The following is a 115,343-nucleotide window of genomic DNA, read 5'->3' as shown; positions in this document are numbered from 1 at the left end:
GACCGGCTGCGCACCGACACCGGCGCCCTGGCCGGGGAGGCGTGCGGCCTGACGGCGATCGTGGCGGGCATCGTCCTGCTGGCCCTGCACCCGGCGATGCCCCGGGGTTCCCTCCAGGGCGCCCCGACGCGGAGCGTCCGGCTGGGCTGACCTCCGGGGCGGCCGGCGGGGCGGACTGCTTGGATGGGCGGCATGCGTTCCGCCGACGAGATCCTCGACATCGTGGACGAGCACGACCGGGTGGTGGGCCGGGCCCCGCGCGGCGAAGTCTACGCCCGCGGTCTGCGGCACCGGTGTGTGTTCGTCCTGGCCAGGGACGCCGAGGGCCGGGTCTTCGTGCACCGCCGGACACCCGGCAAGCTCGTCCACCCCTCGCTCCACGACATGTTCGTCGGCGGCGTCGTCGGCGCGGGCGAGAGCTACGACGACGCCGCCCTCCGGGAGGCCGAGGAGGAGCTGGGCGTCAGCGGCCTGCCCCGGCCCGCGTTCCGCTTCTCCTTCCTCTACGACGACGGCGGGGGCCGCACCTGGTGGTCGGCGGTGTACGAGGTGTGCTGCGCGCTGCCGGTCCGGCCGCAGGCCGAGGAGGTCGCCTGGTACGCCTTCCTGCCCGAGGCGGAGCTGCGGCGGAAGCTGTCCGCCTGGGAGTGGGTGCCGGACGGGCTGGAGGCCTGGCGGCGGCTGGAGGCGCACCGGCCGGCGGACTGACCGCCGCCCGGCCGGTCCCGGCGCCCGGGTTAGGGTCGCCGGGTGATCGAGTTCGTACGGAACGTCCGGTTGTGGTTCGCCCCCGAGGACGCGCGGCAGGAGGGCGAGACCCCCGACTACCGGTTCTCCCTGGCGAACGAGCGCACCTTCCTGGCCTGGCTGCGCACCGCGCTCGCGCTGATCGGCGGCGGCTTCGCCGTCGACCAGTTCCTGCCGGACCTGCCCGGACCCTGGCGGACCGGTCTGGCGCTCGTCCTGCTGGCGTCGGGCGCCCTGTGCGCGCTGCGCGCCGTGAACCACTGGGTGCGCTGCGAGCGGGCGATGCGGCGCGGCGAGGACCTTCCGCTGTCCCGGTTCCCGGCGGTGATGAGTCTGGTGATCGCCGGCGTGGCGGTCGTCATGGTCGTCGTGGTGCTGCTGGGGAGGAACGGGTGAGCGGCCCGTCCGTCGCGGACGGCCCCCGCGATCCCGGCCTGCAGCCCGAGCGGACCCGGCTCGCCTGGCGGCGCACCACGCTGGCGGCCACCGTCGCGACCGTGCTGGCGGTACGGACGGCGGTGCACGACGGGGCGTCGACGGCCGGCGTCGTCGCGAGCGCCCTGTGCTGCCTGTGCTGGGTCGGCCTCGTCGGCGTCGCGCAGCGCCGGATCCGCACCCTCGCCGGCCCCGGGCTTCCGGCCGCCCCGCCCTCGCGGTACGCCGCGGCGGCGGTGCTCTGCACAGTGGCGATGGCGGTGTGCGGGGCGGCTCTGGTGCGGTAGGGGCCCACCCGTGCGGGCCGCCTGTCCGGGTGCAGGCCCGCCCGTCCGGGGCAGGCCCCTCCGTCCACCGCCGCGCGCCCGTTCACTGCGGCGTGCCGTTCACTGGCGCGCCTGTCGTGTACGGGGCGGGGCGCGGCGGCACGGGGTCTGCCGGGCGGGGCTCACCGGGCCGGGGCTCACCGGGCCGGGGCGCCGCCCGGCCACCGGTGCCCGCCCGGCCATCGGGCCCGGCGCAGGGCCGGGGCCGGGGAGGGGCTGCCGCGTCCGCCGGGCACTGCACCTCCGGCACCTCGCGGGCACCGCCCCTCAGGCGCCTCACCTTCCGAGCCGCCGCTGCCCGTCCGGTTCTTGCCGGGCCACTGCCCTTCTGGCACGCCCCGGGCCACCGCCCCCGCGGCACTTCCCGGGCTACGGCCCGTCCGGCGTCTCCGGGGCGGCGACCGTGACGACGATCTTTCCGCGGGTGCGGCCCTCCTGGCTGCGCCGGTGTGCCTCCGCCGTGCGTTCCAGCGGGAACGTCTCGGAGACGTGCACGCGCAGCGCGCCCTGCTCGGCGAGTTCGGTCAGGCGGCTCAGGTCCCCGGGGTCGGGACGGACGAAGTGGTAACGGCCGCCGTAGTCCACCACCTCGCCGTCGGCGACCGACGCGAGCCGGCCCTCGGGGGCGAGCAGGTTGGCCGACACCTTCAGGGCGTCGCCGCCGACCGTGTCGAACGCCGCGTGCACCCCTTCGGGCGCCAGCCCCCGCACCCGCTCCCCGAGGCCCTCCCCGTAGCTCACCGGCTCGGCACCGAGGCCGCGGACGAAGTCGTGGTTGCGCTCGCTCGCCGTACCGATGACGCGGGCGCCGAGGTGGACGGCGATCTGGACGGCGAGGGAGCCGACGCCGCCGGCCGCGGCGTGCACCAGGACGGTCTCGCCGCGGCCGACGGCGAGGACGTGGTGCAGCACCTGGTACGCGGTGAGCCCGGCCAGGGGGATGCCGGCCGCCTCCTCGAAGGAGAGGTTGCGCGGCTTGCGCGCGAGGGCGCGCACCGGCGCCGCCACGTACTCGGCGAAGGTGCCCCGGGACAGGAAGTCCTCGCGGACGTAGCCGATCACCTCGTCACCGGCCTCGAACTCCGGCACCGCCCCGCCGGTCCGGACGACCTCGCCCGAGACGTCCCAGCCGGGGACCACCGGGAACACCGCCTGGAGCACCGGGTCGAGGTAGCCCTCGCGGCACTTCCAGTCGACCGGGTTGACGGCCGCCGCCCGTACCCTCACGAGCACCGAGTCGGGCCCCACCTTCGGTTCGTCGACCTCGCCGTAGGTCAGCACCTCGGGGCCGCCGTACTCTGCGTAACTGATCGCCTTCATGTCTCGACCCTCCGGGGGAGCGGCGCGCGGCGCAAGCGGAACGGCCAAATCAGGGGGGTCGCGCACGACGGCCGGGACGGGCGCCGGGCGATCGGAGTCCCGGCGTGGGACCGATCACGTCCGGTTCGCCCTCTGGACGGCATACCGACCGGTCGGCATCATTGTGCGGGTCACTGTTCGCCTGCCCACAGGAGCGACGATGAGCCCCGACCACCCGCCCGGACTCGACCTCGACCGGCTGCGCGGCCTGCTCGAACGGGAACGGCCCGGCCTGGTGAACGGCCCGCTGTCCGGCCGGCTGATCGAGGGCGGACGGTCGAACCTGACGTACCGGGTCACCGACGGCGTCTCCCGCTGGGTCGTCCGGCGCCCGCCGCTCGGCCACGTCCTCGCGACCGCGCACGACATGAAGCGCGAGCACCGGGTGATCGAGGCCCTGCACCCGACCTCCGTCCCGGTCCCCCGCCCCCTGCTGCTGTGCGAGGACGAGGACGTGCTGGGCGCACCGTTCTACCTGATGGAGTTCGTCGACGGCACCCCGTACCGCACCGCCGACCAGCTCGCCCCGCTCGGCCCGGACCGCACCCGGGGAGCCGTGCTGGATCTGGTCGACACGCTGGTGGAGCTGCACGCGGTGGACCCGGCCGCGGTGGGCCTGGCCGACTTCGGCCGCCCCGAGGGATTCCTGGACCGGCAGCTGCGGCGCTGGGGCAAGCAGCTGGACGCCTCCCGCAACCGCGACCTGGCCGGGATCGACGAGCTGCAGGCCGCGCTCGGCCGGGACCTGCCCCGCTCCCCCGCGCCGACGGTGGTGCACGGCGACTACCGGCTCGACAACGTGCTGATCGGTGAGGACGACGCGATCCGGGCGATCCTCGACTGGGAGATGTCCACGCTGGGCGACCCGCTGACCGACCTCGGCCTGCTCGTCATGTACAGCACGCCGCTCGGCCTGCCGGACTCGCCGGTCTCCACCACCGCCGAGGCGCCGGGGCACCCGTCCCCCGCCGAGCTGATCGAGCGCTACGCCGCCCGCTCGGGGCGCGACGTGGCGGCGGTCTCCTGGTACACGGCCTTCGCCTGGTTCAAGCTCGCCGTGATCCTCGAGGGCATCCACTACCGCTACACGCTGGGCCGGACGGTCGGCCCCGGGTTCGACCTCATCGGCGGCCTGGTCCCCGTCTTCATCGAGCACGGCCTCACCACTCTGCAGGGCCTTCAGGAGGGCTGATCGTCATGGATTTCGCGTTCGACGCGCGCACCGAGGAACTGCGGGGCAGGCTGCTCGCCTTCATGGACGAGCACGTGTACCCCGCCGAGCGGGTGGCCCACGAGCAGCGCGCCGCCCTGGCCTCGCCCTGGGACACCGTCCCCGTCATGGAGGAACTGAAGGCGGAGGCCCGCAGGCAGGGCCTGTGGAACCTGTTCCTGCCCGAGTCGCCCTACGGAGCCGGCCTCACCAACCTGCAGTACGCCCCGCTCGCGGAGATCATGGGCCGCTCGCCCCAGCTGGCGCCCACGGCCACCAACTGCGCCGCGCCCGACACCGGGAACATGGAGGTGCTGGCCCAGTTCGGCGACGAGCAGCAGAAGAAGCAGTGGCTGGAGCCGCTGCTGGCGGGCGAGATCCGCTCGGCGTTCGCGATGACCGAGCCGGAGGTGGCCTCGTCGGACGCCACCAACATCACCACGCACATCCGGCGGGAGGGCGACGAGTACGTCGTCACCGGGCGCAAGTGGTACATCTCCGGGGCCATGCACCCCGACTGCCGGATCTTCATCGTCATGGGCAAGACCGACCCGGACGGCGCCGACATCCGCCGCCAGCAGTCGATGGTGCTGGTCCCGCGCGACACCCCGGGCGTCCGGATCGAGCGCGCGATGCGGGTCTTCGGCTACGAGGACGAGTACCACGGCGGCCACGCCGAGGTGTTCTTCGACGGGGCACGCGTACCGGTGACCCACCTGATCGGCGAGGAGGGCGGCGGGTTCGCCATCGCCCAGGCCCGGCTCGGTCCCGGCCGGATCCACCACTGCATGCGGCTGATCGGCATGGCCGAGCGTGCGATCGAGCTGATGTGCCGCCGCGCCGTCTCCCGTGACGCCTTCGGCAAGCCGCTGGCCGCGCAGGGCGTCGTGCAGAACTGGATCGCCGACGCGCGGGTCGCCGTGGAGCAGCTGCGGCTGCTGGTGCTGAAGACGGCCTGGATGATGGACACGGTCGGCAACCGGGGGGCCCACACCGAGATCCAGGCCATCAAGATCGCCACTCCGCGCACGGTCGTCGGCATCCTCGACCGCGCCATCCAGCTGTACGGGGCGGGCGGCGTCAGCCAGGACGTCCCGCTGGCCGAGCTCTACGCGGCGGCGCGCACCCTGATGATCGCCGACGGCCCGGACGAGGTGCACCAGCGGTCGCTGGCCCGCCGCGAGCTGAAGCGGTACCGCGCGGAGCCGCAGCAGTAGCGCCGGGGGTGTGGGCCCGGCCACCGGCCGGGCGGAGTCGGTGGCCGGTCCTCCGGACGGGCCGGCCGCCGGCAAACCCGCGCCGGCGGCACGGGGCACCGCCGTCCGGCCGGTGTTCCGCGCGGCACGGCGACGGGAGCCCGTCCCGCGCGGTCACCCCGGCGGGACGGCGGTACGGCGGTACTGCCGGGACCCCGGGGTGGCGCGGGACCGGGTGCCGCGGTACGGCCGTCCCGCGGCTGACGGCCGGGCGGTCACCCGGGGCGAACGGCCGGGACTCAGGGGCGCAGGGCGCGCAGGAGCAGGTCGGCGAGGTGGTCGGCGACCTGCTGCGGGCTGAGGGGACCGTCGGGGCGGTACCAGGTCGACAGGTGGTGCACCGAGCCGAAGTGGTAGTCGACGACGAGGTCGGCCGGGGTCGCCCGGGAGAAGACGCCGGCCTCCTGGCCCTCCTCGACCAGCGCGCGGAAGCGTTCGTGGTAGCGGCGGCGCGCGGCGCGCACCTGCTTGTTCTTCTCGGGGCTCAGGTGGTGCATGGAGCGGAAGAAGATCGACGCGTCGTCGAGGTTCTCGATCGTGGTGACGACCACGTCGGCCGCCGCGCCGCGCAGCCGCTTCTCGATCGGCTCGTCGGCGTCCGCGAAGGCGTCCAGGCGTTCCTGCTGGACCCGCAGCACCCGGGCGTAGACCTCGTGGAGCAGGTCGTCCTTGGAGCCGAAGTAGTGGTAGAGCGCCCCCTTGGTGACGCCGGCCGCCTCGACGATCTCCTGCACCGAGGTGCGGTCGTAGCCCTGCTCGGCGAAGAGGCGCGTGGCGGCGGCCAGCAGCCGCTGGGGTACGGGAGTCCCGTCACCGTCCGTCGTCCTGGGCACTGCCGCCACCTGCTTTCCGTGTCGCTCTGGTCGTCGTGCGCGTCGTGCGCGTCCTGCGCCGGGGACGCCGTCCCCGACGGAGGATCTTCCCACCGCCCGTCCGGACACGCGGGACGGGCTCCGTCCGCGCGGGGGCGCAGGCGCACAGTCTGCCCCCGCGCCGCCCGCCGGGCACAGCCGGGTCCTGCCGGGCGGCCCGCCCGGGCGTCGGCCGCCGCGCGGCGCGGGCGGGTCAGCGGGTGGCCTCCCACTGCTGCTGGAGGCGGTTCATGCCGCCCAGCCAGCGCTCGGGGTCGTCGGCCCGGGCCTTGTAGTAGGCGGCGACCTCCGGGTGCGGCAGGATCAGGAAGCGGTCCTCCTCGATGCCCCGGAACAGGGCGTCGGCCACGTCGTCCGGCTCGATCGCGGTGGGTTCGAGCACCAGGCGGCCCGCGCTGCCGCTGGCGGTGAGCATGTCGGTGCGCACGCCCTGCGGGCAGATCGCGTGGACCTTCACGCCGCGGTGGCGGTAGGTGAGGGACAGCCACTCGGCGAACGCGTAGGCGCCGTGCTTGGTGACGCTGTACGGGGCGGTGCCGAGCATGGTGAGCAGCCCGGCCGCGGAGACGGTGGACACGAACCGTCCCGCGCCCCGTTCCAGCCAGTCGGGGAGCAGGGCGTGGGCGGCGCGGACGTGGGCCATCACGTTGACGTCCCAGGACAGCGCCCAGCCCTGCTCGTCGAGGGGGTCGCCGGGCTCCCCGCCGTCGCGGCCGACACCGGCGTTGGCGCAGTAGACGTCGACCCGTCCGCCGAGTGCCTCGCGTGCCTCGGTGACGACCGCGGAGGCGTCGCCCGGGACGGCGATGCCGCCGATCTCCTCCGCGACCGCCTTCACCCGGTCGGCGTCCAGGTCGTTGACGGCCACCTGGGCCCCCTGGGCGGCGAAGCGGCGGGCGAGGGCGGCCCCGATGCCGCCCGCGGCTCCCGTGACGACCACTTTCGCACCTCGTACGGCTTCCACCATGGGGCTCCTGGTCTCCTTGACGCGGCTTCCGGTCGGTCGGGCGCGGCTCCCGTGCCCCCGCTCGGCCCGGGGATCCGGCGTGCGGGCGGCGGCCGCGGCTGCGGCGGGAACCGACGGGCGTCAGACTAACCGGTCGGTATGTCGTGCGGAAGGGTCGTGACGGTCCCGTGCGGTGCGGTTCGTTCCGTGGCGGGCCACCGCCCGCTAGCGTGCGTGTGCATGACATCCGCAGCGATCACGGAGGCCGCCCCATGAGGTTGTCCAGACGGACCCTGCTCGCCACCACCACCGCCGCAGCGATGGCGGTTTCCGCCGCTCCGGCCCACGCCGCCGCCCCGCCGGCCGCCGCGGGCCGCGGCCGGCGCACGGCCACCGGCTTCGAACGCCTCGCGGCGGACGGCTACGCCCTGCTCGACGGGCAGCGGGTGGGTGTCGTCACCAACCCGACGGGCATCACCCGGGACGCGCGGCACATCGTGGACGTCATGCACGCCGACGACCGGGTCGACCTGACCGCCGTCTTCGGCCCCGAGCACGGGTTCCGGGGCACCGCCCAGGCGGGCGGTTCGGAGGGCCGGTACGACGACCCCGCGACCGGCCTGCCGGTGTACGACACCTACCTCAAGAGCGGCCGGCCGCTGGCCGATATCTTCACCGCCTCGGGCGTGGACACCGTCGTGTTCGACATCCAGGACGTCGGAGCGCGGTTCTACACCTACATCTGGACCCTCTACGACTGCATGGAGGCCGCCCGGCTCGCGGGCAAGCGGTTCGTGGTGCTGGACCGGCCGAACCCGGTCACCGGCCGGGCGGCGCTGGGGCCCGTGCTGCACAAGGAGTTCGCGACGTTCGTGGGACGGGAGCCGGTCTCCCAGGCCCACGGCATGACGGTGGCGGAGCTGGCGCTGCTGTTCAACCGCGAGTTCCTGACCGCGCCCGTGCCGCTGGAGACGGTCCGGATGAAGGGCTGGAAGCGGTCGGACTTCTTCGACGCCTCGGGGCTGCCCTGGGTACCGCCGAGCCCGAACATGCCGATCCCCGAGACGGCCCTGGTGTACTCGGGCACGTGCCTGTTCGAGGGCACCAACCTCTCCGAGGGGCGCGGCACCACCAGGCCCTTCGAGCTGCTGGGCGCCGAGGGCGTCGACGGCCGCTGGGCGGAGGCGGCCAATGGGCTGGGTCTGGCGGGCGTGCGGTTCCGGGAGGCGTACTTCGCGCCGGTCTTCTCGAAGTTCGAGGGGAGGACGGTCGGCGGCGTGCAGCTCCACGTCCACGACCGGGAGGCGTTCGACCCGGTGCGCACCGGCATCGGGCTGCTGATCACCGCCAAGCGGGTGTGGAGCGGCTTCGCCTGGCGCCCCGACCACTGGATCGACAAGCTCACCGGTTCCGCGCGGGTACGCACCATGATCGACGCCGGGGCGGACACCGACGAGGTGGTGGCGGGCTGGCAGCAGGACCTCGCCGCGTTCCGGCGGACCCGGCGGGAGTACCTGCTCTACCGCTGAGCGGTTTCGCGCCGAAAGGGGTGGTGTCCGGCACGGTGCCGGGCACCACCCCTTTGCGTCTGCCACCAGCACGGACGGTGCCGGGCAGGCACCGTCGGTCCCGGACACCGGGGCGCCCGGATCACGATCGGCGGGCATATCGGCGTGGTGTTCAGGAACCCGTGGCTCCTGCGGGGAGTTCTCAGGTCGGCGGGGTTCCGCCTCCCGGGGCACGCGGTCCCTGGCCCGGAACCCCGTGGTCGACCACAACTGAAGTGCGGATCGGGGGAGTTGACCGGGACGCCGGCGCGGGCGGCCCAGCGGTCGCCGGAAAAAGGATGGAGCCGATTCGCGTGTCGACACGTCTACTCGACGACGTCCGTTCGACGACGCCGAAGTGACCGGATTACAGGTGCAGGTGTGACGGAGGTGCAGGAGGATGGCCGGTTTCCGAAGTCTGGCGAGACAGGTGCGTGATCCGCGGTGCGACCTGGCGCTGCGGCGCTACTCGCTGCGCAAGTGCCTGGAGCGGTTCGCTCCCTACGGGCACAGGGCGACGTGGGACCACTTGTGCTCACGGGCCGGGTTCGACCCCGAGGACCGCTCCGTCGACCCAGCGCGGCTCGTGGCCGCACTGGACGAACTGGAGGAGGCCCGGGCGGTCTGGCTGGCCTACGAGGTCGAGTTCGCCGCGCGGCGCAGGAAGGAGAAGCAGGACGGGCTGCGCAGGCCGGGCAGCGTGGACGACTGGCACCGGCTGACCTGGGGCGGGTTCGGTGTGGCCTGGTGCGACGACCCGCGGGTGCACCCGACGGAGCCGCTGGCGGAGGTGCTGCGGCGGCTGATCGCCGCACTGGAGCGGGAGCCGGGCACGGCCTGCCCGGTCTGCCGGGGAGAGCGCCTGACCTGGCGTTACGACCTGGATCACGAGCCGTCGGCCGGACCGGTCTGCACGGACTGCGGGATCCTGGTGCCGCGCCCGGTGCTCACCCCGGCCGCGCTGGCGGACGCCCGCCGGGCCAGGCTGCTGGTGTCGGCCTGACCGAAGCCGCCCACCGCGTGCGGTGCCACCGTGCGCGACGGACGAGGGACAGGAGCGGGCCCCGCCGACGGGGAGGACGGGTGGCGGCGGGGCGACCCCGGGCGCCAACGGGACAGCCGGACAACCGGACAACCGGGCGACGAGACGACAGGACGACGGAACCCCGGGGTCCCGGGACTCCGGGACCACGAACAGGCACCGATGGGTGCAGGGCACAGGGGCAGGGAGCGCGCCGGGGATGTCGCGCTCCTTTGCCGCACGCCCGCTGGAACGGCCGCCGGCCCGGCGCCCGGCTCCGCCCCGGGCCCCCTTCTCACCGGCTGGCCGCAGGCTCACGAGGACACGGCTCCGGGGCCGCCGCGCCTGCACACCCCGCTTCCGGGTCCCGACGGTCGGGTGTCCTCCGGACGGCCGGCCGTCACGGGGCGGGCGGGACCGGGCGGCCGCGCGGGAGCCGTGGCCGCCGCCCGCGTGGTGGCCGACGTCCGCGACGGCGCCGGGGCCACGGCCGCCGTGGGCACGACGGGGCACGACGGGGCACGACGAGGCAACCGGGCGTTCACGTTCGCGGACGGGCCGGCCCCCGGGCCGGGCGGGGCTTCTCGGCCATCAGACGGGAGCCCGTGAGCCGGTCGCCGAAGACATCGTCCGGGTTGGACAGGACGCAGGTGTCCAGGGACAGGCAGCCGCAGCCGATGCAGTCGGTGAGGTGGTCGCGCAGCCGGTTGAGCTGCTGGATGCGCTCGTCCAGTTCCGCACGCCACGCCTCGGAGAGCCGGGCCCAGTCGTCCCGGGTGGGCGTGCGCTCCTCGGGCAGCCGGGCGAGTGCCTCCCGGATCGTCGCGAGCGGGATACCGACGCGCTGCGCGGCCCGTATGAAGGCCACCCGGCGCAGCGTGTCACGGCTGAACCGGCGCTGGTTGCCCGAGGTGCGGCGGCTGCTGATCAGGCCCTTGGACTCGTAGAAGTGCAGGGCGGAGACGGCCGCACCGCTGCGGGCGGCGAGCTGGCCCACCGTGAGCTCGTGGATCTTCTCTGGAATCTGTGGCACCCCTCGAACCCTACCCAGCACCGGGGCGGCGGGGCCCCGGCAGCGGACCGGGCGGAGACCGGCCGAAGACCGGGGCGGAGGCCGGCCGAAGACCGGAGGCGGATGCGAAGGCGGAGGCCAGTCGATGACCGGCCGAAGACCTGGGGCACAGCCCGGCCGAAGACCGGCCGAGGACCCGTCACCGGCTGCCGCCGGCCGCGGTCTCCGTCGACCGGGACCGGCCGGGGACCCGGTCGGCACACGACGGGCGGGCACGGGTCCCCGCTCCGCACACGCCGCCCCTCCCCCTGCCGGTCCCCCTGCCGCCGGTGACCGCGCAGGCCGGCCCCGCTCCCCCGCCCCGGGCCCCAGGGCCCGCGCCCCAGGGCCCACTCCCCGGGCCCCGCTCCCCCGGCGCCGCTCCCCGGGTGCCGGCCGGCCCGGGCCTCCGGCCTTCCGGGCTCCCGGCGCGTCCCGCCGGGTCCGTTGACAGGGACGGCCAGGCGGACCATGCTAAGCAGTCGCTTAGAGTTGCGCAGCCGGATGCGCGGCGACCTTCCCTGACGCGAGAGGCCGGGACATGGCAGAGCCGAGGATCTTCACGTCCGTCGACGAACTGAAGGCAGCGGTGGGCGAGCAGCTGGGGTACACCGACTGGCTGGAGATCGACCAGAAGCGGATCGACCTGTTCGCCGAGGCCACCGGCGACCACCAGTGGATCCACGTCGACCCGGAGAAGGCGGCCGCCGGCCCGTTCGGCACGACCATCGCGCACGGCTACCTGACGCTCTCCCTGCTGCCGCTGTTCGGGCCGCAACTGCTCACCGTCGAAGGCGTGCGGATGGGCGTCAACTACGGCACCAACAAGGTGCGTTTCCCCGCGCCCGTCCCGGTCGGCTCGCGGGTGCGCGCGACGGCGACGATCGCCGCCGTCGACGAGGTGCCCGGCGGCGTGCAGCTGGCCACGGCGTTCACCGTGGAGCGCGAGGGCGGCGACAAGCCGGTGTGCGTGGCCGAGTCGGTGGCCCGCTACTACCTCTGAGCCTCCGGGGCGCTCCGGGCCCCGACCATGCGCAGGACGAGGTCGGCGTAGAGCGCGCCGACCTCGTCCGGGGTGCTGGGCCCGTCGACCTTGAACCAGCGGGCCACGTCGACGCAGAGGGAGAGCACCGCGAGGGTGGTGCCGTGCACGTCGATGACGTCGAACTCGCCGGTGCGGGCCCCCTCCTCGATGATCGTGCGCACCTCGGCGTCGACCTGCCGGCGCAGTTCCCGGATCTCCGCACGGGCGTCGGGGCCGAGCGAGTCCAGTTCGTACTGCACGACCCGGGCCGTGGTGCGGCCGCCGGCGTGCCAGCGGACGAAGGAGCTGACCGCGCCCGCGAGCCGCTCGGTGGGGCTGCCCTCGGCGCGGGACGCCGACCTCAGGACCTGCAGGACCTTCTCGTGGCCGATCCTGCTGATGCGGTGGAGCAGCTCTTCCTTGGTCTTGTAGTGGATGTAGAGCGCGGCCGGGCTCATGCCGGCGCGGCCCGCGATGTCCCGCGTCGTCGTGGCGTGGTAGCCGCGCTCCGCGAACGCCTCGACCGCGGCGAGCAGCAGTCGCCGGGCTGCGTCGGGCGTGACCTCACCCCACGGCTGCGCGTCGGCGCCGGCCGTCTCCTCCGCCGTACTCATCCCTCACCTCTTCCGCTGGCAGGGGTAACACCATACCGGCACGGGTGAGCGGGCGCTTAGCGGGAGGCGCGGCGGCCCGGAGCGGCAGCGTCACAGCTTCTCGAAGGGGTCGTGCTCCGCGAGCAGCTTCTCCAAACGCGCCTGGTCCACCCGGGAGACGATCTGCCCGGCCTCCTGGCGGTCGCGGATCACCTTGGCGAGGGTGAAGGCGGAGGTGACGAGGTACAGGACGGCGATGCCGAGGAAACCGCGCACCCAGGCGTCGGCCTCCAGGCGGAAGATGCCGTACGCGGTGGCCACCATGGCGATGGCGAAGGAGGCGACGGCCTGTGCGTGGAAGGCGGCCGTGCTCTGCTGCTTGACCGGTGTGTCGCTCATGGGGAAAGGATCGGCGGATGTGTCGGGGCCCACATCCGCCGGGGTACTCAGGTCACGTACTCAGAAGGCGGAGACCCCGGTCAGGTCACGGCCGATCAGCAGCTTCTGGATCTGACTGGTGCCCTCGTAGAGCGTCATCACCCGCGCGTCGCGCAGGAGTTTGCCCGCCGGGTACTCGTCGATGAAGCCGTATCCGCCGAACACCTGCAGGGCGTTGTTGGCGGCCCGGACGGCCGCCTCGGAGGCGAACAGCTTCGCCTTGGACGACTCCACGGCGAACGGCTGCCCCCGGTCGACGAGGTCGGCGACCCGCCAGGTCAGCAGCCGGGCCGCGTCCACGTCGACGGCGATGTCGCTGAGCAGTTCCTGGACCAGCTGGTGGTGGGCGATGGTTCTGCCGAACTGCTCCCGCTCCCCCGCGTAGGCGACGGCGGCCTCCAGCGCGGCACGGGCGATGCCGACGCAGCCCGCGGCCACCGACATCCGCCCCTTGGCCAGGGCGGACATGGCGACGGAGAAGCCCTTGCCCTCCGGGCCCAGCATCGCCGACGCCGGGACGCGCACGTCCTGGAACACCAGCTCGGCCGTGGCCTGTCCGCGCAGGCCCAGTTTGCCGTGGAGGGGACGGCGGGTGAGGCCGGGCGTGTCGGCCGGCACCAGGAACGCGCTCACGCCCCGGTGGCCGGGGGCGTCGGTGGAGCGGGCGAAGACCAGCACGACGTCCGCCCAGGTGCCGTTGGTGATGAAGGTCTTGGTGCCGTTGACGACGTAGTCGTCGCCCTGCCGCACGGCGCGGGTGGTGAGGCTGCCGGCGTCGGAGCCGGTGCCCGGCTCGGTGAGCCCGAAGCAGCCGACCAGCTCCCCGGAGGTGAGCCCCGGCAGCCAGGCCCGCTTCTGCTCCTCGCCGCCCCAGGCGGCGATCGTCTTGGCCACCAGTCCCAGGGAGACGGAGACGATGCCCCGCACCGAGGAGTCGCCCCGGCCCAGTTCCTCGGTGACCAGGCAGTACGCGAGGTGGTCGCCGCCGGAGCCGCCGTACTCCTCGTCGACGGTGAGCCCGAGGAACCCCAGGTCGCCCAGCTTCTTGACGATGCCGCGGTCGACCTCCTCGGCGCGGTCCCAGGCGGTGGCGTACGGGACGACCTCGCGGTCCACGAAGTCCCGGGCCAGCCTGCGGACGGCGCTCTGCTCCTCGCTGAGCTCCAGGTTCATGCGGGTCACCACCACCAGATTTAATTACCACTGCTAGTTTTAGGTCGCAGCCCTACTATGTGCGCCATGGCCCGACCGCGCAAGCCCCTGCTGAGTACCGACCGGATCGTCGCCACCGCCCGCGCGCTGGTGGACGCGGAGGGCCTGGCGGCCGTCTCCACCCGCCGTCTCGCCGCGGAACTGGGGGTCAGCGGACCCTCGCTCTACAACCACTTCCGCACCAAGGACGACATCCTCGAAGCGGTCGCCGACTCGGTCAGTGCACAAGTCGACCTGTCGATGTTCGAGGACGGCCGCGACTGGCGCACCGCGCTGCACGACTGGGCCGTCTCCTACCGCTCCGCCCTGCGCGACCACCCCAACATCGTGCCGGTGCTGGCCCACGGCCCGGGCCGCCGTCCCGCGGCCCTCAGGCTGGCGGACGCGGTCTACGGGGCGATGGTCGCGGCCGGCTGGCCGCCCGCGCAGGCCACCTCGATCGGCGCCCTGATGCGGTACTTCGTCATGGGCTCCGTCCTCGGCTCCTTCGCCGGCGGTTTCGTCGACGACGCCAGCGCCTACGACCCCGCCGACTACCCGCACCTGGGCCAGGCCCACCTGCTCGCCGAGAAGCAGGAGAAGATCGACGAGCGCGCCTTCGAGACGGGACTGCGGGCGCTCCTCGACGGGCTGGCCGTGCAGTACGAGCAGCTGCGCGACACCCCCTGACACCTGCCCGGCGGGCCTCCCGCGCCCTCGGCGCACACTTCGGCCGGGACCGAACGGTCCGTGGCCCATGCTGGAGCACATGACCCACAGGGACCCTGCCGCGCCGGGGCTCGCCCGGCTCACGGCGCTGATCGCGGACGAGACGCGGGCGGCCTGCCTGCTGGCGCTGCTCGACGGGCGGGCGTGGACCGCGGGCGAGCTGGCCCGGACGTGCGGGGTCGCCGCGTCCACGCTGAGCGAGCACCTCGGCAAGCTGGTCGCGGGCGGCCTGCTGGCCGAGGAGCGGCAGGGCCGGCACCGTTACGTCCGGCTCGCCGACGAGCGGGTGGCCCACCTGGTGGAGGACCTGGCCGCGCGGGTCGCCCCCGAGGCCGCCGCCCGCCCGCGCACCCTGCGGGAGCACGGTGCCGGTCAGGCGTCCGCCCGGGGCCGCACCTGCTACGACCACCTCGCCGGGCGGCTCGGGATCACCGTCACCGACGCCCTGACGGAGCGCGGACTGCTGCGGCAGGACACCGGGTTCGCGCTCACGGACGCGGGCCTGCGCTGGTTCGACCGGGCCGGCATCGCCCTCGACCGCGGCGGGAGACGGCCGCTGGCCCGCGCCTGCCTGGACCGGACGGAGCGGCGCCCCCATCTCGCCGGGACGGCCGGCGCCGCGCTGTGCGGGCACGCCCTGACGGTGGGGTGGTGCCTGCGGATCGGGTCCGGGCGGGCGGTGCGGGTGACGGAGGCGGGCGAACGGGCCCTGTCCGACCTGCTGGGCATCGACCCCGCCGCCCTGCGCTGATCCTCCCGGGACCCGCCTCACCCCACTCCGGGCGCCGCCCAACCGGCCCTCGTGGCAGCGGAGTTCGAAGGCCACCTGGCCGGCCGCCCGGTTCTCGTCCCGCCCGGTTCTCGTCCCGCCCCGTTCCAGGTCTCCGTCCGCTTCGGGGCTCCGTCCCTCCATGTCGCCGTCCGACCCGTGTCGCTGTCCGGCCGGGTCCCCGTCCGAAATCCGCGAGCGCGTCCGCGCCGCGTCCGACCAGCATGGGAGCATGATGAACCAGCTCGTCCCCCGCCCCGCGCGCCGCGGCGAACTGCTCGCCGCGGGCGCCGCGACCGTCACCGTCGTGCTCTGGGCCTCCGCCTTCGTGTCGATCCGCAGCGCCGGAAGCGCGTACTCGCCGGGCGCCCTCGCGCTGGGGCGGCTGCTGGCGGGTGCGCTGACGCTGGGGGTGATCTGCCTCTGGCGGCGCGAGGGCCCGCCACCGCGGGCGGCGTGGCGCGGGATCGCGCTGTCGGGGCTGCTCTGGTTCGGCTTCTACATGGTGGCCCTCAACTGGGGCGAACAGCAGGTCGACGCGGGCACGGCGGCCCTGGTGGTGAACGTCGGCCCGATTCTCATCGCCCTGCTCGGCGCACGCCTGCTGGGCGACGGGATGCCGCCGCGCCTGCTCGCGGGCATGGCCGTGTCCTTCGCGGGCGCGGTGACCGTGGGCCTGTCGATGTCCGGGGAGGGCGGGTCGTCCCTGCTGGGCGTGGTGCTGTGCCTGCTGGCCGCGGTGGCCTACGCGGGCGGGGTCGTCGCGCAGAAGCCCGCCCTGGGGGCGGCGAGCCCGCTGCAGGTGACGACGTACGGGTGCCTGGTGGGGGCGGTGGCGTGCCTGCCGTTCGCCGGGCAGCTGGTGAGCGAGGCCGCCCGGGCGCCCGCGTCCGCCACGCTGAACATGGTGTACCTCGGCGTCTTCCCCACCGCGCTCGCCTTCACCACCTGGGCGTACGCGCTGGCCCGGACGACCGCCGGGCGGATGGGGGCGACCACGTACGCGGTCCCCGCCCTGGTCGTGCTGATGTCGTGGCTGGCCCTCGGCGAGGTGCCCGGTGTCATCACGCTGGCCGGCGGCGTCCTGTGCCTGGCGGGTGTGGCGGTGTCCCGTTCGGGTTCCGGCGGGCCCTCCCGGAGGGCAGCGGGGAGGACCGTCCGGAAGCGGGGCCGTGCTCCCGGTCCGCGAGCCGGCGAGGCACAGGACCGGGCACCGGACCGGGCACCGGACCGCGCCTGAGCCCGGCGCCGTCCCGGCCGCCGCGTTCCGGGGCACGGCACGGCCCCGGAACGCCCGCGGCCCGCCGACGCCAGCGGGCGTCGGCGGTAAGCCGGCGCCGGCGGGCCCGGACGCCGGAGCCTCACCGGGCCCGCCGGCGCCGGGACGGTGAACGCCCGTGTGTCCGGCGTCAGAAGACGACGAGGGTGCGGGCCCCCTTGCCCGCAATCATGGTGTCGAAGGCGGCGGGGACGCCGTCCAGGGGGATCCGTTCGGTCACCAGGGCGTCCAGGTCCAGGCGGCCCGCGCGGATGTGCTCGGCGAGCACCGGCAGGTCCCGGGCGGGGTCGGCATTGCCGTAGACGCAGCCCGAGAGGGTGCGGCCCCAGTGGAAGATCTCCAGGGCGTTGAAGGTGACCTGCTGGTCCTTGCCGCCGATCCCGACGACCGTGGTGCGGCCGCCGCGCCGGGTGGAGTCCCAGGCGGTGCGGATCGTGGTGGCGCGGCCGACGCACTCGACGGCCACGTCCACCCCCTGTTTCCCGGTGAGGGCACGGATCTCCCGGGCGGTGGTGTCCGAGGCGACGAGGTAGTGGGTCGCCCCGGCCGACCGGGCCAGTGGCTCCTTGTCCGGCGAGACGTCGACCGCGACGATCGTCGACGCGCCGGCGATGCGGGCGGACTGCAGGGCCGCGAGGCCCACTCCCCCGGCGCCGAACACGGCGACCGTCTCGCCGGGGGCGACCCGGGCGGAGTGGTGGACGGCGCCGTAGCCGGTGAGGACCGCACAGCCGAGCAGGGCCGCGTCGGTGAGCGGGACTCCGTCCGGGGCGGGCAGCACGCAGGACTGCGGCACCACGGTCTCCTCCGCGAAGGCGGCGACGTTCAGGCCGGGGTGCAGGCCGGTGCCGTCGTCGGCCCGGTGGGCGTGCACCCGCGCGGCGCCGTCGAGGGCGTCGGCGCACAGCCAGACCTCCCCGCGTCCGCAGGCGGGGCAGGCGCCGCAGGAGGGCGCCCAGTTGAGGACGACGGCGTCGCCCGGCGCCACGGCGGTGACGTCCTCGCCGACGGCGACGACCGTGCCGGCGCCCTCGTGACCGAGGACGGCCGGCACCGGCAGGCGCATGGTGCCGTTGGTGAGGGACAGGTCGGAGTGGCAGACCCCGGCGGCGGCGAGGCGCACCCGCACCTGGCCGGGACCGGGCTCGGGCAGGTCGATCCCGGTGATCTCCAGGGGCGCGGAGACGGCGGGCAGGACAGCGGCACGTACGGCCATGGCGGTGACGACTCCCTTAGAACTGGAGGGACTTGGTCTGGAGGTACTCGGTCAGGCCGTGCACGCCGAGTTCGCGGCCGACGCCCGACTGCTTGTAACCGCCGAAGGGAGCCAGCGGGTTGAAGCGGCCCCCGTTGATGTCCACCTGTCCGGTCTCCAGGCGGCGGGCGAACGCGACCGCCTGCTCCTCGTCCCCGGCCCAGACGGCCCCGGCCAGTCCGTAGACGGTGCCGTTGGCGATGCGCAGGGCGTCCTCCTCGTCCTCGTAGCGCAGGACGCACAGGACGGGGCCGAAGATCTCCTCCTGGGCGACGGTCATCGAGGGGGTGACGTCGGCGAGGACCGTCGGGCTGACGAAGCAGCCCTTGTCGTGCGGAGTCTCCGGCCCGCCGGCGACCAGGCGGGCGCCCTCGGCGACGCCCTTCTCGATGTAGCCGCGCACCCGGTCGCGCTGCCGGGCGTTGACGAGGGGGCCGATGCGGTCGCCGTACTTGGCGGCGGCCTCCGCGGCCAGGGCGACGGCCTCGTCGTACTGGTCCCGGTGGACCAGCATGCGCGTCCACGCGCTGCACGTCTGGCCGGAGTTGGACATCACGTTGGCGACGCCGACGTTGACCGCGCGGGCCAGGTCGGCGCCGGGCAGGATCACGTTGGCGGACTTCCCGCCCAGTTCCAGGGCGACCTTCTTGACCCCACCCGCCGCGATCGCGCCGATCCGGCGGCCGACGGCGGTGGAGCCGGTGAAGGAGACCAGGTCCACCCCGGGGTGCTCGGCGAGCGCCTGGCCGGCCACCGGACCGAGGCCGGTGACCAGGTTGAACACGCCCGCCGGGATCCCGGCCTCGTGCACCGCCTCCGCGAACAGCCGGGCCACCAGCGGGGTGTCCTCGGCGGGCTTCACGACGACCGTGCAGCCGGCGGCGAGGGCGGGCGCGGCCTTGGCGACGATCTGGTGCAGCGGGTAGTTCCAGGGGGTGATGGCGCCGACCACGCCCACCGGCTCGTGGAACACCGTCGAGTTGCCGATCCGCTCCTCGAAGGCGTACGTCGCGGCCAGTTCGGCGTAGGAACCGGCGACGGCGACGGGGACCCCGGCGTGGACCGTCCGCGACAGCTTCAGGGGAGCGCCCAGTTCGGCCGTGACGGTCTCGGCGATCTCCTCCCGTCGGGCGTCGAGGGCGTCCCGCAGGGCGGCGAGGCGGGCGGCGCGCCCGGCGGGCGGGGTCGCGGCCCACGCGGCGAGGGCGGCGCGGGCCGCCCGGACGGCGGCGTCGACGTCCTCGACGGTGCCCGCCGGCACGGTGGCGATCACCTGCTCGTCGGCCGGGTTCACGACCTCGATCACCTCCGGGCCGGCGGCCGGGCGCCAGGCGCCGTCGATGTACATGCCGTCGTAAGACTTCATCGCGCTTCCTCCGGGAGGGGCGTCGTCCTGTCGTCTGCCGCCACATAAACTAGCGGTGGTAATTTACGGGCGCCAGGGGAAACCGCGGGACGGTGCCTGAGAGGGGCGTCACTCCTCCAGGCCGGGCAGCCGCGCCGGGTTCGGACAGATGCGCTCGCCGTGCTGGTCGAAGACGAACAGGCGGGCGAGGTCGACCAGCAGTGGCACCTGCATGCCGTGCCGGAGCCGCACGTCCGGGGTGGTGCGCACGATGAGGTCGCCGGGCTGCCGCGGGTCGGCACCGGCGGGCGCGGCGGACTCCGGCGCCCGGCCGCCGGGCTCCAGGGTGGCGACCGCACCCGGACGCAGGGCCCCGGCCCGCTCCCGCAGGCGGTCCAGGACCGTGCCCTCGCGGCGGCGCCGCCGGTCGGTGCGGCCGGGGTGGGGGCGCGGCGCCTCCAGGTCGGGGACGACGGCGGGGCGCGACCCGGTGTCGAAGTGCACCAGCACCTCGTGCCCCTGGAACTCCAGGTGCTCGACCAGCCCGGTGAGCACCACCTCGCCCGGACGGGCGGCGTCCGCCCGGGCGATGCGGACGGCCTCGGACCGCAGGCCGACGATCACCTCCCGGCCCTGCTGCACCCGCAGCAACTGGTGGTCCAGCGACAGGGGTTCGGGCAGCCGCAGGAACTGCTTGCCGAGGCTGATGGTCATGGCCCCGTCGAGCGGCGCCCGGACCATGCCGCGCAGCAGGTTGATGCGCGGGGTGCCGATGAACGCGGCGACGAAGACGTTGGCGGGCAGCCCGTACACCGTGCGGGGACTGCCGACCTGCTGGAGGAGTCCGCCGCGCAGCACGGCGACCCGGTCGCCCAGCGACATCGCCTCCGCCTGGTCGTGGGTGACGTACACCGTGGTGACGCCGAGGTCGCGGGTGAGCCGGGAGATCTCGGCGCGCAGGTGGTTGCGGAGTTTGGCGTCGAGGTTGGACAGCGGCTCGTCCATCAGGAACGCGGAGGGGTGCCGCGCGATCGCCCGGCCCATGGCCACGCGCTGCCGTTCGCCGCCGGAGAGCTGCGCGGGGAACCGGTCGAGCAGGTCCTCGATGCCCAGCAGGCGGGCGGTGGCGTCGACCCGCGGGGACGGATCGGTGCCGGGCGCCTCGATGCGCAGCGGGAAGCCGATGTTGTCGCGGCTGCTCATGCTGGGGTAGAGGGCGAAGTTCTGGAACACCATCGCCATGTCCCGGTCGGCGGGCGGCAGGTCGTTGGCGTACTCGCCGTCGAGGAACAGGTTCCCCTCGTCGATCGCCTCCAGGCCGGCGATCATCCGCAGCACGGTGGACTTGCCGCAGCCGGAAGGGCCGAGCAGGACGAGGAACTCGCCGGGTGTGATGTCCACCGTCAGCCGGTCCACCACTCGTGGGCCCTTGGCGTAGGACTTGCTCACGTCGTGCAGGGAGATGGCGCGTGTCATGAGGGTGCCCCCATGGGGTTCGGCAGGGCGCGGGTGCTCCGCGGTCGAACGCACCGCCCGGGCCGTCCGGGCCGCCCGGGTCCTCCGGGCCGGTCGGGCCGGTCGGGTCCTCCGGGCCGGTCGGGCCGGTCGGGCCGTGCGGTGCGTATGAGTCACGGAAGCTAACGGATCGTGCACGGCCGGGGGAAGGGACCGGACACGCCGCGTTGCCCGGATCCCAGCCCGTGAGATACGGGACGACCGGATTCCGGTCGGCGGACAGGGGCGTTCTCGTGCGGGGCGCGCGTTCCGGCGGAGCGGTCCGGGCCGTGCCGAGGAGGTGGTCCGGGCCGTACCGAGGGGGCGGCGCACGGCCGTACGGCGGGGCCGCCCTCCGGGTGGAAGGCCGTTCGGTGCCGCGCCGCCACTCGGTGACGGATCGGTTCCCGGTGGCGGACCGGCCGGCGCCTCCCCGCTGCGGACCGGCTCCAGGTGGCGGACGGCTCCGGATGTGGACCGGCTCCCGCTGGCGGGCCGGCTCCCGGTTGTGGAGCGGTGCTTCGGCGGGCAGGGCCTCACGTGCGGCGAGCGTCGTCCCGGTGGGGCGAGCCGTAGGCCCGTTCCTGCCGGGGCACGGCTCCGGACCCCTCGCGGGACCCGGGGTCCGCGGCGGGGCGGGGCGAAGCAGCCGGGCCGGGGGCGCCCGGGGCGCGCAGGGCGACGCCCGAGGACAGCAGGAGCAACGCTCCCAGCATCACGAACGGCGCCGCCACGCCGGCGACCCCGGCGACCAGGCCCGCGGCGGCCGGGGCGGCGACCTGTCCCAGCCGGTTGCCGGTCAGGCGCAGGGCGAGAGCGGTCGAGCGGGCCCCGTCCGGGGCGGCCTGCACGACCGTCGTCATGGACAGGGGCTGGCCCACGCCCAGGCAGAAACCGAGCACCGCGAGCAGCACCGCGAGCGCCCCCACCGGCAGCGGCAGCGCGATGCCGGCGCACAACAGGGCCGCGACGAGACACGTCACCGTCAGCAGCGCGGTCCGGCCGAGCAGGCGCAGCAGCGGGGTGAGGACCAGACGGCAGGCGATGGTGGCCGCCGCCCGCAGGCTGAGCAGCAGGCCGACGACGGCCGGGGCGATCCCGCGCTGCTCGCCGACAACCGGCAGGTAGGCGGTGAGGATGTCGGTCGCGGACAGCACGGCGAGGCTGATCAGCATGCCGGCGGGGACGCCCCGGGCCCGCAGGATCCGCCCCACGGGGACGCGCTCGTCCGCTCCGGTGCGCGGCGCCCCGGCGCCGGGCCGCTCGATGCGCCACAGCGAGGTGAACGCGACCGCCGCCCCGGCACCCGCGGCGAGCAGCGCGAGGGCGCTGGTGCGGGCCATGTCGGCGCCGCCGATCAGCGCGCCCGCCGCGATCGGGCCGACGAGCTGGCCGAGGGAGGCGCCGATGGTGAAGTGGCCGAAGTTGCGGTCCTGTTCGTGCGGCGCCGACTGGCGGGCGACCAGCGACTGGGCGCCGATGACGAAGCACAGGTGCCCGAGCCCCATCACCCCGCTCCACAGGGCCATCGCCCCCAACGACCCGGCGACGCCGCTCAGCGCGCAGCCTCCCGAGATGAGCACCACCCCGGCCGGCAGCAGCGGCGCGCACCGGCCGTGGTCGGTGCGCCGGCCGAGCGGGACGGCGGCGAACAGCGGCAGCAGCGCGTACACCCCGGCGATCACGCCGACCGCCCGTTCGTCGGCACCGAGGGCGAGCGCCCGGTAGGAGACGGCGGGCCGGGCCATCGACACGGCCCCCTGCGCGAAGCTGAAGGCGATGACGAGGCGCAGCAGCCAGCCGCGGTTCCCGCCGGGCGTCATGGTCGGATCCTCCTGGGCGGATCGGAGCGGATGGGATCGGAGGGAATCGGAGCGGATCGGAGGGGATCGGAGGGGTCGGTACGGTCCAGTCGAGCGGATCGGCCGGTCCGGTCGGCCGGTCGGGTCGGCCGATCCGGTCGGCCGGGTCGGTCGGCCGATCCGGTCGGCCGATCCGGTCGGCCGGGCCCCGCCGGGGGCCGTCAGACGATGCCGAAGAGGAGTCCCGCGCCGAGGATCAGCAGGGACGTCAGCGCTGCCCACTTCACCACGAACCGCGTGTGGTCGCCGAATTCGACCTTCGCCATGCCGACCAGCACGTAGACGGCGGGCACCAGCGGGCTGGACATGTGCAGGGGCTGGCCGACGAGGGACGCGCGGGCCATCTCCAGCGGGGTGACGCCGTGTGCGGCGCCCGCCTCGGCGAGGACGGGCAGCACGCCGAAGTAGAAGCCGTCGTTGGACATGAAGTAGGTCAGCGGGAGGCTCAGCACGCCGGTGACCAGGGCCATGTGCGGGCCCATCGCCTCGGGGACGACGCCGACCAGCCACTCGGCCATGCTGTCGACCATGCCGGTGCCCTGGAGCACGCCGGTGAAGACGGCGGCGGCGAACACCATCCCGGAGACGTTGAGGACGTTGTCGGCGTGGGCGGCGATCCGGGCTTTCTGGTCGGGCAGGTGCGGGAAGTTGACGGAGAGCGCGAGCGCCGCGCCGAGCAGGAACAGCACCGGGATCGGCAGCCACTCCATGATCATGGCGGTCAGCAGGCCGACCGTGAGCAGGGCGTTGAACCAGTACAGCCGGGGACGCAGGGTGGGGCGGGCGGGGTCGAGTCCCTGGAAGTCGTCGTCCTCCCCGGTCCGTTCCCCGGTCCGTTCCCCGTGCTGCTCTCCGGGCCGTGCGCCAGGGCGGTCCTCGCGCCGCTCCCCGGCGTCCGGGCCGGCCCCGGCCCCGCCGGCGGGCGGCGCGCTCCGGTCCGGCCGGGAGGCGTCGGCGGCTGTGGCACCGGCAGCGGCACCGGCACCGGCACCGGCGTGGCCGTCGGCACCGACGCCGGTCAGTACCGTCTCGTCCGCCTGCGCCGCCTTCTCCTCCCCCGCGGCCTCCGCGTCGAGCGTCAGCAGGCCCAGGCGGCGGCGCTCGCGCAGTCCGAGGACGTAGGCCAGCACGACGACCCCCAGCAGGCCGACCAGCAGCGCCGGGATCATCGGCACGAAGACGTCGCTCGCGTCCAGCTTCAGCGCGGTGGCGGCGCGGGCGGTCGGGCCGCCCCAGGGAAGCGTGTTCATCACGCCGTTGGCCATCGCGGCGACACCGGTCATCACGACCAGGCTCATCTTCAGCCGCTTGTACAGCGGGTACATCGCCGAGACAGTGATCATGAAGGTGGTGGACCCGTCGCCGTCGAGGGAGACGATCGCGGCCAGCAGCGCGGTGCCGACGACGATCCGCATCGGGTCGGCCCGGCAGAAGCGGAGGATGCCGCGGACGATCGGGTCGAACAGACCGACGTCGATCATCACCCCGAAGTAGACGATCGCGAACATCAGCATCGCCGCCGTGGGGGCGAGTGCGACGACGCCGTCGATGACGTAGTCGCCCAGGTGGGCGGCCTTGCCGACGAACACGCAGAACAGCGCGGGGATCAGCACGAGCGCCGCGATCGGCGACATCTTCTTCATCATGATCAGGACCAGGAAGGTCGCGATCATGGCGAAGCCGAGAATGGTCAGCATGAGTGGACACCTAACGTTCGCCCTTGAACTCCCACCAGGGCCGGCGGTGCGACGAGACGTTAGGCGGTGCGAGAAAGCGTGAGCAAGATGTCGGGACGCGAGCAATAAGCGCAAAACTCCAGGTCAGGGCTTTGCTCAGGTCGCGGCCCCCTCAGGTCGGGGCCTCGCTCACAGCGGGGCCCGCTCGCGTCGGGGCTCCGCTCACCTCGGGGCTCCGCTCACCTCGGGGCTCCGCTCAGGTCACGGCCGTGCGCCGGCCGGGCGGTGACCTCCACGGGGACGCCGTTGAGGACGGCGTTGCCCGACAACGGGTCGAGCAGACTGCCGTCCAGGAGCTGGTTGACGTTGACGCCGGGGTCCGTGGCGGCGTGGCGCAGACGGGTGCCGGGGCGGTCGTGGCCCCAGCCGTGCGGCAGGCTCACCACGCCCCGGCGCACGTCGGTGGTGACCTCGGCGGGTGCGGTCACCTCGCCCCCGGCCCCCTTCACGCGCACCGGCTCGCCGTCCCGGACCCCGAGGCGCCCGGCGTCGTCCGGGTGGATGTGCAGGGTGCAGCGGTTGGTGCCGCCGGTGAGGGCGGGCACGTTGTGCATCCAGCTGTTGTTGGAGCGCAGGTGCCGCCGTCCGACGAGGACGAGTCCGGCGGGGCGTTCGGCGAGGGCCGCGCGCAGCCGGGGCAGGTCGTCGGCGATCGGTCCCGGCAGCAGTTCGACCTTGCCGCTCACGGTCTTGAGGGGCTGCGGCAGCCGGGGCCGCAGCGGTCCGAGGTCGATGCCGTGCGGGTGGGCCAGCAGCCGCTCCAGGGTGAGGCCGTCCGGCCGGGCGCCGAAACCGTCGCCGTAGGGGCCGAGGCGCAGCATCAGGTCGAGCCGCCGTTCGGGGCCGTCGTCGCCGGTGAGCCGGGCGGCCAGCTCCTTCGGATCGCGGCCGTGCACCGGGGAGTTCGGGTCCCGCACCGCCTTGCCGAGCGTCTGGTCGACGACCAGCGCGTCCACGGCGGCCGGGTCGGTGCCGTGCATCCCGGTCGCCGCGAGGATCAGCCGGGCCATGATCTCCGTCTCGGCCATGCGGCCGGGTTCGAGCGGGACGGCGGGGCGGGTGTAGCGGACCTGGTTGCGCACGGCGAGGGTGTTGAAGGCGAAGTCGTGGTGGGGGCTCTGCGCGGGCGGGGGCGGGGGCAGGACGACGTCGGCGTGGCGGGAGGTCTCGTTGAGGTACGGGTCGACGCTGACCATGAAGTCCAGTGAGCCGAGCGCCTCGTCGAGCCGGTTGCCGTCGGGCGCGGACAGGACGGGGTTGGCGGCCACGGCGATCACGGCGCGGACGGGGGTGCCCGCGTCGGCCGGGGTGTCGATCTCCTCGGCGAGGGCGGCCAGGGGCAGTTCGCCCTTGGCCTCGGGGTGGCGGCTCACCCGGGAGTGCCACCGGCCGAGGGCGAAGCCGCGGCCGGGGCCGGCGGGGCGCGGGGTCCGGTCGGTGGCGGCCTGGGGGAACAGGGCGCCACCGGGCCGGTCGAGGTTGCCGGTGAGGGTGTTGAGCACGTCGACGAGCCAGCTGGCGAGGGTGCCGTGCGGGACGGTGCAGCTGCCGATGCGGGCGTAGACGGCGGCGGTGGGGGCGGCGGCGAGTTCCCGGGCCAGGGCGCGGACGGTGTCCGCCTCGACGTCGCAGGCCGGGGCGACCGCCTCGGGCGTGAACGCGGCCAGCGCCGCGGCGAGTTCGTCCACTCCCTGGACGTGCGGGGCGAGTCCGCCGAGGTCGGTCAGGTCCTCGCTCAGCAGGACGGTCACCATGGCGGCGAGCAGCAGCGCGTCGGTCCCGGGCCGGACGGCCACGTGCCGGTCGGCGAGACGGGCGGTACGGGTGCGGCGCGGGTCGACCACCGTGAGCGTTCCGCCGCGGGCCCGCAGCGCCCTGAGACGGCCGGGGAAGTCGGGGGCGGTGCACAGACTCCCGTTGGACTCCAGCGGGTTGGCGCCGATCAGCAGCAGGTGGTCGGTGCGGTCGAGGTCGGGCACCGGGATCGCGTTGGCGTCTCCGAAGAGCAGGCCGCTGGAGACGTGCTTGGGCATCTGGTCGACGGTGGAGGCGGTGAACAGGCTGCGGGTGCCGAGCCCGGCGAGGAGCAGCGGCGGGTAGAGGGCGCCGGCCATGGTGTGCACGTTGGGATTGCCGAGGACCACCCCGACGGCGTGCGGTCCGTACCGCTCCACGACGGGCCGGAGGCCGGCGGCGACGGCGTCGAACGCCTCGTCCCAGCCGGCCTCGCGCAGGACGCCGTCGACCCGGACGAGCGGGGCCCGCAGCCGGTCGGGGTCGGCGTCGAGGGCCGGGAAGGCGGCGCCCTTGGGGCAGATGAACCCCTTGCTGAAGACGTCGTCCCGGTCCCCGCGGGCGCCGGTGACGCGGCTGCCGTCGATGGTGAGCGTCAGGCCGCAGGTGGCCTCGCACAGAGGGCAGATGCGCAGGGCGGTGCGGGACACGGGGCCTCCCGGGTACGGCGGCGGTGACGCTCGGACGGATCGAGCATACCGACCGGTACGCATGTGAGGGAGGGAATGAACAGGACGGACCGGAAGCCGTCCGGAGCAGGACCGGAAAACCCGCCGTGCTCACGCCCCGGACCGGGCGGCGCACAAGGGGAACGCGCGCACGGCCCGGACCGAGGCGCACCCGGCCGGAACCCGGACGCGCCCACGGCTGCCCGTGTCCTACGGCTGCTCCGCCCCCGGTGCGGGCCGGTCCAGGACGCCCGCCAGGTAGGCCCGCAGCATCTCCCGCAGTTCCTCGATGACCTTCGCGTCGCCGTCGGGCGCCATCCGGAAGGCCAGGTGGATCACGGAGTCGGCGGTCTCGACGGCGACCAGGAAGGTGCGGCGCAGGTCCTCGTCGGGTGTGCGGCCGAGGTACCCGGAGAGCAGGTCGGTGAGGCGGTCGGCGACCCGCAGGTTGGGTTCGGCGCGGGGGGAGCCGACCGGGATCTGGTTGCCGAAGTCGACGAGGGAGAAGCCGGGTGCGGTGCGCTTCATGTGCAGGTACTCGCCGATCACCGCGTCCAGGGCGTAGCGCCAGCCCCGGTCGCCGGTGCCCCGCAGCCGGTCGGCGATCCGGTCCGTGAACCGTTCGAGGTTGCGGTGCGCCAGGGCGTCGGCCATCTGGCGCTTGTTGCCGAAGAAGCGGTACACCGAGCCGATGGGCACCCCGGCGCGCTCGGCGACGGCCCGGGTGCTCAGGTCGTCGTAGCCGGCCTCGTCGAGGAGTTCGGCGCAGGCGTCGAGGATGCGGGTCAGCCGTTCGGCGCTGCGCCGCTGTACGGGCGCACGGCGGAGCGTTCTCGGATGGGGCACGCCCTCATGATGCCTCGTCCGCACGTTCGAGTGAACCTCGCCCTCCGCCTCCTGCCGCCCTCCCGCTCCCCCGGCACCCGGCCCGCCGCCTTCGCCCCCGTACCGCGCGGGAGCGGGAGGCCGGGACCGCGTCACCGCCCGGAGCCACCGGGCCGGCCGGCTCCGGGCCCGCTGGTCCCGGCCACGGCCCCGGCACCTGTCCCGGTCCCCGTCGCCGTCGCCGGGGGTTCCGTGTCCGGCTGGGACACCGTGACGTCGGCGGTGCTCTCCACCGGCTCGCCGTTCACGGCCCACACCGAGCCGTCGTCGGCGTACAGCCGGGCGGTGACCCGGTGCGTGCCGCGGGGGACGGAGTCCGGGGACAGCCGGTGGCCGGGGGTGCGCAGCCGCGCGACGAGGCGGTCGTCGACGTACAGGTGGGCCAGACCGCGTCCGGGGACGGCGGGCCCGGTGGCGCCGCGCGGGGAGAAGCGGAAGCCGCGCACCCGCAGGCGGACGGCCCAGCCGCCGCCGGCGTCCGGCGTCACCTCGACGCCCACCCGCGGCGCCGACTCCGCGTCCACCTCGCGATAGGGCCGCCCCTCGGGATCCCGCGTCTCCAGCAGCCGGCCGGCCGACGGGGGCGTTCCGTCCTGCCCCCGGGCGTCCGGGGAGGCGCAGCCGGCGGATCCGGCCGCCAGGGCCAGCCCGACGGCGAGCGCGGTGATCAGGGTCCGCGTCGACGACATGCCGGGGAGCGTAGGACAGGGGTGCGACCGCGCGAATCCCCCTGGAGTCTGGTCCGTCCGCCCGGTGTCCTCCGCCGAGAGGAGGACACCGGGCCCGGACGGTACCGGCAGGAGCCGCATCGGGTGGAGCACTTCAGCCGGCCGGCGCCCCGGAGGCATCCCACGAGGGGGCCCGCGACGACACGCCCCGGATTCGCACGGCCCTCTTGCGCACGGGAAATCGCAATCCTACGGTGTTGCATAGGAATCGGACGCAAGGGAGCACCGGACATGACCGATGGGGGCACCGCCCGCGTGGGCACGGACCTGCGCGGGGGCGCGCGCAAGGCCGTGGAAGGACTGGAACACCTGACCGGCTTCGGCAACCAGCACAGCTCCGAGGCGGTCCCCGGCGCCCTCCCCGAGGGCCGGAACTCGCCGCAGCGCGCACCGCTCGGGCTGTACGCGGAGCAGTTGAGCGGTTCCGCCTTCACCGAGCCGCGGGCCGTCAACCGCCGCTCCTGGCTGTACCGCATCCGCCCCTCGGCGGCCCACCCGGCGTTCACCCGCACGGGCAACGGCACGCTCCGCACGGCGCCCTTCAACCAGACGGTGCCGGACCCCAACCGGCTGCGCTGGGACCCGCTCCCGGAGCCCGCCGAGGGCACGGACTTCCTGGCGGGCCTGTGGACGCTGGGCGGCAACGGGGATGCCACGCAGCGCACGGGCATGGCCGTGCACCTCTACCACGCCACCGCCTCGATGGAGCGGGTGTTCAGCAACGCCGACGGCGAGCTGCTCGTCGTCCCGGAGCTCGGCGGGCTGCTGCTGCGCACCGAGTTCGGGCTGCTGCACGTGGAGCCGGGCCACATCGCGGTCGTCCCGCGGGGGGTGCGCTTCCGGGTGGAGCTGCTGGACGACACCGCCCGCGGCTACGTGTGCGAGAACTACGGCGCCCCCTTCGAGCTCCCCGAGCTCGGCCCGATCGGCGCCAACGGCCTCGCCAACCCGCGGGACTTCCGGGTGCCGGTCGCCGCGTACGAGGACGTGGAGGGGCCGGTGGAGGTGGTGAACAAGTTCTGCGGCAACCTGTGGTCGGCGACCTACGGCCACTCCCCGCTCGATGTCGTCGCCTGGCACGGGAACCATGTGCCGTACGCCTATGACCTGCGTCGCTTCAATGTGATGGGCACCATCTCCTACGACCACCCGGACCCGTCCATCTTCACGGTGCTGACCTCGCCGAGCGACACCCCCGGGCTGGCCGGGGTGGACTTCGTGGTGTTCGCGCCGCGCTGGCTGGTGGGCGAGGACACCTTCCGGCCGCCGTACTTCCACCGGAACGTGATGAGCGAGTACATGGGCCTGATCGAGGGCGCCTACGACGCGAAGGCGGAGGGCTTCGTGCCGGGCGGCGGCTCGCTGCACAACATGATGTCGGCGCACGGACCGGACCACGAGACCTTCGAGCGGGCGAGCGCGGCCGAGCTGCGGCCGCAGAAGATCGACGACGGGCTGGCCTTCATGTTCGAGACCCGCTGGCCGCTGTCGCTCACTCCGCACGCGGCGCGCGCGGAACACCTCCAGGAGGGGTACGACGACGTGTGGCACTCCTTCGAACGGCACTTCCGCGTCCAGTGAGCCGGGCAGCCGCGTACGGCGGAACGCCCGCGTCCGCCGTACGCGGATTGCACTGAGCGTTCCCGACCGATACGGATGACCCGTGACTTCCTTCGCTCCGGATTCGATCGTCCTGAATCGCAAGTTGCCGCTCTGGTACCAGGTGTCGCAGTCGCTGCGCGCCTCGATCCTCGGCCGCTCGCCCCAGGACCCGCTGCGCCTGCCCACCGAGGAACAACTGGCCGGGCACTACGGCGTGAGCGTGCTGACCATGCGCCAGGCGCTGAAGGAGCTGGAGGACGAGGGGCTCATCAGCCGGCACCGCCGGCGCGGCACGTTCATCGAGCCCGGCGCCACCCGGGGCACTCCGGTGCGGCTGCTGGGCTCGGTGGACGCCATCGTGGCCCAGCAGTCCGGGATGACCACCGAGCTGCTGGAGCACGGGCCCGCCCCGGTGCCGGCCGAACTCGCCGAGCACTTCCCGGACCTGACCGAGGCCGCGGCCTACCACCGGCTGCGCAGCGACGAGAAGACCGGGGAGCCCACCAACCACGCCCGCAACTGGGTCCGTCCCGAGCTGGCCGCCCGCATCGACCCCGAGGACCTGGTGCGCTGGCCGATGACGAAGGTGCTGCGGGACGTCGTGGGCGCCGAGATCAGCCGCATCACCGACACCGTGGAGGCGCGGCTCGCCGATCCCGAGACGGCCCGGCTGCTCCGGGTCCCGCTGCTCAGCCCGATCCTGCACTACACGGGCGTCACCCACGGCGCCGACGGGCGGCCCCTGGACGTGGCCGTCATCCACTACCGGGGGGACCGCTTCTCCTTCACGGTGACCCTCGACGCCCACTGATCCGGGCCCCCGCCCAGGCCGTACGATGCCCTGCGTGACGCACGACGACGCTCCGCCGCTGGCGGACCTCATGCCGTGGTCCGTCGCACCGCCGCGGCTCGGCCGGGGGTGGCCGGCGGGCCCCGACGCGGGGTCCCTGAAGGCCCGTTGGAACGCCCTGCTGGCCGCGCAGGGGCCCGAGCGCGAGGCGCTGTTCCGGCCGACGCGCGCCCGTACGCCGCACACCCCGGTCGCACAGCTGCCGGGAGGCGGCGGTGGCACCGAGCGGCTCGCCCGCGCCTCGGGGCCGTGCCCCGAGCCGGTGCGGGTGCTGCGCGCCCCCTTCGACGAGCAGTGGCTGATCCCCGACCACCGCCTGATCGACGCGGCCCGGCCCGAGCTGTGGCGGGTGGCGGACGAACGGCAGACGTTCGTCGTGGAGACGCCGGCCCCCACCGGTGCGCCGGGCCTGCCGCTGCTCGCGACCCCGCACGTGCCGCTGCTGCGCCCCGGCCGGATCCGGCCGCTGTACCGCAGGCCCCGGGGCGCCGAACCGAACCTGGCCCCCGGCCTGACGGCACACCTGGCGGCCCGACTCGGCGGGGCGGTCGACGCGACGGACGTGCTGGCCTGGATCCTCGCCGTGGCGCGGCCGGGGCCGAACGGGCCGGTGGTTCCGCTCACCGCCGACGCCGACGCGTGGGCGACCGGGGTGGGGACGGGCCGCCGGATGCTGTGGCTGATGCGCCGCGACGGCGAGCGGCCCAAGCTGCCCGGCGGGCGCCGCCCCTACGTCCGGGCCCCGCTGCCGGCCCGGCCGGTGACCCTGGACTACGACCGCGACGAGGAGGCCCTGCTCCTCGACGAGGGCCGGATCGCGCCGGTGCCGCCCGAGGCGTGGGACTTCGAGACGGGCGGGGAGCGGGTGCTGGAGCAGTGGTTCGCCGCGCGCACGGATGCCGGCGAGCCCGGCACCCTGGACGCCGTCCGCCCGGCGGCCTGGCCGCAGCAGTGGACGTCGGAGCTGCTGGAGCTGATCACGGTGCTGACCCTGCTCGCCGAACTGGGCCCCGCCCGGGCCGCGTTGAGCGACGCCCCGCTGCCCGACCCGGTCGGCCGGTCCGCACTGCGCGCGGCGGGCGTCCTGCCGGTCCCGTCCGCCACCCGCCGGCCCGCCTCGGTGCTGGACACGCAGGAGGAGGGCCCGGAGGGCCAGCTGGCCCTGCTCTGACCCCGCGTCACCGACCGGGGTCACGATCCCGGGTCGAACCCGTCGAGCACCCGGCCCAGCATCCGCTCGAACATCGCCTCCATGTCGACCGCCCCGGCACTCCCGGCGATCCCCGCGGCCAGGCGCGGGTACGCACCGGTGGCCAGCCGGCCGGCCAGGTAGGCGGCCCGCGCGGCGTTCTCCTGCTCCTCGGTCCAGGGCAGCGAGCGGCTGCGCTCGGCGGTCGCGAGCTCGTTGGTGACGTACAGGGTGACCACGGCGTTCAGCATCGCGATGAGTTCCATCCGCGTGCTGTGGGACACCGGCAGCGGTTCCAGGCAGGCCAGGCAGTGCTCCACGAGACGCAGGGAGTTGGGGCTGAAGCCGTGGACCGGTGACATCAGCCGCGGCAGCCAGGGGTGGCGGTGCATCAGCGCCCGCGTCCGGTGGGCCACCCGCAGCATGTCGGCGCGCCAGTCACCCGTGGGTTCGGACAGCTCGTGCTCGCCGGCGGCCGCGTCGACCATCAGCTCGTGGAGGTCGTCCTTGCGGGGGACGTAGTTGTACAGCGACATGGTGCCGCAGCCCAGTTCGGCGGCGACCCGGCGCTGACCCGCGACGAGGAGGCCGCCGGCCAGCTGGGCGGCGCGACCTTCCTGCTGCCGTTGCTCTCCAGCGCGTACATCCCCACCGAGGGGCTGCCGGGCGGGCTGCGCACGGTGGCGGAGTGGAATCCGGTCAGCGCGGTGGCGACGGCGCTGCGGGACCTGTTCGGCAACGCCCCGGTGCCCGCGGACGCCGCGTGGCCGGTGGCGCACCCCGTGGCCGGGTCACTGCTGTGGTGCGCGGTGCTGCTCGCCGTGTTCGCACCGCTGGCCGTGCGGCAGTACGGGCACGGCGAGCGGTGAGGTCCGGGCGGGACCTGGCGGGGCGGTCGGCGGGCCCCCGGCCGGCTGCCGGGTGGGGTCGGGGGCTCCGGGAGGGGACGTGCCCGCGCATGGCGCACCGGGCCGGTGTGCCGCGCGCGTGGGGTGGCGTGCTCCGGGGCGCTGCCGCGCCGGGGGCGGCGGACCGCCCGGGCGCGCGGGGCCTAACGGCCGCCGAAGAGCGTGCGGCGCAGCCTGCGCAGCGGCGCGAAGAGCGAGACGCGGCTGGTGCGGGCCCGGACACCGCGGGCACCGCGGTCGTGCGCGGGCTCACGCGCGGTGAGCTCACGCATCAGTGACGTCGCCTCGGCCGTCTCCCGCTGGGGGACCGCCGGTCCCGACAGCACCGCGAGATGGCGGTCGAGGCGCGAACTGGTCGCGCTGCTCCCGCAGGTGATCGCAGGGACCCTGGCCCTGCTGCGCACTGTTATCTGTTCCATGTCACTCCCCACCCGTACGAGTCCACCCGGCCCGGGCAGGGTAACCCTATCGCCCCGTACCGGCACACGTGTATCGCGCCCACGGGATTCACCTTCCCCGCAAGGGGGTTGACGAACACTCGGCGATTACTCTCCGAATCCGACCGTTTTCAGGGCGAGTTGGACGATGGGCTGCGCAGTGGGTTGCGGAGAGCCGCCGTCCGGTTCGACGGTTACGGCGAGTGACGTCGCGGAGGTCTCCAGATCGGAGGCGACCAGGGGCGTGTCGCCTTCGAAGAGGCCCAGCGAGCGCGGTGGTGCGCCGGGGCGCATGAGCCAGAGCTGACGCACACGTCCGTTCGGCGGGTCGTCGTAGCCGCCGAGGGTGACGACCGCGCTCGCCGTCGATGCGGAGGCGATCACTCCGATGGTGCGGCCGTCCGCGTCGCGTCCGCTGCCCGCGCGCGCGTCCGGTGCCGACAGAACGTGGGCGATCTCACGTGACCGATCGCGTTCCGCGGCCAGTTCGTCCTGGGTGCGGTGCGCCTGGACGGCGAACAGCGAGGCGACGACCAGCGCCGCCGCGGCGGTCGCCGTGGCGAACGGCACAAACAGCGGCACCCGGCGGGGTCCGCGATCGCGCGGCGGCGGTTCGGCGCCCCACACGTGCGGCGGCAGTTGCGGCGCCCGCGCGCGGGCCGCGTCCGGGGGCGGCGGGTCCTGCGGGGTGGTCCGTACGGCGGCCAGCACCCGGTCGCGCAGGGCGGCCGGCGGCGGGGCGGCGGTGGACCAGGCGAGGCGGACGGCGTCCTCGGCGAGGTCGCGCACCTCGGCCCGGCAGCGCCCGCAGCCGCGCAGGTGCCGTTCGAAGCGGACCCGTTCCGCGGGCTCCAGGGCGTCGAGCGCGTAGGGAGCGGCCAGCGAGTGCACGTCGCCGCGGCGCCCCAGCCGGTCGAACAGGCTCATACGGCGCCTCCCAGGCAGTCGCGCAGCCGGGTCAGACCGTCGCGCATACGGGTCTTGACCGTGCCCAGCGGCAGCGAGAGCCGCTCCGCCACCTCACGGTAGGTGTAGCCGTCGTAGTAGGCGAGGGTGACCGACTGCCGCTGGAGGGCGGTCAGCCGGTCCAGGCAGCGCCGCACCCACTCGCGTTCGAGGCCGGCCTCCACCTCCTCGGCGACCTGGTCGAAGGCCGGGCCGTTGCCGCGCCGGGCCTCCCGCTCCTCGCGTTCCCCCGCGGCGCGGGCACTGCGCACCCGGTCGACGGCGCGGCGGTGGGCCAGGGTGAGGACCCAGGACAGCGCGCTGCCCCGGGCGGGGTCGAACCGCGCGGCGGACCGCCACAGTTCGAGCAGCACCTCCTGGGCCACCTCCTCGGACTGGGCGGGGTCGCGCACCACGCGCCGCACCAGTCCGAACACCGGCCCGGACACCAGTCCGTACAGGTCCTCGAATGCCTTCTGGTCGCCTCCCGCCACGCGCACCAGAAGCTCGTCCGCCTCCACCAGCCACCTACCCCCCTCTCCAGGGCCCCGCCGGGCCACCCTGCCGCACGAGGCATGCGCAGCGAGCGCGCCTCCGGATGGGAACTACGGATCACCGGGCCGAAAACGCGGGTCGGGCGGCGAGAAATCCTACGGCCGGTCCGGCCGGACGGCAGCGGCCCGGACCGGTCTCGTGGAAACCCGACCAATCCGCTCCCGCAACCGCTCCGAATTCCGTTGCGTCAGAGGCAAGTCGGCACGGAGGACGGACGGCATGACACCTATCTCGAGCACCGCCGCGGGACACAGGGGCCTCGCGACCCTGATCTGTGGCGCACTGGCCGCCGGCGGGCTCGCCGCCGCCGGGGCGACCGCCCTGGAACCGCGGCCGGCCGGCGCCTCCAGTCACCGCGAGGCCCCGCTGATCTCGGGCACCCCGCAGTACGACAACACGGATCTGTACGCCTTCGTCAGCCCCGACAAGCCGGACACCACCACGATCATCGCCAACTGGATCCCGTTCGAGGAGCCCGCCGGCGGGCCGAACTTCTTCACGTTCGCCGAGGACGCCCAGTACGACATCCACATCGACAACAACGGGGACGCGCAGGGCGAACTGCTGTTCCGCTACACGTTCACGACCCACACGAAGAACGACAAGTCGTTCCTCTACAACACCGGTCCGGTCACCAGCCTCGACGACCAGGATCTCAACATCACGCAGACCTACGACATCGAGCTGCTGAAGCTGAAGGACCAGCACGCCGTGTCCCGCACGAAGATCGCCGACGACGTGCCGGTCGCGCCGTCGAACGTCGGCAAGGCGTCCATGCCGGACTACGACGCCCTGCGCAAGGAGGCCGTGCACGAACTGGCGGGCGGGGCCACGACGTTCGCCGGTCAGGCCGACGACCCGTTCTTCCTCGACCTGCGCGTCTTCGATCTGCTGTACGGCGGGAACCTCTCCGAGGTCGGCAACGACACCCTCAAGGGCTACAACGTCAACTCCCTGGCGCTCCAGGTCCCCACCGACATGATCACCGAGTCGGCGGACCAGCCCGTCGTCGGCGTCTGGTCGACCACCCAGCGCAAGAACGCCGCCGGGGACTTCGTCCAGGTGTCCCGGCTGGGCAGCCCGCTGGTCAACGAGGTCGTCAACCCCCTGAAGGACAAGGACACCTTCAACGCGTCGGGGCCGTGGGACGACGCGCAGTTCCTGAAGAACGTCACCGAACCGGAACTGCCGAAGCTGATCGAGGGGATCTACCGGATCGAGGCCCCCGCCGAGCCGCGCGACGACCTCGTCGACGTGTTCCTCAAGGGCGTGGAGGGACTGAACCGGCCGCCGCACGTGACGCCGTCGGAGATGCTGCGCCTCAACACGTCGGTCGAGCCGGCCGCCAAGCCGAAGCGGCTGGGCGTCCTGGACGGCGACAACGCGGGCTTCCCCAACGGGCGGCGGCTGACGGACGACGTGATCGACGCCTCGCTCCAGGTCGTCGAGGGCGAACTCGTCGGCGCGAAGAACGACCTGGGGGACGCGGTCGACGCCAACGACAAGGAGTTCGGCGACACCTTCCCCTACCTGGCGAACCCGACGGAGGGCTCGCGCGGCCCGCTCGCGAAGGGCGTGGACAGCGGCAACGACGTCCGCAACCAGCTCGGTGACGCCCTGCGCCCGGCGGGCGCCGCGGGTTCCGACGACACCACCCTGATCGCCGCCTCCGCGGGTGCGGGCGCGGGCGGCATCCTGCTGATCGGCGTGGCCCTGATGTGGTGGCGCCGGATGCGCGGCCGGGCGTACTGACCCGCCCCCGGGCGGCCGGGAGCACTCCCCCGCCCCACCGACAGGCGCGGCCCGTCCCCTCCCTTCCCCTGCGGCACGGGCCGCGCCGCCGACTCCGGCACCCGAGCGGGTGACGCACGACCGAGGAGAGGCATGCCTCCGGCAACGAACGACAACACCCGGCACGATGCCGCCGGCCGGCACGGCGGGAACGGCGAGAAGGGCGAGAGCGGCGGGAACGGCGCGCTCGGCCAGAACGGCGGGAAGGGCGCGAACGGCGGGAACGGTGCGCACGACGGGTCCGGCAGGAACGGGAGCCCGCCGGAGACCGGCCCCGGTCCAAAGCCCGCCCCAAAGCCCGCCCCGGAGCCCGCCCCGGGACCCGCCCCGGGGCCCGCCCCCGGTGCCGACGGCGCAGCCGGCACCGGGAACGCCACCCCCGCCACCCCCGCCACCCCTGCCACCCGCCGGATCGCGGCACTCCGGCGCTTCGCCGCCGCCGGGCGGCGGGCGCGTAGGGTGCACATGGCGTCCTGTGCCGTGCTGCTGGCGGTCGCCATGACCGCCGGGGCCGTCGCCGTCGGGGGTCGGCCGGACGGGACGCGGGCCGGGGCGGACGCCGCGCCCGCGGCCGGGGCGCTCGCCCCCGGACTGCTCACCGGGGGCGACCTCGACGCGGGGATCCGCTCGCTGCGGGCCCATCTGCGGGCCCAGCCCCGGGACCACCGCTCGTGGGCCACCCTCGGCCTCGCCCATGTCGAGCAGGCGCGGACCACGGGCGACCCCTCGCACTACCCGCGGGCCGAACGGGCCCTCACCCGCTCGCTCGCCCTCGCCCCCGGCAACGAACCGGCCCTGGCCGGACGCGCCGCGCTCGCCGCCGCCCGGCACGACTTCACGGGCGCCCTGCGGTACGCGGACCGGGTCCTGGCGCAGAACCCGTACAGCGAACGGGCCCTGTGCTCCCGGATCGACGCCCTGGTCGAGCTCGGCCGGTACGACGAGGCCGCCGAGGCCGCCACCACCGCGGACGCCCGGCGTCCCGGGGTGCCGGTCTTCACGCGGTACGCGTACGTCCACGAGCTGCGCGGCGACACCGCGACCGCCCGCACGGTGCTGGAGCGGGCCCTGGCCGGCGCGGCGTCGCGCGCGGACGTGGCGTACGTGGCGACCGCGCTCGGCCAACTGGCATGGAACCAGGGCGAGTACGACCGGGCCTTGGGCCACTTCGGCCGGGCCCTGGCCGCCGACGACACCCACCTGCCCGCGCTGGAGGGCCGGGCCAGGGCCCTGGCGGCGAGCGGTGACCGGGCGGGCGCCGTCAGCACCCTGGAGGCGGTCGTCGCGCGCTCCCCGCTGCCCGGACCGCTGGTCGCCCTCGGCGAGCTGTACGAGGTCCGCGGCGCCGACGGTGACCGGGCGCGGGCCCGGGAGCAGTACGCCCTGGTGGACGCCTGGACCGCGCTCGCTCGCGCGGGCGGCGTCCACGCCGACCTGGACACCGCGCTGGCCGCCGCCGACCACGGCGACGCCGGTGAGGCGCTGCGCTCCGCCCGCGCGGAGTGGGCGCGGCGGCACAGCGTGCACACCGCGGACGCCCTGGCCTGGGCGCTCTACCGGACGGGCCGCGCCGAGGAGGCCCTGCCCCACGCCCGCCGCGCCACCGCCACCGGTCACCGCAACGCCGCCTTCCTGTACCACCGCGGCATGATCGAACGGGCCGTCGGCGACGACCGGGCCGCGCACGCCTCCCTCACCGCCGCCCTGCGCCTGAACCCCGGGTTCTCGCCCCTCGGCGCGCGGGACGCGAGGGCGGCGCTGAGGGAACTGGAGGCCGCACGGTGACCGGCCTCCGTTCGCTCGCCGCCGGTGCGGCCGTCCTGACCGCCGCGTGCGGGCTCGTCCTGGTCCCGGCCCCGCCGGCGGACGCGCACCCGCTGGGCAACTTCACCGTCAACCGCTACGACGGACTGGTCGCCGCGCCGGGTGAACTGCGGGTGCGTCACGTCGAGGACCTCGCCGAGATCCCGGCCACGCAGGCCGGCGGGGACATCGAGCGGCGGGGCGGCCCGAACGCCTGGGCCCGGGACCGCTGCGCGGAGGCCGCCCGGGACAGCGAGGTCCGTGTCGACGGACGCGCGGTGCCGCTCGGCGTGGACGGCAGCCGGGCCGAGGTGCGGCCCGGGCAGGCGGGGCTGGGCACCCTGCGCGTGGAGTGCCGGCTCACCGCTCCGCTGCCCGAGGAGGGCCCCGTGCGCGTCGGTTTCCGCGCGGCGGGCGCCTCCGCGGGGCCCGGCTGGCGGGAGATCACCGCGCGCGGTGACCGTATGACGCTGGCCGCCTCGGACGTGCCGCGCGCCTCCTCGTCGCGCGAGCTGACCCGCTACCCCCAGGACCGGCTGGACGCCCCGCCCGACGCCCGCACCGCCGAGCTGCGGATCCGCCCGGGCGGTCCGGCGCTCGCCGAGCGGGAGGCGGACGCCCCGGCCGGCTCCGTCCTGCCGCGCGGCGCCGACCGGTGGACCCGGGCCCTGGACGACCTGGTGGCCCGGAACGACCTCACCGCCGGTTTCGCCGCCCTGGCTCTGCTGATCGCCGTCGTCCTGGGCGCCCTGCACGCACTCGCCCCGGGGCACGGCAAGACGCTGATGGCGGCGACGGCGGCGGCCCGCGGCGGCCGGGCCCGGCTGCGGGACGTACTGCCGATGGCCGCCTCGGTGACGGTCACCCACACGCTGGGGGTGGTGGCGCTGGGGCTGCTGGTCGCGGGCGGTTCGGCGGCCGCGCCCTCGGTGGTCGCCTGGCTGGGTGTGGCCAGCGGAGTCCTGGTCACCGTGGCGGGCGCGGCCCTGCTGCGCCGCGCGCTGCGCCACCGCGACGGCCGGCACCCGCACGCGCACGGTCACTCCCATGAGCACCACCACTCTCACGAGCACGCCCACTCCCCCGGCCACGCCCCCCACCCCCACCACCGGCACCACGGCCACCCTCACCATCACGATCACGATCACGGCAAGGCTCCCGCCCACCCGGCCGACCCCGATGACCCCCACGGCACCCCCGGCCCCTCGCACCCGCACGCCGTCGTGCACACCCACGGCGGACGGACCCACGCCCACCCGACGGCGCCCACCCTCCGCGGCACGATCCTGCTCGGTTTCGCGGGCGGGCTGGTGCCGAGCCCGTCCGCCGTGGTGGTGCTGGTCGGGGCCGCCGCACTCGGCCAGGCGTGGTTCGGGCTGCTGCTGGTCGTCGCCTACGGCGCCGGGCTGGCCCTCACCCTCACCGCGGCCGGGTACGCCGTGGTCAGGGCGGGCAGCGGCATGGCCCGGCTGCTGGACCGCCGGCCCCGCTGGACGGCCGGCCCGGTGGTCGGCCTGCTCCGCCGGAGCGCGCCGCTGGGATCGGCCGTCGTCGTGGTCGTCGTGGGGGCCGGATTGGTGTTCAGGGGGGCGGCATCCGCCCTCGGCTGAGCTACTTTCATGAGGAAACGCAGCATTCGCCCGATGCGAAGGGGGCGCCGTGTCCGACGGACCGGGCAGTGAGCGGGTGATCGCGGGCCGGTACCGGCTGCAGGGGCGGCTGGGCGAGGGCGGTATGGGAACGGTGTGGCGGGCCCGGGACGAGGTGCTGCACCGCGAGGTCGCCGTCAAGGAGGTGCGCGCCCCGGCCGGGTTGCCGGCCGGGGACGTCGAGCGGCTGTACGCCCGGCTGGAACGGGAGGCGTGGGCGGCGGCCCGGATCGCCGACCGCGGCGTGGTGACGGTGTACGACGTCGCGACGGAGGGCGGGCGGCCGTGGATCGTGATGGAGCTGGTCCGCGGGCTGTCCCTGGCGGAGGTGCTGGAGGCCGAGGGACCTCTCCCCCCGGCACGCGCCGCCCGGATCGGGGCGGAGGTGCTGGCCGCGCTGCGGGCCGCGCACGCGGCCGGTGTGCTGCACCGGGACGTGAAGCCCGCCAACGTGCTGCTCTCGAACGACGACCGCATCGTGCTCACCGACTTCGGCATCGCGACCGTGGAGGGCAGTTCGGCGCTGACGATGACCGGTGAAGTCGTCGGATCGCCCGAGTTCCTCGCTCCGGAACGGGCGCTGGGCCGCACGCCGGGCCCCGAGTCGGACCTGTGGTCGCTCGGCGTGCTGCTGTACGCGGCCGTCGAGGGTGCTCACCGTTCCGGCGGGACACCCCGCTGAGCACGCTGCGCGCGATCGTGGACGAGGAGGTGCCGCCGCCGCGCCGGGCGGGGCCGCTGGGTCCGGTCGTCGAGGGCCTGTTGCGCAAGGATCCGGCGGAGCGGCTGCCGGCCGGACGGGCGGAGGCGGACCTGCGCGAGATCGCCGCCGGGCGCAGGCCGCCGCCCGGGGAGGGCGGTCCGTCGGCGTACGCGCCGACCCTGACGACCGCTCACCCGCAGCCGTCCAGGCCCGGACCGCCGGGCGCCGGTCCGGTGCCCGCCGCGACGGCGGGCCTGCCCGCGGGCGCGCCGCCCGGGACGACGACGGCCGCGGCGACGGCCCGGCCCCGGCGCGACCGGCGGGCCGTGACCGTGCTGGTGGCCGGGGTGACCGTGCTGGCGCTGGCGCTGGCCGGACTGCTGTACGGGCTGCTGAACAGCGGGGGCGACGACGGCTCGGCGGGCGTGGACGGCAAGGGGACCGGGCTCACCGCGACCGGCCGGACCGGCGACGAGGCGGAGGACCGGGATGAGGGGCGCACAGGGCGCGAGGGGGACGACGACGGCACGGAGGATGCCGGCGGTACGGCCACGTCGGGCGGGGAGAGCCGAGGGGAGCGGACGACGGCCCCGGCGCAGTCGGTGCACGTGACGGTGGCGGGGGCGCGCACCGAGTACGCCGGCGCGTGTCCGCCGCCGCGGGAGGGGGCGCCCGCGTTCACGGCGACGTTCACGGTGGGGCGGTTGCCGGCGGAGGTGTCCTACCGGTGGGTGGCCGAGGACGGTTCGGTGACCGACCCGGGCTGGCGGACGCTGTCGTTCCCGGCGGGCGGCGGGACCGAGAAGCGGGACACGGTGGTGGTGACGACGTACGCGGGGGCGGGGACGTTCGCGAGCCGGATCGGGGTGGAGGTGCGGGAACCGGTGCGCGTGACGTCCGGCTCGGTGCCGTTCTCCGTGACGTGCGAGACGGAGACCCCGCCGGGCGGGGCCTCCTCCTCTCCTTCCCGTCCTTCCGGTGCTTCCGGTGCTTCCGGTGCTTCCGGTGCTTCCGGTCAGGTGCCTGCTCGCTGACGCGCCGAGGGCGCGGAGGGGTCAGACCGCGTTGGCCAGGACCGGGAGGTAGCCGCCGGACTGACCGGCTGCCTTCGGGTGGTACGAGTTGCCGATGTTGAGCCAGTCGACGCTGTGCAGCCAGGAGTTGCCGGAGCAGATCTCATGGCCGGCGAAGGTGGTGCGCACGTCGCCGAAGGTGAACCCGTGGGCGCCGGCGCGCTGGGCGAGCGCGGCGGCGAGGTGGTCGGCGGCGCCGTTGATCGCCTTCCGCTTCGTCTCGGACAGGCCGATGCAGGTGGTGCCGAGCTGGTAGAAGCGGGGGTAGCCGAGCACCACGACGTGCGCGTTGGGGGCCCGGGTGCGGATGGCGGTGTAGACGCTGTCCAGCTTGCCGGGCAGCGTCGAGTCGACGTACGCCTTCGCGGTGGCGATCCGCGAGAGGCAGGAGCTGTCGGACTGGAGCACACAGGTCGTCATGACGTCGGCGAAGCCGGCGTCGTTGCCGCCGATGCTGATGGAGACCAGTGAGGTGGTGGCGCTGAGAGGGCCGAGCTGCCCGGACAGAACATCACCCGTTCGAGCGCCCGAGCAGGCCACGAAGTCGAAGGACGAGGGTGAGTTGGCGGCCTGCCAGAGGTACGGGTAGGCCTTCGTGCTGCGCTTGCAGTCGCCGCTGCCGGAGATGTAGCTGCCGGCTCCGACACCGGAGGAGTAGGAGTCGCCGAGGGCCACGTAGCCCCCGTTCGCCGCCTGTGGGGACGCCTGGGCCGCAGCCGCACCGGTGAGGGCGGTGGCGAGGGCGAGGAGGAACGCGCTCAGAATGAGCACAAGTCGGGAACGTCTCATGGAACCTCCCTTTAGCAGGATCTCTGCCGCAACCGTCGTACCAACTACGCGTGTTGACAGGAAGTGTCCATGTCAAGATTGGGACGCTCTTTCCCGCATCTCCCGAACCTGCCGGACTTCTTCACGAGATGTTCGACGTTTGACGAACGCAGCCCGGCGGGGCCGGCGCTGCGCACGCGGGCGCGGCGCACGCACAGGGGGCGCGCGGCGGAGGCGGCGCACGGCGCAGGGGGCGCGCGGCGCAGGGGGCGCGCGGCAGAGGGGGCGGGGCCAAGGATGCGCGGGGTCGGCCGGCACCTCGGCGCACCCGCCGCACGACGTGCACCCGTTCAATCCGGAACGAAATTCGGCCCGAGGGACTTACGGCTCTTGACGCCCCCAACGGGGTGCGCCACATTGAAGCCCGGCATCCGACACCTAGGGGGGCAAAGTCGGCCATGCAGACATCCGCATCGGGGCGCGATGTGTGCACAGGGGCCAAACCGGTATCAAGGTGAGGCCGTATGCGCGGTCTTGCCATTCGGGTTCAAGCGTCCATACCGTCTTAACCGTCATACATCTCACCCGCATCGGTCCGTCAGTACGCGGCTTCAGGGGAGGGCTCGGAACCGCGACGAACCGGCGCGGGGCGCGGTAGGGGGGTGCCGTGCTCGGGAGCGCCAGCGTGACCGGGCCGTGCCGCGCGGTCGGCGGCCGTATGTCCGCAGCCGGCCAGATCTGCCAGCTCACCCGGCGTGCACGGAGCTCCGTTCCGTCGTGCCGTGTGTGAAAACCCCCCTTTCGAACCGGAAGTAAAGCCGGGCCGCCCGAGGGGCGGGCGGTCCACCGGACGAGAGGGACCAAACTCATGAGCTCCGTTCTGCCGCCGGCGACCGCGGACCAGAATCCGCCGCCCGCCGGCAAGTACCGGCCCGTCTCCTCGCACCTGGCGATCGCACCGCCGGTGAGCGTGGTGATCCCGGCCATGAACGAGGCGGAGAACCTGCCGTACGTCTTCAAGACGCTTCCGGACTGGATCCACGAAGTGGTCCTGGTCGACGGCAACTCCACCGACGACACCGTCGAGGTCGCCCGCGGGCTGTGGCCCGGCGTGAAGGTCGTCGCCCAGCGCGGCAAGGGCAAGGGCGACGCCCTGAACGCCGGGTTCCAGGCGTGCACCGGCGACATCATCGTGATGGTCGACGCGGACGGCTCGGCCGACGGCAACGAGATCGTGTCCTACGTCTCCGCCCTCGTCTCGGGCGCGGACTTCGCCAAGGGGTCGCGCTTCGCCAACGGCGGCGGCACCGACGACATGACCTTCATCCGCAAGCTGGGCAACCGCGTGCTGTGCGCCGTCGTCAACCGCAAGTTCGGCGCCCGGTACACCGACCTCTGCTACGGCTACAACGCGTTCTGGAGGCACTGCCTGGACAAGATCGACCTCGACTGCACCGGGTTCGAGGTCGAGACCCTGATGAACATCCGGGTCGTCAAGGCGGGCCTGAAGGTGCAGGAGATACCCAGCTACGAGTACCTCCGCATCCACGGCACCAGCAACCTGAGAGCCGTGCGGGACGGGTTCCGGGTGCTCGGGGTCATCCTCGGGGAGCGGTCCAACCGGCGGGCCCTGCGCCGTCGCACGCACGACTCGCCGGTGGCCGGCGCGGTCCGGGGGAAGGTGTCTTGAGCGGACCCGGCACCCCGGACGTCTCGGTCGTGATCTGCGCCTACACCGAGGACCGCTGGACGGACGTCCTCGCGGCCGTCGCCTCGGTGCGGGCGCAGTCACGGCCGGCCCGGGAGACCCTGCTGGTCGTGGACCACAACCAGGTCCTCCTGGACCGTCTGGAGAAGGAGTTCAAGGAGACCGAGGAGGTGCGGGTGCTCGCCAACGCGGGCCCCCGCGGCCTGTCCGCCGGCCGCAACACCGGCATCGCCGCGGCGCGCGGTGAGGTCGTCGCCTTTCTCGACGACGACGCCGTCGCCGAACGCGACTGGCTCCGGCACTTCGCCGAGGCGTACGCCGACCCGCGCGTGATGGCGGTCGGCGGGCGCACCGAACCGCTGTGGGCGTCCGGGCGGCGCCCGGCCTGGTTCCCGGAGGAGTTCGACTGGGTGGTGGGCTGCACGTACCGCGGCCTGCCGCCCGGGCGGGTCCGGGTGCGCAACGTCCTCGGCGGCAACGCCTCCTTCCGGCGCACCGCGTTCGACGCGGCGGGCGGCTTCGCCACCGGCATCGGGCGGGACGGCGACCAGCTCCCCCTCGGCGGGGAGGAGACGGAGCTGTGCATCCGCCTGAGCCGGGCCCGGCCCGACGCCGTCCTGCTGATCGACGACCGGGCGGTGATCCACCACCGGGTGCCCGAAGTCCGGGAGAACTTCCGCTACTTCCGCACCCGCACCTACGCCGAGGGACTGTCGAAGGCACTGGTGGCGCGCAGCGTCGGCGCCGCCAAGGGGCTGGAGTCGGAACGCCGTTACACCACGCGGGTCCTGCCGGCCGGGGTCGTGCGGGGCCTGCGCGACGCCCTGCTGGCCCGGCCCGGCGGCGCCGGACGCGCGGGGGCGATCGTCGCCGGGGTCCTCACGGCGGCGGGCGGCTACCTGGTGGGCAGCCTGCGGGCCCGGCGCGACGGGGTCACCTTCTCGGTGGTCCCGGTCGCGGCGGCGCCGGCGGACGGCGCCGCCGGGCGAGGGGGCCACTCGTGACCGACCTCCGCGTGCCGATCCTGATGTACCACGCGGTCGCCACCGACCCGCACCCGAGCACCCGGGCCCTGTCCGTCACCCCGGAGGCGTTCGCCGGGCAGATGGCGCTCATCGCCGAGCGGGGCCTCACACCGGTCGGCACCGCCGACCTGGCGGCGCACTGGCGTGCCGGACGCCCGCTGCCCCGCCGGCCGGTCCTGATCACCTTCGACGACGGCTACGAGGGGGTGCACCGGCACGCCCTGCCGGTGCTCGCGCGGCACGGCTTCTCCGCCACCCTGTTCGTCACCACCGGCTGGCTGCGCGGCCCGCACGACACCGGGGAGGCCCTGGACCGGATGCTCGACTGGGGCCAGGTGCGGGAGCTGGCCGACGCGGGCGTCGAGATCGGCGGACACACCCACAGCCATCCGCAGCTCGACCAGCTCGACGACCGGCGGCTGCGCACCGAGCTGATCCACAGCAAGGAGATCCTCTCCGACCGGCTCGGCCGGCCGCCCGTCTCGTTCGCCTACCCCTACGGCTACTCCAGCCGCCGGGTCCGGCAGGCGGTGCGGGAGACGGGGTACGCCCAGGCGCTCGCGGTCGGCAACGGCCTCGCCCGGCGCGCGCAGGGCCCGTACGCCCTGCGCCGCGTCACGGTGCGCCGGTCGACGGACGCGGCCGAGTTCGCACGGCTGCTCGACGGCCGGGCCCTGACCCGCGTCTTCGCCCGTGACCGCGCCCTGACCAAGGGCTACGCGGTGGTCCGGCGCGCCCGCCGCGCCGGACAGCTGCTGAAGCCCGCCCCGGCCCGCGCGCCGGACGGGGCCCGTGCCGAGCGGGCTCCGTGACGGGACGGGACAGGACGGAGCGGGACAGGAGGGGACGGGACGGGGCGGGTGACGGAACGCGCCCCGCCCCGCCCACCGCCGCCCCGCCCGCGCCCACCGCGGGCGGGACGGTGCGGCACACGGGCAGGACGGTGCGGCGGGGCGGGCGGGCGGGGCCGGGCGGGAAATCGGGTGCGTCCCCGGCGCCTCGTGCCGGATCATGTCGGCATGCCTGCGCACCCGCACGACGCACCGCCGATCCAGCTCTACGTCGACAGCGACTGCCCGACCGACGTCGTCAACGCGCTGTTCCTCGACCGGTTCCGCACCGGTGAGCAGCCCCATTCGCGCGGCGTCAGCATCGACCGCGTGCGCTCCGCCGCGAGCCTGCTGCCCCCCGGCGCCCGCCTGCTGCGGGCCGTCCGCGAGGAGAACCGCGCCGCCACCCTGGCCGAGGGCGACGGCTGGACCCTGCTCGTCTCCCGCTGGAAGCGCGGCGCCGACGTCACCGTGACCGCGACCACCGGCGAACTGGCCGCGAAGGTCCTGGACGAGGCGACCGACGGCGCGGCGGACGAGCAGGAGCCCCGGCCGGACAACGTCCCCATGGGCTTCTGGTACTCCTCCCCGACCCGCGGCCCGCACCGCACCACCCGGCAGATCACGGCCGGCAGCTGGGAGGAGGTCCGGCCCAACTACACCCGTCCGGTGGCGGACGCCATGGACCGGCTGATGAAGACCACGCCACAGGACATCTCCGGCCGGCTCCTGCTGCTGCACGGCCCGCCGGGCACCGGCAAGACCTCCGCCCTGCGCACCCTGGCCCGGTCCTGGCAGGACTGGTGCCAGGTGGACTGCGTGCTGGACCCGGAGCGGCTGTTCACCGACGTCGGCTACCTCATGGACATCGCCATCGGCGAGGAGGACGAGGAGGGCAACGACCGCTGGCGGCTGCTGCTCCTGGAGGACTGCGACGAACTGATCCGCGGCGAGGCCAAGCAGGCGGCCGGCCAGGCCCTGTCCCGGCTGCTGAACCTCACCGACGGCCTGCTCGGCCAGGGCCGCAACGTCCTGGTCGGGGTGACCACCAACGAGGACCTGGAGCGCCTCCACCCGGCCGTCGTCCGCCCGGGACGCTGCCTGGCCCGGATCGAGGTGGGACCGCTGACCCGGGCCGAGGCGGTCGACTGGCTGGGCCGCGAGGAGGGCATCGGCCGCGAGGGCGCCACGCTGGCCGAGCTGTACGCGCTGCGCCGCGGCACCTCCCCCACCGCCCTGCCCGAGCCGCGCGCGACCGCGGACGCCGGGCTGTACCTCTGAGCACCCCCGGCCGGCCGGAGGCCGACGGCCGAACGGGGCACGACCCCGGCCGGCCGGCGCCTGTCGGGCGGCGCCCCCGCGGGGCTCCGGCCGGGGCGTGCCGGGGTACGGGCCGCTGAGCGGGCCGGACGGGCCGGCCGGTGGTCTGATGGCCGTATGACCGTGTTCGTCGGGACGTCGGGCTGGCAGTACCGGGACTGGCGTGACGTGCTGTACCCGCCGGGACTGCCGGTGCGGCTCTGGCTGGAGGAGTACGCCGCCCGGTTCGCCACCGTCGAGGTCAACAACGCCTTCTACCGGCTGCCGTCCAGGGAGACCTTCGCGTCGTGGCGGGAACGCACCCCGCCCGGCTTCGTGGTCGCGGTGAAGGCCAGCCGCTACCTCACCCACATCAAGCGGCTGAAGGACCCCGAGGAGCCGGTCGAGCGGCTGATGGGCCGCGCGGAGGGGCTCGGCGACCGGCTCGGCCCGGTCCTCCTCCAGCTGCCGCCCAGCCTGCAGGCCGACCCGGCCCTCCTGGACGCCTGCCTGCGCCGCTTCCCCGCCGCGCAGCGGATCGCCGTCGAACCGCGGCACGCGTCCTGGTGGACGCCCGCGGTGCGCGGCGTCCTGGAGGCCCGCGGCGCCGCCCTGTGCTGGGCCGACGTCCTGGGCCGCCCGGCGACCCCGCTGTGGCGCACGGCCGACTGGGGGTATGTCCGCTTCCACCAGGGCCGGGCCCGGGCGTGGCCGCACTACGGGCGCCGGTCGCTGCGGACCTGGGCCGAACGCGTCGCGGAAACCTGGCCCGGCGGCCGGACCGTGTACGCCTACTTCAACAACGACCCGAACGCCGCGGCGGTCGGCGACGCGGCCCTCTTCGCCCGCACGGCGCGGGCGGCCGGACTCGACGTCACCCGCACCCCCCGGCTCCCCGCACCCGCCTGACCCGGTGCGGGAGGCGGGCACGCCGTCGGCTCACGTGCCGTAGGCCGCCCGCAGGGCGTCCCGGACCGCGGCGAGGGCGTCCGCCTCGTCCAGGCCCAGACGGCGCGCGCGCTCGGCGTACGCCTGCGCCGCGGCCGCGGCCTCCCGCTCGGCCGCCGATCCCGCGGCGGCGACCAGGGTGCCGTTGCGTCCCCGGGTCTCGATCACCCCGTCCGCCTCCAGGGCGCGGTACGCCTTGGCCACCGTGTTCGCGGCGAGACCGAGGGTCTGAGCCAGCCCGCGCACGGTCGGCAGCCGGTAGCCCACGGGCAGCGCTCCGGACCGGGCCTGCTCGGAGATCTGCGCCCGTACCTGCTCGTACGGCGGCGCACTGTCGTCGATATGGATCTTCAGGCTCACGGCCCGATTGTCCCGCACCCGGTCCGCGCGGTCGAAAAGGAGAGGCGTCCGGCGGTCCGCCCGGCATAGCGTGCGCCTCCATGACCGTCATCGTGCGCGATCTGCGACCGGAGGTCCGGGCGGACGCCGAGGGGTTCTCCCGCGTCCGCCGCCTCGCCGTCCCCTTCATGCTGTCCACCCCGGAGTCCGTCCTCCACCACCTGCGCCACTCCCACCCCGACGCCCACTTCGGCCAGCTCGTCGCCGAGGTCGACGGCGAGATCGTCGGCACGACGCAGCTCAGCGTGGCCCACGACAGCCCCGAGCCCGGCCAGGGCTCCGCCAACGTCTACGTGCACCCGGAGAGGACCGGGCAGGGCGCCGGTTCGCTGCTGCTGCGCACCGCCGAGGAGCGGCTGGGCTCGCTGGGCGTCCGGAAGGTCTTCAGCTGGGTGCCGGACGAACCGGGCAACCGCGCCTTCGCCGAACGGCACGGCTACCGCGCCGGGCGTTCCGCCTACTTCCTGCGCCTGGAGCTGGGGAACGGCACCCTCCCCCCGCTCGCCGACCCCCCGCCCGGCGTCGAACTGCGCACCGGAGCCGACTTCGCGGACGACCCGCGCCCGCTGTTCGAGCTGGACGCCGAGGTCACGGCGGACGAGCCGGGGGATGTCGCCTCGGAGCTCTCCGACTACGCGGCCTGGCTGGCGGACACCTGGCGGCACCCCCTGCTCGACCTGCGGCTGACCACGGTCGCGGTGGTCGACGGCCGTCCCGCGGCCTTCACCGCCGCGTACACCGACGGGGAGGGCCGGTACGGCACCGCCATGACCGGCACCGCCCGGGACCACCGGGGGCGGGGCCTCGCCAAGCTGATCAAGAACACGTCCCTGCACCGGGCCCGGGCCGCCGGGTGCACGGAGGCGTTCACCGGCAACGACACCGGCAACGAGCCGATGATCGCCGTCAACAAGTGGTTCGGTTACGACATCTGCGCGACGGAGGTGCGGTATGTCCGCGAGCTCGGCTGACCCCGGCCCGGCCGCCCGGCTGGAGGTCGTCCTCGTCAAGGCGGGCCGCACGAAGATCCGCTACCCGGCGCGGCTGCTCCACGACGACGGCACCCGGATCACCGTGCGCGCGCCCTGGGCGGGCGACGGCGTGCGCGACTTCGGCTTCGTCCGCTTCGAGCCCGGCGACGTCTTCACCGAGCACTTCTGGCGCGACCGGTGGTACGCGGTGAAGGAGGTGCGCACGTCGGAGGGTGTGCTGAAGGGGCACTACTGCGATGTCACCCGGCCCGCCGTGCGGTCCGGCGGCGAACTGGTCGTGGAGGACCTCGACCTGGACCTGTGGCGCTCCGCGGACGGCGGGGAGGTGCTGCGGCTGGACGAGGACGAGTTCGCCGCGAGCGGCCTCGCGACGGCGGACCCGCAGGCGGCCGCCGCGGCCACGCGGGCGCTGGACGAGCTGGAGTCGCTGGCCCGCGGCACCGACGGCTTCGCCGGTCTGCTGGTGTGACCCGTTCCGCCGCCGGCCCGGCCCCCGGCGAACGGCCCCGGCGGACAGCCCCGGCGGACGGGCTCCGGTCCGGCGCCCGGGACGCCAGGGCCGGGTCGTCCGACAGCCGCTCCAGGCGGACCCGGCCGGTGAGCGGGGCGAGGAGCGCGGTGAGCCGGTCCGCCGGTATGCCGGCCGGGGCGACCGTGCCCCACACCCCCTCGACGAGGACCAGCCGGCCGCCGGGGCGCAGCAGTCCCCGCCAGTGCCGCAGGGCCCTGCCCGGTTCCGGCAGCGTCCACAGCACGTGGCGGACCAGGACCACGTCGAAGCGCTGCTCCCCGACCGGCGGCGCCGCCGCGTCGCCGGTCGGGGAACACCGCGTCGCGTCCGGCCAGCTTCTCCCTGGCCAGGCCGACCATGGCCGGGGAGCGGTCCACGCCGGTCATCCGGTGCCCCTGCTCGGCGGCGAGCAGCGCCAGGCTGCCGGTGCCGCAGCCGAGGTCCAGCACGTCGCCCGGCCGGCCGGGGAGCCAGGCGCGCAGCCGGGCCGCCCAGGCCGCGCGGACGGCGGGATCGCGCAGTCCGTGGTCGGGTTCGTCGTCGAAGGCGGCGGCGAGCGCGTCCCCGTCGGCGCCCTCCGTACCCGTCGTGCCCGTACCCGCCGCCCCCGTCGTACCCGTCCTACCTGCCCTACCCGTTGTGCTCGCTCCGTCACTGTCGTGGCTCATGCGCTCCAGGGTGACACCCGCCACTGACACCGCCGGGGTGACCGGGGCCACAGACAGACCGGGACCGATGAGGAACTCTCCCCCGAAAGGTCTGCCCCGTGGGACCGCGGAACCCGGCGGACCGGAGGAGGCAGCCATGCGCCGCACCACCGTGCAGAAGCCCCTGAAGAAGACCGGCACCCGCCGCACCGGCGAGGAGACCGACGAGCGCCCCGCCGGGCGTCCGGAGATCCGCAAGGACATCGCCCGGACCTGGTGGCCCGAGGACTGACCGGAACGGATGTTCCCGGACCGCGTACCTGAGCGCAGCCTGAGCACTTCCTTAACGGGGCCATAAGGATCACCCCGGACGGCTTTCACCGGACGATTTCCCGGTTCCGTGGGGCTAGCTTCTGAGCCATCCCCCACGGGATCCCCTCCCCAAGTCCTGTGATCGTTCCGAGGAGTTGTGCCCCATGCCCGCACGCCGCAAGGCCGCTGTCGCCGTCGTCGGTATCGTCCCGCTCGCCCTGGCCGGGCTGTCCGCCGCGCCCGCGTCCGCGCACGGCTCGATGGGCGACCCGGTGAGCCGGGTCGCGCAGTGCTACGCCGAGGGTCCGGAGAGCCCCAAGTCGGACGCCTGCAAGGCCGCGGTCGCGGCGGGCGGCACCCAGGCGCTCTACGACTGGAACGGCGTCCGCATCGGCGACGCGGCCGGACGCCACCAGGAACTCATCCCGGACGGCAAGCTGTGCAGCGCCGGCGACCCGGCGTTCAAGGGGCTCGACCTGGCCCGCGCCGACTGGCCCGCGACGAGCGTGGGCAGCGGCTCGTACACGTTCAAGTACCGGGTGACGGCCCCGCACAAGGGCACCTTCAAGGTGTACATCACCAAGCCCGGTTACGACCCGTCCAAGCCGCTGGCCTGGGGTGACCTCGACCTGGCGAACCCGGTCGCGACGGCCACCGACCCCGCCCCCTCCGGCGGCTTCTACACCTTCTCCGGCACCCTCCCGGAGCGCTCCGGCAAGCAGCTGCTGTACGCGGTGTGGCAGCGCTCGGACAGCCCGGAGGCGTTCTACTCGTGCTCGGACGTCACCTTCGGCGGCGGCAGCGGCAACGCCGGCGGCGAGGCGGCGGGCGGCGAGACCGGCGGGGACACGTCCGCCGACACGCCGAAGAAGGCGGCCGCCCCGGCCCCGGTCGCGTCCGCCCCGTCCGAGCAGCAGATCAAGGACGGCGCCGAGAAGTCGACCATCGAGAACCACGGTCACGGGGACGACGACCCGCACACCACGACGGACCCGACGCCGCCGGCCGAGGCCAGGAGCGACGACGGCGACGACGGCTCCGCCGGCAACCAGCCCAAGGCGGCGGGCGCCTCGGCGAACCTGGCGGAGACCGGCGGCGACAGCACGACCCCGTACCTGATGGTCGGCGGTGCGGCGGCGCTGGCACTCGGCTCGGCAGCGCTGTTCGCGTCCACCCGCCGGCGTGCGGCGGGCGCGCGGCACGGTCGCTGACCCGACGACCGGGGCCTGTCCGGCGGCTCAGGCCGGACAGGCCCCGTCGTGCTGTGCGCACTGGCACGTGTCAGCACGTGTCAGCTGAACACCGAGGCGCAGGTGGTCCGTTCGGCCCGCGCCGGGTCGAGGGCGTTGGCCACCTCGTGGAAGGCGATCCGGTCGACCAGGGCGATCGCCAGGTGCTCGGACAGGTCGAGCGGGCACAGGTCCTGGAGCAGGACGTTGCGCACGTCCGGACCGCTCAGGAACTGGTTGCGGTACGGGGTGAGCACCTGGTCGTACCGGGTGGCGATGACGGTGTAGCGGACTCCGGGCACGGTGTCGCCGCCCGCGTTGAGCCTGGTGAGGAAGGCGGAGCCGACGACCTGGTCGGTGAGCGCGGGGGTGGCCTTCTTCAGCAGGTCGGCCGCGCCGGGGAAGTAGGGCAGCAGGTTGGCGAGCCCGCTGAGGGTGGTGCCGTGGTTGTTGGGGGCGATCCCGACGAGGGCGTTCACCTCGGCGGCCCCGCCGAGGAACTTGAGGTAGTAGCGGGGCATCATGCCGCCCTGCGAATGGCCGACGATGTCGACCTCGTCGGCGCCGGTGGCGGCGAGCACCCGGTCGACGTAGGCGTCGAGCTGCTCCGCGGACTTCTCGACCGGGCCGAGCCCGTGGAAGAAGGGGACACCGGGGAGCTGTCCGTAGTCGAGGGAGAAGACGCAGTAGCCGCGGTGCTTCAGGTAGGGCGCGAGGCCCAGCCAGTTGTCGACGGAGTTGCCCAGGGTGCCGTGGACCAGCACGACCGGACGGGGGTGGGCGGCGGACGGCTTGCAGGAGTAGTCGTTCCAGCCGCGGTCCGGGGCGGCGGCGGTCCGGGCGGCGGGGGCGGCCTGGGCACTGGTGGCGGTGGGGACGGTGACAGCGGCGGCGGCCAGCAGGAACGCGGCCAGCGGTCTGATCACTCGCTTCCAGGGCAGCATCGGGTGATCTCCTTGCGCTCAAGGGGAGGATGCGACGGCGTGCGCCTGTGATCCGGATCACGAGGATGCTGTTCACTCATCAAGTTACGGGCGAGTAGGAAATCCTGGAGGTTACGGGTCGGTAAAAACTTCCGGCTTCGGCCACCGAGCCGCTCCTCACACCTGATATGACGTCACCAACCGTGACAGGAACGGCAATTCGGCCCCGGCTGCCGGGGCACGCCCCACCGCCGAGGCCACCCGGGCCGCCTGCCGCCTCCTGACCCGGGCCCGGCGTCTGCCGTCGGCGGCCGCCCCGGGGTGCGCTCACCCGGAAGAATCGACGAGAACCGACAGCGCATGGAGGGGTTCCGCGAAGCGCACGGCCGCTGACAGCGACCCCTCACGCCGGCTGGATCTCCTCAGGCAGCCAGCGTCCCCGGCATCACCGCGCGGGGACCGAACTTCGCCCGCGCGCGGTCCGCGACCTCCTCGATCCTGCGGAGCTTCTCGTCCACCGGGTCGAAGGTGAGCTGGTGGGACGCCTGCTCGGCGGGGTCGAGCCCTTCCGCCCGGAGCGCGATCGCCCGCACCCGGGCGCGTTGCAGGCCGAGCGCCTCGTACAGGCCGTACGCCGCCGCGGTGAGCGCGGCCGAGTGGCCGGTCGGCTCGGGGAGGGTGCGGGTGCGGGTGGTGGCCGACCGGTCCGCGTAACGCACGGTGAGGGTGAGGCTGCGGCAGACCTTGTCCAGGGCGCGCAGCCGGGCGCCCAGTTCCCCGGCGGCGGAGAGCAGGGCGCGGCGGTGCCGGCCGGGGTCCAGTTCGTCGCGGGTGAAGGGGCGTTCGGCGGCCAGTGACCGAGAGACCGCGTTCGGCACGACCCGGCCGCGGTCGACGCCGTTCGCCTTCTCGTGCAGCTCGCGGCCGGCCCGGGCGCCCACCAGCCGCTGGAGCGTGGACAGGGGGGCGGCGGCGACCCGGCCGAGGGTGTCGAGGCCGTACTCGCACAGGGTGCGGGCGGTCTTCGTGCCGACCCCGGGCAGCGCGACGACGGGCTGGCCGGCGAGGAACTCGCGCACCTCGTCCTCGGCCACCGCGCGGGTCAGCCCCGGCCGGGCGTCACGCAGGGCCATGCGGGCGAGCATCGGGCCGGGCCCGGCGCCGATCACGCAGTCGACACCGTGCAGGGCGAGGGCGCGGACCCGGATCACCGAGGCCAGTTCCAGTGCGGTGCGCCCGAAGTACCGTTCGGCGCCGCGCAGGTCGGCCAGCGCCCCGTCCGGCGGCAGGGCCTGCACGACGGGCGTGAACTCCTCGAGCAGGCCGAGCAGCCGGGGCAGGGCGGTGTCGTCCGCCGACGGCGCCTGGAAACGTACGCAGAGGATGGTCATCCCGCACTCCCTGGACTCTGGTGCCACAACTTCCTTCCGACCGCGGGCCCTTCGCCCGCGGGACGCAGATCGGCCCAGGGGTGCATCTCGTACCCCGTGGGCATGCGGATCGTCCGGTCCTCCCGGTCCTCCCGGTTCCCTCCGGTCTCCCGGCCCTCCCTGTCCTCCATCGGGTCCCGGGCCGCGGAACCGGCGGGTGCCGGGCGGCCGTCCGAGCCGGTGAGCCGCCGGCGGGCCGGTCCGTCGCCGTCGCCGGCCCCGGTGCCGGTGCCGCCCGTCCCGGCCAGCCGGGCCGCGACGCCCTCCAGCCCTTCCTCCCGGCGCACCTCCAGCAGGTCGGCGAGGTTCCAGGCGGCGGAGCCGACGATGCTGAGGCTGCGCGGGCCGCGGCGCTGCACCACTCCGCGCACCAGCAGCAGCCAGGAGTGGAAGACGGTGTGGGCGCAGGCGTCGTGGGAGTCGTCGAAGAAGGCGAGGTCCACCAGGCCCGTGCCGTCGTCCAGGGTGGAGAAGATGACCCGCTTGCCGGACCGGATGGGCGGGGTCTGGGTGGCCGCCTTGGCGCCCGCGACCAGCACCGTCTCCCCGTGCCGGGCCTCGCGCAGCCGCCGTGCGGAGACCACGCCCAGCTCGTCGAGGAAGGTGCGGTGGTCGTCCATCAGGTTGCGCGAGGCGTCCATGGACAGCACGCCCAGTTCGGCGCTCAGCCGCTCCGGTCCGGTGAGGTCGGGGAGCCCGGCCGGGGCGGTCCGCCGCCCGCCGGGCAGGGGGAGCTGGTCCCCGCGTCCGCCCCGGGCGCCCCGGTGCAGTTCGGTGAGGTGCAGTTGCAGGTCGCGCCGGTTGGCGCCGAACGCGTCCAGGGCGCCGACCTGGGCCAGCCGCTGGGCGACGGGCCTGCTGGGCCGGGCCCGCTCCCAGAAATCGAGCAGCGAGGCGTAGGGCTGACCGTCGGCGATCCGCGCGGCCTCGGCCTCGCTGATGCCGTGCACGTCACAGAGCGCCAGCCGCAGCCCCCACACCTCCCCGCTCTCCGGCGCCTTTTGCCCTTTCGCCCCGTTCAACCCCTTTGCGTCGGACACCAGTTCGATCCGGTGGGTGACACCCGACGCGTTGACGTCCAACGGCAGGATCGGCACCCCGCGCCGCCGCGCGTCCGCCAGCAGCAGCCGCTTCGGGTACATCCCGGGGTCGTGGGTGAGCAGCCCCGCGTAGAAGGCGGCCGGGTGGTGCGCCTTCAGCCACGCCGACTGGTAGGTGGGCACGGCGAAGGCGACCGCGTGCGCCTTGCAGAAGCCGTAGGAGCCGAAGGCGGCCACGATCTCCCAGGTGCGGTGAATCGTTTCCGCGTCGTAGCCCCGGGCCGCCGCGTGCTGCGCGAACCACACCTGGATCCGCCCCTGCGACTCCGGGTCGGACAGCCCGCGCCGCACCCGGTCCGCCTCGCCGCGTCCGCAGCCGGTCATGATCGAGACGATGTCGATGACCTGCTCGTGGAAGACCACCACCCCGTACGTCCCCTTCAGCGGTTCCTCCAGGTCCGGGTGCGGGTAGCGCACCGGCGCCCGCCCGTGCCGGGCCTCGATGAACGGCCGCACCATGTCGGCGGCGACCGGCCCGGGCCGGAAGAGGGAGATGTCCACGACGAGGTCGTGGAAGGTGGCCGGCTGGAGCCGCCCGACCAGGTCCCGCTGGCCCGGCGACTCGATCTGGAAGCAGCCGAGCGTCTCGGTGGACCGGATGAGCCCGTACGTCGCCGGGTCGCCCTCCGGCACCGCGTCCAGGTCGATCCGCTCCCCCGTCGCCCGCTCCACCTCGGTGACCGCGTGCGCCATCGCCGACTGCATCCGCACCCCCAGCACGTCCAGCTTGAGCAGCCCGAGGTCCTCGACGTCGTCCTTGTCGAACTGCGCCATGGGGAAGCCCTCGCCGCTGGTCGGCATCACCGGCGTGCGGGTGAGCAGGGAGGCGTCGGACAGCAGGACACCGCAGGGGTGCATGGCGACGCCGCGCGGGAGCGCGTCGAGGGCCTCGACCAGCTCCCAGAGCCTGCCGTACCGGTCCTTCTCTCCCGCCAGTTCCCGCAGTTCGGGCAGTTCCTCGAGCGCCGCGCGGGCGTCGCGGGCGCGGATGTGCGGGAAGGACTTGGCGATCCGGTCGATCTCGGCCGGGTCCATGGACAGCGCCGCGCCGACGTCCCGGATGGCGTGCCGCACCCGGTAGGTCTCCGGCATCGCGACGGTGGCGACCCGCTCGGTGCCGAACCGGCCGATGATCGCCCGGTAGACCTCCAGCCGGCGGGCGGACTCCACGTCGATGTCGATGTCGGGCAGCACGACCCGCTCCTTGGACAGGAAGCGCTCCATCAGCAGTCCGTGCTCGACCGGGTCGGCGTGCGCGATGCCGAGCAGGTGGTTGACCAGGGAGCCCGCGCCGGAGCCGCGCGCGGCCACCCGGATGCCGAGGTCCCGCACGTCGTCGACGACCTGGGCGACGGTCAGGAAGTAGGAGGCGAACCCGTGGTGGGCGATGATGTCCAGCTCGTGGTGCATCCGCTCCCAGTAGTCCCGGCGCCCGGCGTAGCCGCGCAGCACCATGCCCGCCGCCGCCCGGGAGGCCAGGGCCCGCTGGGCGGTGCGGCGGCCGGCGCCGACGAGGTGCGGCTCGGGGAAGTGGACGCTTCCCATGCCGAGGTCGTCGTCGGGGTCGACCAGGCACTCGGCGGCCGTGGCCTGCGTCTGCTCCAGGAGCCGGCGGGCCGCGGCGCGCCGGAAGCCCGCGGCCTCCACCATCCGCTCGGCGGCCCGCTCCATGGCGTCCGCGTCCTTGAGCCAGGCCTCGCCGGAGTCCAGCCCTTTGGCCGGGTCGACCGGGACGAGACGGCGGGCGGCGTCCAGGACGTCGGCGACCGGCCCGAGACCGGGGTCGGCGTAGCGGACGGCGTTGCTGAGCACCGGGCGGACGCGCTGTTCGGCGGCGAAGCCGAGGGTGCGGGCGGCCAGCCGCAGGGAGCCGGGGCCGGTGCCGCCGCGGCCGTGCCACACGGCCTCCAGGCGCAGGGCGTCGCCGTAGACCTCCCGCCAGGGGGCGAGCAGCCGGGCCGCCCGGTCGGGGCGGCCCGCGGCGAGGGCCCGGCCGACGTCGGAGTCGGGGCCGAGCAGCACGGTCAGGCCGTCGGCGTGGTTGTCCTCCCAGGGCAGCAGCGGGAGCCCGCCGGACGGGGGGCCGCCCCGCTCGGACGGGACGCCCGGCCCGGTGGCGTGGGCGGCGGAGACCAGACGGCACAGGTCGGCCCAGCCGCGGGCGCCGTCCCGGGCGAGGAAGGTGACCCGGGGCGCCGAGTCGTCGACGAAGGCACCGCCGCGCACCGGGGTGCGGCGCCGCTCCCTGCGCACCGCCTCGTCCCCCCGGACGCCGCCGGGCGCCGGCGCACCACCTGGCGGGGACGCCGGAGGGGGCGCCACCGCCAGTTCGGCGCCGAACAGGGGGCGGACGCCCGCCCTGGCGCAGGCCTTGGCGAAGCGGACGCTCCCGGCGAGGGTGTCGCGGTCGGTGAGGGCGAGGGCGTCCATGCCCCGCTCCCCGGCACGCTCGGCCAGCCGTTCCGGGTGGGAGGCGCCGTGGCGCAGGGAGAACCCGGAGACGGTGTGCAGATGCGTGAAACCCGGCACACGCACCTCCCGCACTCGTGAGCCCCGAACGACTCTCGAACTTATGTTCCCAGCTACCTCACCCCCACCATAGACCAATTCTCGAATGCATGTGCGACCCCCTTTCGGCCCCTTCCCACCTGCGGGAACGCGCGAACCCCCGGACCGTGGGGACATGACGCAGACCACCGGCGCCCGCTCTCCCTCCCCCTCCTCCCCCTCGTTCCTCCGGGAGGTGAGGAACGCCGTCACCCCGCGCGCCACGCTCCTCGTGCTCGGCGTGCTCGCCCTCCAGCTGCTGTTCATCACCTCCTACGTGGGCGCGCTGCACCAGCCGAAGCTGCGGGACGCGCCCTTCGGGGTGGTCGCGCCGCAGGCCGCCGCCGAGCAGGCGGTGACCCGGCTGGAGCAGCTGCCCGGCTCCCCGCTGGACCCGCGCGCGGTGGCCGACGAGGCGGGCGCGCGGCAGCAGATCCTGGACCGGAAGATCGACGGCGCGCTGATCGTGGACCCCGCCGGCACCACCGACACCCTGCTGGTCGCCACCGGCGGCGGCACCTCGCTGGCCACCGCCCTGGAGAAGCTGGCCGTCACCCTGGAGGAGGCCGAGCAGCGCACGGTGCGGGTCGTCGACGTGGTCCCGGCCTCCTCACGGGACGCCAACGGCCTGTCGTCCTTCTACGTCGTCGTCGGCTGGTGCGTGGGCGGCTACCTGTGCGCGTCGATCCTGGCCATCAGCTCCGGCGCCCGCCCCTCCACCCCACGGCGGGCGGGGATCCGGCTCGGCACCCTGGTACTGGTCGCGATCGTCGGCGGTTTCGGCGGAGCGCTCCTCGCCGGGCCCGTCCTGGACGCGCTGCCGGGCGGCTTCTTCGCCCTGTGGGGGCTGGGCACGCTGATCACGTTCGCGGTGGGCGCGGCCACGCTCGCCCTGCAGAGCCTGCTCGGGGTGGTCGGCATCGGCGTGGCCATCCTGATCGTGGTGATCCTGGGCAACCCGAGTTCCGGCGGCGCGCTGCCGCCTCCCCTGCTGCCGCCGTTCTGGGCGGCGATCGGCCCGGCGCTGCCCCCGGGCGCGGGCACCTGGGCGGCCCGCTCGATCACCTACTTCGAGGGGAACGCGGTGACCGGCGCCCTGCTGGTGCTGTCGGCGTGGGCCGTCGTGGGCGTCGCGGTCACGATGGGGGCGGCGCTGGCGCACACCCGCCGGCCGGCCTGACCCCCGGCACGCGGACGTCCCGCCCCGCGCGGGCGGGACGGGACGTCGCGGACACGTACGGAACCCGGGATCAGCCGATCTGCGTACCGGTGGCCGACAGGGCCTCCGTCACCGGCTGGAAGAAGGTCGTACCGCCCGAGGAGCAGTCGCCGCTGCCGCCGGAGGTGAGGCCGACCGCGCTGCTGCCCGAGAAGAGCGAGCCGCCGCTGTCGCCGGGCTCGGCGCACACGTCGGTCTGGATCAGGCCGTTGACGATGTCGCCGTTGCCGTAGTTCACGGTGGCGTCCAGGCCGGTGACCGTGCCCGAGTGCACCTGGGTGGTGGAGCCGCTGCGGGTGACCTGCATGCCGACCGTGGCCTCGGCGGCACCGGAGATGGCCTGCGTGGAGCCGTTGTAGAGGTTCACCTCGCTCGGGTGGTCCACGTCGGCGGTGTACTTGACCAGGCCGTAGTCGTCGCCCGGGAAGCTGGACGCCGCGTTCTCGCCGATCACGTTGCCGGAGGAGTCCGACCAGGTGGAGATGCCCTCGGTGCAGTGCCCCGCGGTGAGGAAGTGCGGCTCGCCGCCCTTGGTCACGTTGAAGCCGAGCGAGCAGCGCCCGCCGTTGCCGGTGATGGCGTCGCCGCCCGCGATGAAGGGCTGGTACTCGCCCTCGGTGCGCTGGAGTTCGGCCTTGGCGCCGAGCCCCTCGACGACCTCGGTCAGCTTGGCCCAGTCGGCCTCGGAGACCGTGCGGTCCGCCGTGACGACGACCTTGTTGGTGGTCGGGTCGGTCACCCAGGCGGTGCCCGGGATGCTCGCGTCCTTCTCCAGGGTGGTGCGCGCCCCCTTCAGTTCGGCCAGGGAGTGCGCCACGACTCTCGCCTCGGCTCCCGCCGACTCGACGGTCTCCGCGGCTGCCTCGTCGAGCACGTTGACCACGAGGCTCTTGCTCTTCGCGTCGTAGTACGTTCCCGCCGCGTCGGCGCCGAGGTCCTCGGCGAGCGTCGAGGCGAGCTTTCCGGCCGCCGTGACCGAGAGGGTCCGGGGCTCGGGGGCGTTCGGCGTCTCACTGGCGTTCGCAGTCTGGAAGGTGACTCCCGCGGCGACCAGGGCGGCGATGCCCGCCCCGGCCAGCGCTGCGCGGCGCCTGGGTATGCGTCGGTGCTTCAACTGACGTCCTCCTGTGGGGGGACGGCCCGGGAGGTTGTGGGGACCTCACGAGCCGGAAGGCGTACGGCCACGAGGGCGGCAGACGAAAAAAGCCGCGCTCGTGCCGGTTGAACGCCGCCTACTATTCCCAGCCCCCGGGGGAGCACACAAGGTCGACTTCAGGACGCGCGTACGGCAACGGCCGTGCGCCCCCTATGTCCTGACAGGTCATGGACACGCAGGGTGGTTCGGACTGCAAACACTACGAGCGAGTAACCCGGGAGGCCGCCCCCGCCGCCTACGTGTGGCGTGAATTCGACCCTTCGCCGTCCGGCTCCACGCGGGCCGGAACGGCGCGCGGTTGCTCCCGCACCGCCTCGGGCACCGGTTCCCGGGCCGCCCCGGACAGCGCGTCCCGCACCATGCCGGACACCGTGTCGCGGGCCGGCTCCCCGGACACCGCGTCCGCCGGGGCCTCCTCGGCGGGCACCGGATCCGCGGCCGGCCGCCGGGTCCGCGGGGCCTCGGGCGCCGTCGTCGGCAGCGGCTGCTGGGCGCGTTCCAGGAAGCGCAGGAGTTCGACGGGGAAGGGCAGGACGAGGGTGGAGTTCTTCTCGGCGGCGACGGCCACCACCGTCTGGAGCAGCCGCAGTTGGAGCGCGGAGGGGGTGTCCTCCATCTGCTGGGCGGCCTCGGCCAGCTTCCTGGACGCCTGGAGTTCGGCGTCGGCGTTGATGATGCGGGCCCGGCGTTCGCGGTCGGCCTCGGCCTGGCGGGCCATGGAGCGCTTCATCGTCTCGGGCAGGGAGACGTCCTTGATCTCGACCCGGTCGACGTGCACGCCCCAGCCGACGGCGGGGCTGTCGATCATCAGCTCCAGGCCCTGGTTGAGCTTCTCCCGGTTGGACAGCAGGTCGTCCAGGTCGCTCTTGCCGATGATCGAGCGCAGCGAGGTCTGGGCCATCTGGGAGACGGCGAAGCGGTAGTCCTCGACCTCCACCAGGGCGTCGGCGGCGTCGACCACCTTGAAGTACACCACCGCGTCCACCCGCACCGTCACGTTGTCCCGGGTGATGCCCTCCTGGGCGGGCACCGGCAGCGTGACGATCTGCAGGTTCACCTTGTGCAGCCGGTCCACGAACGGGACGATCATCGTGAACCCGGGAGGCCGTTCCCCGGGCTGGAGCCTGCCGAGGCGGAACACCACGCCCCGCTCGTACTGCTTGACGACGCGCGCCGCCGCCATCAGGTAGACGGCTCCGGCGGACGCCAGCGCGACTCCCGCCGTCACCAGTTCCTCGACCATCACGGCCCCCAGGGTCCGAAGTGGCGCATCAGGTGAGCCCGCGTCCGGCGCCGCCCGGCGCGTCCTGGTGTGTCCCTCGACGGTAACTCCGTGGCCCGTGCAGGGGCGAGCCCCCGCACGCCGGTTGCGTGCGGGGGCTCGCCGTGATCACCGTCCGCGGTGTGACCCGTGGGGCCGGTGGGACCCGCTCCGGACGCGGGCCGCCGGTCCTCGGGCCGGCCGTCAGTAGACGCTGACGCCGTAGGCGCTCAGGGCCTCCGTGACGGGCTGGAAGAAGGTCGTGCCGCCGGTGCGGCAGTTGCCGCTGCCACCGGAGGTCAGACCGTACGCGGTGCCGTTGCTGCCGTAGAGCGGACCGCCGGAGTCGCCGGGCTCGGCACAGACCGTGGTCTGGATGAGGCCGTAGACGATGTCGCCGCCGCCGTAGTTGACGGTGGCGTTGAGGGCGGTGACCCGGCCGCTGTGGGTGCCCGTGGTGGAGCCGTCACGGATGACGGTGGTGCCCACGCTCGGGGTGGCCGCACGGGTGATGTCCACGCCGTTCGCGGTGCCGGGGCGGCTGACGGACCCGGTGTAGCGCACGATGCCGTAGTCGTTGCCCGGGAAGCTGGAGCCGGCGGTCGAGCCCAGCACCTGGGTACGGGAGGAGTTGCCGTACCAGGTGCCCGCGCCCTGGGTGCAGTGACCGGCGGTGAGGAAGTACTCGGTCCCGCTGCTGGAGCGGACGTTGAAGCCCAGGGAGCAGCGGCCGCTGTTGGAGTAGATGGCGTCGCCGCCCTGGATGAGCTTGGTGAACTTGCCCGGGGTGCGCTTGATGGTGAGCGCGTCGGCGTCGCCCCCGGCCTGCTGCCTGATCTTGTTGATCTCGGCCTGGGACACCGTGCTGTCGACGGTCACGACGACCCGGTTGGTCTTGCTGTCGACCGCCCAGGCGGTGCCCGGGACGTCGGCCTTCAGCACCGAACTGCTCGCGCTCTTGAGCTCGGCGGAGCTGAAGGTGGTGGGGGTGTCGGCCGCGTTCGCGCTGGGGACCGCGAACGCGGCAGCGGCCACGAGGCCGGACGTGACGGCGATCAGCCGGGTACGTCTCGTGATACCGCTGCGGGGGGTGGTGCGCTTGATCCTCACTTCTCGTCCTCCACAAAGGAAGTAGGGGGCCCTCGTGGGGTTGTGGGCCCGTGAGGCGCAGTCAGCGGACGGCCGTCCGGATTCCGGATGTGCCGTGCCCCTGACAAGCGCTGTCCGTGAGTATTCGGCCGAACGGCCGGTCGGCACAAGGGTGCCTTTCGGCCGTCAACCTTTGAACCATCTGTGCGCCTTGGTCCCCTCACATGCGCTGCGTCACCCGTGGCCACTCCTGTGTCACGCCTCCCGGGCGCACCGGACGGGTGTCCGGAAGTCGACCCTCCGGATCCGCCTCCGCCCGGCCCGCACGACCGCGCCGGAGCGCGCCACCCGGGCCCGTGCGACCGTCCGTGATTGGAGTCCCGGCGCACGCGACCGCGCGCGGAACGCCTTCCGGCCCCCCGCGCGCGCCGCAGGCGCGGACCGCCCGGCCCGCGTGACCGCCCGCGCCGGTGCGCCCGGAGGTGCCCCGGGGCGCCCCGGGGCGCCCCACCCGGTCAGCAGTCGCAGCCGCAGTCGCAGCCGCAGTCGCAGCCGCCGTCCCCGCCGCAGCAGTTGCAGCACTCGCAGCAGTTGCAGCAGTCGCCGCACCCGCTGCAGTCGTGCCGCGAGCAGACGCCCTCCTTGTACTCGCCGCTCCACGGGTCGTGGTAACTGCCGCAGCACAGCTGGCAGGTGCAGGCGAGTCCCGTCCACACCGCGCAGCCCGCGAGCAGACCGCGCCGGCGCGGCGGCCGGGGCGGCGGCGGAGCGCCGGGGCCGGCCGGGCCGCCCGGCGGGGCGTAGGGGTGGGAGCCGTGGACGGCCGGGACGGCGCCGAAGGCGCGGTCGACGGAGCGGGGCAGCTCGTGCACCAGGAGCCGGTGCACCAGACGGCTGTCGCCGCCCCGTCCCCCCGGCGCGCCGCTCCCCCAGTCCACCTCGTCCAGCGCGAGACGGATGCCGTGCACGGCGTCGTCGGCGAGCCGGCGCGCCTCCCGCAGCGGGGTGCCGGTGGCGGTGAGCGGGTTCCAGGCGCCCGAGGCGGCGTCGGCCTCCCGGTCCTCCACGGCGTCGAGGAGGTGCGCGAGCCGCCCGAAGAGGCGCCCGGCCTCGGCGAGGGGTGCCGCGTTGTGCGGCCGGCCGGCGAGCACGGCGGTGTGCGCGAAGGCCGCCGCGGTGGCGGTCTCGGTCGGTTCGGTGACGGTGAGGACGGGCGTGCCGGGCCCGGCGAGCGTCTCGATGCCGCTCTGGCGGTCGACGGCGTCGACGAGGACGGCCGTGTCGAAGCCGACGTCCGCCCCGGAGCGCGCCCCGGCCCGGTCCCAGCCCGCCGCGACCCGGCGGGCGGCGAGCGCCACGGGGCGGCGGGCCAGCAGTCCGTCCCCGTCGTCGACGTGGTCGCGCACCTTGGCCGAGGCGAGCACCAGCGACACGGCCGCCGCGAGCCGGGCGCCCTCACCGTGCGCGACGGACGCGGTGCGCATGCCGCGCAGCGGGCAGGGCCCCGCCGTGCGCCGCCCCGTGCCGGCGCGCTCCGACTGAGCTTCCGTCAGGACCGAGACGAGCAGGCCGTCGTAGTTGGTGACGATCCGCGCGAACTGCCCGTGGTCCTTGCGCAGCGCGAGACAAAGTCCGCACAGATGCGCCATCCACTGGGCCGTGAGCTTCTCCCCCAGCCGATGCCGGCAGGGCCTGACCATTCCGAACACGACATCCCCCGTGAGTCGTACAAGATGAGCGGCGGCATCGTATCGGGCCGCCGACCGGCCGCGTCTTTCACCCGTACGCGCCGCCCCTCACCCGTACGCCGAGAAGAATATTATTTCACTCACAGTCAGCAGCCGTTTACACCAAGACCCTTGGGAAACACGGACTCTCGACGGATTCGCTGTGCACCAGTACCGTCACAAACCCCCCGCGCGGCGTCTATCCACTTGGCGCGCCATCCGCATCATGGATGACCATAGGGATGCGGAAAGCAAGAAAGACCGCTGTGAGAGGAGGCGTCCATGGGATCGGTACGCAAGGCGAGTGCCTGGCTCGGCCTCGTCGACGACAACGAAGACGAGCGTTACTACGACGACGACTACTCCGACGGAAACGACTCCGGGGACGCCTGGGTCACCGATCCGCGGGTGAAGGTGGCCGCCGACGTGGCCGAGGAGAAGGGCCGTCGCATCGGCACGGTCACCCCGGACAGCTTCCGGGACGCCCGCGCCATCGGCGAGCTGTTCCGCGACGGCGTTCCCGTCATCATCAACCTCACCGCCATGGAGGCCTCCGACGCCAAGCGCGTGGTGGACTTCGCCGCCGGGCTGATCTTCGGTCTGCGCGGGTCCATCGAGCGGGTGTCCCACCGGGTGTTCCTGCTGAGCCCGGCCGACACCGAGGTGCTCAGCGGGGAGTCCGCCGCCCACCGTTCGGACGGCTTCTACAACCAGAGCTGAGGCAGGGCCGCTCACCGGCGCCGCCGCCGGGCCCCACCGCCGGACGCGGGATCACCGGAAGGCGTCGAGCCCGGTGAGCGCCTTGCCCAGCACGAGCTGGTGCATCTCGACGGTGCCCTCGTAGGTGAGCACCGATTCGAGGTTCGTCGCGTGCCGCATGACCGGGTACTCGAGCGAGATTCCGTTGGCACCGAGGATTGTGCGGGCCGTGCGGCAGATGTCGATGGCCTCGCGGACGTTGTTCAGCTTGCCGAAGCTGACCTGCTCCGGACGGAGCCGGCCGGCGTCCATCCGCCGCCCCAGATGGTGGGCGAGCAGAATCCCCTTGTGCAGTTCCACCGCCATGTCGGCGAGTTTGGCCTGCGTCAGCTGGAACCCGCCGATGGGCCGCCCGAACTGCTCCCGCGACGTCGCGTAGTCGACGGCCGTCTCGAAACAGCTGCGGGCCGCGCCCATGGCGCCCCAGACGATCCCGTACCGGGCGTGCGAGAGGCAGCTGAGCGGGCCGCGCAGTCCGGTCACCTCCGGCAGTACCGCGTCGGCGGGCAGCCGCACGTCGTCGAGGACGAGTTCGCTGGTGACGGAGGCGCGCAGCGACCACTTGTGCCTGATCTCGGGCGCCGAGAACCCGGCGCTGTCGGTGGGCACGGCGAAGCCGCGGATGCCCTCGTCGGTCTGCGCCCACACCACGGCGACCCCGGCCACGGACCCGTTGGTGATCCACATCTTGCGCCCGGTGAGCCGCCAGTCGGTGCCGTCGCGCTTGGCGTAGGTGCGCATGGCGGCGGGGTCGGAGCCGTGGTCGGGCTCGGTGAGACCGAAGCAGCCGATGACCTCGCCGGCGGCCATCGACGGCAGCCAGCGCTGCTTCTGCTCCTCGCTGCCGAACCGGTGGATGGCGTACATGGCCAGGGAGCCCTGCACCGAGACCAGCGAGCGGATCCCGGAGTCGGCCGCCTCCAGCTCCAGGCACGCCAGCCCGTACTGGACGGCGCTCGCGCCCGCGCAGCCGTACCCGTCGAGGGACATGCCCAGCGCGCCGATCGCGCCGAGTTCGCGGGCCAGCTCCCGGATGCCCGGCAGCTCGCCCTTCTCGTACCAGTCGGCGATGTGCGGCAGCACCCGGTCCGCGGCCCAGCCGCGCACGGTGTCCCGGACGGCGAGGTCCTCCGGCTCCAGCAGGTCGTCGAGCCCGAGGGGGTCGGCGGGGTCGAAGGGCGGCAACTTCGCGGACGCGGACACGGGAACACCCTCCGGGGACGGTCGGCCTGCCGTGCGATCACGGCTCGGGGCGACGTTACGACGCGCTCCCGCGCGCGTCCACCCCGGCCCGGTGCCCACCGCTACACCTTCAGCCCGTCGACCCGCGGGGCCGTGGCCTCCCGGGGCGCGGGCAGGGCCGGCACCGACGTCTCCCCGGCGGGGGCCGCCACGGCGGGCCCGCTCCCGCCGGACGGTTCCGCTCCGGTGGCCTCGCACTGCATCGCCCGGGGCAGCCGGAGCGCCATCACGGCGCCGAGCAGCAGCAGGCCGGCGCTCACCAGCAGGGTCACGTGCAGCCCGTGCACGAAGGACTGGCGGGCCGCCTGCCGCAGGGCGACTCCCGCGGGACCGCCGAGCTGCGCGGCCACCTCGTAGGCCTCCCCCAGGGAGTGCCGGGCCGCCGCGGTCGCCGAGGGGGGCACCCCGGGCACCCCGGTCAGGCCGGGCGCGTAGGCGGCGTTCATGACGCTGCCGAGCAGGGCGATGCCGATGCCGGCGCCGAGCTGGTAGGAGGTCTCGCCGATCGCCGCCGCCCCGCCGGCCCGGTCCGCGGGCGCGTCGCTCAGCATCGACTCGTAGGCGCCGAACAGCGTCGTCTCCAGGCCCCAGCCGAGCAGGACGAAGCCGGCCAGCAGCAGCGGCCAGTTGTCCTGCGCGCCCATCGCGGTGAGCAGCACCACCGCGGCGGCCGTCAGGCAGAAGCCCGCCGAGACCATGCGGCGCGGGCCGAACCGGCGCAGCAGCCGGGCGCCCGCGAGGCCGGCGCCCATCGCGGCGAAGGTCAGCGGCAGCAGCCGCAGGCCGGTCTCCAGGGGGGACAGCCCCAGCACGAGCTGGAGGTACTGCGCGGCGATCAGCTGCAGGCCCACCAGGGCCAGCATCGCCAGCACGATGCAGCCCACGGACGTGCTGAACGCGGGGCGGGCGAACATCCGCAGGTCGACCAGGGGGTGGGTGCGGCGCCGCTGCCTGTGCACGAAGGCGGCCAGCAGGGCAGCGCCGGCGAGCAGCGGCAGTACGGTCCACACGCTCCCGGCCGTCTCGGCGGCGCCCAGCCGCTTCACGCCGAGGACCACCGCGAAGAGTCCGGCGGCCGCCATCAGCGCGCCGAGCAGGTCCCAGGGGCCGGTGCCGTCGCCCTTCGACTCGGGCAGCAGCAGACGTCCCACGGGGAGGCTCACCAGCATCAGCGGGATGTTGACGAGGAAGACCGAGCCCCACCAGAAGTGCTCCAGCAGGAAGCCGCCGAGCAGCGGGCCGACGGCCGCGCCGACCGCGGCGACCGCACTCCAGATGCCGATGGCGAGCGCCCGTTCGCGGCGGTCGGGGAAGACCTGCCGCAGGATGGACAGCGTGGCCGGCATGATCATGGCGCCGCCGACGCCGAGCAGCGCCCGGGCCGCGATGAGCACCGGGCCGTTGTCCGCGAGGGCCGCCATGCCGGAGGCGACGCCGAACAGGGCGTAGCCGAGCAGGAGGACGCGTCTGCGCCCGACCCGGTCGCCCAGCGTGCCGAACAGGATCAGCAGCGAGGCGCAGACCAGCGGATAGGCGTCGACGATCCAGAGCAGCTCCATCGCGCCGGGCCGGAGGTCCTCGGTGACGGCGGGGACCGCCACGTGCAGGACGGTGGCGTCGACGGCGACGAGCAGCAGGCTGACGCAGAGGACGACCAGTACCAGCCAGCGGTTGGCACCGGCCCCGGTCGCCCGACGGCGCAGCACGGAGGCGGCCGTGGTCGTCCCGGACATGTACGTACCTCCCAGATGCTCCCTCGCGTCTCGGCGGGCACACGGGTGGGGGACTCCCCGTGACTCGGCCGGGGAGGAGCGGAAGGTCCCCGGCCCGCGCAACGAGTGGCGAGTGACACGTCAGCGTACGCGAGGACGTGCCGGGGTCGAGTGGCGGGTCTCTCACACATCCGGCGAATCGGTGTGGCGTACACCACTCCCCGCCGCCGTGCGCCCGCACCGCGGGGCGGTCCGGCGTCCCGCCCGGTCGATAATCGGGCCCGTGAACGATCTCGACACGCGCGTCCGGCCGGCCCGCCCGGACCTGCTGCGCCGGGCGGCCCCGGCACTGCTGGGGTACGCGGCCGTACGCGCCCTGGGGCTGCTGGTGCTGGCCCTGTGGAGCGCGGCGCGCGGCACGAGTTGGTACACCCTGCTGACCGCGCGCTGGGACTCGCTCTGGTACACCCGCGTCGCCGGGCTGGGGTACGGCTACGAGGTGCGGCTGCCCAACGGGGACGTGCACTCCAACCTGGCGTTCTTCCCGCTGCTGCCGTGGCTGGAACGGCTGGTCGCGGCCGTCTCCCCGCTGTCGTACGCCGACGGCGGCTTCCTGGTGGGCGTCCTGGCCTCGCTCGCCGCGGCCGGGGGGATCTTCGCGGTGGCGGAGCGGCTGTACGGCGTGCGGGCGGGGGTGTGCGCGGTGCTGCTGTGGGCGGCCCTGCCGGTCGGGATCGTGCAGTCGATGGCGTACACCGAGTCCCTGTTCACGGCCCTCGCGGCCTGGTCGCTGTACGCGGTGCTGACCGGCCGCTGGGTGACGGCGGGTCTGCTGGCGGCGTGCGCCGGGCTGACCCGGCCGGTGGGCCTGGCGGTGGTCGCGGCGGTGTGGGCGGCGGGCTGCGCCGCCCTGCTGCGCGACCGGCGCGCGGCCCCGGCGGACCGCGCCGGTCCCCGGGAGCGGGCCGCGCTGCTGCTGGGTGCGGCCGTGGCCCCGCTCGGGGCCGCCGGTTACGTTCTGTGGGTGGGCCACCGGACCGGAAGGGGCCCGCTGGGATATCTCGATGTCCAGGCGGGCTGGCGCAACGGTTTCGACGGCGGCTACGCCTTCGCGCGTTTCGTGGGCGGCAAGTTCACCGCCCTGTCCACGGTCCCGGCCGGGCTGGCGCTGGCCGTCGGGGTGGTTCTCCTGGTGTGGCTGTACGTGGTGTGCGTACGGCAGCGGCAGCCGCTTGCGCTGCTGGTGTACGCGGGAGTGGTGACCGCGCTCGCCCTGTGCGCGTCGAGCTACTTCGGTTCCAAACCGCGCCTGCTGATGCCCGCCTTCCCCCTGCTGCTGCCGCTCGCCCAGGTCCTGGCCCGGCTGCGTACGTCCAGGTCGGCGGCGGTGCTGGGGTCCCTGGCGGTTGTCTCGGCGGTGTACGGCGCCTTCTGGCTGAACGGCTCGGGCCCGCCGTGACACCGCCGTGACCCGCGGCGGCCGCCGTGACCTCCGGCGGAATGGCGCGCCAGGTCCGCGTGAACGCATTGATAAGCGTGGTAAAACGCCTCTCGCAAATCATCGGACAAAAGAAAGCCGAAAGCGTTCGAACATTATGGAACCGTCCCGGCCATAGCCCTTCCTGAGAGGAATGCCACATCACATCGTCATCACAACCCCGCTGATTCGACGGGGTTCGGCGCTCACTCGCTGTAACGTCGATTGGGTGCGTACCGAACGGAAGCCCACCCGTCTGGACCGGGTGTTCGCGAGGCTGGATCGTGAGCCGGAACGACCGGCCCACATCGACGTGCCCCGCATGAGCCGGCACCGGGTGGTGCTCTTCGGGTCCACCCTGGCCTTCTACCTGGCGATCGTGTGGGCCGTCGTCATCACCTCCTGGCTGGTCCGGCTGGACTGGCAGGTGATGTTCTTCCGCCCCTACGAACAGTGGCCGGAGCTGCACGCGTTCGTCGACTACTACGTCGTCCTCGGCCAGCGCGGCCCGACCGCCGTGATGGTCGCGGCCTGGCTCGGCTGGCGCTCGTGGCGCCAGCACACCCTGCGCCCGCTGCTCGCGCTCGGGGTCTCCCTGCTGCTGCTCAACGCCACCGTCGGCGCAGCCAAGTACGGCATGGGGCGGCTCGGACCGCACTACGCGACCGAGGTCGGTTCCAACGAGATGTGGCTCGGCGGCGACATATTTCCCAGCGGGCACACCGCGAACGCCGTGGTGACCTGGGGAATCCTGGCCTATCTGGCCTCCACCCCCAGGGCCCGGCGCTGGCTGTCCGCCCTGTCGGCGGTGACCTCGCTCGGCGTGGGGATGGCGACCGTCTACCTCGGTACGCACTGGCTCAGCGACGTGCTGCTCGGCTGGGCCGCGGGCCTGCTGATCCTGCTGGCGCTGCCCTGGTTCGAGCCGCTGATCGCGCGCGCCGAGGCCCGGATCCTCCAGCGGCGGGACCGCCTGTTCGCCCGCTGGGGCAGGCGCGGGGCACGGCGCCGGACCGGCAGCGGCACGCCGCCGGTGGTGGTCAGGCCGCTCCCCGGCCGGGAGGGCACCGCCGCCCCCGATCCGGTCCCGGCGGGCCGTCCGTCCGCCAGACCGCCGGTCTACCTGGCTCCCGGCCCGCACACCACGCGCGCCGAGCGCAGTCCGGTCACCCCGGCGGGGAGCCGACGGCCCCCGCACTCCGACCGGCACCCGCGCGGCACCACACCGGCCGCCCGCCCCTGACGGACGGCCCGCCCGTCCCGCGCACCCGCGCCCCGGTCACCGCGTTGCCGCGGAGGCCGGGGCCGTGTCGTCGGCGGGCGGACCTCAGCCCTTCCAGGCCCGGGCCACCCGGCCGTCGCTGACCTCGAAGTTCAGCCGGCCCACGCGGTACTCCATGGTGATGATCGCGCCGGGGGGCAGGGCCCGCACGGTGGACCAGCCGCGCTCGCGCGCACGGTGCTCGGCCCGGCCGGCGTCGAGGCCGACGTAGGCGTCCGGGCTGTCGTCGGGTTCCGCGGGAGGTGTCGGGAGGGATGCCATACGGTCACGCTAGGCGCTGCCCCGCCGGCACGGTAGTCCGTCCCCCGGACAGCCGGGCGATGCCCCACGGTGGTCACGCTTCTGTCACAGGATCACGACGGGCGTTTGCGCCCGCGGGCGTCACACGGACGGGCGGTTCCGTCCCTCCTCCGCAGTATTCGAACGGAATTCCCGCACGGCCGGTCCGGCCGGATTCGACCGGCCGGGGAGGAAATGCGGACGGAATGCGCGGGCCGCCTTTTCGGCCGTCCCCGCCGCCGGCCCCCGGAATACCCCGCCGCAATTCCCGCACACAGGGATCGCACGCTTCTTTCACACCGCCTTCAGACCTCGTGCGGCCGTGCGGCCCCCGCCCCGGCCCGGGAGAGGGCCCGGGCGAGCAGGCCCTGCGCCGCCCCGATCGCCTCGGTCAGGCCGTCCGGTTCCAGGACCTCGAACTCCAGGCCCAGCATCAGCACGTGCAGCACCATGACCTCCAGGTCGGCCGCTCCGGTGCGCAGGACGCAGGTGTCCGGCCCCTCCGCCTCCAGCGTCCCGACGTCCGGCGGGACGCGCCGGGCCGCCTCCTCGGCGGGCACCAGCAGCCGGAGCACCGCGTGGGCCGCGTACGCGCGCGTGGACACGCCTTGGGAGACGTAGGCGGCCAGGTCGTCGGCGGGCGGGTCGCGCGGGACGAAGCGCGGCCCGTGGGGCGGCCTGGGCTCGACCCGGTCCACGCGGAAGGTGCGCCAGTCGGCACGGTCGAGGTCCCAGGCCACCAGGTACCAGCGGCTCTCCGAGCACACCAGCCGGTGCGGCTCGACGGTGCGGCGGCTCTCGGCGCCGTCGTGGTCCCGGTAGACGAAGCGCAGGCGCTCGGCGTCCCGGCAGAGGTGGGCCAGCTCGGTCAGGACGGCCCCGTCGGCTCGGGCGTCGCCCGGGCCGCGCAGCATGGGCACGGTGTAGGCGTTGAGGGTGCCCACCCGCCGGCGCAGCCGCTGCGGCAGGACCTGCTCCAGCTTGGCCAGCGCCCGCACGGACGACTCACCGATGCCCTCGATGCCCTGGCCGGCGGCGGTGTGCAGCCCCACGGCCACGGCCACCGCCTCGTCGTCGTCCAGCAGCAGCGGCGGCAGCTCGGCCCCGGCGCCCAGCCGGTAGCCGCCGCCGGTGCCGGGGCTGGCGTCGACGGGGTAGCCGAGCCCGCGCAGCCGGTCGACGTCGCGGCGCAGGGTGCGGGCGCTGATCCCGAGCCGGCCGGCCAGCTCGGTGCCGGACCACTCCCGGTGGGTCTGGAGCAGGGACAGCAGGCGCAGCAGACGTGCCGAGGTCTCCACCATGGCGGGAGTCTGCCGTACCTTGCGGTCAGGTTCCGTCCGGAACTCCGGGAGGCCGCCCACCGCCGCGGGGGCCGGCCCGGCGGGTCCCGTGGGGCGGGTCCGGGGCGGCGGGCAGGGTGCCGAGGAGAAACGCCCCCCGTCCGGGGCAGCACGCGGGCCCGACGGCCGCACGTACCGGCGATTTCCGGCCACCCCCTTCATTCGCTGATTTCCTGATTTGTCGAGCACCCCCGGCCCGGCCCGACGGGCCCGGCGGACTGTACAACAGCGCTTTCGTGCTGCGGAGTTGACGCTGAAGGAACCACTCCGGTCCGGTCCGGCGGGGAGGCGCCGGTTGGGTGGATTCGATTGCTCCCGGAGCGTGACTCCCGCCACGGATCGCCCGTTGTCTTCTGCATGAGCCGGGGACCCACCCGGACCACGGACCGGGAGCCACCCGGCCCGGTCACGCACCGCATCCCGAGGGAGCCACCCGTGCCGCGCATGCTCGACGTCAGCGACGAGGTACGCGCCGAGATCGGCGACGAAGAAGCCGACCGTCTGCTCACCGGAGAGTCCGCCCAGGGCGGTTACGACTGCACGTCCTGCCGCACCCCCGGCGACCCGGAGCAGGAGCGCACCAGCACCGTCCTGTTCATCGGGGACGAGACCGCCGTCCTCGCCTTCGCCCACGCCACCTGTCTGCCCTCCCAGGTCGTGCAGGTCACCGAGGAACAGCTGCGCGGGGCCGTGCGGTCCATCTCCGGCGAGGCCGCCGCGCCCCAGCAGCAGAACCTGCAGCAGAGCCCGCAGCAGGTCACGCCGGAGCAGGCCGTGCTCGGGGTGACCAGCGGGCTGGTCCTGATCTCCGGCGAACTGCACCCGGCCCTGGTCGTCGAGCCGACGGCCCCCGTCGCCCGGCCCGGCTCCCTCGGCCCCGGGGACGACTTCCTGCCGCTGCTCGTCGAGCAGGGCTTCCAGCAGGTGGCCGACCTGTCGGCCACGCCGCACGTGCTGCACGGCTGGTCGGTGCTGCTCGCGGTGGGACAGCTGCACGCCGTCCTCCAGCCGAACCCCAACGGGGGCCAGCCGGTGGCGTGGTGGCAGGCGCACCAGCCGCTCCAGGTCACCGAGGGCTGGCGCACGGCCGCCAACAAGCACCAGCAGGTCCTGATGTTCGCCGCCCCGGTGGGCTCCATCGGCCGGCAGCCGCGCGAGGACCTGCTGCGGGACGCGCTGGACAAGGCCGCGGCCAACGGCCGCCTGGTCGCGGCGGCCCTGCCGCTCGCCGGCACCTGAGCGGACCGGTACGGCACGGACGGGCGGCGAAAGCCGCGGGTGCCCGCATCCCTTGCGGCACCGGGTCGTTTGGAGAGATGTGCACGCATACGACGCTCCCCGCCGCTCCGCTCTCCCCGCCCCCGTACGCCCGGCGCAGGACTTCCGGAGCGGCCCTTCGGCCACGCCGATCTACGACGCCCTCTACGCCGAGTACGTCAAGTCCTTCCGCTCCCTGCCGGGGGATCGCAGCGGCGAGGAGAAGCTGGGCTTCACCGCCTTCGGGAGCATCCCGCACGGTGCCGGCGCGTACGGCGGCCAGGGCCCGGCGCCGGGCGGTTCCCCGGGCGGCGGTGCGTACAGCGCGTACAGCGCGGGTGCGCACAGCGCCCGGCAGGGTGCGGGTCAGCAGCAGCCCCAGTGGCAGCGCGTCGGGCCGATCGGTCAGTCCGCCCACGGGATGCGGCACGTTCCCGCGGGGCTTCCCCCGGCCCCCCGCCAAGGCGCGTGAGGCCAGCACGGCGAAGGGGCGGCCCCCTCGGGCCGCCCCTTCGTCAGGTCCGCGGGTCCGTCGCCGGACGCCTCACTTCTTCCGGCCGCGCTTCTCGCGCACCCGCACCGAGATGTGGATCGGGGTGCCCTCGAAGCCGAACTCCTCGCGCAGCCGGCGCTCGATGAAGCGCCGGTAGCCCGCCTCGATGAAGCCGGAGGCGAACAGCACGAAGCGCGGCGGCCGGGTGCCCGCCTGCGTGCCGAACAGGATGCGCGGCTGCTTGCCGCCCCGCACCGGGTGCGGGTGGGCGGCGACCAGCTCGCCGAGGAAGGCGTTGAGCCTGCCCGTCGGCACCCGGGTCTCCCAGCCCGCCAGGGCCGTCTCGATCGCGGGCACCAGCTTCTCCATGTGGCGTCCGGTGCGCGCGGAGACGTTCACCCGCGGCGCCCAGGCCACCTGGCCCAGCTCGGTCTCGATCTCCCGCTCCAGGTAGTAGCGGCGCTCCTCGTCCAGGGTGTCCCACTTGTTGAACGCCATGACGAGTGCACGGCCCGCCTCGACGGCCATGGTGACGATCCGCTGGTCCTGCACCGAGATGGAGTCGGCCGCGTCGATGAGCACGACGGCGACCTCCGCCTTCTCCACGGCGGCGGCGGTGCGCAGCGAGGCGTAGTAGTCGGCGCCCTGCTGGAGGTGCACCCGCTTGCGGATGCCCGCGGTGTCGACGAACTTCCAGGTCTTCCCGCCCAGTTCGATCAGCTCGTCGACGGGGTCACGGGTGGTGCCGGCGATCTCGTTGACGACGACCCGCTCCTCGCCGGCGACCTTGTTCAGCAGCGAGGACTTGCCCACGTTCGGGCGGCCGATCAGGGCGACCCGGCGCGGGCCGCCCACGGCGGTGCCGAAGGTCTGCGCGGGCGCCTCCGGCAGGGCCTCCAGGACCTTGTCCAGCATGTCGCCGGTGCCGCGGCCGTGCAGGGCGGAGACCGGGTGGGGCTCGCCGAGGCCGAGGGACCACAGGTAGGAGGCGTCGGCCTCGCCGCTCTGGCCGTCGACCTTGTTGGCGCACAGCACGACCGGCTTGCCGGCCTTGCGCAGCAGCCGGACCACGGCCTCGTCGGTGTCGGTGGCGCCGACCTTGGCGTCCACCACGAACACCACGGCGTCGGCGGCCTCGATGGCGTACTCGGCCTGCGCGGCGACGGAGGCGTCGATGCCGAGGACGTCCTGCTCCCAGCCGCCGGTGTCGACGACCTTGAAGCGGCGGCCGGCCCACTCGGCCTCGTAGGTGACCCGGTCCCGGGTGACGCCGGGCTTGTCCTCGACGACGGCCTCGCGGCGGCCGATGATGCGGTTCACCAGGGTCGACTTGCCGACATTCGGGCGGCCGACGACGGCGAGCACGGGAAGCGGGCCGTGTCCGGCGGCCTCGATGGCGCCCTCCACGTCCTCGAGGTCGAAGCCCTCCTCCGCGGCGAGCTCCATGAACTCCGCGTACTCGGCGTCGCCGAGCGCCCCGTGGTCGTGCTCGGCTGCGCCCTCGTGCGCGTCCGAGCCGTCGGGCTGGATGTGGTCGTTCATGAAGTCCGTACCTCGTCGTTCATCGTGGTGGTCGGTGGCGCGCCCGGTCACGGGCACGCCACTACTCAGTGTCGCTCAGCGCCCGGTGAGGCGCCGCGCGTTTTCCAGGTGCGCGGTGAGCTGCTTCTGGATGCGTTCGGTGGCCGCGTCCAGCGCCTTGCGGGTGCGCCGTCCGCTGCCGTCGCCGGCCTCGAACGGGTCGCCGAAGACGACGTCGACGCGGGAGCGCAGCGGGGGCAGCGCCTTGACGAGCCGTCCGGCCCGGTCGGAGCTGCCCAGGACGGCCACGGGCACGATGGGTGCCCCGCCGCGCACGGCGAAGTAGGCCAGCCCGGCCCGGATCGCGGCGAAGTCGCCCTCGCCCCGGGTCCCCTCGGGGAATATGCCGAGGGCGCCGCCGTTCTCCAGCACGCTCAGGGCGCGCGAGATCGCGGTGCGGTCGGTGGTGTCCCGGTCCACCTTGAGCTGGCCGATCCCGGTCAGGAACGGGTCGAGCGGGCCGACGAAGGCTTCCTTCTTGATCAGGAAGTGCGTGGCCCGGGGCGCCACGCCCATGACCATCGGTCCGTCGAGGTTGTGGGAGTGGTTGACGGCGAAGATCAGCGGGCCGGTCGCGGGCACCCGCCAGGCGCCCAGCACCCGCGGCCTGAACAGCCCGTACATCAGGCCGACGCCGATGCGCCGCCCGACTTCGGCGCCCCGCGCCGAGGGGACGTCGGTCACTTCCCCGCCCGCTTCTCCTCGACGAGGGTGACGACGCACTCGATGACCTGCTGCAGGGTCAGCTCGGTGGTGTCCACCTCGACCGCGTCGTCCGCCTTGGCCAGCGGGGAGGTCTTGCGGCTGGAGTCGGCCGCGTCCCGCTTGATCAGCGCCTCCCGGGTGGCCTTGACGTCGGCGCCCTTGAGCTCACCGCTGCGGCGGGCGGCCCGCGCCTCGGGGGAGGCGGTGAGGAAGATCTTGAGGTCGGCGTCGGGCAGCACGGTGGTGCCGATGTCGCGGCCTTCCACGACGATGCCCGTCACCGCGGCGGCGGCGATCGCGCGCTGCAGCTCGGTGATCCGGGTGCGCACCTCGGGCACCGCGCTGACCGCGCTGACCTTGGCGGTGACGTCCTGCTCGCGGATCGGGCCGGCCACGTCCGTGCCGTCGACCGTGATGGCCGGGGCCTTCGGGTCGGTGCCGGAGACGATCTCCGGCTTGCCCGCGGCGGCGGCGATCGCGGCGGGGTCGTCGGTGTCGATGCCGTTGGTCACCATCCACCAGGTGATCGCCCGGTACTGGGCGCCGGTGTCCAGGTAGCTCAGGCCGAGCTGCGCCGCCACGGCCTTCGACGTGCTCGACTTGCCCGTGCCGGAGGGACCGTCGATGGCGACAATCACGGGGCGGGCGGCGCCGTTTTCCACGGAGGAACACCTTCCTGGTGCGCTGGAGAGGGAGTGCGGGGCGCGAGAGGGCCCCGCACAAGGTTACTGGCTCACCGGATGCCCTCCGACCGGCCCGTCGTCCGCGGGACCGGTCACTGCCGGATCGCCCAGCCCCGCTCGCGCAGCGCCGCGGTGAGGACGGGGGCGGCCTTGGGTTCCACGAGGAGCTGCACCAGGCCCGTCTGCTGTCCGGTGGCGTGCTCGATGCGGACGTCCTCGATGTTGACGCCGGCGCGGCCCGCGTCGGCGAAGATGCTGGCCAGCTGGCCGGGCTGGTCGTCGATGAGGACCGCGACGACCTCGTAGACGCGCGCCGCGGTGCCGTGCTTGCCGGGGACCCGGACCTGGCCGGCGTTGCCGCGGCGCAGCACGTCGCGGATGCCGGTGACGCCGTCCTGCCGCTTGGCCTCGTCGGCGGACTCCAGGGCGCGCAGGGCCCGGACGGTCTCGTCGAGGTCGCCGGCGAGGTCGTTGAGCAGGTCGGCGACCGGGCCGGGGTTGGCGGAGAGGATGTCGATCCACATCCGGGGGTCGGAGGCGGCGATGCGGGTGACGTCCCGGATGCCCTGCCCGCACAGCCGCACGGCGGCTTCCTCGGCGTGCTCCAGCCGGGCGGCGACCAGGCTGGACACCAGGTGGGGCATGTGGGAGACGAGGGCCACGGCGCGGTCGTGCGCGTCGGCGTCCATGACGACCGGCAGGGCCCGGCAGTGCGAGACCAGTTCCAGGGCGAGGTTCAGCACCTCGGTGTCGGTGTCCCGGGTGGGGGTGAGCACCCACGGGCGGCCCTCGAAGAGGTCGGCGCTGGCGGCCAGCGGGCCGGACTTCTCCCGGCCGGACATGGGGTGGGTGCCGATGTAGGCCGACAGGTCCAGGCCGCGCTGCTGCAGTTCGCGGCGCGGGCCGCCCTTGACGCTGGCGACGTCGGCGTACGCGCCGGCGACGCCCCGGCGGATGACGTCGGTGAGCACGTCGGCCACGTGGGCGGGCGGTGCGGCGACGATCGCCAGGTCGACGGCCCCGTCCGGGGGCTGGTCCGTGCCGGCGCCGAGGGCGGCGGCGGTCCGGGCCTGCTCGGGGTCGGGGTCGCAGAGGTGCACGGTGATGCCCCGCCGGGTGAGGGCGAGGGCGGCGGACGTGCCGATGAGTCCGGTGCCGATGACGAGTGCGGTTCTCACTGGGCGATGTCCTTGCGCAGGGCGGCGGCGGCACCGAGGTAGACGTGGGCGATGCCGGAGCGGGGCAGGTCGGACTCGATGTGGGCGAGGATGCGCACGACGCGCGGCATGGCGCCCTCGATGTCGAGTTCCTGGGCGCAGATGAGCGGCACGTCGACGATGCCCAGCTTGCGGGCGGCTGCCGCGGGGAAGTCGCTGTGCAGGTCGGGGGTGGCCGTGAACCAGATGCTGATCAGGTCGTCCGTGGTCAGACCGTTGCGCTCCAGGAGGGCGGTCAGCAGCGCGCCGACCTGCTCCTCCATGTGTCCGGCTTCGTCCCGTTCCAGCTGGACGGCGCCCCGGACCGCTCGTACCGCCACGACGGTGCTCCTTGCTGACGTGCGTATCGGCTGTTCGGTCGTCCAGCCTAGTCAGGACGCTCGCGCCGGGTGTCCGCCGCCCGCCCGCTGAGACGGGAGGAGACGTGCGGTATCCCCCTCTCCCTACTGCCTTGCCCTGATTTGCTTCGCCTTCGGACCCTTCGGTGGAAAGATGCACCGGGGCGTCCGCCCCGTCCCGGTGTCCGTGAGGTCCCGGCTCCCGCCCCCATTTCCCGGCCCACGGAGGTCCGCCATGACCCACCACGCGACGCGACGCACGGTTCTCCTCACCGCCGGCGCGGCCGGCGCGACGGCACTGACCGCCGCGTGCGGCGGGAACGGCGGGGGCGGAGGGGGCGCGGACACCGGCTCCGCCACCTCCGGCCCGGACACCGGCGGCGGGGACCTGCTGCGGACCGACGACGTCCCGGTGGGCGGGGGCACCGTCCTCGGGGACGAGAAGATCGTGGTGACCCAGCCCGCCGCGGGCGAGTTCAAGGCCTTCTCGGCCATCTGCACCCACCAGAACTGCCTGGTGTCGACGGTGGCCGACGGCACGATCGACTGCCCGTGCCACGGCAGCCGGTTCCGGATCGCCGACGGCTCGGTGGAGCAGGGGCCGGCGACCCGGCCGCTGCCCGAGGAGCGGATCACCGTGGACGGAAAATCGATCCGCAGGGCGTGACGCGTCGGCGTACGCTCCCGGGATGCTTCCCGAGACCCTGGTCCGTGACCACACGATCTACGCCTGTGTCATGGGGTCGCGTGCCTTCGGTCTGGCGACGGAGGACAGCGACACCGACCGCCGGGGCGTGTTCCTCGCCCCCACCGCCCTGTTCTGGCGCTTCGAGAAGCCGCCGACACACGTCGAGGGCCCGGCCGAGGAGCAGTTCGGCTGGGAGCTGGAGCGCTTCTGCGAGCTGGCCCTGCGAGGCAATCCGAACATCCTGGAGTGCCTGCACTCCCCGCTGGTGGAGTACGCCGACGCCACCGGCCGCGAACTGCTGGACCTGCGCGGGGCGTTCCTGTCCCGCCGGGTCCACGGCACCTACACGGGGTACGCCCGCGCGCAGCGGCGCAGGCTGGAGGCCGGCGTGCGCACGCACGGCGCCCCGCGCTGGAAGCACGCGATGCATCTGCTGCGCCTGCTGACCGCCGCCCGCGACCTGCTGCGCACCGGCACGCTCACCCTGGACCTGGGCGAGGAGCGTGAGGCCCTGCTCGCGGTGAGGCGGGGCGAGGTGCCGTGGTCCGAGGTCGAGGCCCGGATGACCCGCCTGGAGCGCGAGGCGGAGGAGGCCGCCCACCGCAGCCCTCTCCCGGCGGAACCGGACCACCGCCGGGTGGAGGAATTCCTGGTCCGCGTCCGCCGCGCCTCGGCGCTCGGGCCGGACGCCGGCACCGCGGGCACCGAGGAGTGCCGGTGAGCCGGGGCGGGACTGCAGGGCTGCAGGGCTGTGGGGCCCGGGTGGGGCCGGGCGGCGCCCAGCGCGAGCAGATCATCGCGGTACTCGATGCCGCCGGGAACACCAACCACTCGGCCGTGGGCTACTGCTTCGGCGGGCGCGAGGGGCTGCTGCGCGCGCTGATCACGCGCCACCTGCGCGCCCTGGAGGGGCCGCGCAGGGCCATGTTCGAGCGCTCCGACTCACTCCTGGACGACGTACGCAGCCTCGTGGTGCCGATGACGGACACCCTCGCCGGGCTGCCCCCGCCGACCTGGCGGGCCCGGTTCGTCAGCCAGGCGATGCACCATCCCCTCGCCACCAAGGTGTTCCACGACATGGCGGGGGAGGCACCCACCGCCACGCTGATCGTCCGGTCGGTGGCCGCCCGCCCCGGCCACCTGCCCCGTGACATCGTCCGGGGCCGCCGGGCCGCTCTGATGTCCCATGTCGTCATGTCGGCGTGCGCGGAGATGGAGGAGCGCGGCGAACGACGGCGAGCCGCCTCGGTGGCGCGAGGCGGGCGACTTCCTCTCCGACTCCCTCGCCGGAATGCTGACGGCCCCGGTCAGCCGGCGGCCGGAGGCACCCGAGGAGGGCGGAGTCGGCTGGGAACGCCCGTCCCGGCAGTGCGGGGACCCGTCCGGAGCCGGACCGGAACCGCGTGGGAGTGCCGCCGCGGCCGAGGACCGGCGACAGGACGGCGCCCCGGGGAGGCCGGCGCCCGCGCGGACGTCCTCGCGGGCGCTGGAGCCCTCGCCCCCGTACGGGAGGCCCCGCAGGGACGCGGAGCATCGCGACCGCGGCCGGTTCCCCTCCGGGAAGACGTCCGGGCCGCCCCCGAAGGGACGGCCCGCGGGCCCGGTACGGCCGTGCCCGCCGTGCTGCGCCTGCCGTCGACCGACGGACGTGAGCGGGGGCCGGGCGACGGGCGTGAAGGAGGCCGGGCGACGGACGTGAATCGGCCGGGCGGCCGCGCCGGCCTCCCGGCGGGCCGCCCTGCTGCTCGGTCGGCACGGGTCCTAGAGGTCGACCTCCTGCATCAGCATCCCGACCTCGGTGTTGGACAGCCGCCGCAGCCAGCCCGACTTCTGGTCGCCCAGGGTGATCGGCCCGAACTCGGTGCGCACCAGCCTGTCGACCGGGAACCCGGCCTCGGCGAGCATGCGCCGCACGATGTGCTTGCGGCCCTCGTGCAGGGTCACCTCGACCAGGTAGTTCTTGCCGGTCTGCTCGACCACCCGGAAGTGGTCCGCCCGCGCGTAACCGTCCTCCAGCTGGATGCCGTCCTTCAGCCGCTTGCCGAGGTCGCGCGGGATCGGGCCGACGATGTGCGCGAGGTAGGTCTTCTTCACGCCGTACCGCGGGTGCGTCAGCCGGTGCGCCAGCTCCCCGTGGTTGGTCAGCAGGATGACGCCCTCGGTCTCGGTGTCCAGCCGTCCCACGTGGAACAGGCGGGTCTCGCGGTTGGTGACGTAGTCCCCGAGGCACTGCCGGCCCTCGGGGTCCTCCATCGTGGACACCACTCCGGCGGGCTTGTTCAGCGAGAAGAACTGATAGGACTGCGTGGCCACGGTCAGGCCGTCGACCTTGACCTCGTCCTTCTCCGGGTCGACGCGGCGGCCCTGCTCCAGCACGATCTCGCCGTTGACCTCGACCCTGGCCTGGTCGATCAGCTCCTCGCAGGCCCGCCGCGAGCCGTAGCCCGCCCGCGCCAGCACCTTCTGCAGGCGCTCGCCCTCCTGCTCGGCGCCGGGGAACGTCTTCGGGAGCTTCACCTGCTTCTTGCCGGCGTAGCGTTCCCGGTTGCGCTCCTCGATCCGCGTCTCGTACTCACGCGAACGGGCCGGGGCCGGACGGCCGCGGCCCTTCCGCCCGGACGCCGCGCCGCCGCGCCCCGCCTTGGGGCCCTCCTTGGTGGCGCCGGGTCCCACGTCGTAGCGGCGCTCCTCGGGGCGGGGCTTGCGGGGGCGGCCCTGCCCCTGCTTCTGGTCCCTGCTGTTGCCGGCACCGCGGTGGTTACCGCGTCCGCCGCTGTGTCCGCTGCCGCTGCTTCGCATCACATGTCCGTCGTCGTCGTGTTCGTCGGGGGACCGTCGTCCGGGTCCGGGGCGTCCGGATCGAACGACGGCACGCCTTCCTGGGTCTCGGCCTCGATCGCCTCCGCCTCCGGCAGGAAGGGCGCGAGCTCCGGGAGCTCGTCCAGACCGCGCAGGCCCATCCGCTCCAGGAAGTAGTTCGTCGTCGTGTACAGGATCGCACCTGTTTCGGGTTCCGTGCCCGCCTCCTCGACCAGCCCCCGCTGCAACAGGGTGCGCATCACACCGTCGCAGTTGACTCCCCGGACGGCGGAGACCCGGCTGCGGCTGACCGGCTGGCGGTAGGCGACCACCGCGAGGGTCTCCAGCGCGGCCTGGGTGAGGCGGGCGTGCTGCCCGTCCAGGACGAAGCCCTCGACGGCCGCCGCGTACTCCGGGCGGCTGTAGAAGCGCCAGCCGCCCGCGACCGGGCGCAGCTCGAAACCGCGCCGCTGGGCGGTGTACTCGTCGGCCAGCTCGGCGAGCGCGTCCGCGATCCGGCGCTTCGGGCGCTGGAGTATCTTCGCCAGGTGCTCCACGGTCGCGGGCTCGTCGACGACCATGAGGACGGCCTCCAGGGCCGGCTTGAGGTCGAGGTCCGCGACGGCAGGGGGCCCGGCCGGGTCGCCGGACGCTCCGGCGGTGTCGTCGCTCATGCCTGCTTCTCCTCCTTCGTCCCCTCCGCGGGCTGCTCGGGCGGCCGGTCGAACTCGTCCGTGACGGCGGGGTCGGCGTCCCCGTCCCCGCCGGTCCAGCGCACGGTCAGCTCCCCCAGCGCGCTCTCCTGGTCGAGGGCGACGGCCTTCTCCCGGTACAGCTCCAGCAGGGCCAGGAACCTGGCCACCACGGTGAGGGTGTCGTCGGTGTCCTCGACGAGCGCGCGGAAGCTGGCTTCCCCGAGTTCCCTGAGCCGCGCCACCACGATCCCCGCCTGCTCCTGCACGCTGACCAGCGGGGCGTGGATGTGGTCGACGTACACCTGGGGCCGCGGCCTGGGCTGCATCGCCTTCACCGCCAGCTTCGCGAAGCCCTCCGCCCCGATGCTGATGACCACGTCCGGCAGCAGCTCGGCGTGGTGCGGTTCCAGTCCGACGGTACGGGGGTACCGCCGGGCCTCGGCGTCGAGGCGCCCGCTGAAGATCTCGGCGATGCGCTTGTAGGCGCGGTACTGCAGCAGCCGGGCGAACAGCAGGTCCCGGGCCTCCAGCAGGGCGAGGTCGGCCTCGTCCTCCACCTCGGCGGCGGGCAGCAGCCGGGCGGCCTTGAGGTCGAGCAGGGTGGCCGCCACGACGAGGAACTCCGTCGTCTCGTCCAGGTCCCAGTCCGGGCCGAGCGCGCGGATGTACGCCATGAACTCGTCGGTCACCCGGGACAGGGCGACCTCGGTGACGTCCAGCTTGTGCTTGGCGATCAGCTGCAGCAGCAGGTCGAACGGCCCCTCGAAGTTGGCCAGCCGGACGGTGAACCGCCCGTCCTCGGCCTCCTCCCCGGCGCCCGTGTCCGCCCCGGGACCGCCGCCCTCGGCGGGCGCCTTTCCGGCCCCGTCCCGGTCAGGAGCCGGCGCGGCCTCCTCCGGAGGGGGGTCCGGCTCTCCGGGCTCCGCCACGGCGGCATCCCGCCCCGGCCCGGCGGGCGCGTCGGCGGGGGGCCCGGGCGCGGTCCGGGCGGACCCGGCGCCGGGTGCGGTCGTCGGCGGCCCGTCCGTCGCGGGTTCCGCCCCGGGCGCGGGCCCCGCGGGTTCCGTCGCCGCACCGGTGTCCGGGGCCGCGTCGGCGTCCACGGGGGACGGGGCGCTTCCCCCGTCCTGCGGGCGGGGCGTCTGCCCGTCCCGGTGCGGACGCGGGGCGTCGGCGGGGCCGGGCGCCGCTCCCGGGCCCCGCCCCAGTGCGCGGCGGCGCTGCGGCCGGCCGCGGGGGGCGGGGGCGGGAGGGTTGTTCGAGGTCATGGCCTCCGCAGGCTACAGGCAGGGGGTGTCAGACACCCCCAAGTAGGGCCTAGCGGCCTCGCAGGCGCCGTACGAGGATGCTGGCGTCCCCGCGGGTCTCCAGGTCGGCGAGGACCACGGCGACCGCCTCGCGGACGATGCGGCCCCGGTCGACGGCCAGGCCGTGCTCGCCCCGCAGCACCAGACGGGCGTGCTCCAGGTCCATGAGCTCCTCGGCCGACACGTAGACGGTGATCTTCTCGTCGTGGCGCTCCCGGCCGCTGGGCCGGCGGGCCGCGGGTCTGCCCCGCTTGCGCGGCGGCACGGCGGCACCGTCCTGGGCCGCCGCCCGGCGCGGGGCGCCCGCGGGGCCGGTGGCCGTGCGGCTGCGGGACTCCCCCGCCTCGGCCGGCTGCGCGCCGGCCGCCGCGTGTTCGGCCCCCTCGCCGTCCCCGCCCTGGGCGGGCACGGACGGGGGCGCGTCCTCGGCGGACGCGGCCGCGTCGCCCTCCCCCGCCGGAGCGGGGACGCGGGCGTCGCCGCCCGCCGGGCGCCTGGGCGTGGACGCCTGGAGCGCCATCCCCCCTGTCGTGCGGAAGAGTTCGTCGGCCCCGGGCAGACTCACTCGGCGTGACACCGGGCGAGCACCTCCCTGGCGAGCTGGCGGTAGGCGGCGGCACCGACGGAGTTGGAGGCGTACGTGGTGATCGGCTCACCGGCGACCGTGGTCTCCGGGAAGCGGACCGTGCGCCCGATGACCGTGTGGTAGACGTGGTCGTCGAACGCCTCCACCACGCGCGCGAGCACCTCACGGCTGTGCACGGTGCGCGAGTCGTACATGGTGGCGAGGATCCCGTCGAGCTCCAGGTCCGGGTTGAGCCGCTCCTGGACCTTCTCGATGGTCTCGGTCAGCAGCGCCACACCGCGCAGGGCGAAGAACTCGCACTCCAGCGGCACGATCACCTTGTGAGCGGCGGTCAGCGCGTTGACCGTGAGCAGGCCGAGGGAGGGCTGGCAGTCGATGACGATGTAGTCGTAGTCGTCCAGCAGCGGCTTCAGCGCCCGCTGCAGCGTGGACTCGCGCGCGACCTCGCTCACCAGCTGCACCTCGGCGGCCGAGAGGTCGATGTTGCTGGGCAGCAGGTCCATGTTGGGGACCGCGGTCTTCAGCAGCACCTCGTCGGCCGCCATGCCCCGCTCCATGAGCAGGTTGTAGACGGTGAGGTCGAGTTCCATCGGGTTGACGCCGAGGCCGACCGACAGCGCGCCCTGCGGATCGAAGTCGACGAGCAGCACCCTGCGTCCGTACTCCGCCAGCGCGGCGCCCAGGTTGATGGTCGACGTGGTCTTGCCGACGCCGCCCTTCTGGTTGCACATCGCGATGATCTTCGCGGGTCCGTGATCGGTCAGCGGACCCGGGATCGGGAAGTAGGGCAGCGGGCGGCCGGTCGGCCCGATGCGCTCGCGGCGCTGGCGCGCCGCGTCGGGCGCGAGGGTGGCCGCGTACTCGGGATCGGGCTCGTATTCGGCGTCCGGATCGTAGAAGTGCCCCTCGGGCAGTTCGTCGTAGTCGGCGAACTGGTTGTGGGACGCGCCACTTCCGTCGCCGGCCATGGCGTTCACGTGATGGCCATCCATGCTCTGGTGTGCAGTGAGAGTCGTCTGCTGACTCTGGTGGGCTGCGAAGGTGCGCACAGCGACGGAGCCGACAGCAGCGAACCCCGCGGGACCCCGGCCCCCTGCGGGCATTCCTGGTTGACCACCCCCGGGAGTAAATGTCGACTCATTCACAAGTCGTCTTACCTCCTTGGTGACCAGGAAACTTCTAGACAGGTCAGCGTGGCACCATGCCGACGGTTGGCGACTCTATGGCGTGTCGGGCGTCCACAGCAACACAATCCGCCGGACCCGGCCCGATGTGTCGGCAATGAAACATCCCTCTGTCAAGGGCGTACGGCCGTCGCACGGCAGGTTTCACCGGTGTGCGAATCGGTTGAAGCGTTACGTTCGAGGCGAGTTGTCCGGGAATCGCGACGTGACCATACACACATCCGGCCGCACCTCGTCGGACAAGGTGCGGCCGGACGTACGGAGTTGACGTCGCGTTGACGTCGCGAATTGACCTGTCTCCTTTGACAGAAGGTGACTTGGTCGACTTGGCGTCCCGCAGAACCGGGCCGCGGGGTCAGACCAGCAGCGAGGCGAGCTCCACGTGCTCCATGCCGTGCGCCTCGGCGACCTCGCGGTAGACCACCTTGCCGTCATGGGTGTTGAGGCCACGGGCGAGGGCGGGGTCCCGGCGCAGCGCCTCCGTCCAGCCGTGGTCGGCGAGTTCGACGATGTACGGCAGCGTGGCGTTGGTGAGCGCGTAGGTCGACGTGTTGGGCACCGCGCCGGGCATGTTGGCGACGCAGTAGAAGACCGAGTCGTGGACCCGGAAGGTCGGTTCGGCGTGGGTCGTCGGCCGGGAGTCCTCGAAGCAGCCGCCCTGGTCGATCGCGATGTCGACAAGGACACTTCCGGGCTTCATGCGGGAGACCAGCTCGTTGGAGACCAGCGTGGGGGCCTTGGCACCGGGGATGAGCACCGCGCCGATGACGAGGTCGGCCTCCAGGCAGGCCTTCTCCAGCTCGTAGGCGTTGGAGACGACGGTCTGAACCCGGGTTCCGAAGACCTTGTCGGCCTCCTTGAGCTTGTTGATGTCCTTGTCCAGCAGGGTGACCTGGAAGCCCATCCCGATGGCGATCTGGGCCGCGTTCCAGCCGGAGACGCCGCCGCCGATGACCACCGCCCGGCCGGCCAGCACACCGGGGACGCCCCCGGGCAGCACCCCCCGGCCGCCGTTGCCCCGCATCAGGTGGTAGGCACCGACCTGGGCGGACAGCCGGCCGGCCACCTCGGACATGGGCGCCAGCAGCGGCAGGGCGCGGCTCGCCAGCTCGACCGTCTCGTAGGCGATGGCGGTGGTACCGGCCTCCAGCAGGGCGTCGGTGCACTCCTTGGAGGCCGCCAGGTGCAGGTAGGTGAAGAGCGTCTGGCCGCGGCGCATCCGGTGGTACTCCTGCGCGACCGGCTCCTTGACCTTCAGCAGCAGGTCGGCGGTGGCCCACACCTCGTCGGCCGTGTCGAGTATCCGCCCGCCCGCGGCGGCGTACTCCTCGTCCGGGATCGACGAACCGGCCCCGGCGCCGCGCTCGACGACCACCTGATGGCCGTGGCGCACCAGTTCGTGCACGCCTGCGGGGGTGATGGCCACCCGGAACTCGTTGTTCTTGACCTCGCGGGGGATGCCGACCTTCACGTCGATCACGGTCCTCGGTTCAGAAGGAAAAAGGGAAAGGGGTGCCACTGACGCACAGACCCGGGCGATGGAGGCACACCGGGACAGACCGCGGGAGACGGTGCGGCTACGCCAGTTTAATGAAGGTTTTCTCGCTGTCCAGCCTTCTTTTGCATCAAACTTTGACGCAACTGCTGCACTTTCTTAGGTGTCGGCCGTGTGGTCCGAGGCCGCGTCCGTGTCCTCCTGCGGAGCCTCTTCTCCCAGGATCCGCTCCGCCACGCCCCGGTGCACGGCGGCGGACGCGGGGTCGCCCAGGCGTTCCAGCGTGTCGGCGAGCCGGAGATGCAGCGCCGCCTGCAGCCGGGTGTCCTCGGCCCGCCGGGCCCACTCCACGGCCTCCCGGCAGGTGCGCAGCGAGTCCTCCGGACGTCCCGCGTACTCCTGCACCCGGGCGAGTTCGCTCAGGGACCGTGCCTGGGCGGCCGGATCGCCGTTCTTGCGGTACCCGGCGACCGCCGCCCGCCAGTTGCGCTGCGCCTCGCCGTACCGGCCGGCGTAGGTGTGGGCGGCGCCGATCCGGCCGTACAGCCGGGCGGCCTCGGCGCGCTCGTCGCGTGCGAGCCGCTCGGTCAGCGCGCGGCCGAACCAGTCGCAGGCCCGGTCGTAGTCGCCCAGCTCCAGGTGGGCGCCGCCGACGGACTCCATCGCCCGGCAGACCGCGTAGGGGTCGTGGGCGGCGCGGCCGGCGTCCAGGGCCGCCCGGTAGCGCGCCAGGGCGTCGGCGGTACGGCCGGTGCGGGCGTCCAGGTCGCCCAGGTTCAGCAGGGCCGCCGCCTTCTCGCGGGGCAGGTGACGGCGCTCCGCCACGTCCAGGACCAGGCCGTGGAGGCCGTAGAGGTCGCCCGCGGCGGCCTGGGTGCCGAAGTGCGCCACCAGGGCGCGCACCAGCTGGGACATCAGCCGCCGGGCCAGGGTGTCCAGCTCCCCGTCGGCGACCGCCAGCCGGGCCGAGGCCAGCAGCGCGGGCCTGCTCAGCCGCAGCCAGTCGGCGGCGGCCCGGGGGTGGGGGAAGCGCAGGGAGCGCGGCATGCCGAGCAGCTTCTCGCGGGCCAGGGCGCTGTCGGTCTCGGTGATGGCCCGGCACGACTGGAGCAGCCGCACGGTGCGCTCCAGCATGCGGGCGCGGGCCAGTTGGAGCTCGGCGGGCCGCTCGTGGACCTCCGCGAGCCCGCGCAGCAGCGGGTGCAGACAGCCCGGCACCTCGTACTGGGGCAGCGGCGAGTCCGCCCGGTGCAGCAGGCCGAGCGAGACGAAGTCGTCCAGGGTGGTGCGGGCGCTGCTCACCGAGCAGCCGGCCAGCGCGGAGGCGGTGTGGGGGTCGGCCAGTCCGGCCGGGGCGAGGGCGAGCAGGCGCAGGGTCCGGGCGGCGGGCGCGGGCAGCGCGGCGTGCACCAGCTGCACGGCGCGGCCCACCGGGGTGCCCTCGTCGGTCCCCGCGTGCAGCTGCTTGGCGAGGTCGGCGACGGCGGCCTTGGGCCGGGCGGCGAGCCAGCCGCCCGCCACGACCAGGGCGGCCGGCTGGCCCTGGCACTGCTCGGCCAGGGCCTCCGCCGCGCGGGGGTCGACGGTGACGCGCACCGACCCGGCGGCCCGGGAGAGCAGTTCCACGGCGGACTTGGTGTCGAGCCCGCCGAGCGTGCAGGGACGCACGTCGCTGATCCCGGTCAGCGGGCCCTCGGAGACCGCGACGACGAGGCAGTCCGGGGTGTCGGGCAGCAGCGCGTCGACCTGCTCCGCGTCGACGGCGTCGTCCAGCAGGAGCACGGCACGGCGACCGGCCAGGGCGGTGCGCAGGGCGTCGCTCAGCTCGTCCTCGGCGGCTCCGGCGGGGGCGGGCACCTCCAGGGCGGCGAGGAGTTCGCGTGCCGCGCGCTCCACGGGCACCCGGCTGCCGTCGGGCTCGCTCAGCCGGGTGCGCAGCACCCCGTCGGGGTAGCGGCCGGCGACCTGGCGCACCAGTTCCCCGGCGAGCGTGGTCCGGCCGGAGCCCGGGCGGCCGGCGATGAGCAGCACGCGCGCGCGGGGGGCCTTGCGGCCGGAGAGGGTGTCGAGTCCGGCCCGCTCGATGTCGGCGCGCAGTTCCTTCAGTTCACGGGTACGGCCGAGGAACCGGTCCGGCACGGCAGCATCCCCGGTGACCCGCACACCGTCCGTGTCCACCGCCTGATCCGTCACGGGCCACACTCCCGTCCCACCGCACGCGCAGGCCCGCCGGGACTCCGGATCGGGCGTTTTCCCGAGCCTAGTTCACGCTCCGCTACGTTCCGTGCGGGGCGCCGCGCGCACGTCCCCCGATCGGATCAGCCGATGGTCACACCACGATCCGGCAGCGCGGCGCCCGCACCGGCCGTCGGCCGTCCGGGCGTCGGGAATCAGGCACCCGGCGGCGGGCATCCGGCGTCAGGCACCCGGCATCAGGCGTCGAACGGGCGCGCCGGCCAGGGCGCCTCGGCCGGGCGCAGCGCGTCCAGCCCGTCCCCGGTGCGCGCGGCGACCAGCGACAGCACGCCCACCACCAGGCAGTTGTTGTGCAGCTCGCCCGCCAGCACCCCCCGCACCAGGTCCGCCACCGGCACCCGGGCGAGCTCCATGTCGGCCTCCTCGTGCTCGACCTCGAAGCGGTCGCCGGCGGCCTCGGAGAGCCCCCGGGCGAGGAAGATGCGCACGGCCTCGTCGCAGCCGCCGGGCGTGGTGTAGACGTCGGTGAGCACCCGCCAGTCCTCCGCCTTGACGTGCGCCTCCTCGTACAGCTCGCGCTGCGCGGCGTGCAGCGGGTTCTCCCCGGGCACGTCCAGCAGGCCGGCCGGGATCTCCCACAGCTTGTGGCGTACCGGGTGGCGGTACTGGCGCAGCACCAGGACCCGGTCGGCGTCGTCCAGGGCGAGCACGGCCACGGACCCCGGGTGGACCTGGTAGTCGCGGCCCACCACGGTGCCGTCGGGCATGACCACGTCGTCGGTGCGCACGGAGGTCTTGTTGCCCGTGAAGGGGGTCGCGGTCGCCCGGATCTCCCATTCCTCCGGGGTGTCCTTGATGGTCATGCCTGTCCTTCCCGACGTACTGCGGTCGCGCGTGCCCGGCGGAGAAATGCGGCCGGGGTGCGCCCCTTTTTGAAGGTTCGCACCCCGGCAACCGTACAACTGGGTGTGCTACTTCGAGATCTTCCGCTCGACCGCCGCCTTCACCAGGCCGGCGAAGAGCGGGTGCGGACGGGTCGGGCGGGAGCGCAGCTCGGGGTGCGCCTGCGTCGCGACCAGGTACGGGTGGACGTCGCGCGGGTACTCCACGTACTCCACCAGCTTGCCGTCCGGGGAGGTGCCGGAGAAGACGATGCCCGCCTTCTTCTCCAGCTCCGCGCGGTAGGCGTTGTTGACCTCGTAGCGGTGCCGGTGCCGCTCCTCGACGTACTCCTTGCCGTCGTACACCTCGCGCACGATCGAGCCCTCGGCCAGCTTGGCCGGGTACATGCCGAGCCGCATGGTGCCGCCCATGTCGCCCTCACCGGCCACGATGTCCATCTGCTCGGCCATCGTGGAGATGACCGGGTGGGCGGTGGCCGGGTCGAACTCGGTGGAGTTGGCGTCGGAGACGCCGGCCAGGTTGCGCGCGGCCTCGATGACGATGCACTGCAGTCCCAGGCACAGGCCCAGCAGCGGGATCCGGTTCTCGCGGGCGTACTTGATCGCGCCGACCTTGCCGAGCACCCCGCGGTCGCCGAAGCCGCCGGGGATGCAGACGGCGTCGACGTCCCCGAGCTGCGCCTCGGCACCCGCCGGGGTCTTGCAGTCGTCCGAGGTGACCCACTTGATCTTCACGCGGGCCCGGTTGGCGAAGCCGCCCGCGCGCAGCGCCTCGGTGACCGACAGGTAGGCGTCGGGCAGGTCGATGTACTTGCCGACCAGGGCGAGGGTGATCTCGTGGTCGGGGTTGTGGACGCGGTCGAGCAGGTCGTCCCAGGTGGTCCAGTCGACGTCCCGGAACGGCAGGTCCAGCTTGCGCACCACGTAGGCGTCCAGGCCCTCGCCGTGCACGGTCTTCGGGATGTCGTAGATGGAGCGGGCGTCGGGGCAGGCGACCACGGCCGCCTCGTCCACGTCGCACATCAGGGAGATCTTCCGCTTGATCGCGGTCGGCACCTCGCGGTCGCAGCGCAGCACGATCGCGTCCGGCTGGATACCGATGTTGCGCAGGGCCGCGACCGAGTGCTGGGTGGGCTTCGTCTTCAGCTCACCCGAGGGGCCGATGTACGGCAGGAGCGAGATGTGCACCACGAACACGTTGTCCCGGCCGACCTCGTGCCGGACCTGGCGGACGGTCTCCAGGAACGGCAGCGACTCGATGTCGCCGACCGTCCCGCCGACCTCGGTGATCACCACGTCGACCTCGTCCGTCGCCATGCGGCGGATGCGGTGCTTGATCTCGTTGGTGATGTGCGGGATGACCTGCACCGTGTCGCCGAGGTACTCGCCGCGCCGCTCCTTGGCGATGACCGTCGAGTAGACCTGGCCGGTGGTGACGTTGGCCGAGCCGTCCAGGTCGCGGTCGAGGAAGCGCTCGTAGTGGCCGATGTCCAGATCGGTCTCGGCGCCGTCGTTGGTGACGAACACCTCACCGTGCTGGAAGGGGTTCATCGTGCCGGGGTCGACGTTGAGGTACGGGTCCAGCTTCTGCATCACCACGCGCAGGCCGCGGGCCTTGAGCAGCATGCCGAGGCTGGAGGCGGTCAGACCCTTGCCGAGCGAGGAGGCGACACCCCCGGTGACGAAGATGTGCTTGGTCGTCGAAGCTGTGCTGTTCCGAAAAGCAGCGGGCGGCATGGCCAAAGGGGGGCTCCCGTGGTCGCGGTCTGGAGGGTGCGGTTCGGGGGATGTCTCGCCCACCGGTCCACGGGCTACCAGCGTAACAGCGCCGGACGGCCCCGGCGTCCGGCCACGCTCCGCGCACGGCCGGGCACCCGCCGCCGACCGGGCACGTTCCCCCCGTCCGCCGCTCACCCGATCGGCCGAACCGCGTTGCCCGGAGCGGCACACAGATCATCTACGTGCGTCGTATCCTGCTCGGACACTCGCTGCCGAGCAGGGCCGGCCGAACGGCACCACCCCCGTCCGTCGCACCGGCACAACTGGAGCTCGTCGGTTCGTTGAGCAACAATGGACGCTTTGCCCTCGTGGCTCAGCAACTGCTTTGCTTCGTGGCTCAACGACGCATTGCACAAACCCCCTTGACCGCACCAAGCGACAGCCCCCTTGCGGGGTGACGTGGCCGTTCGACTGGAGTTGCACGTGGCCGGGCGCATCGAAGACTACGCACTCATCGGAGACATGCAGACCGCCGCGCTGGTCTGCCGGGACGGCACAGTGGACTGGCTGTGCCTGCCGCGCTTCGATTCCCACGCCATCTTCGCCGGTCTGCTGGGCACCGAGGAACACGGCTTCTGGCGGCTCGGTCCCGCCCACGCCGACGAGCAGCAGCCGCCCGCCGCCACCCGGCGCCGCTACCGGGGCGACTCGCTGATCCTGGAGTCGGAGTGGGACACCCCGCGCGGCACGGTGCGGGTGACCGATTTCATGCCGCCGCGTGACGGCGCGCCCCAGCTGATCCGGATCGTCGAGGGCGTCTCCGGCCGGGTGCCGATGCGTTCGGCGCTGCGGATGCGGTTCTCCTACGGCCGGGTGGTGCCGTGGGTCCACCGCCACGAGGGCCGCACGGTCGCCGTGGCCGGGCCGGACTCCGTCTGGTACGACACGGCCGCCGACACCTACGGCAAGGACCTGACGACGTACTCGGACTTCACGGTCGCGCCGGGCGAGCGGATGGCGTTCACCCTGTCCTGGGAGCCCTCGCACAAGGAGCCCCCGGCGCTCCCGGAGCCGGAGCAGTCTCTGGTGGCGACGGAGGACTTCTGGCGCGAGTGGGTGGAGCACTGCACGTACCACGGCCCCTACCGCGAGGCCGTGATCCGCTCCCTGATCACCCTGAAGGCGCTGACCTACGCGCCGACCGGCGGCATCGTGGCGGCGCCCACCACCTCCCTGCCCGAGGACATCGGCGGCGTCCGCAACTGGGACTACCGCTACACCTGGCTGCGGGACGCCGCGATCACCCTGTCCTCGCTGCTGCGCACCGGCTACCGGGAGGAGGCCCGCGCCTGGCGCGAGTGGCTGCTGCGGGCGGTGGCGGGCGACCCGGAGAACCTGCAGATCATGTACGGCATCGCCGGTGAGCGCGAGCTCGGCGAGGCGGAGCTGGACTGGCTGCCCGGCTACGAGAACTCCGCCCCGGTCCGGGTCGGCAACGGCGCCGCCCACCAGCTCCAGCTGGACGTCTACGGCGAGGTCACCGAGGCCCTGCACCTGGCCCACATGACCGGTCTGGCCCGCAACGACTACGCCTCGCTGCTGCAGCTGAAGCTGATCCACTACCTGGAGAAGCACTGGCAGGAGCCCGACGAGGGCATCTGGGAGGTGCGCGGCCCCCGCCGCCACTTCGTGCACTCCAAGGTGATGGCCTGGGTCGCCGTGGACCGCACCATCAAGCTGATCGAGTCCGGTGACGTGGACGGCCCGCTGGAGCGCTGGAAGCAGCTGCGCGACGAGATCCACCGGGACGTGTGCGACAAGGGCTACGACAAGGAGCGCAACACCTTCACCCAGTCCTACGGCTCCAAGGAGCTGGACGCGGCCCTGCTGCTGATCCCGCAGGTGGGGTTCCTGCCGCCGGACGACAAGCGGGTGATCGGCACCATCGAGGCGATCCAGCGCGAGCTGTCCACCCCCGACGGCTTCATCCTGCGCTACCCGACCGAGGGCAAGGACGAGGGCGTCGACGGGCTCCCCGGGGACGAGGGGGCGTTCCTCGCCGTCTCGTTCTGGATGGCCGACGACCTGGCGATGATCGGCCGGGTGGACGAGGCCCGCCGGCTGTTCGAGAAGCTGCTGGACCTGCGCAACGACCTCGGTCTGCTCGCGGAGGAGTGGGACCCGCGTCTGCAGCGCCAGGTCGGCAACTTCCCGCAGGCGTTCAGCCACGTCCCGCTGATCGACACGGCCCTGCGTCTGACGGCGTCCGGCGCGTACGGGGGCTGAGCCGAGGCGCGTGCGGGGCGCCCGGGGCCGCTGCCCCGGGCGCCCCGCGCCGCGTCCGGAGGTGCCCCGCGGCCCGGGGCGCGGGTAGCGTCCGGGGCATGGACAGCGGCAGGAACGGCACGGACGAGGAGCAGGGGGCCCGGAGCACCGGGATCACCGTGCGGCGGGCCCTGGAGCTGCCCGGGCTGCGCAGCGGCCTGCCCGAGGTGGTGGCGGGCACCGGCCGGCTGGAGCGCACGGTGCGCTGGGTGCACGCGGGCGAGGTGCCCCACATCGCCTCGCTGCTCAAGGGCGGCGAGCTGCTGCTGACCACCGGCTACGGCATCGGCAACCGGCCCGCCGACCAGCGGGCGTTCGTGCGCACGCTCGCCGAACGGGACATCGCCGCCCTGGTGGTGGAGCTCGGCACCCGCTTCACCCGGCTGCCGGCCGCTCTGGTGGACACCGCCCGGGGGGCGGAACTGCCGCTGGTCCAACTGCACCGGCAGGTCCCGTTCGTGACGGTCACGGAGGAGATCCACACCGAGATCGTCAACGGTCACTACGCGCTGCTGCGGCGCGCCGACGAGGTGCACCGGCGCTGCACCGAGGCGCTGCTGAGCGGCGGCGGGGCGCCGCAGGTGCTGCAGATCCTGGCCGCCTTCACCGGCAATCCGGTCTTCCTGGAGACGACGGACGGCCAGTTGCTGTACGCCGCCGGGGACGGGCCGGAGGGCACCGACCCCCTCCAGGTCTGGGAGGGGCTGCGGGACCGCCACCAGGACGACCCGCCGGCCGGTTCGGTGCTGGTGGACGTGCCCGGCGGCGGGCCGGGCAGCGGCGGGGTGCGGGCCCGCCTGGTGCTGCTGCCGGTGCGCGGCCCGACGGCGCCGGTGCACCGCATGGCCGCGGAGCGCACCGCCGACATCCTCGCGGTGGTGCTGATGCAGGCTCGCCAGGAGGAGGAGCTGGCGGCACGGGGGCGCGGCGACTTCCTCTCCGACCTCGCCGAGGGCCGGGTGGGGCCGCAGAACGCGCCCGCGCAGGCCCGCGTCCTGGGCTTCAAGCCGGGCGGCGGTCCCCTGCTGCCGGTGGTGATGCGGCTCGGTGACGCCCTGTCCCCGCACGGGGGCGGCTGGGCGGTGCTGGCCCGGGCGGTCGCCGAGGAGCTGGCCGCGCTCGGGGTACCGGTGCTGCTCGGGGTGCGGCCGGTGGAGGGGCGGGTGCCGCTGCTGCTGGGGCTGCGCGCGGAGGAGGAACGGCCGGTGGTCGCCGACCGGGTGGCGGCGGCGCTGCGGGCCGGTGTGGAGCGGGCGGGGATGCGGCGGGCGGGGGCGCAGCCGCCGGTGGTGGTGGTCGGGCCGGCGGGCGGCTGGGCCGCGGCGGCGGCCGGACTGCGGCACGCGGCGGAGACCTCGACGGCGGCGCAGGGGCTGCCGGAGCGGCCCTGGTACGACGCCCGCCGGCTGGACATCGACCTGCTGCTGTGGCGGCTGCGCGACCACCCGGACCTGGCGGCCTTCGTGAACCGGGCGATCGGCCCGGTCCTGGAGCACGACCGCCGCTCCCGGCCCCCGCTGCTGCCGACGCTGCAGACGTATCTGGCGCACGCGGGGCGCAAGGCGGAGACGGCGCGCGAGCTGCACCTGAACCGGCAGACGCTCTACAACCGGCTGGCGCGTCTGGGCGAGTTGCTGGGCAGCGACCTCGACGACCCGCACACGGTGCTGGCGCTCAGCCTGGCCCTGCGCGCCCGCCGGCACGTGCCCTGACCGGGGCGCGGACGGGCCGGGGACCCGGGCGGACGAGCAATCGGGACGGGCCGGGGACCCGGACGGACGAGGGACTGGGACGGCCCGGGACCCGTACGGCCCAGGGCCCGGGCAGGTCAGGGGCCCGCACGGACCGGAGACCCGGGGTCTGGGCGGTCCGAGGCCCGGTCGGATCAGGGGACGCACGGACCGGGGGCCCGGACGGACGGGGCCGCGGACGGCCCAGGGCCCGGGCAGGTCAGGGGCCCGCACGGACCGGAGACTCGGGATCTGGGCGGTCCGAGGCCCGGTCGGATCAGGGGACGCACGGACCGGGGGCCCGGGCGGACGGGGCGCGGACGGCCCCGGGACCCGTACGGCCCAGGGCCCGGGCAGGTCAGGGGCCCGCACGGACCGCAGACCCGGGCAGCCGCGGGACCCGCACGGGACACGGGCCCGGTCAGGTCAGGTCAGCGGCAGGGGGCGGGTGAGTTCGTCGTACACGCTGAGCACCTGGGCGACGGTCTCGTCCTCGGTGGGCCAGCCGGCCGCCTGCCGGGTGCCCCGTTCGCGGAGCTCCTCCCGGCGCCCGGGGTCGGCGAGCAGCCGCATGGCGGCGTCGGCGAGGGCGCGGGCGTTGCCGTAGGGGACGAGTTCGGCGGCGTCCCCGACGAGTTCGGGGGTGCCGCCGCCCCGGGTCGCCACCAGCGGCACGCCCGCCTGCAGGGCCTGCTGGGCGAACCGGGAGCGCGCCTCCCAGCGGCCGGTCAGCAGGGCGACGTCGGCGGCGGCGAGCAGGTCGGTGACGTCGTCACGCCGTCCGAGGAGCCGGACCGGCAGGTCCTCGGCCCCGATGCGCCGCTGGAGTTCGGGCCGCAGCGGTCCCTCGCCGGCGATCACCACCAGCGGGGACGGGTCGAGCCGCCGCCACGCGTGCGCGGCGTCCAGCAGGGCACGGTGGCCCCGGTGCCGTTCCAGGGCGGCGACGGCGACCATCAACGGGCGTCCGGTGGCGCCGAGTTCCGCCCTCACCTTGGGCCGCAGGCGGTCCGGGTCCCCGAAGTCGGGCCGGGCGGGCCGGGCGGGCGGCGGGACCGCCGCGAGCCGGGCGTCGCGGGCGCCGGCGCGGCGGGCCAGGTCCACCAGCGCCGACGTCGTCCCGAGCACGACGGTGGCGGCCTTGGCGACCCGGCGTTCCAGCAGGCGCAGGAAGTGGGCGCGCGGTCCCTCGGTGTGCGCCCGGTCGTGCCAGGTGACGACCAGCGGGGTGGGTCTGCCGCTGAGGGCGAGCGCGGCGCGGAAGGAGGCGTGCAGCCCGTGGGCGTGGACCAGGTCGGCGTGCGCGCAGGCGGCCCGCAGGGCGGCGACCGAGGCCGGGTCGCTGCTGCGGGGCACGTGCAGGTGGGCGGCTCCGGTCACGGTGAAGTCGTAGGTGTGTTCCGCCTCGACGGGGGCGCACACCGTGACCCGCACGCCCCTCGCGACGAGCCCTGTGGCCAGCGAGCGCACGTGCGCGCCGGTGGCGGCGTTGCCCCCGCCCAGCACCTGCACGGTGCGCAGCGGCGACCGGCCGTGCGGTGAGTGGCTGCTCGCGGGGGTCACGTGGCCGGGCTCCTGGTTCGGGTCGGGCGGTCACGACGAACGTACAGAAGGATCACGCGGAGGGGGTGGACCGCGCGTTTCCTTCGCGTACTCCGTCAAGGATGCCAGGGCGTACGGGCGTTCCTGACCCGGCGCCCGGGGCCACCGTCGTCGGAACGGAGCCGCCCATCACCCGTTCGAGTGAAGGAGGGTGCCGTTCCGGACGGCGGCCGGCAGCGGGCGGCGGGCCAGCGCGCTCACCCGGTCGCCGCACGCCGCGGCGGCCACCAGGGCGGCCGCGTGCGCCGCGAGGCCGGCCCGTCCGGTGCCGGCGACGATCGCCGCGCCGAGCGCCGCGCCCAGGGCGTGCGCCCCCGCGTCCCCGAGCATCCCGCGTTCCGCGAGGTCGTCCGGCAGGACGGCCGCGGCGGCCCCGGCAGCGGCGGCGGCCATGGCGGCCGTCGCGGTGCGGCGGCGCGCCAGTCCCGGCACCGCCAGGGCGAGCACCGCCGCGGCGGCCCGGCCCGGCCGGACGTCCACCAGGTTCACGGCGTGCGCGCTCCCGGCGATCACGATCCCGGCGAGCAGCCGGTCGAGCGGCCGTTCCACGAGCGTGGCGCCCGCCGCGAGAGCGGCCGCCGAGATCCCGAACAGCTTCACGGCCCCGCTGGTCACCTCGCCGTCCCGCAACGCGCCCAGATGGGCCCGGAAGCCGCGCCGCGGATCCCGTGCCCCGGCGAAGTCGTCGTACGCGCCGCACGCGCCGGCCACCAGCACCGCCGCCCCGGCCGCGGGCCGCACCGCCCCCGCCCCCGCGGCGGCCGCCGGCGCGGCGGCGGGTCCCGCGTAGAGGGTCACGGCCCGCCCGGCGTGGTTGCGCCGCTCCCAGCGGGCCGGGCCACCGGGCGGCCGGGCCCGGAGCGCGGCCGCGCCGGCCCGGGTGAGCGCCCCGGCGGTGGCGGCGGTCAGCAGGGCGGCGAGCGGCGCCGGGAGGGCCCGGCGGCGGGCGCGGCCGGTCATCCGGCCGTCCCGGGCGCCGGGCGGCGCCCGTCAGACCTCCGCACGGGCGGTCTCCAGCAGTTCCTCGGCGTGCGCCCGGGCGGTCTCGGAGTCCTCCTGCCCGGCCAGCATCCGCGACAGCTCCCGGATGCGTTCCTCGCCCTCCAGGACTTTCACCCCGGAGCGGGTGACCGATCCGTCGTCGGTCTTCTCCACCAGCAGCTGCCGGTCGGCGAAGGCCGCCACCTGCGGCAGATGCGTCACGACCACGACCTGCGCGGTCTTCGCCAGCCGCGCGAGGCGCCGGCCGATCTCCACCGCCGCCTTGCCGCCCACGCCGGCGTCGACCTCGTCGAACAGGTACGTCGGCACCGGGTCGGTGCCCGCGAACACCACCTCCACGGCCAGCATCACGCGGGACAGCTCGCCTCCGGAGGCGCCCTTGGCGATGGGCCGGGGCGGCGCCCCCGGGTGCGGGGCGAGCAGCAGCTCGACCTCGTCGACGCCCGACGGCCCGTAGGCGACCGTGCGGCCGCCGACCTCGATGCCGTCGGGGTCCTCGGTCTGCCGCAGGTCGAAGGAGACCCGCGCGTGCGGCATCGCCAGGGAGGCCAGCTCGGCCGTCACGGCGGCCGCGAACCGCTCCGCGGCCTCGGCCCGCGCCCGGGAGAGCGCCGTGGCCAGCTCGCCCAGTTCGGCACGGAGCGCGTCACGTTCGGCGGTCAGCTCACCGATGCGCTCGTCGTCGCCGTCCAGCTCGGTCAGCCGGGCCGCCGCCTGCTCGGCCCAGGCCAGCACGGCCGTGACGTCCTCGCCGTACTTGCGGGTCAGTCCGGTCAGCGCGGCCCGCCGCTCCTCGACGGCCGCCAGCCGCAGCGGGTCGGCGTCCAGGTCGTCGGCGTAGCCCGCCAGCTCCCCGGCCACGTCACGCAGCAGGATGCCGATCTCGCCGATCCGGTCGGTGAGCGCGGCCAGCGCGGGGTCGTGCGCCCGCACGGCCTCCAGGGCCCGCTGGGCGCCCGCGACCAGGGTGCCCGCGTCGACGCCCTCCAGGTCCTCCGGGTTCCCGGCCAGGGCGGCGTGCGCGGCCGCGGCCGCCGACGCCAGCGCCTCGGCGTGGCCCAGCCGCTCCGCCTCCTCGGCCAGCTCCACGTCCTCGCCGGCCCGGGGCTCCACGGCGGCGATCTCGTCGAGCCCGAACCGGAGCAGGTCCGCCTCCTGGGCGCGCTCGCGGGCCCGCGTGGTGATCTGCTCGAGTTCCGCGGAGACGGTGCGCAGCCGCCGGTAGGCCTCGGTGTACTTGCCCAGCGGTACGGCGACCGCGTACCCGGCGTACCGGTCGAGCGCCTGCCGCTGACGCGACAGCTTCAGCAGCCCCTGCTGGTCGGTCTGGCCGTGCACGGCCACCAGTTCGTCGGCGAGTTCGGCGAGCACGCCCACCGGCACGCTCCGGCCGCCCAGGTGGGCCCGCGAGCGCCCCTCGGCGGAAACGGTACGGCTGATCAGCAGCGCCCCGTCGTCGAGCTCGGCCCCGGCCTCCTGCGCGCGCACGGCGGCCGCGGCGTCCCCGGGCACCGCGACCCGGCCCTCGACGACCGCGTTCCGGGCCCCGATCCGCACCAGCGCCGCGTCCGCCCGCCCGCCGAGCAGCAGCCCGAGGCTGGTGACCACCATGGTCTTGCCCGCCCCCGTCTCACCGGTGACGGCCGTGAAGCCTGGTGACAGCTCGACGACAGCGTCGTCGATCACTCCGAGCGACCGTATCCGCATCTCCTCCAACACGCTGAAGACCTTACGAGGTCCGAGCCCGCCCGTGCGAGCGGCCCACCCCCGTCACCCGCAGGAGTGGACGTCGTCCCCCGGCGCGCAGAGCAGGACGAACGGTCATGAACGCCCCGATGTCGGCTGCCCGGCGGAACCACCCCTTCGGGCCGCGGGAGACCGCCGCGGGAGCGGCCCGGCCGGCTCTCAGTGCGGCGCGCCGCGCCAGCCCGACACCGGCAGCGCGAACTTGGCCACCAGCCGGTCGGTGAACGAGGCGTGGTGCAGCCGGGCCAGCCGGACCGGCACCGCACCGCGCCGCACCTCGACGCGGGCGCCGGTCGGCAGCTCCACGGTCCGCCGCCCGTCGCACCACAGCACCCCGGGCGGGACGTGCGGCAGGATCTCCACCGCCAGCACCGAGTCCGGCGAGGTCACCAGCGGCTTGGCGAACAGGGCGTGGGCGCTGATCGGCACCATCAGCAGTGCCTCCACCTCCGGCCACACCACGGGTCCGCCGGCCGAGAACGCGTAGGCGGTGGACCCGGTGGGGGTCGCGCAGACGATGCCGTCGCAGCCGAACCCGGTGACGGGCCGGCCGTCGATCTCCAGCACGACCTCCAGCATCCGCTCGGCGGACACCTTCTGCACGGCCGCCTCGTTCAGCGCCCAGTCCGTGTGCACGATGTCGCCGTTGCGGTGCACGACGACGTCGACGGTCATCCGCTCCTCGACCTCGTAGGCCCGGCTCACCACGCGGTCGACGACCTTGTCGAGGTCGTCCCGCTCGGCCTCGGCGAGGAACCCGACCCGGCCCAGGTTGACGCCGAGCATCGGCACCCCGGAGGCCCGGGCGAACTCGGCGCCGCGCAGCAGGGTGCCGTCGCCGCCCAGCACGATCAGCAGCTCACAGCCGTCCAGGCTCTGCGGGGTGGCCTCCTTGACGGTCTCCACGTCGTCGGGCAGGGGCAGGTCGCGCGCCTCGTCCTCCAGCACCCGCACGCCGAGCCCGGAGTGCAGCAGGCCCCTGACCACGAGCTCCGCGCTGCGGATGGCCGCGGGCCGCCCGGTGTGGGCGAGCAGGAAAACAGTACGAGCTCGGTTCTGTGTCAACGCGGCCCCTCCGCCACAGCACGGTCGATGTCGGCCGCGTCCGGTCGTGGAGCACCGGCCCGCAGCCACAGAAAGTATTCGACATTCCCGGACGGTCCGGGCAGCGGGCTGGCCGTGACGCCCCGCGTCCCCAGCCCCAGCTCCCACGCCTTGGCCGCCACCCCCCGCACGGCCTCGGCGCGCAGCTCGGGGCTGCGGACGACACCGCCGCTGCCCAGCCGTTCCCGGCCCACCTCGAACTGCGGTTTCACCATCATCACGAGGTCCGCGTCCGGCCCCGTGCACCGCTTCAGGGCGGGCAGCACCAGCCCCAGCGGAATGAAGGACAGATCCCCCACGACAAGATCCACAGGCTCCCCATCGATCGCTTCCAGCGTCAACTCCCGTACGTTCGTACGGTCCTTGACGGTGACGCGTTCATCGTTGCGGAGAGACCAGGCGAGTTGGCCGTATCCGACGTCCACGGCGACCACGTGCGCCGCCCCGGCCCGCAGCAGCACGTCGGTGAAACCACCGGTGGAGGCGCCGGCGTCGAGCGCCCGGCGCCCCTCGACGGCCAGCCCGGCGGGCCCGAACACCGCGAGGGCACCGGCCAGCTTGTGGCCGCCGCGCGAGACGTAGTCCGGGTCCCCGGCGTCCTCGGCGACGACGATCGCGGCGCCGGTCTCCACCTGCGTGGCCGACTTGGTCGCAACGGTCTTGCCGACGGTGACCCGCCCGGCGGCGATCAGCTGGCCGGCGTGCTCGCGCGAGCGCGCGAGCCTGCGGCGTACCAGCTCCGCGTCGAGACGGCGGCGTGCGACTCCTGCCACGTTCGGTTCAGCTCCTGTGTCCGTGTGCCGACGGGGGCGCGGGTGGTCCCGGACGGGCGTCGAGCGCGGTCAGCGCGTCGCGCAGCCCCCGGTGTACATCCTCGTACACCTCCAGGTGCCCGTCCGTGGTCAGGTGGTCGGCGTCGGCCAGCCGCCGCAGCAGCGTGTCGACCCCCGGGTCACCGGTGGGCGCCGACGGCACCCCCAGCGGGGCGGGCCCGGCGGGCTGGTACGCGGGCGGGGCCTGCTCCCCGGTCTGCTCCCCGGCCGGCGCCCCTCCCGCGGTGTCCTCCTCCGTGGTGTCCGGTCCGGCGGACGGCGGCGCCCCTGCGTCCGGGCCGCCCGTCGTCCGCTCTCCGCCCGGTGGTTCCGGCGTGCGCTGCTCCCCGGTGTCCCGCCGCGGCCAGGACACCGGGGCTCCGGCCGGCCGCTGCGGTGTCCGGTCGGCGCCGGACTGCGGCACTGCGTCGTTCATGCCCCGACGCTACCGCGAACGCCTGGGGTACCGTCGTGCGCGATGGCCACGATCGAGGAGTGCCGTGCGGCACTCGACCAGCTCTCGGACTCCATGAGCGGCGCGGAGGGGGACGTCCGCGCCGCCGCCGCGCTGGACCGCTCCGTCAGCTGCCACATCACCGACCTCGACGTGACCTTCGCCGGCCGGCTCGGCGGCGGACGCGTCCACGTGCACGACACCCACCCCGGACCGCCGCGCGACAAGGCGGACATCCGCCTCGCCATGACGGGCGACGACCTGGTGGCCCTCGTCCGGGGCGACCTGCACTTCGCCCGTGCCTGGGGCTCGGGCCGGGTGCGGCTGGAGGCGGGCCTGCGCGACCTGTTCCGGCTCCGCAAGCTGCTGTGACCGACCCCGCGGCCCCGCCCGCCCGGCGGTCAGGACGCCTTCACCGGCTCCGTGCTCCGGGCCGCCGCCGCACGTGAGCGGCGCGCCGCCGGCACGATGAGGGGCGTGCCCGTCTCCGGGTCGTCGATGATCTGGCAGCGCAGCCCGAACACCTCCTCGACCAGCTCCGCGGTGACGATGTCGCCGGGAGCGCCCTCCGCCACGACCTTCCCGTCCCGCAGCGCGATGAGGTGGGTGGCGTAGCGCGCCGCGTGGTTGAGGTCGTGCAGCACGGCGACCAGGGTCCGCCCGTGCTCCTCGTGCAGTTCCGCGCACAGGTCGAGGACGTCGATCTGGTGATGGATGTCGAGGTAGGTCGTCGGTTCGTCGAGCAGCAGCAGCGGGGTCTGCTGGGCCAGCGCCATCGCGATCCACACCCGCTGGCGCTGACCGCCGGACAGCTCGTCGACGTGACGGTCGGCGAGGTCGCCCACCCCGGTGCGGTCCATCGACTCCCGGACCACCCGCTCGTCCTCCGCCGACCACTGGCGCAGCAGGCCCTGGTGCGGGTAGCGGCCGCGGCCCACGAGGTCGCCCACGGTGATCCCGTCGGGCGCGATCGACGACTGCGGCAGCAGGCCCAGGGTGCGGGCCACCTTCTTCGCCGGCATCGACTGGATGGCCTGCCCGTCGAGCAGCACCCGGCCCTGCTGCGGCTTGAGCATCCGCGACAGCGCCCGCAGCAGCGTCGACTTGCCGCAGGCGTTGGGGCCGACGATCACGGTGAAGGAGTGGTCCGGTATCTCCACCGACAGCCGCTCGGCGATCACGCGCTGGTCGTAGGCGAGGGTGACGTCCTCGGCGGACAGTCGGTTCACGGTGCTCCTCCGGTTGTTCGGTCCGCTGCGGTCGGTCTCCGGCCCGCTCATATCCGGCCCGCCCGGCGCTCACTGACCAGCAGCCACAGCAGGTAGACACCGCCGAGCACGCCGGTGACCACGCCCACCGGCAGCTGATCGGCGCCGAACGCCCGCTGGGACACCCAGTCGGCCGTGACCAGCAGGGCCGCGCCCATCCACATCGACGCCACCAGGTTCGGCCCCGGCGAGCGGGTCAGCCGCCGGGCGAGCTGCGGCGAGGTGAGCGCCACGAAGCCGACGGGTCCGGCGGCGGCGGTCGCCGAAGCGGTGAGCAGCACGGCCGACAGCATCAGCAGCAGCCGTACGCGCTCCACCCGCACCCCGAGGGCGTACGAGATGTCGTCGCCCATCTCCATCATGCGCAGGCCCCTGGACCGGGAGAGGACGAACGGCACCAGCACCGCGCACAGGGCGGCCAGCGGCCACACCTGGTCCCAGTCGCGGCCGTCCAGGGAACCGGTGATCCAGACGATCGCGCGGGCCGCGTCGACGATGTCGGACTTGGTGAGCAGGTAGCCGTTGACCGCGGTCACGATCGCGGACACGCCGATGCCGACCAGGACCAGCCGGTACCCGTGCACGCCCCGCTTCCAGGCGAGCACGTAGATGGCGAACCCGGTGACGAGTCCGCCGGCCAGGGCGCCGAGGGCGACCTGGTTCGCCGAGCCGGAGAACAGCACGATCATCACCAGCGCGCCGGCCGTGGCGCCCTGCCCGAGACCCAGCACGTCCGGACTGCCCAGCGGATTGCGGGAGATGGACTGGAACAGCGCACCGCCCAGCCCGAGCGAGGCACCCACCAGCAGTCCGACCAGGACCCGCGGCAGCCGCAGCTCGTTGATGATGAACTCCTGGCCCGCGTCCCCCTGCCCGACCAGGGTCCGGACCACGTCGGCGGGCGGGATCGGGAAGTCGCCCGTGCCGATCAGCACCACGCTCGCGGTGAGCGCCGCCAGCGTCAGCAGCGCGACGACGACGGCGGCGCGGACGTCCAGCCGGACCGAGAGCCCGCCGGGAGTGCGCAGCGCACGGTTGGTCTTCACAGCTGGGCCGTCCTCCGCCGTCGTACCAGGAAGATGAAGAGCGGGCCGCCGATGACCGCGGTCACGATGCCCACCTGGAGCTCCGCGGGCCGGGCCACGATCCGCCCGAGCACGTCGGCGCCGAGCAGCAGCACCGGCGACAGGATCGCCGCGTAGGGCAGGATCCAGCGCAGGTCGGGGCCGGTGAAGGAGCGCACGGCGTGCGGCACCATCAGTCCGACGAACACGATCGGCCCGCAGGCGGCGGTCGCGGCCCCGCACAGCACGGTCGCGGCCAGCATGGACAGCGCCCGGGTGCGGTTCAGGTTCGCCCCCAGCGCCCGGGCGGTGTCGTCGCCCAGGGTCATGGCGTTCAGCGGGCGGGCCAGCGACAGCGCCAGCAGCGTTCCGGCCAGCAGGAACGGCAGCACCTGGACGATGGTCGAATTGTCGGCCGAGGACAGCGAGCCCACGGTCCAGAAGCGCATCTTCCCGAGGGCCGCGTCGTCGAGGATCATCACGGCCTGCAGGTAGCCGAACAGCGCGGCGGTGATGGCCGTGCCCGCGAGCACCAGCCGCACCGGGGTCGCGCTCCGGCTGCCGCCGAGGAACCACACCAGCGCCCCGACCGCCGCCGCCCCGAAGAAGGCGAACCACACGTAGCCGGACAGCGAGGTGACGCCGAAGAAGGTGATGGCGGTGACGACCGCCGCGGAGGCGCCCGCGTTGATGCCGAGCAGCCCGGGGTCGGCCAGCGGATTGCGGGTGAGGGCCTGCAGCACCGCACCGGCCAGGCCGAGCGCCGCGCCGGCCAGCACCCCGAGGAGCGTCCGCGACAGGCGGTCGGCGACGACCACGTCCCCGTAGGTGCCCGTGTCGTGGAACAGGCCGTGCCACACCTGCTCCAGGGACAGCTCCTTCGCCCCGATCGCGATGCTCGCCACGGCGACCAGCGCCAGCACGACGACGGAGAGCAGCAGCCCGAAGACCCGTGGCGCCCGGCGGTTGCGGGACGCGGGGGCAGGTGCCGCGCGCTGTTCTGGGGGACTCTCGACCAACACGCGGTTAGGTTAGCCTACCCTCCTATTGGATCACGATCCCCGCAGCTCCCCCGCGAACCGGATCCCGCGGCTCCGAACGCCGCCACGGGACGGCCTGGACGGCCTCCGGCGGTCGCGCACGGCCGCCGCGCAGGACACCACCGGCCTCGCCGGCGCCGCTCCCCGGCCCTGCGCCTCACAGCCCCAGCCGGGCCAGCGCCTTGCCCGCGTCCAGCGCGCACACACCGTCCCCGGCCGCCGTCCAGGCCGCCGCGCACAGCGCCCGCAGCCCGTCCAGCGCGCCGCCCTCCCCCTCCAGCTCCAGCCGGTCGGCACCCGCCACCGCCGTCCAGCCACCGCACGTGAAGCCCGTCCCGGCCCCGACGACCTCCGGCTGCCCGGTCAGCATCCCGCGCAGGTCCGCGTCGACATACGTCGGCCGGTGCCGCGGCGGCGCCGCCAGCAGCCGGGCGCCGTCCGTCACGCCCGTCAGCACCAGCAGCGAGTCGACCCCGCCGTTGAACGCGCCCTCGATGTCCGTGTCCAGACGGTCCCCCACCACCAGCGGCCGCTCGGCCCCGGTCCGCAGGATCGTCTCGCGGTGCATGGGCGGCAACGGCTTGCCCGCCACCTGCGGCTCCGCCCCGGTGGCGATCCGCACCACCTCCACGGCCGCGCCGTTGCCGGGCGCGATCCCCCGGCCGCTGGGGATCGTCAGGTCCGTGTTCGACGCGAACCACGGCAGCCCCCGGGCGACGGCGTAACTCGCCTCCGCGAAGCGGCCCCAGGGCAGATCGGGCCCGCCGTACCCCTGCACCACGGCCACCGGGTCGTCGTCCGCCGACTCCACGGGCTCCAGCCCGCGCTCGCGCAGCGCGACCCGCAGCCCCTCGCCGCCCACCACGAGGATGCGGGCGCCCGGCGGCACCTGCTCGCTGATGAGGCGCGCGACCGCCTGCGCGGAGGTGATCACCTCGTCGGCGCCGGTCGGTATGCCCAGCTCCGTCAGATGCGCCGCCACGGTGTCCGGGGTACGCAGCGCGTTGTTCGTCACGTACGCCAGCCGCATGCCCCCCTGGCGGGCGGTCGCCAGCGACTCCACGGCGTACGCGATCGCGTTCCCGCCCGCGTACACCACACCGTCGAGGTCGAGCAGCGCCGTGTCGTACGCCTCGGCCAGGGCCTGTCCACTGCCCTCGGGCCTCGTCCTGACGCTCCCGCTCATTCGGCATCGCTCCTCGTTCGACGGCTTTCCCCCGATCATCCCCCATGCCCACCGCACCCGTACGATGCCGGGATGAACACTGCAGGTCACTCGGAAGCAAAGGCGCACCGAGGCCTGGAACTCACCCCGTTCCGAGGCCTCCGCTACGACCCCGACCGGGTCGGCAGCCTGGCCGCCGTGACATCCCCGCCCTACGACGTCGTCGTCCGCCCCGACGGCCTGCACCACCTCCAGTCCGCGGACCCGTACAACATCGTCCGGCTGATCCTGCCCGAGGCCGACACGCCCGAGGCCCGCAACGCCCAGGCCGCCGACACACTGAACCGGTGGCGCGAACAGGGCGTCCTGACCCCCGACCCGGAACCCGGCCTCTACGTCTACGAACAGCGCGCCGACGACGGGCTGCTGCAACGGGGCCTCATCGGCACCCTGCGCGTGTCCGACCCCGAGGAGCAGGTGGTCCTGCCGCACGAGGACGTCATGCCGCACATCGTCGCCGACCGCGCGGCCCTGATGCTCGCCACCTCGGCGAACCTTGAACCCCTCCTCCTCACCTACCGCGGCGACGGCCCGGCCTCCGCGGCCGTGACCGCCGACCTCGTCGAACGCACGGCGGCGGGACCGCCGCTGTTCGCGACCACCACCGAGGACGGTTTCCGCCACCGTCTGTGGTCCGTCACCGACCCGGCTGAACTGGCCGCAGTACGCAAGGAACTGACCGGCCATCAGGCGCTGATCGCCGACGGCCACCACCGCTGGGCGACCTACCGCAGGCTCCGCGCCGAACACCCCTCCCCCGGCCCGTGGGACCACGGCCTGGTGCTGCTCGTCGACACCGCCCGCTATCCGCTGCGCGTGCGCGCCATCCACCGGCTGCTGCACGGCCTGCCGGTCGGGGACGCCCTGGCCGCCCTCGACGGACTCTTCCGGGTCCGCCGCCTCGGCCTGTCGCTGCCCGCAGCCCTGGAGGCCCTCGCGGAAGCCGCCGGCGCCGGCAACGCCTTCCTGCTGGCCGGGGACGGCGCCTTCCACCTCGTCGACCGTCCGTCGCCGGAGCTGTTGTCCCGCACGGTCCCCGCGGACCGCCCGGAAGCCTGGCGCACCCTGGACGCGACGGTCCTGCACGCCACCCTCCTCGACCACGTCTGGCGGATCCCCGAGGACTCCCCCGAGCACATCGCCTACATCCACGACACTGCCGCGACGGTCGAGAAGGCGGAACGGGACGGCGGAACGGCCGTGCTGATGCACCCCGTCCGCGAAGAGGTGGTCCGGGACCTCGCGCAGCAGGGCGTCACCATGCCCCGCAAGTCGACGTCCTTCGGCCCGAAACCGGCCTCGGGCCTGGTCCTGCGCGCCCTGGACCTCTGACCGCCCAGGTAGGACGGGAGAGGGGTGCGGAACCGCTCGGCGGTCCCGCACCCCTCTCCCGTGCGCCTCGGTCGTCCCGTGCGCCCCGGTCCTCCCGTGCGCCCCGGTCCTCCCGTGCGCCTCAGTGCTCCCGTGCGCCTCAGTCGTTCTTCTCGGCGTCCGAGGAGGACGCGCCGCTCGGCTCCTCCTCCGTGGCGTCACCGCCTTCACCGCTCCCGGCCGGGGTCCCCTCGGCCGCGGGGGCCTGAGCGGACGGGGCCTCGGCGGCGGGTGCCTGCTCCGGGCCGGCGGGGGCGTCGGCAGCGTCGGCCTCCTCGTCGTCGGCCAGCGCGTCGACGAAGGCCACGCCGTCCAGCTCGGCCAGCCGGTCGGAGGCGTCCGTGCTGCCGTCCCGGTCGGCCTCGACGGCCTTCGCGAACCACTCGCGCGCCTCGCCCTCACGCCCGGCGGCCAGCAGGGCATCGGCGTAGGCGTACCGCAGGCGTGCGGTCCACGGCTGGACCGAGTGGGACGCCAGCTCGGAACTCTGCAGGGTCACGATCGCGGCGTCGACCTGTCCCATGTCGCGGCGGGCGCCGGCGGCGACCAGGCGCATCTCGACCTGCCCGGCCTTGTCCAGCTTGTGCACCTCGGGAGCGCCGGCCATGTCCAGCGCCTTCTCGGGCCGGCCGAGTCCGCGCTCGCAGTCGGCCATCAGCGGCCACAGCTCGACGGTGCCGGTCATCCGCCGGGCGGCACGGAACTCGGCGAGCGCCTCCGCGTACTTCTGGCTGGCGTACGCGGCGAACCCGGCGGCCTCCCGGACGGCAGCCACGCGCGAGGCGAGACGCAGGGCCACCCTGGAGTAGCCGTAGGCGCCCTCCGGGTCCTCGTCGATCAGCCGGGCCACCATCACCAGGTTCCTGGCGACGTCGTCCGCGAGCGTCTTGGGCAGGCTCTGGAGCTCCTGCCGCACGTCCTTGTCGATCTCCTCGCCGGTGACGTCCTCCGGGATGGGCAGCCGCTTGATCGGCTCTCGGTCGCGGTCACGGTCCCGCTCCTCACGGAAGCGTCCGCCGCCGTGCCGGTCGTCCCGCCCCCGGAAGCCACCCGGCCGACCGCCCCGGTCGTCACGGCGCGGCCCGCCACGGCCACGGTCGTCCCGCCCGCGGAAACCACCGCGATCCTCACGGCCACGGCTGTCGTCGCGGCGGAAGCCGCCACGGTCGTCACGGCCGCCCCGGCTGTCGTCACGGCCACGGAAGTCGTCCCGGCGGGAGCCACCGCGGTCGTCGCGGCTCCGGAAGTCGTCACGGCCGCGGTTGTCGTCACGGCGGAAACCGCCACGGTCGTCACGGCCACGGCTGTCATCGCGACGGAAACCACCGCGATCCTGACGGCCACGGTTCTCGTCCCGGCGGAAACCGCCACGGTCGTCACGCCCACGGCTGTCATCACGACGGAAACCACCGCGGTCGTCACGGCCACGGAAGTCGTCACGACGGAAACCGCCACGGTCGTCACGCCCACGGAAGTCGTCACGCCCACGGCTGTCATCGCGTCCGAAACCACCACGGTCGTCACGCCCACGGTATCCACCGCGGTCGCCTCCGCGGCTGTCCCCGCGCTGGTCGTCCCGGCCGCGGTACCCTCCGCGATCGTCCCGTCCGCGGAAGCCGCCGCGGTCACCCCGCTCACCGCGGTCGTCGCGCCCGGCCCGGTCGTCACGGTCCCGGAAGCCACCGCTCCTGGGCCCCCGGTCGTCGCCCCGGTCCCGGTACGCGCCCCGGAATCCACCACGGTCGCCGCCACGGGCGTCGTCGCGCCGGAAGCCGCCGCGCTCGCCCCGGTAGCCGCGGTCGTCGCGCGGGCGGTCATCGCCCCGCCGGTCGTCGCGCGGGCGGTCGTCGCGGCGACCGTAACCACGGTCGTCGTCGCGGCGTTGGCCGTACCGCTCCCGGTCACCGCCCCGACGGTCGTCACGGCGGTCGTCGCGGCCGCCGTAGCCGCCTCGGTCACCACCGCGGTGCTCGTCCCGCCCCCGGTAGCCGCCCCGCTCGGGCCGGTCGCCCCGGTCGTCACGGCGGAAGCCTCGCTCCCTGTCCCCACCCCGGTCGCGATCGCGGTCGTCGCGCCGGAAGGGAGGACGCTCGTCCCTGCGGAATCCGCGATCGCGGTCGTCGCTCCGACGCGGACCGGCCGGCCGGCCGCCACGGTCGGACCGGTCACCACTGTCCCGTCGCCGCTGATCGCGTTCCGGTCGGTCGTCGGGAGAGTTGGTGGACATGGTGACTCCTGTCTTCGGTACCGCAAGTATCTCGCGCGGCCGGGTACCCAGCGCGCTTCAGAAAATGAAAAAGGACCCCTGGCCCCAGCTGAACGCTGGTGACCAGGGGTCCTTCCATAAAAATTGTTCGGCGGCGTCCTACTCTCCCACAGGGTCCCCCCTGCAGTACCATCGGCGCTGTAAGGCTTAGCTTCCGGGTTCGGAATGTAACCGGGCGTTTCCCCTACGCTATGACCACCGAAACCCTAATGGTTTCGAGCGAACAAGCACACTCTTCTATTGTCTGTTCTGCTCAAAGCCGACAACGGTCGTTGTCTCAGAACTAACACAGTGGACGCGAGCAACTGAGGACAAGCCCTCGGCCTATTAGTACCGGTCAACTCCACACGTTACCGTGCTTCCATATCCGGCCTATCAACCCAGTCGTCTACTGGGAGCCTTACCCCATCAAGTGGGTGGGAGCCCTCATCTCGAAGCAGGCTTCCCGCTTAGATGCTTTCAGCGGTTATCCCTCCCGAACGTAGCCAACCAGCCATGCCCTTGGCAGAACAACTGGCACACCAGAGGTTCGTCCGTCCCGGTCCTCTCGTACTAGGGACAGCCCTTCTCAAGACTCCTACGCGCACAGCGGATAGGGACCGAACTGTCTCACGACGTTCTAAACCCAGCTCGCGTACCGCTTTAATGGGCGAACAGCCCAACCCTTGGGACCGACTCCAGCCCCAGGATGCGACGAGCCGACATCGAGGTGCCAAACCATCCCGTCGATATGGACTCTTGGGGAAGATCAGCCTGTTATCCCCGGGGTACCTTTTATCCGTTGAGCGACGGCGCTTCCACAAGCCACCGCCGGATCACTAGTCCCGACTTTCGTCCCTGCTCGACCCGTCGGTCTCACAGTCAAGCTCCCTTGTGCACTTACACTCAACACCTGATTACCAACCAGGCTGAGGGAACCTTTGGGCGCCTCCGTTACCCTTTAGGAGGCAACCGCCCCAGTTAAACTACCCATCAGACACTGTCCCTGATCCGGATCACGGACCCAGGTTAGACATCCAGCACGACCAGACTGGTATTTCAACGACGACTCCCCCTGAACTGGCGTCCAGAGTTCACAGTCTCCCAGCTATCCTACACAAGCCGAACCGAACACCAATATCAAACTGTAGTAAAGGTCCCGGGGTCTTTCCGTCCTGCTGCGCGAAACGAGCATCTTTACTCGTAGTGCAATTTCACCGGGCCTATGGTTGAGACAGTCAAGAAGTCGTTACGCCATTCGTGCAGGTCGGAACTTACCCGACAAGGAATTTCGCTACCTTAGGATGGTTATAGTTACCACCGCCGTTTACTGGCGCTTAAGTTCTCAGCTTCGCCCCACCGAAATGGAGCTAACCGGTCCCCTTAACGTTCCAGCACCGGGCAGGCGTCAGTCCGTATACATCGCCTTACGGCTTCGCACGGACCTGTGTTTTTAGTAAACAGTCGCTTCTCGCTGGTCTCTGCGGCCACCCCCAGCTCACCGAGTAAATCGGATCACCAGGAATGGCCCCCCTTCTCCCGAAGTTACGGGGGCATTTTGCCGAGTTCCTTAACCATAGTTCACCCGAACGCCTCGGTATTCTCTACCTGACCACCTGAGTCGGTTTAGGGTACGGGCCGCCATGAAACTCGCTAGAGGCTTTTCTCGACAGCATAGGATCATCCACTTCACCACAATCGGCTCGGCATCAGGTCTCACCCTTGATGAGTGGCGGATTTGCCTACCACTCGGGCTACACCCTTACCCCGGGACAACCACCGCCCGGGATGGACTACCTTCCTGCGTCACCCCATCACTCACCTACTAACCGCTTGGTTCAGCGGCTCCACCACTCCGACCTCGTCCGAAGACTCAGCCAGCGGCTTCACGGCCTTAGCATCACGATGCTCGATGTTTGACGCTCCACAGCGGGTACCGGAATATCAACCGGTTATCCATCGACTACGCCTGTCGGCCTCGCCTTAGGTCCCGACTTACCCTGGGCAGATCAGCTTGACCCAGGAACCCTTAGTCAATCGGCGCACACGTTTCTCACGTGTGAATCGCTACTCATGCCTGCATTCTCACTCGTGAACCGTCCACAACTGCCTTCCGGCGCTGCTTCACCCGGCACACGACGCTCCCCTACCCATCACAGTCTCCGTTAGGAGTATGTACTGCAATGACACGACTTCGGCGGTACGCTTGAGCCCCGCTACATTGTCGGCGCGGAATCACTAGACCAGTGAGCTATTACGCACTCTTTCAAGGGTGGCTGCTTCTAAGCCAACCTCCTGGTTGTCTCTGCGACTCCACATCCTTTCCCACTTAGCGTACGCTTAGGGGCCTTAGTCGATGCTCTGGGCTGTTTCCCTCTCGACCATGGAGCTTATCCCCCACAGTCTCACTGCCGCGCTCTCACTTACCGGCATTCGGAGTTTGGCTAAGGTCAGTAACCCGGTAGGGCCCATCGCCTATCCAGTGCTCTACCTCCGGCAAGAAACACACGACGCTGCACCTAAATGCATTTCGGGGAGAACCAGCTATCACGGAGTTTGATTGGCCTTTCACCCCTAACCACAGGTCATCCCCCAGGTTTTCAACCCTGGTGGGTTCGGTCCTCCACGAAGTCTTACCTCCGCTTCAACCTGCCCATGGCTAGATCACTCCGCTTCGGGTCTTGAGCGTGCTACTCAAACGCCCTATTAGGACTCGCTTTCGCTACGGCTTCCCCACCCGGGTTAACCTCGCAACACACCGCAAACTCGCAGGCTCATTCTTCAAAAGGCACGCAGTCACGAGACACCAGCAAGCTGATGTCCGACGCTCCCACGGCTTGTAGGCACACGGTTTCAGGTACTATTTCACTCCCCTCCCGGGGTACTTTTCACCATTCCCTCACGGTACTATCCGCTATCGGTCACCAGGGAATATTTAGGCTTAGCGGGTGGTCCCGCCAGATTCACACGGGATTTCTCGGGCCCCGTGCTACTTGGGTGTCTCTCAAACGAGCCGCTGACGTTTCGACTACGGGGGTCTTACCCTCTACGCCGGACCTTTCGCATGTCCTTCGCCTACATCAACGGTTTCTGACTCGTCCTGTTGCCGGCAGACAACAGAAGAGAGATCCCACAACCCCGTATGCGCAACCCCTGCCGGGTCTCACACGCATACGGTTTGGCCTCATCCGGTTTCGCTCGCCACTACTCCCGGAATCACGGTTGTTTTCTCTT

At 73.9% G+C, this 115,343-nt stretch carries 97 protein-coding genes, 2 rRNA genes and 2 pseudogenes (2 of these 101 only partly in view); 41 read left to right on the top strand and 60 right to left on the bottom strand.

Going from position 1 to position 115,343, the window contains the following annotated elements:
- The 4 genes in view from ACSU53_RS25255 to ACSU53_RS25240 are tightly spaced (at most 42 nt apart) and all read left to right on the top strand, a layout consistent with a single transcriptional unit that may run on beyond the window.
- Positions 1-150: the end of a DMT family transporter gene (locus ACSU53_RS25255; RefSeq protein WP_437033397.1), read on the top strand. The gene continues 747 nt to the left of window position 1, outside the view; 150 of the gene's 897 nt are visible here — the last part of the coding sequence; the start codon falls outside the window, past its left edge; its stop codon occupies positions 148-150.
- Positions 151-192: 42 nt separating this feature from the next.
- Entirely contained in the window at positions 193-708 is a 516-nt protein-coding gene (locus tag ACSU53_RS25250; protein ID WP_437031275.1) for an NUDIX hydrolase, read from the top strand.
- Between the two features lie 42 nt (positions 709-750).
- Complete coding sequence (locus ACSU53_RS25245) at positions 751-1,143, top strand: YidH family protein (protein ID WP_437031273.1); 393 nt, start codon at positions 751-753, stop codon at positions 1,141-1,143.
- On the top strand, positions 1,140-1,469 hold the full coding sequence (locus tag ACSU53_RS25240; RefSeq protein WP_437031271.1) for a DUF202 domain-containing protein: 330 nt from the start codon (positions 1,140-1,142) through the stop codon (positions 1,467-1,469). Before ACSU53_RS25245 ends, ACSU53_RS25240 begins: the two co-directional genes overlap by 4 nt.
- Before the next feature lie 408 nt (positions 1,470-1,877).
- Here ACSU53_RS25240 and ACSU53_RS25235 read toward each other — a convergent pair whose 3' ends face one another.
- Positions 1,878-2,828, bottom strand: coding sequence for an NADP-dependent oxidoreductase (locus ACSU53_RS25235; protein ID WP_437031269.1), 951 nt, complete (start codon positions 2,826-2,828; stop codon positions 1,878-1,880).
- Between the two features lie 199 nt (positions 2,829-3,027).
- Here ACSU53_RS25235 and ACSU53_RS25230 point away from each other — a divergent pair, with 199 nt between their 5' ends.
- Positions 3,028-4,059, top strand: coding sequence for a phosphotransferase family protein (locus ACSU53_RS25230; protein ID WP_437031267.1), 1,032 nt, complete (start codon positions 3,028-3,030; stop codon positions 4,057-4,059).
- A gap of 5 nt (positions 4,060-4,064) precedes the next feature.
- Positions 4,065-5,294, top strand: a complete 1,230-nt coding sequence (locus tag ACSU53_RS25225) for an acyl-CoA dehydrogenase family protein (protein ID WP_437031265.1) — start codon at positions 4,065-4,067, stop codon at positions 5,292-5,294.
- A 278-nt stretch (positions 5,295-5,572) separates the two neighbouring features.
- Here ACSU53_RS25225 and ACSU53_RS25220 read toward each other — a convergent pair whose 3' ends face one another.
- Together ACSU53_RS25220 and ACSU53_RS25215 are read right to left on the bottom strand one after the other, a co-directional pair.
- On the bottom strand, positions 5,573-6,166 hold the full coding sequence (locus tag ACSU53_RS25220) for a TetR/AcrR family transcriptional regulator (RefSeq protein ID WP_432056656.1): 594 nt from the start codon (positions 6,164-6,166) through the stop codon (positions 5,573-5,575).
- A gap of 232 nt (positions 6,167-6,398) precedes the next feature.
- Complete coding sequence (locus ACSU53_RS25215; RefSeq protein WP_437031263.1) at positions 6,399-7,172, bottom strand: SDR family oxidoreductase; 774 nt, start codon at positions 7,170-7,172, stop codon at positions 6,399-6,401.
- Between the two features lie 251 nt (positions 7,173-7,423).
- Here ACSU53_RS25215 and ACSU53_RS25210 point away from each other — a divergent pair, with 251 nt between their 5' ends.
- Positions 7,424-8,680 carry an exo-beta-N-acetylmuramidase NamZ family protein gene (locus ACSU53_RS25210; RefSeq protein WP_437031261.1) on the top strand — a complete coding sequence of 419 codons (1,257 nt, stop codon included), beginning with the start codon at positions 7,424-7,426 and terminating at the stop codon, positions 8,678-8,680.
- Positions 8,681-9,098: 418 nt separating this feature from the next.
- On the top strand, positions 9,099-9,701 hold the full coding sequence (locus tag ACSU53_RS25205) for a hypothetical protein (protein WP_437031259.1): 603 nt from the start codon (positions 9,099-9,101) through the stop codon (positions 9,699-9,701).
- A gap of 559 nt (positions 9,702-10,260) precedes the next feature.
- Here ACSU53_RS25205 and soxR read toward each other — a convergent pair.
- Positions 10,261-10,752, bottom strand: coding sequence for a redox-sensitive transcriptional activator SoxR (gene soxR / locus ACSU53_RS25200; protein WP_437031257.1), 492 nt, complete (start codon positions 10,750-10,752; stop codon positions 10,261-10,263).
- 559 nt (positions 10,753-11,311) lie between these two features.
- Here soxR and ACSU53_RS25195 point away from each other — a divergent pair.
- Entirely contained in the window at positions 11,312-11,773 is a 462-nt protein-coding gene (locus ACSU53_RS25195) for a MaoC family dehydratase (RefSeq protein ID WP_437031255.1), read from the top strand.
- On the opposite strand, the gene ACSU53_RS25190 is transcribed toward ACSU53_RS25195, so the two are convergent.
- From ACSU53_RS25190 to ACSU53_RS25180, 3 genes are all read right to left on the bottom strand, one after another.
- Positions 11,764-12,408 (bottom strand): TetR/AcrR family transcriptional regulator, encoded by a 645-nt coding sequence (locus ACSU53_RS25190; protein WP_437031253.1) that lies wholly within the window; start codon positions 12,406-12,408, stop codon positions 11,764-11,766. The genes ACSU53_RS25195 and ACSU53_RS25190 overlap by 10 nt on opposite strands.
- A 90-nt stretch (positions 12,409-12,498) precedes the next feature.
- The gene (locus tag ACSU53_RS25185) at positions 12,499-12,786 is read right to left on the bottom strand and encodes a YiaA/YiaB family inner membrane protein (RefSeq protein WP_437031252.1); all 288 of its coding nucleotides are present in this window, start codon (positions 12,784-12,786) and stop codon (positions 12,499-12,501) included.
- 60 nt (positions 12,787-12,846) lie between these two features.
- The gene (locus ACSU53_RS25180; RefSeq protein WP_437033395.1) at positions 12,847-13,998 is read right to left on the bottom strand and encodes an acyl-CoA dehydrogenase family protein; all 1,152 of its coding nucleotides are present in this window, start codon (positions 13,996-13,998) and stop codon (positions 12,847-12,849) included.
- 57 nt (positions 13,999-14,055) lie between these two features.
- Here ACSU53_RS25180 and ACSU53_RS25175 point away from each other — a divergent pair, with 57 nt between their 5' ends.
- The 3 genes from ACSU53_RS25175 (at position 14,056) to ACSU53_RS25165 (ending at position 16,754) form a co-directional block, all read left to right on the top strand.
- Positions 14,056-14,706 carry a TetR/AcrR family transcriptional regulator gene (locus ACSU53_RS25175; protein ID WP_437031250.1) on the top strand — a complete coding sequence of 217 codons (651 nt, stop codon included), beginning with the start codon at positions 14,056-14,058 and terminating at the stop codon, positions 14,704-14,706.
- Between the two features lie 79 nt (positions 14,707-14,785).
- Entirely contained in the window at positions 14,786-15,496 is a 711-nt protein-coding gene (locus ACSU53_RS25170; RefSeq protein ID WP_437031249.1) for an ArsR/SmtB family transcription factor, read from the top strand.
- Between the two features lie 250 nt (positions 15,497-15,746).
- Positions 15,747-16,754 carry a DMT family transporter gene (locus tag ACSU53_RS25165; protein WP_437031247.1) on the top strand — a complete coding sequence of 336 codons (1,008 nt, stop codon included), beginning with the start codon at positions 15,747-15,749 and terminating at the stop codon, positions 16,752-16,754.
- 169 nt (positions 16,755-16,923) lie between these two features.
- Here the strand turns inward: ACSU53_RS25165 and ACSU53_RS25160 are convergent, their stop codons facing one another.
- From ACSU53_RS25160 to ACSU53_RS25125, 8 genes are all read right to left on the bottom strand, one after another.
- On the bottom strand, positions 16,924-18,009 hold the full coding sequence (locus tag ACSU53_RS25160; RefSeq protein ID WP_437031245.1) for a Zn-dependent alcohol dehydrogenase: 1,086 nt from the start codon (positions 18,007-18,009) through the stop codon (positions 16,924-16,926).
- Between the two features lie 16 nt (positions 18,010-18,025).
- The gene (locus ACSU53_RS25155; RefSeq protein WP_437031244.1) at positions 18,026-19,414 is read right to left on the bottom strand and encodes an aldehyde dehydrogenase family protein; all 1,389 of its coding nucleotides are present in this window, start codon (positions 19,412-19,414) and stop codon (positions 18,026-18,028) included.
- A 108-nt stretch (positions 19,415-19,522) separates the two neighbouring features.
- A complete protein-coding gene (locus tag ACSU53_RS25150) occupies positions 19,523-20,869 on the bottom strand; it encodes an ABC transporter ATP-binding protein (protein WP_437031242.1) in 1,347 nt (448 codons plus the stop codon).
- 554 nt (positions 20,870-21,423) lie between these two features.
- Positions 21,424-22,710: an MFS transporter gene (locus tag ACSU53_RS25145; RefSeq protein WP_437031241.1), complete on the bottom strand. Its 1,287-nt coding sequence runs from the start codon at positions 22,708-22,710 to the stop codon at positions 21,424-21,426.
- Positions 22,711-22,910: 200 nt separating this feature from the next.
- Positions 22,911-24,446, bottom strand: coding sequence for a CitMHS family transporter (locus ACSU53_RS25140; RefSeq protein ID WP_437031239.1), 1,536 nt, complete (start codon positions 24,444-24,446; stop codon positions 22,911-22,913).
- 218 nt (positions 24,447-24,664) lie between these two features.
- A complete protein-coding gene (locus tag ACSU53_RS25135) occupies positions 24,665-26,929 on the bottom strand; it encodes a molybdopterin oxidoreductase family protein (RefSeq protein ID WP_437031237.1) in 2,265 nt (754 codons plus the stop codon).
- 228 nt (positions 26,930-27,157) lie between these two features.
- Positions 27,158-27,793 carry a TetR family transcriptional regulator gene (locus tag ACSU53_RS25130; RefSeq protein WP_437031236.1) on the bottom strand — a complete coding sequence of 212 codons (636 nt, stop codon included), beginning with the start codon at positions 27,791-27,793 and terminating at the stop codon, positions 27,158-27,160.
- Between the two features lie 131 nt (positions 27,794-27,924).
- Positions 27,925-28,521: a hypothetical protein gene (locus tag ACSU53_RS25125; RefSeq protein WP_437031235.1), complete on the bottom strand. Its 597-nt coding sequence runs from the start codon at positions 28,519-28,521 to the stop codon at positions 27,925-27,927.
- 270 nt (positions 28,522-28,791) lie between these two features.
- Between ACSU53_RS25125 and hmgA the strand changes: the two genes are divergently transcribed.
- The 3 genes from hmgA (at position 28,792) to ACSU53_RS25110 (ending at position 32,183) form a co-directional block, all read left to right on the top strand.
- Positions 28,792-30,141 carry a homogentisate 1,2-dioxygenase gene (gene hmgA, locus ACSU53_RS25120; RefSeq protein WP_362092794.1) on the top strand — a complete coding sequence of 450 codons (1,350 nt, stop codon included), beginning with the start codon at positions 28,792-28,794 and terminating at the stop codon, positions 30,139-30,141.
- Between the two features lie 82 nt (positions 30,142-30,223).
- Entirely contained in the window at positions 30,224-30,973 is a 750-nt protein-coding gene (locus ACSU53_RS25115; RefSeq protein WP_437031234.1) for a GntR family transcriptional regulator, read from the top strand.
- Between the two features lie 25 nt (positions 30,974-30,998).
- Complete coding sequence (locus tag ACSU53_RS25110; protein WP_437031232.1) at positions 30,999-32,183, top strand: type ISP restriction/modification enzyme; 1,185 nt, start codon at positions 30,999-31,001, stop codon at positions 32,181-32,183.
- 20 nt (positions 32,184-32,203) lie between these two features.
- Here ACSU53_RS25110 and ACSU53_RS25105 read toward each other — a convergent pair whose 3' ends face one another.
- From ACSU53_RS25105 to ACSU53_RS25090, 4 genes are all read right to left on the bottom strand, one after another.
- Positions 32,204-32,896 (bottom strand): TetR/AcrR family transcriptional regulator, encoded by a 693-nt coding sequence (locus tag ACSU53_RS25105; protein ID WP_437033394.1) that lies wholly within the window; start codon positions 32,894-32,896, stop codon positions 32,204-32,206.
- Positions 32,897-33,252: 356 nt separating this feature from the next.
- Positions 33,253-33,528: a hypothetical protein gene (locus ACSU53_RS25100; protein WP_437031230.1), complete on the bottom strand. Its 276-nt coding sequence runs from the start codon at positions 33,526-33,528 to the stop codon at positions 33,253-33,255.
- Positions 33,529-33,654: 126 nt separating this feature from the next.
- Positions 33,655-34,473, bottom strand: a complete 819-nt coding sequence (locus ACSU53_RS25095) for an anti-sigma factor (RefSeq protein ID WP_437031228.1) — start codon at positions 34,471-34,473, stop codon at positions 33,655-33,657.
- The gene (locus ACSU53_RS25090; protein WP_164337729.1) at positions 34,470-35,012 is read right to left on the bottom strand and encodes a sigma-70 family RNA polymerase sigma factor; all 543 of its coding nucleotides are present in this window, start codon (positions 35,010-35,012) and stop codon (positions 34,470-34,472) included. The genes ACSU53_RS25095 and ACSU53_RS25090 overlap by 4 nt, the downstream gene beginning before the upstream one ends.
- Positions 35,013-35,265: 253 nt before the next feature.
- On the opposite strand from ACSU53_RS25090, the gene ACSU53_RS25085 reads away from it, so the two are divergent.
- From ACSU53_RS25085 to ACSU53_RS25070, 4 genes and pseudogenes are all read left to right on the top strand, one after another.
- A complete protein-coding gene (locus ACSU53_RS25085) occupies positions 35,266-36,798 on the top strand; it encodes a DUF4331 domain-containing protein (protein WP_437031226.1) in 1,533 nt (510 codons plus the stop codon).
- A gap of 450 nt (positions 36,799-37,248) precedes the next feature.
- Positions 37,249-38,622, top strand: a complete 1,374-nt coding sequence (locus tag ACSU53_RS25080; protein ID WP_437033393.1) for a tetratricopeptide repeat protein — start codon at positions 37,249-37,251, stop codon at positions 38,620-38,622.
- Positions 38,619-40,250, top strand: coding sequence for a nickel transporter (locus ACSU53_RS25075; protein ID WP_437031225.1), 1,632 nt, complete (start codon positions 38,619-38,621; stop codon positions 40,248-40,250). The genes ACSU53_RS25080 and ACSU53_RS25075 overlap by 4 nt, the downstream gene beginning before the upstream one ends.
- Positions 40,251-40,326: 76 nt before the next feature.
- Positions 40,327-42,026: pseudogene (locus tag ACSU53_RS25070) on the top strand (serine/threonine-protein kinase).
- Positions 42,027-42,047: 21 nt separating this feature from the next.
- Here ACSU53_RS25070 and ACSU53_RS25065 read toward each other — a convergent pair.
- On the bottom strand, positions 42,048-42,854 hold the full coding sequence (locus tag ACSU53_RS25065) for an SGNH/GDSL hydrolase family protein (RefSeq protein ID WP_437031223.1): 807 nt from the start codon (positions 42,852-42,854) through the stop codon (positions 42,048-42,050).
- An 847-nt stretch (positions 42,855-43,701) separates the two neighbouring features.
- Between ACSU53_RS25065 and ACSU53_RS25060 the strand changes: the two genes are divergently transcribed.
- The 5 genes from ACSU53_RS25060 to ACSU53_RS25040 all read left to right on the top strand — a co-directional run bounded on the left by ACSU53_RS25060 (position 43,702) and on the right by ACSU53_RS25040 (position 48,604).
- A complete protein-coding gene (locus ACSU53_RS25060) occupies positions 43,702-44,523 on the top strand; it encodes a glycosyltransferase family 2 protein (RefSeq protein ID WP_437031221.1) in 822 nt (273 codons plus the stop codon).
- Positions 44,520-45,545, top strand: coding sequence for a glycosyltransferase (locus ACSU53_RS25055; RefSeq protein WP_437031218.1), 1,026 nt, complete (start codon positions 44,520-44,522; stop codon positions 45,543-45,545). Before ACSU53_RS25060 ends, ACSU53_RS25055 begins: the two co-directional genes overlap by 4 nt.
- Positions 45,542-46,378 carry a polysaccharide deacetylase family protein gene (locus ACSU53_RS25050; RefSeq protein WP_437031217.1) on the top strand — a complete coding sequence of 279 codons (837 nt, stop codon included), beginning with the start codon at positions 45,542-45,544 and terminating at the stop codon, positions 46,376-46,378. The genes ACSU53_RS25055 and ACSU53_RS25050 overlap by 4 nt, the downstream gene beginning before the upstream one ends.
- A 207-nt stretch (positions 46,379-46,585) precedes the next feature.
- Positions 46,586-47,677, top strand: a complete 1,092-nt coding sequence (locus tag ACSU53_RS25045) for a DUF5925 domain-containing protein (RefSeq protein ID WP_437031215.1) — start codon at positions 46,586-46,588, stop codon at positions 47,675-47,677.
- A 156-nt stretch (positions 47,678-47,833) separates the two neighbouring features.
- Entirely contained in the window at positions 47,834-48,604 is a 771-nt protein-coding gene (locus ACSU53_RS25040; protein ID WP_437031213.1) for a DUF72 domain-containing protein, read from the top strand.
- Positions 48,605-48,634: 30 nt separating this feature from the next.
- On the opposite strand, the gene ACSU53_RS25035 is transcribed toward ACSU53_RS25040, so the two are convergent.
- Positions 48,635-49,003 carry a GntR family transcriptional regulator gene (locus tag ACSU53_RS25035; protein ID WP_437031211.1) on the bottom strand — a complete coding sequence of 123 codons (369 nt, stop codon included), beginning with the start codon at positions 49,001-49,003 and terminating at the stop codon, positions 48,635-48,637.
- 80 nt (positions 49,004-49,083) lie between these two features.
- Between ACSU53_RS25035 and ACSU53_RS25030 the strand changes: the two genes are divergently transcribed.
- Together ACSU53_RS25030 and ACSU53_RS25025 are read left to right on the top strand one after the other, a co-directional pair.
- Positions 49,084-50,013 carry a GNAT family N-acetyltransferase gene (locus ACSU53_RS25030; protein ID WP_437031209.1) on the top strand — a complete coding sequence of 310 codons (930 nt, stop codon included), beginning with the start codon at positions 49,084-49,086 and terminating at the stop codon, positions 50,011-50,013.
- On the top strand, positions 49,994-50,503 hold the full coding sequence (locus tag ACSU53_RS25025; protein ID WP_437031207.1) for a DUF402 domain-containing protein: 510 nt from the start codon (positions 49,994-49,996) through the stop codon (positions 50,501-50,503). Before ACSU53_RS25030 ends, ACSU53_RS25025 begins: the two co-directional genes overlap by 20 nt.
- 76 nt (positions 50,504-50,579) lie before the next feature.
- Here ACSU53_RS25025 and ACSU53_RS25020 read toward each other — a convergent pair.
- A pseudogene (locus ACSU53_RS25020) lies at positions 50,580-51,213 on the bottom strand (class I SAM-dependent methyltransferase); the annotation flags it as partial.
- Positions 51,214-51,349: 136 nt separating this feature from the next.
- Between ACSU53_RS25020 and ACSU53_RS25015 the strand changes: the two are divergent.
- Positions 51,350-51,484, top strand: a complete 135-nt coding sequence (locus ACSU53_RS25015; protein ID WP_437031205.1) for a hypothetical protein — start codon at positions 51,350-51,352, stop codon at positions 51,482-51,484.
- Positions 51,485-51,668: 184 nt separating this feature from the next.
- Positions 51,669-52,715, top strand: coding sequence for a lytic polysaccharide monooxygenase auxiliary activity family 9 protein (locus ACSU53_RS25010; protein ID WP_437031203.1), 1,047 nt, complete (start codon positions 51,669-51,671; stop codon positions 52,713-52,715).
- Positions 52,716-52,795: 80 nt separating this feature from the next.
- Here ACSU53_RS25010 and ACSU53_RS25005 read toward each other — a convergent pair whose 3' ends face one another.
- From ACSU53_RS25005 to ACSU53_RS24995, 3 genes are all read right to left on the bottom strand, one after another.
- Positions 52,796-53,677, bottom strand: coding sequence for an esterase/lipase family protein (locus tag ACSU53_RS25005; RefSeq protein WP_437031201.1), 882 nt, complete (start codon positions 53,675-53,677; stop codon positions 52,796-52,798).
- A 401-nt stretch (positions 53,678-54,078) separates the two neighbouring features.
- On the bottom strand, positions 54,079-55,047 hold the full coding sequence (locus ACSU53_RS25000) for a DNA polymerase Y family protein (RefSeq protein WP_437031199.1): 969 nt from the start codon (positions 55,045-55,047) through the stop codon (positions 54,079-54,081).
- A complete protein-coding gene (locus tag ACSU53_RS24995; protein ID WP_437031197.1) occupies positions 55,044-58,715 on the bottom strand; it encodes a DNA polymerase III subunit alpha in 3,672 nt (1,223 codons plus the stop codon). Before ACSU53_RS24995 ends, ACSU53_RS25000 begins: the two co-directional genes overlap by 4 nt.
- 154 nt (positions 58,716-58,869) lie before the next feature.
- Here ACSU53_RS24995 and ACSU53_RS24990 point away from each other — a divergent pair, with 154 nt between their 5' ends.
- Complete coding sequence (locus ACSU53_RS24990) at positions 58,870-59,913, top strand: DUF3533 domain-containing protein (protein WP_437031195.1); 1,044 nt, start codon at positions 58,870-58,872, stop codon at positions 59,911-59,913.
- 70 nt (positions 59,914-59,983) lie between these two features.
- Here ACSU53_RS24990 and ACSU53_RS24985 read toward each other — a convergent pair whose 3' ends face one another.
- From ACSU53_RS24985 to ACSU53_RS24970, 4 genes are all read right to left on the bottom strand, one after another.
- Positions 59,984-61,066: a S1 family peptidase gene (locus ACSU53_RS24985; protein ID WP_437031193.1), complete on the bottom strand. Its 1,083-nt coding sequence runs from the start codon at positions 61,064-61,066 to the stop codon at positions 59,984-59,986.
- A 277-nt stretch (positions 61,067-61,343) separates the two neighbouring features.
- Positions 61,344-62,351 carry a slipin family protein gene (locus ACSU53_RS24980; protein WP_437033391.1) on the bottom strand — a complete coding sequence of 336 codons (1,008 nt, stop codon included), beginning with the start codon at positions 62,349-62,351 and terminating at the stop codon, positions 61,344-61,346.
- 222 nt (positions 62,352-62,573) lie between these two features.
- Positions 62,574-63,479: a S1 family peptidase gene (locus tag ACSU53_RS24975; protein WP_437031191.1), complete on the bottom strand. Its 906-nt coding sequence runs from the start codon at positions 63,477-63,479 to the stop codon at positions 62,574-62,576.
- Positions 63,480-63,973: 494 nt separating this feature from the next.
- Complete coding sequence (locus ACSU53_RS24970) at positions 63,974-65,167, bottom strand: DUF5685 family protein (RefSeq protein ID WP_437031190.1); 1,194 nt, start codon at positions 65,165-65,167, stop codon at positions 63,974-63,976.
- Positions 65,168-65,467: 300 nt separating this feature from the next.
- Between ACSU53_RS24970 and ACSU53_RS24965 the strand changes: the two genes are divergently transcribed.
- Positions 65,468-65,905: a cell division protein SepF gene (locus tag ACSU53_RS24965; RefSeq protein ID WP_437031188.1), complete on the top strand. Its 438-nt coding sequence runs from the start codon at positions 65,468-65,470 to the stop codon at positions 65,903-65,905.
- 51 nt (positions 65,906-65,956) lie between these two features.
- Here ACSU53_RS24965 and ACSU53_RS24960 read toward each other — a convergent pair whose 3' ends face one another.
- Both ACSU53_RS24960 and ACSU53_RS24955 read right to left on the bottom strand, forming a co-directional pair.
- A complete protein-coding gene (locus tag ACSU53_RS24960) occupies positions 65,957-67,147 on the bottom strand; it encodes an acyl-CoA dehydrogenase family protein (RefSeq protein WP_437031186.1) in 1,191 nt (396 codons plus the stop codon).
- Between the two features lie 101 nt (positions 67,148-67,248).
- Positions 67,249-68,919, bottom strand: a complete 1,671-nt coding sequence (locus ACSU53_RS24955; protein WP_437031184.1) for an MFS transporter — start codon at positions 68,917-68,919, stop codon at positions 67,249-67,251.
- A 262-nt stretch (positions 68,920-69,181) separates the two neighbouring features.
- On the opposite strand from ACSU53_RS24955, the gene ACSU53_RS24950 reads away from it, so the two are divergent.
- Together ACSU53_RS24950 and ACSU53_RS24945 are read left to right on the top strand one after the other, a co-directional pair.
- Positions 69,182-70,357 carry a hypothetical protein gene (locus ACSU53_RS24950; RefSeq protein WP_437031182.1) on the top strand — a complete coding sequence of 392 codons (1,176 nt, stop codon included), beginning with the start codon at positions 69,182-69,184 and terminating at the stop codon, positions 70,355-70,357.
- 247 nt (positions 70,358-70,604) lie between these two features.
- Positions 70,605-71,618, top strand: coding sequence for a phosphatase PAP2 family protein (locus tag ACSU53_RS24945; RefSeq protein WP_437031180.1), 1,014 nt, complete (start codon positions 70,605-70,607; stop codon positions 71,616-71,618).
- Between the two features lie 84 nt (positions 71,619-71,702).
- Here the strand turns inward: ACSU53_RS24945 and ACSU53_RS24940 are convergent, their stop codons facing one another.
- Both ACSU53_RS24940 and ACSU53_RS24935 read right to left on the bottom strand, forming a co-directional pair.
- Positions 71,703-71,918, bottom strand: coding sequence for an I78 family peptidase inhibitor (locus tag ACSU53_RS24940; RefSeq protein ID WP_437031178.1), 216 nt, complete (start codon positions 71,916-71,918; stop codon positions 71,703-71,705).
- A 323-nt stretch (positions 71,919-72,241) separates the two neighbouring features.
- Positions 72,242-73,237: a helix-turn-helix transcriptional regulator gene (locus ACSU53_RS24935; protein ID WP_437031176.1), complete on the bottom strand. Its 996-nt coding sequence runs from the start codon at positions 73,235-73,237 to the stop codon at positions 72,242-72,244.
- Positions 73,238-73,711: 474 nt separating this feature from the next.
- On the opposite strand from ACSU53_RS24935, the gene ACSU53_RS24930 reads away from it, so the two are divergent.
- Positions 73,712-74,515, top strand: coding sequence for a hypothetical protein (locus tag ACSU53_RS24930; RefSeq protein WP_437031174.1), 804 nt, complete (start codon positions 73,712-73,714; stop codon positions 74,513-74,515).
- Positions 74,516-74,594: 79 nt separating this feature from the next.
- On the top strand, positions 74,595-75,005 hold the full coding sequence (locus ACSU53_RS24925; protein ID WP_437031172.1) for a hypothetical protein: 411 nt from the start codon (positions 74,595-74,597) through the stop codon (positions 75,003-75,005).
- Positions 75,006-75,077: 72 nt separating this feature from the next.
- Here ACSU53_RS24925 and der read toward each other — a convergent pair whose 3' ends face one another.
- From der to aroH, 5 genes are all read right to left on the bottom strand, one after another.
- Positions 75,078-76,568: a ribosome biogenesis GTPase Der gene (gene der, locus ACSU53_RS24920; RefSeq protein ID WP_437031170.1), complete on the bottom strand. Its 1,491-nt coding sequence runs from the start codon at positions 76,566-76,568 to the stop codon at positions 75,078-75,080.
- 75 nt (positions 76,569-76,643) lie between these two features.
- Positions 76,644-77,291, bottom strand: a complete 648-nt coding sequence (locus ACSU53_RS24915) for a lysophospholipid acyltransferase family protein (RefSeq protein ID WP_437031168.1) — start codon at positions 77,289-77,291, stop codon at positions 76,644-76,646.
- Complete coding sequence (cmk, locus tag ACSU53_RS24910) at positions 77,288-77,974, bottom strand: (d)CMP kinase (protein ID WP_437031166.1); 687 nt, start codon at positions 77,972-77,974, stop codon at positions 77,288-77,290. The genes ACSU53_RS24915 and cmk overlap by 4 nt, the downstream gene beginning before the upstream one ends.
- Positions 77,975-78,087: 113 nt before the next feature.
- Positions 78,088-79,173 (bottom strand): prephenate dehydrogenase, encoded by a 1,086-nt coding sequence (locus ACSU53_RS24905; RefSeq protein ID WP_437031164.1) that lies wholly within the window; start codon positions 79,171-79,173, stop codon positions 78,088-78,090.
- On the bottom strand, positions 79,170-79,532 hold the full coding sequence (aroH, locus tag ACSU53_RS24900; protein WP_437031162.1) for a chorismate mutase: 363 nt from the start codon (positions 79,530-79,532) through the stop codon (positions 79,170-79,172). The genes ACSU53_RS24905 and aroH overlap by 4 nt, the downstream gene beginning before the upstream one ends.
- 253 nt (positions 79,533-79,785) lie before the next feature.
- Between aroH and ACSU53_RS24895 the strand changes: the two genes are divergently transcribed.
- The gene (locus ACSU53_RS24895) at positions 79,786-80,217 is read left to right on the top strand and encodes a Rieske (2Fe-2S) protein (protein WP_437031160.1); all 432 of its coding nucleotides are present in this window, start codon (positions 79,786-79,788) and stop codon (positions 80,215-80,217) included.
- A 22-nt stretch (positions 80,218-80,239) separates the two neighbouring features.
- Positions 80,240-80,959: a nucleotidyltransferase domain-containing protein gene (locus ACSU53_RS24890; protein WP_437031158.1), complete on the top strand. Its 720-nt coding sequence runs from the start codon at positions 80,240-80,242 to the stop codon at positions 80,957-80,959.
- 1,040 nt (positions 80,960-81,999) lie between these two features.
- On the opposite strand, the gene ACSU53_RS24885 is transcribed toward ACSU53_RS24890, so the two are convergent.
- The 9 genes from ACSU53_RS24885 to ACSU53_RS24845 form a co-directional block, all read right to left on the bottom strand.
- A complete protein-coding gene (locus ACSU53_RS24885; protein WP_437031156.1) occupies positions 82,000-83,037 on the bottom strand; it encodes a pseudouridine synthase in 1,038 nt (345 codons plus the stop codon).
- A complete protein-coding gene (gene scpB / locus ACSU53_RS24880; protein ID WP_437031154.1) occupies positions 83,037-83,711 on the bottom strand; it encodes an SMC-Scp complex subunit ScpB in 675 nt (224 codons plus the stop codon). Before scpB ends, ACSU53_RS24885 begins: the two co-directional genes overlap by 1 nt.
- On the bottom strand, positions 83,708-85,000 hold the full coding sequence (locus ACSU53_RS24875; RefSeq protein ID WP_437031152.1) for a segregation/condensation protein A: 1,293 nt from the start codon (positions 84,998-85,000) through the stop codon (positions 83,708-83,710). The genes scpB and ACSU53_RS24875 overlap by 4 nt, the downstream gene beginning before the upstream one ends.
- A 49-nt stretch (positions 85,001-85,049) precedes the next feature.
- Positions 85,050-85,616 (bottom strand): hypothetical protein, encoded by a 567-nt coding sequence (locus ACSU53_RS24870; RefSeq protein WP_437031150.1) that lies wholly within the window; start codon positions 85,614-85,616, stop codon positions 85,050-85,052.
- The gene (locus ACSU53_RS24865; RefSeq protein ID WP_362092659.1) at positions 85,601-86,728 is read right to left on the bottom strand and encodes a ParA family protein; all 1,128 of its coding nucleotides are present in this window, start codon (positions 86,726-86,728) and stop codon (positions 85,601-85,603) included. The genes ACSU53_RS24870 and ACSU53_RS24865 overlap by 16 nt, the downstream gene beginning before the upstream one ends.
- A gap of 436 nt (positions 86,729-87,164) precedes the next feature.
- Positions 87,165-88,280: an alanine dehydrogenase gene (gene ald, locus ACSU53_RS24860; RefSeq protein WP_437033389.1), complete on the bottom strand. Its 1,116-nt coding sequence runs from the start codon at positions 88,278-88,280 to the stop codon at positions 87,165-87,167.
- A 183-nt stretch (positions 88,281-88,463) separates the two neighbouring features.
- Positions 88,464-90,497: a tetratricopeptide repeat protein gene (locus ACSU53_RS24855; protein WP_437031148.1), complete on the bottom strand. Its 2,034-nt coding sequence runs from the start codon at positions 90,495-90,497 to the stop codon at positions 88,464-88,466.
- Between the two features lie 239 nt (positions 90,498-90,736).
- A complete protein-coding gene (locus tag ACSU53_RS24850; protein WP_437031146.1) occupies positions 90,737-91,363 on the bottom strand; it encodes an NUDIX domain-containing protein in 627 nt (208 codons plus the stop codon).
- A gap of 108 nt (positions 91,364-91,471) precedes the next feature.
- Positions 91,472-93,139: a CTP synthase gene (locus tag ACSU53_RS24845; protein ID WP_437033388.1), complete on the bottom strand. Its 1,668-nt coding sequence runs from the start codon at positions 93,137-93,139 to the stop codon at positions 91,472-91,474.
- Positions 93,140-93,604: 465 nt separating this feature from the next.
- Here ACSU53_RS24845 and ACSU53_RS24840 point away from each other — a divergent pair, with 465 nt between their 5' ends.
- Both ACSU53_RS24840 and ACSU53_RS24835 read left to right on the top strand, forming a co-directional pair.
- Positions 93,605-95,407 (top strand): glycoside hydrolase family 15 protein, encoded by a 1,803-nt coding sequence (locus ACSU53_RS24840; protein WP_437033386.1) that lies wholly within the window; start codon positions 93,605-93,607, stop codon positions 95,405-95,407.
- A 98-nt stretch (positions 95,408-95,505) separates the two neighbouring features.
- A complete protein-coding gene (locus ACSU53_RS24835) occupies positions 95,506-97,158 on the top strand; it encodes a PucR family transcriptional regulator (protein WP_437031144.1) in 1,653 nt (550 codons plus the stop codon).
- 444 nt (positions 97,159-97,602) lie between these two features.
- Here ACSU53_RS24835 and ACSU53_RS24830 read toward each other — a convergent pair whose 3' ends face one another.
- The 6 genes from ACSU53_RS24830 to ACSU53_RS24805 all read right to left on the bottom strand — a co-directional run bounded on the left by ACSU53_RS24830 (position 97,603) and on the right by ACSU53_RS24805 (position 103,815).
- A complete protein-coding gene (locus ACSU53_RS24830; RefSeq protein ID WP_437031142.1) occupies positions 97,603-98,739 on the bottom strand; it encodes a glycosyltransferase family 4 protein in 1,137 nt (378 codons plus the stop codon).
- 168 nt (positions 98,740-98,907) lie between these two features.
- Entirely contained in the window at positions 98,908-99,738 is an 831-nt protein-coding gene (locus tag ACSU53_RS24825) for a hypothetical protein (protein WP_437031140.1), read from the bottom strand.
- Positions 99,739-99,768: 30 nt separating this feature from the next.
- Positions 99,769-101,487 (bottom strand): DNA repair protein RecN, encoded by a 1,719-nt coding sequence (recN, locus tag ACSU53_RS24820; RefSeq protein ID WP_437033384.1) that lies wholly within the window; start codon positions 101,485-101,487, stop codon positions 99,769-99,771.
- A 198-nt stretch (positions 101,488-101,685) separates the two neighbouring features.
- Positions 101,686-102,591, bottom strand: a complete 906-nt coding sequence (locus ACSU53_RS24815) for an NAD kinase (protein WP_362092640.1) — start codon at positions 102,589-102,591, stop codon at positions 101,686-101,688.
- A complete protein-coding gene (locus ACSU53_RS24810; protein WP_437031138.1) occupies positions 102,588-103,403 on the bottom strand; it encodes a TlyA family RNA methyltransferase in 816 nt (271 codons plus the stop codon). Before ACSU53_RS24810 ends, ACSU53_RS24815 begins: the two co-directional genes overlap by 4 nt.
- 7 nt (positions 103,404-103,410) lie before the next feature.
- Entirely contained in the window at positions 103,411-103,815 is a 405-nt protein-coding gene (locus ACSU53_RS24805) for a hypothetical protein (protein WP_437033382.1), read from the bottom strand.
- Between the two features lie 105 nt (positions 103,816-103,920).
- Between ACSU53_RS24805 and ACSU53_RS24800 the strand changes: the two genes are divergently transcribed.
- The gene (locus ACSU53_RS24800) at positions 103,921-104,268 is read left to right on the top strand and encodes a sterol-binding protein (protein WP_437031136.1); all 348 of its coding nucleotides are present in this window, start codon (positions 103,921-103,923) and stop codon (positions 104,266-104,268) included.
- 29 nt (positions 104,269-104,297) lie between these two features.
- On the opposite strand, the gene ACSU53_RS24795 is transcribed toward ACSU53_RS24800, so the two are convergent.
- From ACSU53_RS24795 to ACSU53_RS24780, 4 genes are all read right to left on the bottom strand, one after another.
- On the bottom strand, positions 104,298-105,176 hold the full coding sequence (locus tag ACSU53_RS24795) for an ABC transporter ATP-binding protein (RefSeq protein ID WP_437031134.1): 879 nt from the start codon (positions 105,174-105,176) through the stop codon (positions 104,298-104,300).
- Positions 105,173-106,210: a FecCD family ABC transporter permease gene (locus tag ACSU53_RS24790; RefSeq protein WP_437031132.1), complete on the bottom strand. Its 1,038-nt coding sequence runs from the start codon at positions 106,208-106,210 to the stop codon at positions 105,173-105,175. The genes ACSU53_RS24795 and ACSU53_RS24790 overlap by 4 nt, the downstream gene beginning before the upstream one ends.
- Positions 106,207-107,250, bottom strand: coding sequence for a FecCD family ABC transporter permease (locus ACSU53_RS24785; protein ID WP_437031130.1), 1,044 nt, complete (start codon positions 107,248-107,250; stop codon positions 106,207-106,209). The genes ACSU53_RS24790 and ACSU53_RS24785 overlap by 4 nt, the downstream gene beginning before the upstream one ends.
- 175 nt (positions 107,251-107,425) lie before the next feature.
- Entirely contained in the window at positions 107,426-108,454 is a 1,029-nt protein-coding gene (locus ACSU53_RS24780) for an HAD-IIA family hydrolase (protein ID WP_437031128.1), read from the bottom strand.
- Between the two features lie 72 nt (positions 108,455-108,526).
- On the opposite strand from ACSU53_RS24780, the gene ACSU53_RS24775 reads away from it, so the two are divergent.
- Positions 108,527-109,825, top strand: coding sequence for a DUF1015 domain-containing protein (locus tag ACSU53_RS24775; RefSeq protein ID WP_437031126.1), 1,299 nt, complete (start codon positions 108,527-108,529; stop codon positions 109,823-109,825).
- Positions 109,826-109,964: 139 nt separating this feature from the next.
- On the opposite strand, the gene ACSU53_RS24770 is transcribed toward ACSU53_RS24775, so the two are convergent.
- Positions 109,965-110,780, bottom strand: a complete 816-nt coding sequence (locus ACSU53_RS24770) for a hypothetical protein (RefSeq protein ID WP_437031124.1) — start codon at positions 110,778-110,780, stop codon at positions 109,965-109,967.
- Between the two features lie 105 nt (positions 110,781-110,885).
- Between ACSU53_RS24770 and ACSU53_RS24765 the strand changes: the two genes are divergently transcribed.
- Entirely contained in the window at positions 110,886-112,193 is a 1,308-nt protein-coding gene (locus tag ACSU53_RS24765; RefSeq protein ID WP_437031122.1) for a hypothetical protein, read from the top strand.
- 23 nt (positions 112,194-112,216) lie between these two features.
- Here the strand turns inward: ACSU53_RS24765 and rrf are convergent.
- Positions 112,217-112,333 (bottom strand): 5S ribosomal RNA (gene rrf / locus ACSU53_RS24760).
- A 104-nt stretch (positions 112,334-112,437) separates the two neighbouring features.
- Positions 112,438-115,343 (bottom strand): 23S ribosomal RNA (locus ACSU53_RS24755); it runs 218 nt beyond the window's last position.

Origin of the sequence: Streptomyces sp. enrichment culture (assembly GCF_964273255.1) — a bacterium.
Taxonomy (GTDB): Bacteria; Actinomycetota; Actinomycetes; order Streptomycetales; family Streptomycetaceae; genus Streptomyces.
The sequence above is the reverse complement of the archived record's forward strand: the minus strand, read 5'-3'. Positions and strand labels throughout refer to the sequence as shown.

Bases quoted from the DNA above. Each gene is read 5' to 3' on its own strand.
- ACSU53_RS25250 (WP_437031275.1), top strand. From the start codon at position 193: ATGCGTTCCGCCGACGAGATCCTCGACATCGTGGACGAGCACGACCGG.
- ACSU53_RS25235 (WP_437031269.1), bottom strand. From the start codon at position 2,828: ATGAAGGCGATCAGTTACGCAGAGTACGGCGGCCCCGAGGTGCTGACC.
- ACSU53_RS25230 (WP_437031267.1), top strand. From the start codon at position 3,028: ATGAGCCCCGACCACCCGCCCGGACTCGACCTCGACCGGCTGCGCGGC.
- ACSU53_RS25225 (WP_437031265.1), top strand. From the start codon at position 4,065: ATGGATTTCGCGTTCGACGCGCGCACCGAGGAACTGCGGGGCAGGCTG.
- ACSU53_RS25215 (WP_437031263.1), bottom strand. From the start codon at position 7,172: ATGGTGGAAGCCGTACGAGGTGCGAAAGTGGTCGTCACGGGAGCCGCG.
- ACSU53_RS25210 (WP_437031261.1), top strand. From the start codon at position 7,424: ATGAGGTTGTCCAGACGGACCCTGCTCGCCACCACCACCGCCGCAGCG.
- ACSU53_RS25205 (WP_437031259.1), top strand. From the start codon at position 9,099: ATGGCCGGTTTCCGAAGTCTGGCGAGACAGGTGCGTGATCCGCGGTGC.
- ACSU53_RS25195 (WP_437031255.1), top strand. From the start codon at position 11,312: ATGGCAGAGCCGAGGATCTTCACGTCCGTCGACGAACTGAAGGCAGCG.
- ACSU53_RS25190 (WP_437031253.1), bottom strand. From the start codon at position 12,408: ATGAGTACGGCGGAGGAGACGGCCGGCGCCGACGCGCAGCCGTGGGGT.
- ACSU53_RS25185 (WP_437031252.1), bottom strand. From the start codon at position 12,786: ATGAGCGACACACCGGTCAAGCAGCAGAGCACGGCCGCCTTCCACGCA.
- ACSU53_RS25180 (WP_437033395.1), bottom strand. From the start codon at position 13,998: ATGAACCTGGAGCTCAGCGAGGAGCAGAGCGCCGTCCGCAGGCTGGCC.
- ACSU53_RS25175 (WP_437031250.1), top strand. From the start codon at position 14,056: ATGTGCGCCATGGCCCGACCGCGCAAGCCCCTGCTGAGTACCGACCGG.
- ACSU53_RS25170 (WP_437031249.1), top strand. From the start codon at position 14,786: ATGACCCACAGGGACCCTGCCGCGCCGGGGCTCGCCCGGCTCACGGCG.
- ACSU53_RS25165 (WP_437031247.1), top strand. From the start codon at position 15,747: ATGATGAACCAGCTCGTCCCCCGCCCCGCGCGCCGCGGCGAACTGCTC.
- ACSU53_RS25160 (WP_437031245.1), bottom strand. From the start codon at position 18,009: ATGGCCGTACGTGCCGCTGTCCTGCCCGCCGTCTCCGCGCCCCTGGAG.
- ACSU53_RS25155 (WP_437031244.1), bottom strand. From the start codon at position 19,414: ATGAAGTCTTACGACGGCATGTACATCGACGGCGCCTGGCGCCCGGCC.
- ACSU53_RS25150 (WP_437031242.1), bottom strand. From the start codon at position 20,869: ATGACACGCGCCATCTCCCTGCACGACGTGAGCAAGTCCTACGCCAAG.
- ACSU53_RS25145 (WP_437031241.1), bottom strand. From the start codon at position 22,710: ATGACGCCCGGCGGGAACCGCGGCTGGCTGCTGCGCCTCGTCATCGCC.
- ACSU53_RS25140 (WP_437031239.1), bottom strand. From the start codon at position 24,446: ATGCTGACCATTCTCGGCTTCGCCATGATCGCGACCTTCCTGGTCCTG.
- ACSU53_RS25125 (WP_437031235.1), bottom strand. From the start codon at position 28,521: ATGTCGTCGACGCGGACCCTGATCACCGCGCTCGCCGTCGGGCTGGCC.
- hmgA (WP_362092794.1), top strand. From the start codon at position 28,792: ATGACCGATGGGGGCACCGCCCGCGTGGGCACGGACCTGCGCGGGGGC.
- ACSU53_RS25110 (WP_437031232.1), top strand. From the start codon at position 30,999: ATGCCCTGCGTGACGCACGACGACGCTCCGCCGCTGGCGGACCTCATG.
- ACSU53_RS25100 (WP_437031230.1), bottom strand. From the start codon at position 33,528: ATGGAACAGATAACAGTGCGCAGCAGGGCCAGGGTCCCTGCGATCACC.
- ACSU53_RS25095 (WP_437031228.1), bottom strand. From the start codon at position 34,473: ATGAGCCTGTTCGACCGGCTGGGGCGCCGCGGCGACGTGCACTCGCTG.
- ACSU53_RS25085 (WP_437031226.1), top strand. From the start codon at position 35,266: ATGACACCTATCTCGAGCACCGCCGCGGGACACAGGGGCCTCGCGACC.
- ACSU53_RS25065 (WP_437031223.1), bottom strand. From the start codon at position 42,854: ATGAGACGTTCCCGACTTGTGCTCATTCTGAGCGCGTTCCTCCTCGCC.
- ACSU53_RS25060 (WP_437031221.1), top strand. From the start codon at position 43,702: ATGAGCTCCGTTCTGCCGCCGGCGACCGCGGACCAGAATCCGCCGCCC.
- ACSU53_RS25045 (WP_437031215.1), top strand. From the start codon at position 46,586: ATGCCTGCGCACCCGCACGACGCACCGCCGATCCAGCTCTACGTCGAC.
- ACSU53_RS25040 (WP_437031213.1), top strand. From the start codon at position 47,834: ATGACCGTGTTCGTCGGGACGTCGGGCTGGCAGTACCGGGACTGGCGT.
- ACSU53_RS25030 (WP_437031209.1), top strand. From the start codon at position 49,084: ATGACCGTCATCGTGCGCGATCTGCGACCGGAGGTCCGGGCGGACGCC.
- ACSU53_RS25025 (WP_437031207.1), top strand. From the start codon at position 49,994: ATGTCCGCGAGCTCGGCTGACCCCGGCCCGGCCGCCCGGCTGGAGGTC.
- ACSU53_RS25015 (WP_437031205.1), top strand. From the start codon at position 51,350: ATGCGCCGCACCACCGTGCAGAAGCCCCTGAAGAAGACCGGCACCCGC.
- ACSU53_RS25010 (WP_437031203.1), top strand. From the start codon at position 51,669: ATGCCCGCACGCCGCAAGGCCGCTGTCGCCGTCGTCGGTATCGTCCCG.
- ACSU53_RS25005 (WP_437031201.1), bottom strand. From the start codon at position 53,677: ATGCTGCCCTGGAAGCGAGTGATCAGACCGCTGGCCGCGTTCCTGCTG.
- ACSU53_RS25000 (WP_437031199.1), bottom strand. From the start codon at position 55,047: ATGACCATCCTCTGCGTACGTTTCCAGGCGCCGTCGGCGGACGACACC.
- ACSU53_RS24990 (WP_437031195.1), top strand. From the start codon at position 58,870: ATGACGCAGACCACCGGCGCCCGCTCTCCCTCCCCCTCCTCCCCCTCG.
- ACSU53_RS24980 (WP_437033391.1), bottom strand. From the start codon at position 62,351: ATGGTCGAGGAACTGGTGACGGCGGGAGTCGCGCTGGCGTCCGCCGGA.
- ACSU53_RS24965 (WP_437031188.1), top strand. From the start codon at position 65,468: ATGGGATCGGTACGCAAGGCGAGTGCCTGGCTCGGCCTCGTCGACGAC.
- ACSU53_RS24955 (WP_437031184.1), bottom strand. From the start codon at position 68,919: ATGTCCGGGACGACCACGGCCGCCTCCGTGCTGCGCCGTCGGGCGACC.
- ACSU53_RS24940 (WP_437031178.1), bottom strand. From the start codon at position 71,918: ATGGCATCCCTCCCGACACCTCCCGCGGAACCCGACGACAGCCCGGAC.
- ACSU53_RS24935 (WP_437031176.1), bottom strand. From the start codon at position 73,237: ATGGTGGAGACCTCGGCACGTCTGCTGCGCCTGCTGTCCCTGCTCCAG.
- der (WP_437031170.1), bottom strand. From the start codon at position 76,568: ATGAACGACCACATCCAGCCCGACGGCTCGGACGCGCACGAGGGCGCA.
- ACSU53_RS24895 (WP_437031160.1), top strand. From the start codon at position 79,786: ATGACCCACCACGCGACGCGACGCACGGTTCTCCTCACCGCCGGCGCG.
- ACSU53_RS24890 (WP_437031158.1), top strand. From the start codon at position 80,240: ATGCTTCCCGAGACCCTGGTCCGTGACCACACGATCTACGCCTGTGTC.
- ACSU53_RS24885 (WP_437031156.1), bottom strand. From the start codon at position 83,037: ATGCGAAGCAGCGGCAGCGGACACAGCGGCGGACGCGGTAACCACCGC.
- scpB (WP_437031154.1), bottom strand. From the start codon at position 83,711: ATGAGCGACGACACCGCCGGAGCGTCCGGCGACCCGGCCGGGCCCCCT.
- ACSU53_RS24875 (WP_437031152.1), bottom strand. From the start codon at position 85,000: ATGACCTCGAACAACCCTCCCGCCCCCGCCCCCCGCGGCCGGCCGCAG.
- ACSU53_RS24865 (WP_362092659.1), bottom strand. From the start codon at position 86,728: ATGCCCGCAGGGGGCCGGGGTCCCGCGGGGTTCGCTGCTGTCGGCTCC.
- ACSU53_RS24850 (WP_437031146.1), bottom strand. From the start codon at position 91,363: ATGACCATCAAGGACACCCCGGAGGAATGGGAGATCCGGGCGACCGCG.
- ACSU53_RS24845 (WP_437033388.1), bottom strand. From the start codon at position 93,139: ATGCCGCCCGCTGCTTTTCGGAACAGCACAGCTTCGACGACCAAGCAC.
- ACSU53_RS24835 (WP_437031144.1), top strand. From the start codon at position 95,506: ATGGACAGCGGCAGGAACGGCACGGACGAGGAGCAGGGGGCCCGGAGC.
- ACSU53_RS24825 (WP_437031140.1), bottom strand. From the start codon at position 99,738: ATGACCGGCCGCGCCCGCCGCCGGGCCCTCCCGGCGCCGCTCGCCGCC.
- recN (WP_437033384.1), bottom strand. From the start codon at position 101,487: ATGCGGATACGGTCGCTCGGAGTGATCGACGACGCTGTCGTCGAGCTG.
- ACSU53_RS24800 (WP_437031136.1), top strand. From the start codon at position 103,921: ATGGCCACGATCGAGGAGTGCCGTGCGGCACTCGACCAGCTCTCGGAC.
- ACSU53_RS24795 (WP_437031134.1), bottom strand. From the start codon at position 105,176: ATGAGCGGGCCGGAGACCGACCGCAGCGGACCGAACAACCGGAGGAGC.
- ACSU53_RS24780 (WP_437031128.1), bottom strand. From the start codon at position 108,454: ATGAGCGGGAGCGTCAGGACGAGGCCCGAGGGCAGTGGACAGGCCCTG.
- ACSU53_RS24775 (WP_437031126.1), top strand. From the start codon at position 108,527: ATGAACACTGCAGGTCACTCGGAAGCAAAGGCGCACCGAGGCCTGGAA.